Source organism: Variovorax sp. CCNWLW186 (genome assembly GCF_037203865.1).
Taxonomy (GTDB): domain Bacteria; phylum Pseudomonadota; class Gammaproteobacteria; order Burkholderiales; family Burkholderiaceae_C; genus Variovorax.
The window spans coordinates 1-111715 of record NZ_JBBCBO010000004.1; the positions used below are offsets into that span (position 1 = coordinate 1).

General features: G+C 65.9%; 109 protein-coding genes, 1 tRNA gene, 1 pseudogene and 1 riboswitch (1 of these 112 cut by a window edge). Of the genes and pseudogenes, 66 read left to right on the top strand and 45 right to left on the bottom strand.

The features are described from left to right. The 4 genes and pseudogenes from V9K97_RS06005 to V9K97_RS06015 all read left to right on the top strand — a co-directional run. On the top strand, positions 1–1281 hold a 1281-nt coding region (locus tag V9K97_RS06005), incomplete at its 5' end, for an RHS repeat-associated core domain-containing protein (RefSeq protein ID WP_337316974.1). Continuing rightward, positions 1278–1535, top strand: a complete 258-nt coding sequence (locus V9K97_RS06010) for a hypothetical protein (RefSeq protein WP_307699130.1) — start codon at positions 1278–1280, stop codon at positions 1533–1535. The genes V9K97_RS06005 and V9K97_RS06010, both read left to right, overlap by 4 nt. Before the next feature lie 591 nt (positions 1536–2126). Next, positions 2127–2384: pseudogene (locus tag V9K97_RS27275) on the top strand (DUF6531 domain-containing protein); the annotation flags it as partial. Positions 2385–3170: 786 nt separating this feature from the next. After that, positions 3171–5960: an RHS repeat-associated core domain-containing protein gene (locus V9K97_RS06015; protein ID WP_337316977.1), complete on the top strand. Its 2790-nt coding sequence runs from the start codon at positions 3171–3173 to the stop codon at positions 5958–5960. Positions 5961–6262: 302 nt separating this feature from the next. On the opposite strand, the gene V9K97_RS06020 is transcribed toward V9K97_RS06015, so the two are convergent. After that, on the bottom strand, positions 6263–6727 hold the full coding sequence (locus tag V9K97_RS06020; RefSeq protein ID WP_337316979.1) for an Mpo1 family 2-hydroxy fatty acid dioxygenase: 465 nt from the start codon (positions 6725–6727) through the stop codon (positions 6263–6265). A gap of 252 nt (positions 6728–6979) precedes the next feature. Here V9K97_RS06020 and V9K97_RS06025 point away from each other — a divergent pair, with 252 nt between their 5' ends. The 3 genes from V9K97_RS06025 to V9K97_RS06035 all read left to right on the top strand — a co-directional run bounded on the left by V9K97_RS06025 (position 6980) and on the right by V9K97_RS06035 (position 10473). Further along, on the top strand, positions 6980–7606 hold the full coding sequence (locus V9K97_RS06025; protein WP_337316981.1) for a response regulator transcription factor: 627 nt from the start codon (positions 6980–6982) through the stop codon (positions 7604–7606). An 11-nt stretch (positions 7607–7617) separates the two neighbouring features. After that, complete coding sequence (locus V9K97_RS06030) at positions 7618–9381, top strand: ATP-binding response regulator (protein WP_258502256.1); 1764 nt, start codon at positions 7618–7620, stop codon at positions 9379–9381. Positions 9382–9459: 78 nt separating this feature from the next. After that, complete coding sequence (locus V9K97_RS06035) at positions 9460–10473, top strand: hypothetical protein (RefSeq protein ID WP_337316984.1); 1014 nt, start codon at positions 9460–9462, stop codon at positions 10471–10473. A 60-nt stretch (positions 10474–10533) separates the two neighbouring features. Here V9K97_RS06035 and ftsY read toward each other — a convergent pair whose 3' ends face one another. Next, a complete protein-coding gene (gene ftsY / locus V9K97_RS06040) occupies positions 10534–11823 on the bottom strand; it encodes a signal recognition particle-docking protein FtsY (RefSeq protein WP_337316985.1) in 1290 nt (429 codons plus the stop codon). 29 nt (positions 11824–11852) lie between these two features. Here ftsY and V9K97_RS06045 point away from each other — a divergent pair, with 29 nt between their 5' ends. Next, a complete protein-coding gene (locus tag V9K97_RS06045; protein ID WP_337316987.1) occupies positions 11853–13328 on the top strand; it encodes a M16 family metallopeptidase in 1476 nt (491 codons plus the stop codon). Positions 13329–13342: 14 nt separating this feature from the next. After that, a complete protein-coding gene (locus tag V9K97_RS06050) occupies positions 13343–14683 on the top strand; it encodes a M16 family metallopeptidase (RefSeq protein ID WP_337316989.1) in 1341 nt (446 codons plus the stop codon). A gap of 12 nt (positions 14684–14695) precedes the next feature. Here the strand turns inward: V9K97_RS06050 and V9K97_RS06055 are convergent, their stop codons facing one another. Beyond that, positions 14696–15613: a LysR family transcriptional regulator ArgP gene (locus V9K97_RS06055; RefSeq protein ID WP_337316990.1), complete on the bottom strand. Its 918-nt coding sequence runs from the start codon at positions 15611–15613 to the stop codon at positions 14696–14698. Between the two features lie 83 nt (positions 15614–15696). Here V9K97_RS06055 and V9K97_RS06060 point away from each other — a divergent pair, with 83 nt between their 5' ends. The 7 genes from V9K97_RS06060 to pcp all read left to right on the top strand — a co-directional run bounded on the left by V9K97_RS06060 (position 15697) and on the right by pcp (position 20712). Next, positions 15697–16332, top strand: a complete 636-nt coding sequence (locus V9K97_RS06060) for a LysE/ArgO family amino acid transporter (RefSeq protein ID WP_337298622.1) — start codon at positions 15697–15699, stop codon at positions 16330–16332. Between the two features lie 30 nt (positions 16333–16362). Beyond that, a complete protein-coding gene (locus V9K97_RS06065) occupies positions 16363–17028 on the top strand; it encodes an RsmD family RNA methyltransferase (RefSeq protein ID WP_337316992.1) in 666 nt (221 codons plus the stop codon). A gap of 43 nt (positions 17029–17071) precedes the next feature. Then, positions 17072–17575 carry a pantetheine-phosphate adenylyltransferase gene (coaD, locus tag V9K97_RS06070; protein ID WP_258502244.1) on the top strand — a complete coding sequence of 168 codons (504 nt, stop codon included), beginning with the start codon at positions 17072–17074 and terminating at the stop codon, positions 17573–17575. Positions 17576–17585: 10 nt separating this feature from the next. Then, positions 17586–18233, top strand: a complete 648-nt coding sequence (gene pxpB / locus V9K97_RS06075) for a 5-oxoprolinase subunit PxpB (protein WP_337316994.1) — start codon at positions 17586–17588, stop codon at positions 18231–18233. Further along, complete coding sequence (locus V9K97_RS06080; protein WP_337316995.1) at positions 18230–19228, top strand: biotin-dependent carboxyltransferase family protein; 999 nt, start codon at positions 18230–18232, stop codon at positions 19226–19228. The genes pxpB and V9K97_RS06080 overlap by 4 nt, the downstream gene beginning before the upstream one ends. 67 nt (positions 19229–19295) lie before the next feature. Further along, complete coding sequence (pxpA, locus tag V9K97_RS06085) at positions 19296–20036, top strand: 5-oxoprolinase subunit PxpA (protein ID WP_126747049.1); 741 nt, start codon at positions 19296–19298, stop codon at positions 20034–20036. Positions 20037–20052: 16 nt separating this feature from the next. Continuing rightward, positions 20053–20712, top strand: a complete 660-nt coding sequence (pcp, locus tag V9K97_RS06090; RefSeq protein WP_337316997.1) for a pyroglutamyl-peptidase I — start codon at positions 20053–20055, stop codon at positions 20710–20712. Here pcp and V9K97_RS06095 read toward each other — a convergent pair. Next, a complete protein-coding gene (locus tag V9K97_RS06095) occupies positions 20700–21401 on the bottom strand; it encodes an alpha/beta fold hydrolase (protein WP_337316999.1) in 702 nt (233 codons plus the stop codon). The two genes, pcp and V9K97_RS06095, sit on opposite strands and share 13 nt — an antisense overlap. 143 nt (positions 21402–21544) lie before the next feature. On the opposite strand from V9K97_RS06095, the gene V9K97_RS06100 reads away from it, so the two are divergent. Together V9K97_RS06100 and V9K97_RS06105 are read left to right on the top strand one after the other, a co-directional pair. Next, a complete protein-coding gene (locus V9K97_RS06100; RefSeq protein WP_337317000.1) occupies positions 21545–22186 on the top strand; it encodes a Yip1 family protein in 642 nt (213 codons plus the stop codon). Between the two features lie 32 nt (positions 22187–22218). Continuing rightward, positions 22219–22911, top strand: a complete 693-nt coding sequence (locus V9K97_RS06105) for a histidine phosphatase family protein (protein ID WP_337317001.1) — start codon at positions 22219–22221, stop codon at positions 22909–22911. A gap of 21 nt (positions 22912–22932) precedes the next feature. On the opposite strand, the gene V9K97_RS06110 is transcribed toward V9K97_RS06105, so the two are convergent. From V9K97_RS06110 to V9K97_RS06120, 3 genes are all read right to left on the bottom strand, one after another. Next, positions 22933–24528 (bottom strand): N-acyl-D-amino-acid deacylase family protein, encoded by a 1596-nt coding sequence (locus V9K97_RS06110; protein WP_337317002.1) that lies wholly within the window; start codon positions 24526–24528, stop codon positions 22933–22935. 111 nt (positions 24529–24639) lie between these two features. Continuing rightward, on the bottom strand, positions 24640–25998 hold the full coding sequence (locus tag V9K97_RS06115) for a tetratricopeptide repeat protein (protein ID WP_337317003.1): 1359 nt from the start codon (positions 25996–25998) through the stop codon (positions 24640–24642). 31 nt (positions 25999–26029) lie between these two features. After that, positions 26030–26428: a tautomerase family protein gene (locus V9K97_RS06120; RefSeq protein ID WP_157615687.1), complete on the bottom strand. Its 399-nt coding sequence runs from the start codon at positions 26426–26428 to the stop codon at positions 26030–26032. 108 nt (positions 26429–26536) lie between these two features. Here V9K97_RS06120 and V9K97_RS06125 point away from each other — a divergent pair, with 108 nt between their 5' ends. Both V9K97_RS06125 and V9K97_RS06130 read left to right on the top strand, forming a co-directional pair. Continuing rightward, on the top strand, positions 26537–27406 hold the full coding sequence (locus V9K97_RS06125) for a LysR family transcriptional regulator (RefSeq protein WP_337317005.1): 870 nt from the start codon (positions 26537–26539) through the stop codon (positions 27404–27406). 44 nt (positions 27407–27450) lie between these two features. Then, positions 27451–28077, top strand: coding sequence for a YitT family protein (locus V9K97_RS06130; RefSeq protein WP_258502230.1), 627 nt, complete (start codon positions 27451–27453; stop codon positions 28075–28077). 363 nt (positions 28078–28440) lie between these two features. On the opposite strand, the gene V9K97_RS06135 is transcribed toward V9K97_RS06130, so the two are convergent. From V9K97_RS06135 to V9K97_RS06155, 5 genes are all read right to left on the bottom strand, one after another. After that, positions 28441–29454: an ABC transporter substrate-binding protein gene (locus V9K97_RS06135; RefSeq protein WP_337317006.1), complete on the bottom strand. Its 1014-nt coding sequence runs from the start codon at positions 29452–29454 to the stop codon at positions 28441–28443. 51 nt (positions 29455–29505) lie between these two features. Then, the gene (locus V9K97_RS06140) at positions 29506–30516 is read right to left on the bottom strand and encodes a LacI family DNA-binding transcriptional regulator (RefSeq protein ID WP_337317008.1); all 1011 of its coding nucleotides are present in this window, start codon (positions 30514–30516) and stop codon (positions 29506–29508) included. A 134-nt stretch (positions 30517–30650) separates the two neighbouring features. Beyond that, the gene (lspA, locus tag V9K97_RS06145; RefSeq protein WP_157612688.1) at positions 30651–31163 is read right to left on the bottom strand and encodes a signal peptidase II; all 513 of its coding nucleotides are present in this window, start codon (positions 31161–31163) and stop codon (positions 30651–30653) included. Beyond that, positions 31163–34012, bottom strand: coding sequence for an isoleucine--tRNA ligase (ileS, locus tag V9K97_RS06150; protein ID WP_337317009.1), 2850 nt, complete (start codon positions 34010–34012; stop codon positions 31163–31165). Before ileS ends, lspA begins: the two co-directional genes overlap by 1 nt. 121 nt (positions 34013–34133) lie before the next feature. After that, positions 34134–35171 carry a bifunctional riboflavin kinase/FAD synthetase gene (locus tag V9K97_RS06155; protein WP_337295660.1) on the bottom strand — a complete coding sequence of 346 codons (1038 nt, stop codon included), beginning with the start codon at positions 35169–35171 and terminating at the stop codon, positions 34134–34136. 166 nt (positions 35172–35337) lie between these two features. Between V9K97_RS06155 and V9K97_RS06160 the strand changes: the two genes are divergently transcribed. Continuing rightward, positions 35338–35898, top strand: coding sequence for an HNH endonuclease (locus V9K97_RS06160; protein ID WP_281149446.1), 561 nt, complete (start codon positions 35338–35340; stop codon positions 35896–35898). Between the two features lie 7 nt (positions 35899–35905). On the opposite strand, the gene V9K97_RS06165 is transcribed toward V9K97_RS06160, so the two are convergent. The 4 genes from V9K97_RS06165 to V9K97_RS06180 form a co-directional block, all read right to left on the bottom strand. Continuing rightward, positions 35906–36697, bottom strand: coding sequence for an enoyl-CoA hydratase (locus tag V9K97_RS06165; protein WP_337317010.1), 792 nt, complete (start codon positions 36695–36697; stop codon positions 35906–35908). 11 nt (positions 36698–36708) lie between these two features. After that, on the bottom strand, positions 36709–38061 hold the full coding sequence (locus tag V9K97_RS06170) for an alpha/beta fold hydrolase (protein ID WP_337317012.1): 1353 nt from the start codon (positions 38059–38061) through the stop codon (positions 36709–36711). 81 nt (positions 38062–38142) lie between these two features. After that, entirely contained in the window at positions 38143–39258 is a 1116-nt protein-coding gene (locus V9K97_RS06175; RefSeq protein WP_337317013.1) for an acyl-CoA dehydrogenase family protein, read from the bottom strand. Positions 39259–39270: 12 nt separating this feature from the next. Next, a complete protein-coding gene (locus V9K97_RS06180; RefSeq protein ID WP_337317015.1) occupies positions 39271–40452 on the bottom strand; it encodes an acyl-CoA dehydrogenase family protein in 1182 nt (393 codons plus the stop codon). A gap of 154 nt (positions 40453–40606) precedes the next feature. On the opposite strand from V9K97_RS06180, the gene purN reads away from it, so the two are divergent. Both purN and V9K97_RS06190 read left to right on the top strand, forming a co-directional pair. Next, positions 40607–41203, top strand: coding sequence for a phosphoribosylglycinamide formyltransferase (gene purN, locus V9K97_RS06185; RefSeq protein WP_258504550.1), 597 nt, complete (start codon positions 40607–40609; stop codon positions 41201–41203). Between the two features lie 37 nt (positions 41204–41240). After that, positions 41241–41564 carry an I78 family peptidase inhibitor gene (locus V9K97_RS06190; RefSeq protein WP_337295655.1) on the top strand — a complete coding sequence of 108 codons (324 nt, stop codon included), beginning with the start codon at positions 41241–41243 and terminating at the stop codon, positions 41562–41564. Positions 41565–41604: 40 nt separating this feature from the next. Here the strand turns inward: V9K97_RS06190 and V9K97_RS06195 are convergent, their stop codons facing one another. Further along, positions 41605–41838, bottom strand: a complete 234-nt coding sequence (locus tag V9K97_RS06195) for a DUF1653 domain-containing protein (RefSeq protein ID WP_337317017.1) — start codon at positions 41836–41838, stop codon at positions 41605–41607. A 45-nt stretch (positions 41839–41883) separates the two neighbouring features. Between V9K97_RS06195 and V9K97_RS06200 the strand changes: the two genes are divergently transcribed. The 3 genes from V9K97_RS06200 (at position 41884) to V9K97_RS06210 (ending at position 46384) form a co-directional block, all read left to right on the top strand. Further along, complete coding sequence (locus V9K97_RS06200) at positions 41884–43737, top strand: M48 family metallopeptidase (protein ID WP_337317018.1); 1854 nt, start codon at positions 41884–41886, stop codon at positions 43735–43737. 28 nt (positions 43738–43765) lie between these two features. Next, positions 43766–45037, top strand: a complete 1272-nt coding sequence (locus V9K97_RS06205) for an RsmB/NOP family class I SAM-dependent RNA methyltransferase (protein ID WP_337295652.1) — start codon at positions 43766–43768, stop codon at positions 45035–45037. A 132-nt stretch (positions 45038–45169) separates the two neighbouring features. Then, entirely contained in the window at positions 45170–46384 is a 1215-nt protein-coding gene (locus V9K97_RS06210; RefSeq protein WP_157612700.1) for a DesA family fatty acid desaturase, read from the top strand. Between the two features lie 163 nt (positions 46385–46547). Here the strand turns inward: V9K97_RS06210 and rpmG are convergent, their stop codons facing one another. The 3 genes from rpmG to trxB all read right to left on the bottom strand — a co-directional run bounded on the left by rpmG (position 46548) and on the right by trxB (position 48108). Further along, positions 46548–46721, bottom strand: a complete 174-nt coding sequence (gene rpmG / locus V9K97_RS06215; protein WP_007830291.1) for a 50S ribosomal protein L33 — start codon at positions 46719–46721, stop codon at positions 46548–46550. Positions 46722–46732: 11 nt separating this feature from the next. After that, positions 46733–46966: a 50S ribosomal protein L28 gene (rpmB, locus tag V9K97_RS06220; RefSeq protein WP_007830293.1), complete on the bottom strand. Its 234-nt coding sequence runs from the start codon at positions 46964–46966 to the stop codon at positions 46733–46735. 182 nt (positions 46967–47148) lie between these two features. Continuing rightward, a complete protein-coding gene (trxB, locus tag V9K97_RS06225) occupies positions 47149–48108 on the bottom strand; it encodes a thioredoxin-disulfide reductase (RefSeq protein WP_337317020.1) in 960 nt (319 codons plus the stop codon). 182 nt (positions 48109–48290) lie between these two features. Between trxB and V9K97_RS06230 the strand changes: the two genes are divergently transcribed. From V9K97_RS06230 to V9K97_RS06265, 8 genes are all read left to right on the top strand, one after another. Further along, positions 48291–48965: a Crp/Fnr family transcriptional regulator gene (locus V9K97_RS06230; RefSeq protein ID WP_126745648.1), complete on the top strand. Its 675-nt coding sequence runs from the start codon at positions 48291–48293 to the stop codon at positions 48963–48965. A gap of 91 nt (positions 48966–49056) precedes the next feature. Continuing rightward, positions 49057–51459 (top strand): DNA translocase FtsK, encoded by a 2403-nt coding sequence (locus V9K97_RS06235; protein WP_337295651.1) that lies wholly within the window; start codon positions 49057–49059, stop codon positions 51457–51459. Between the two features lie 153 nt (positions 51460–51612). Next, entirely contained in the window at positions 51613–52245 is a 633-nt protein-coding gene (lolA, locus tag V9K97_RS06240; protein WP_337317021.1) for an outer membrane lipoprotein chaperone LolA, read from the top strand. 18 nt (positions 52246–52263) lie between these two features. Beyond that, the gene (locus V9K97_RS06245) at positions 52264–53556 is read left to right on the top strand and encodes a replication-associated recombination protein A (RefSeq protein ID WP_337317023.1); all 1293 of its coding nucleotides are present in this window, start codon (positions 52264–52266) and stop codon (positions 53554–53556) included. Positions 53557–53796: 240 nt separating this feature from the next. Continuing rightward, positions 53797–54726: a branched-chain amino acid ABC transporter permease gene (locus V9K97_RS06250; RefSeq protein ID WP_126745652.1), complete on the top strand. Its 930-nt coding sequence runs from the start codon at positions 53797–53799 to the stop codon at positions 54724–54726. 13 nt (positions 54727–54739) lie between these two features. Then, positions 54740–55936 carry an ABC transporter permease subunit gene (locus V9K97_RS06255; RefSeq protein ID WP_157612705.1) on the top strand — a complete coding sequence of 399 codons (1197 nt, stop codon included), beginning with the start codon at positions 54740–54742 and terminating at the stop codon, positions 55934–55936. 19 nt (positions 55937–55955) lie between these two features. Beyond that, a complete protein-coding gene (locus V9K97_RS06260) occupies positions 55956–56729 on the top strand; it encodes an ABC transporter ATP-binding protein (protein ID WP_124957304.1) in 774 nt (257 codons plus the stop codon). 10 nt (positions 56730–56739) lie between these two features. Beyond that, positions 56740–57513, top strand: coding sequence for an ABC transporter ATP-binding protein (locus V9K97_RS06265; RefSeq protein WP_207309959.1), 774 nt, complete (start codon positions 56740–56742; stop codon positions 57511–57513). 19 nt (positions 57514–57532) lie between these two features. Here V9K97_RS06265 and V9K97_RS06270 read toward each other — a convergent pair whose 3' ends face one another. Both V9K97_RS06270 and V9K97_RS06275 read right to left on the bottom strand, forming a co-directional pair. Then, positions 57533–58510: a Bug family tripartite tricarboxylate transporter substrate binding protein gene (locus V9K97_RS06270; RefSeq protein WP_337317024.1), complete on the bottom strand. Its 978-nt coding sequence runs from the start codon at positions 58508–58510 to the stop codon at positions 57533–57535. A gap of 31 nt (positions 58511–58541) precedes the next feature. Further along, a complete protein-coding gene (locus tag V9K97_RS06275) occupies positions 58542–59606 on the bottom strand; it encodes a CDP-6-deoxy-delta-3,4-glucoseen reductase (protein WP_337317026.1) in 1065 nt (354 codons plus the stop codon). A 64-nt stretch (positions 59607–59670) separates the two neighbouring features. Between V9K97_RS06275 and V9K97_RS06280 the strand changes: the two genes are divergently transcribed. Continuing rightward, positions 59671–60603 carry an SDR family oxidoreductase gene (locus tag V9K97_RS06280; protein WP_337317028.1) on the top strand — a complete coding sequence of 311 codons (933 nt, stop codon included), beginning with the start codon at positions 59671–59673 and terminating at the stop codon, positions 60601–60603. Positions 60604–60619: 16 nt separating this feature from the next. Here the strand turns inward: V9K97_RS06280 and V9K97_RS06285 are convergent. After that, a tRNA-Leu gene (locus tag V9K97_RS06285) sits at positions 60620–60704 on the bottom strand. Positions 60705–60834: 130 nt separating this feature from the next. On the opposite strand from V9K97_RS06285, the gene cysM reads away from it, so the two are divergent. The 3 genes from cysM to V9K97_RS06300 are packed head-to-tail and all read left to right on the top strand — an operon-like array spanning position 60835 to position 62542. Then, the gene (gene cysM / locus V9K97_RS06290; protein ID WP_337317029.1) at positions 60835–61737 is read left to right on the top strand and encodes a cysteine synthase CysM; all 903 of its coding nucleotides are present in this window, start codon (positions 60835–60837) and stop codon (positions 61735–61737) included. Positions 61738–61746: 9 nt separating this feature from the next. Next, entirely contained in the window at positions 61747–62325 is a 579-nt protein-coding gene (locus V9K97_RS06295) for an NUDIX domain-containing protein (protein WP_126745658.1), read from the top strand. After that, complete coding sequence (locus V9K97_RS06300) at positions 62315–62542, top strand: sulfurtransferase TusA family protein (protein WP_337317031.1); 228 nt, start codon at positions 62315–62317, stop codon at positions 62540–62542. Before V9K97_RS06295 ends, V9K97_RS06300 begins: the two co-directional genes overlap by 11 nt. 63 nt (positions 62543–62605) lie before the next feature. On the opposite strand, the gene galU is transcribed toward V9K97_RS06300, so the two are convergent. After that, positions 62606–63496, bottom strand: a complete 891-nt coding sequence (gene galU, locus V9K97_RS06305) for a UTP--glucose-1-phosphate uridylyltransferase GalU (protein ID WP_258504589.1) — start codon at positions 63494–63496, stop codon at positions 62606–62608. Positions 63497–63603: 107 nt separating this feature from the next. After that, complete coding sequence (locus V9K97_RS06310) at positions 63604–66501, bottom strand: valine--tRNA ligase (protein WP_337317033.1); 2898 nt, start codon at positions 66499–66501, stop codon at positions 63604–63606. Positions 66502–66609: 108 nt separating this feature from the next. Here V9K97_RS06310 and yaaA point away from each other — a divergent pair, with 108 nt between their 5' ends. From yaaA to V9K97_RS06360, 10 genes are all read left to right on the top strand, one after another. Then, the gene (gene yaaA / locus V9K97_RS06315) at positions 66610–67392 is read left to right on the top strand and encodes a peroxide stress protein YaaA (protein WP_337317036.1); all 783 of its coding nucleotides are present in this window, start codon (positions 66610–66612) and stop codon (positions 67390–67392) included. Between the two features lies 1 nt (position 67393). Beyond that, complete coding sequence (locus V9K97_RS06320) at positions 67394–68233, top strand: 2OG-Fe(II) oxygenase (protein ID WP_337309511.1); 840 nt, start codon at positions 67394–67396, stop codon at positions 68231–68233. Positions 68234–68242: 9 nt separating this feature from the next. Next, the gene (locus tag V9K97_RS06325) at positions 68243–69142 is read left to right on the top strand and encodes an alpha/beta fold hydrolase (protein ID WP_337317038.1); all 900 of its coding nucleotides are present in this window, start codon (positions 68243–68245) and stop codon (positions 69140–69142) included. After that, positions 69139–70026, top strand: a complete 888-nt coding sequence (gene queF, locus V9K97_RS06330) for an NADPH-dependent 7-cyano-7-deazaguanine reductase QueF (RefSeq protein ID WP_337317040.1) — start codon at positions 69139–69141, stop codon at positions 70024–70026. Before V9K97_RS06325 ends, queF begins: the two co-directional genes overlap by 4 nt. A 112-nt stretch (positions 70027–70138) precedes the next feature. Then, the gene (locus V9K97_RS06335; RefSeq protein ID WP_337317042.1) at positions 70139–71068 is read left to right on the top strand and encodes an SDR family NAD(P)-dependent oxidoreductase; all 930 of its coding nucleotides are present in this window, start codon (positions 70139–70141) and stop codon (positions 71066–71068) included. Positions 71069–71147: 79 nt separating this feature from the next. Further along, positions 71148–72038, top strand: a complete 891-nt coding sequence (locus tag V9K97_RS06340) for a LysR substrate-binding domain-containing protein (RefSeq protein WP_258504598.1) — start codon at positions 71148–71150, stop codon at positions 72036–72038. A gap of 18 nt (positions 72039–72056) precedes the next feature. Continuing rightward, on the top strand, positions 72057–72944 hold the full coding sequence (locus V9K97_RS06345) for a LysR family transcriptional regulator (protein ID WP_258504600.1): 888 nt from the start codon (positions 72057–72059) through the stop codon (positions 72942–72944). A gap of 108 nt (positions 72945–73052) precedes the next feature. Further along, positions 73053–74207, top strand: a complete 1155-nt coding sequence (locus V9K97_RS06350; protein ID WP_337317044.1) for a mandelate racemase/muconate lactonizing enzyme family protein — start codon at positions 73053–73055, stop codon at positions 74205–74207. A 73-nt stretch (positions 74208–74280) separates the two neighbouring features. Continuing rightward, on the top strand, positions 74281–75285 hold the full coding sequence (locus tag V9K97_RS06355; RefSeq protein ID WP_337317046.1) for a Bug family tripartite tricarboxylate transporter substrate binding protein: 1005 nt from the start codon (positions 74281–74283) through the stop codon (positions 75283–75285). Beyond that, a complete protein-coding gene (locus V9K97_RS06360) occupies positions 75286–76002 on the top strand; it encodes an aspartate/glutamate racemase family protein (protein ID WP_258504607.1) in 717 nt (238 codons plus the stop codon). Positions 76003–76030: 28 nt separating this feature from the next. Here V9K97_RS06360 and V9K97_RS06365 read toward each other — a convergent pair whose 3' ends face one another. Further along, the gene (locus V9K97_RS06365) at positions 76031–77392 is read right to left on the bottom strand and encodes an MmgE/PrpD family protein (RefSeq protein WP_337317048.1); all 1362 of its coding nucleotides are present in this window, start codon (positions 77390–77392) and stop codon (positions 76031–76033) included. Positions 77393–77405: 13 nt separating this feature from the next. Further along, positions 77406–78569 carry an acyl-CoA dehydrogenase family protein gene (locus V9K97_RS06370; protein WP_337317050.1) on the bottom strand — a complete coding sequence of 388 codons (1164 nt, stop codon included), beginning with the start codon at positions 78567–78569 and terminating at the stop codon, positions 77406–77408. 106 nt (positions 78570–78675) lie between these two features. Between V9K97_RS06370 and V9K97_RS06375 the strand changes: the two genes are divergently transcribed. From V9K97_RS06375 to V9K97_RS06385, 3 genes are read left to right on the top strand one after another with little or no spacing between them, the layout of a single operon-like run. Then, positions 78676–81003 (top strand): acyl-CoA dehydrogenase, encoded by a 2328-nt coding sequence (locus V9K97_RS06375; protein WP_337317051.1) that lies wholly within the window; start codon positions 78676–78678, stop codon positions 81001–81003. 44 nt (positions 81004–81047) lie between these two features. Beyond that, positions 81048–82040 (top strand): Bug family tripartite tricarboxylate transporter substrate binding protein, encoded by a 993-nt coding sequence (locus V9K97_RS06380; RefSeq protein ID WP_337317053.1) that lies wholly within the window; start codon positions 81048–81050, stop codon positions 82038–82040. A 3-nt stretch (positions 82041–82043) separates the two neighbouring features. Further along, on the top strand, positions 82044–83540 hold the full coding sequence (locus V9K97_RS06385) for a class I adenylate-forming enzyme family protein (RefSeq protein ID WP_337317054.1): 1497 nt from the start codon (positions 82044–82046) through the stop codon (positions 83538–83540). Positions 83541–83561: 21 nt separating this feature from the next. Here V9K97_RS06385 and V9K97_RS06390 read toward each other — a convergent pair whose 3' ends face one another. Next, positions 83562–83978, bottom strand: coding sequence for a nuclear transport factor 2 family protein (locus tag V9K97_RS06390; protein WP_337317055.1), 417 nt, complete (start codon positions 83976–83978; stop codon positions 83562–83564). A 212-nt stretch (positions 83979–84190) separates the two neighbouring features. Here V9K97_RS06390 and V9K97_RS06395 point away from each other — a divergent pair, with 212 nt between their 5' ends. Further along, positions 84191–84370 carry a DUF3606 domain-containing protein gene (locus V9K97_RS06395; protein ID WP_126745678.1) on the top strand — a complete coding sequence of 60 codons (180 nt, stop codon included), beginning with the start codon at positions 84191–84193 and terminating at the stop codon, positions 84368–84370. A gap of 214 nt (positions 84371–84584) precedes the next feature. Continuing rightward, positions 84585–85262 (top strand): hypothetical protein, encoded by a 678-nt coding sequence (locus tag V9K97_RS06400; RefSeq protein ID WP_337295627.1) that lies wholly within the window; start codon positions 84585–84587, stop codon positions 85260–85262. Here the strand turns inward: V9K97_RS06400 and V9K97_RS06405 are convergent. The 3 genes from V9K97_RS06405 to V9K97_RS06415 all read right to left on the bottom strand — a co-directional run bounded on the left by V9K97_RS06405 (position 85208) and on the right by V9K97_RS06415 (position 88589). Continuing rightward, a complete protein-coding gene (locus V9K97_RS06405) occupies positions 85208–86488 on the bottom strand; it encodes a DNA topoisomerase IB (protein ID WP_337317057.1) in 1281 nt (426 codons plus the stop codon). The genes V9K97_RS06400 and V9K97_RS06405 overlap by 55 nt on opposite strands. A 108-nt stretch (positions 86489–86596) precedes the next feature. Further along, entirely contained in the window at positions 86597–87289 is a 693-nt protein-coding gene (locus tag V9K97_RS06410; RefSeq protein ID WP_337317059.1) for a TIGR02117 family protein, read from the bottom strand. 4 nt (positions 87290–87293) lie between these two features. Further along, a complete protein-coding gene (locus V9K97_RS06415) occupies positions 87294–88589 on the bottom strand; it encodes a Y-family DNA polymerase (RefSeq protein WP_443098539.1) in 1296 nt (431 codons plus the stop codon). A 72-nt stretch (positions 88590–88661) separates the two neighbouring features. Between V9K97_RS06415 and V9K97_RS06420 the strand changes: the two genes are divergently transcribed. Continuing rightward, positions 88662–89501 carry an RNase A-like domain-containing protein gene (locus tag V9K97_RS06420; protein ID WP_337317061.1) on the top strand — a complete coding sequence of 280 codons (840 nt, stop codon included), beginning with the start codon at positions 88662–88664 and terminating at the stop codon, positions 89499–89501. Between the two features lie 16 nt (positions 89502–89517). On the opposite strand, the gene V9K97_RS06425 is transcribed toward V9K97_RS06420, so the two are convergent. Both V9K97_RS06425 and V9K97_RS06430 read right to left on the bottom strand, forming a co-directional pair. Continuing rightward, positions 89518–90141, bottom strand: coding sequence for a hypothetical protein (locus V9K97_RS06425; protein ID WP_337317063.1), 624 nt, complete (start codon positions 90139–90141; stop codon positions 89518–89520). 87 nt (positions 90142–90228) lie between these two features. Next, positions 90229–90855: a YiiX family permuted papain-like enzyme gene (locus V9K97_RS06430; RefSeq protein ID WP_337317065.1), complete on the bottom strand. Its 627-nt coding sequence runs from the start codon at positions 90853–90855 to the stop codon at positions 90229–90231. A gap of 58 nt (positions 90856–90913) precedes the next feature. Here V9K97_RS06430 and V9K97_RS06435 point away from each other — a divergent pair, with 58 nt between their 5' ends. Then, positions 90914–91474 carry a putative glycolipid-binding domain-containing protein gene (locus V9K97_RS06435; protein ID WP_337317067.1) on the top strand — a complete coding sequence of 187 codons (561 nt, stop codon included), beginning with the start codon at positions 90914–90916 and terminating at the stop codon, positions 91472–91474. Between the two features lie 21 nt (positions 91475–91495). On the opposite strand, the gene V9K97_RS06440 is transcribed toward V9K97_RS06435, so the two are convergent. The 4 genes from V9K97_RS06440 to V9K97_RS06455 form a co-directional block, all read right to left on the bottom strand. Beyond that, on the bottom strand, positions 91496–92830 hold the full coding sequence (locus tag V9K97_RS06440; RefSeq protein ID WP_337317069.1) for an MFS family transporter: 1335 nt from the start codon (positions 92828–92830) through the stop codon (positions 91496–91498). Positions 92831–92939: 109 nt separating this feature from the next. Continuing rightward, positions 92940–94097 carry an alpha-hydroxy acid oxidase gene (locus tag V9K97_RS06445; RefSeq protein WP_337317071.1) on the bottom strand — a complete coding sequence of 386 codons (1158 nt, stop codon included), beginning with the start codon at positions 94095–94097 and terminating at the stop codon, positions 92940–92942. Positions 94098–94234: 137 nt separating this feature from the next. Continuing rightward, complete coding sequence (locus V9K97_RS06450; RefSeq protein WP_337317073.1) at positions 94235–95119, bottom strand: LysR substrate-binding domain-containing protein; 885 nt, start codon at positions 95117–95119, stop codon at positions 94235–94237. 26 nt (positions 95120–95145) lie between these two features. Beyond that, positions 95146–95748 (bottom strand): TetR/AcrR family transcriptional regulator, encoded by a 603-nt coding sequence (locus V9K97_RS06455; RefSeq protein WP_337317075.1) that lies wholly within the window; start codon positions 95746–95748, stop codon positions 95146–95148. A 97-nt stretch (positions 95749–95845) separates the two neighbouring features. On the opposite strand from V9K97_RS06455, the gene V9K97_RS06460 reads away from it, so the two are divergent. From V9K97_RS06460 to cynS, 7 genes are all read left to right on the top strand, one after another. Further along, positions 95846–96268, top strand: coding sequence for a nuclear transport factor 2 family protein (locus V9K97_RS06460; RefSeq protein ID WP_337317077.1), 423 nt, complete (start codon positions 95846–95848; stop codon positions 96266–96268). Positions 96269–96360: 92 nt separating this feature from the next. Further along, entirely contained in the window at positions 96361–97542 is a 1182-nt protein-coding gene (locus tag V9K97_RS06465; RefSeq protein ID WP_337317079.1) for a sensor histidine kinase, read from the top strand. A gap of 10 nt (positions 97543–97552) precedes the next feature. Continuing rightward, the gene (locus V9K97_RS06470) at positions 97553–98221 is read left to right on the top strand and encodes a response regulator transcription factor (protein ID WP_337317081.1); all 669 of its coding nucleotides are present in this window, start codon (positions 97553–97555) and stop codon (positions 98219–98221) included. A gap of 148 nt (positions 98222–98369) precedes the next feature. Beyond that, positions 98370–99725 carry a CmpA/NrtA family ABC transporter substrate-binding protein gene (locus V9K97_RS06475; protein ID WP_337317083.1) on the top strand — a complete coding sequence of 452 codons (1356 nt, stop codon included), beginning with the start codon at positions 98370–98372 and terminating at the stop codon, positions 99723–99725. 3 nt (positions 99726–99728) lie between these two features. Further along, positions 99729–100598: a nitrate ABC transporter permease gene (ntrB, locus tag V9K97_RS06480; RefSeq protein ID WP_337317085.1), complete on the top strand. Its 870-nt coding sequence runs from the start codon at positions 99729–99731 to the stop codon at positions 100596–100598. A 22-nt stretch (positions 100599–100620) separates the two neighbouring features. Further along, positions 100621–101448, top strand: a complete 828-nt coding sequence (locus V9K97_RS06485) for an ABC transporter ATP-binding protein (protein ID WP_337317087.1) — start codon at positions 100621–100623, stop codon at positions 101446–101448. A 46-nt stretch (positions 101449–101494) separates the two neighbouring features. Continuing rightward, positions 101495–101938, top strand: a complete 444-nt coding sequence (gene cynS, locus V9K97_RS06490) for a cyanase (protein ID WP_337317089.1) — start codon at positions 101495–101497, stop codon at positions 101936–101938. Between the two features lie 36 nt (positions 101939–101974). Here cynS and V9K97_RS06495 read toward each other — a convergent pair whose 3' ends face one another. Together V9K97_RS06495 and V9K97_RS06500 are read right to left on the bottom strand one after the other, a co-directional pair. Next, positions 101975–102727 carry an SDR family oxidoreductase gene (locus V9K97_RS06495; RefSeq protein ID WP_337295612.1) on the bottom strand — a complete coding sequence of 251 codons (753 nt, stop codon included), beginning with the start codon at positions 102725–102727 and terminating at the stop codon, positions 101975–101977. Positions 102728–102870: 143 nt separating this feature from the next. Next, on the bottom strand, positions 102871–103236 hold the full coding sequence (locus tag V9K97_RS06500; RefSeq protein WP_258504649.1) for an Atu4866 domain-containing protein: 366 nt from the start codon (positions 103234–103236) through the stop codon (positions 102871–102873). 188 nt (positions 103237–103424) lie between these two features. Here V9K97_RS06500 and V9K97_RS06505 point away from each other — a divergent pair, with 188 nt between their 5' ends. Further along, the gene (locus V9K97_RS06505; protein WP_337317091.1) at positions 103425–104426 is read left to right on the top strand and encodes an alpha/beta fold hydrolase; all 1002 of its coding nucleotides are present in this window, start codon (positions 103425–103427) and stop codon (positions 104424–104426) included. Positions 104427–104776: 350 nt separating this feature from the next. Here V9K97_RS06505 and V9K97_RS06510 read toward each other — a convergent pair whose 3' ends face one another. From V9K97_RS06510 to V9K97_RS06530, 5 genes are all read right to left on the bottom strand, one after another. Continuing rightward, the gene (locus V9K97_RS06510) at positions 104777–105025 is read right to left on the bottom strand and encodes a hypothetical protein (RefSeq protein WP_258504654.1); all 249 of its coding nucleotides are present in this window, start codon (positions 105023–105025) and stop codon (positions 104777–104779) included. Positions 105026–105204: 179 nt separating this feature from the next. Next, entirely contained in the window at positions 105205–106506 is a 1302-nt protein-coding gene (locus tag V9K97_RS06515; RefSeq protein ID WP_337295610.1) for a TRAP transporter large permease, read from the bottom strand. Then, positions 106503–107006 carry a TRAP transporter small permease gene (locus tag V9K97_RS06520; protein WP_337317092.1) on the bottom strand — a complete coding sequence of 168 codons (504 nt, stop codon included), beginning with the start codon at positions 107004–107006 and terminating at the stop codon, positions 106503–106505. The genes V9K97_RS06515 and V9K97_RS06520 overlap by 4 nt, the downstream gene beginning before the upstream one ends. 10 nt (positions 107007–107016) lie before the next feature. Further along, complete coding sequence (dctP, locus tag V9K97_RS06525; RefSeq protein WP_337317094.1) at positions 107017–108006, bottom strand: TRAP transporter substrate-binding protein DctP; 990 nt, start codon at positions 108004–108006, stop codon at positions 107017–107019. Between the two features lie 47 nt (positions 108007–108053). Then, positions 108054–108506: a type II 3-dehydroquinate dehydratase gene (locus tag V9K97_RS06530; RefSeq protein ID WP_337317096.1), complete on the bottom strand. Its 453-nt coding sequence runs from the start codon at positions 108504–108506 to the stop codon at positions 108054–108056. A 67-nt stretch (positions 108507–108573) separates the two neighbouring features. Between V9K97_RS06530 and V9K97_RS06535 the strand changes: the two genes are divergently transcribed. After that, the gene (locus tag V9K97_RS06535; protein ID WP_157612753.1) at positions 108574–109368 is read left to right on the top strand and encodes an IclR family transcriptional regulator; all 795 of its coding nucleotides are present in this window, start codon (positions 108574–108576) and stop codon (positions 109366–109368) included. Positions 109369–109400: 32 nt separating this feature from the next. On the opposite strand, the gene V9K97_RS06540 is transcribed toward V9K97_RS06535, so the two are convergent. After that, positions 109401–109991 carry an NADPH-dependent FMN reductase gene (locus V9K97_RS06540; protein WP_258504660.1) on the bottom strand — a complete coding sequence of 197 codons (591 nt, stop codon included), beginning with the start codon at positions 109989–109991 and terminating at the stop codon, positions 109401–109403. Positions 109992–110099: 108 nt separating this feature from the next. Here V9K97_RS06540 and V9K97_RS06545 point away from each other — a divergent pair, with 108 nt between their 5' ends. After that, positions 110100–110885 (top strand): hypothetical protein, encoded by a 786-nt coding sequence (locus V9K97_RS06545; RefSeq protein WP_337317098.1) that lies wholly within the window; start codon positions 110100–110102, stop codon positions 110883–110885. A 164-nt stretch (positions 110886–111049) separates the two neighbouring features. Further along, positions 111050–111179, top strand: a riboswitch (glycine riboswitch). A gap of 193 nt (positions 111180–111372) precedes the next feature. Continuing rightward, positions 111373–111715, top strand: the beginning of a protein-coding gene (locus V9K97_RS06550) for an ABC transporter substrate-binding protein (RefSeq protein ID WP_337317100.1). Its footprint extends 1241 nt past the window's final position; 343 of the gene's 1584 nt are visible here — the first part of the coding sequence; the start codon lies at positions 111373–111375; the stop codon falls past the right edge of the window.

Genomic DNA, 111715 nt, shown 5'->3' on the forward strand with positions numbered 1-111715 from the left:
TTCACCCAGAGCATCAACGGCGCCAGCAGCACCAGCGTCACCTACGGCTACAACGCCAACGGCGACCTCGTGAGCGACGGCCTCAGGAGCTACGCCTACGACGCCGAGGGCCGCCTGGCGGCTTCCACCACCGGTGCCACCGACGTGAGCCCGACCACGCGCTACGCGCACAACGCGCTGGGCCAGCGGGTCTTCAAGACCGAGCCGCTGTACCCGCCGGGCCAGGGCGACGAAGCCGACCCGGGCTTCATGCAGAGCCTGATCGCGTTCTTCACGAAGCTGTGGAACCCGACAGCCAACCAGGCCGAGCAGTTGGGCTATGCCTATGTCTACGACGAGAAAGGCACGCTGATCTCGGAGGCCGGCAGCGGCGGGGCGAACAGTGCGGGTCAGGCCAGCTACATCTACCTGCCGACGGCGAACGGGCCGATGCCGATTGCGGCCGTGATCAACGGCGCCACCTATGCGGTGCACAGCGACCACCTGAACACGCCGCGCAAACTCAGCAACGACAACGGGCAAGCCGTCTGGCAGTGGAGCTATAGCGCGTTCGGGGAGGACAAGCCGACGGTTGCGAAGAATCGGTTCGCGAACCTCGACACCACACCCAACCCGGGCACGACGAGCATCTCCGAGGTGAAGTTCAACCTGAGGTATCCGGGGCAGTATGCGGATGAGGAGAGTGGACTGTTCTACAACTACTTCCGCAGCTACGACAGTCGGACTGGGCGCTACAGCCAGCCGGATCCGATCGGCCTGGATGGTGGGTGGAACAGGTTCGGGTATGTGGATTCCAATCCGTTGAGCTACCTTGATCCAACTGGGCTTGACTTACTTGCGGTGACCGGCGGACGCCGCGAGAGTACCAATCCATTCGGGCACACCGCTCTGGGTGTCAGCGGCGCGGGAATGTATAGCTATGGCAACAATACCCCCCTCGGCGGTTCACCGCGGGAATACCTCGAGGGGCAGAGCAAGTTTCGCGACCAACAAGTCACACTCATCCCTCGCACGCCTGCCCAAGATCAAGGTGCGTTGGACAACTTGGCCCGCAATGGCTGCAGGAACTGCGTCGGATTACTTGACAACTGTGCCGTACGTACCGATTCGGCTTTGCGGGCAGCTGGAGTGCCGACAAACATGTCGCCCTTTCCTGGGGGCGTGGCGCGTGATGCGATGCGAGCACCGGGCGCGCAAAATTACTACATTCCAAAGGGAGGCCCTATCCCTCCAGGATTGAGCGAGGCCCTTGGACGATTCAATCCGCCGAATGTGCCATGAACCCAAACTTCCGAGCGAGGCGAAAGCCGCAGGAAATTTATTGGTGGACGCTGAGCCTGTGGGTTGTCGCGGTTGTCTGCCATCTTGCCTGGTTCGTGGTTGAGGGCACGTCGCCGCAGACTGATGAAGCCTATGCGAGGGGTCTTATCTTCCAGACCGCAGCTTTCGCTTTTTTTCGCTTTCCGTATTGGCTCGGAGGCCTCATCGCGGTGCTAGTCCTTGAGTTCGCAATCTTCGGAAGAAAAGATCGCTGAATAAACAGCTTAGGACGGTGGAAGATCTGCGTGCAACCATTCCCAGGACAGTCCGTGACAACCTCTTCAGTTTCGCCAGCCGATCCTGCCTTGTTCAGCTTCAACGTTGCTCATGTCGCGACGATCCAGACAAGCTTGCTAGAACTGGCGTCGAGGCTGAACTTCAGTGTTGGCCAGGAGGTGGATGACCTCGAGGAGTACGACGTAGCGTATGTCCCGTCCCAGAAGTCATGGTCGCTATTTGCGCAACCGGGAGAATTTCCGACCAAGATGGCCGCATGCCTGGAACTTGGTCCTGCTGCTGCTGAAAAGCAAATGCGAGGGCTCTATTCCGACTATCCGGCCAACTGGACAATCTTGGGTAACTATCGGGAGTCGGCGAATGGCTTGAATTGTTCTTATGACGCTCAGCGCACCTCTGATGGATTGATCTGGGTTGGTGGCATCGGATTTCGGGTGGCACGTGAGTGGTGCCCTGCTGTGACTAGTACCTTAGTGTCCAGCGGAAGCTGTCAATGCAATTCCCCAGGATTTGTGGAGGACGAAACCCATACCTCTTGCAAACAAGCACCGGTATCCCAGCCTCCCAACATGTGCAGGCCGGGGGAGAGCACAACGCATCCGATCTTGCCCGCGACCGCAGAAAAATACCGTAGCGAAACCGATTGGACCGGCCAAGGCCCCGATGCCTTGTCCTTCACGCGGACGTACCGCAGCAACTGGGTTACCGACGACGCGAGGCTGAGTTCCAGTCTGGGCCAAGTCTGGGCCCATAGCTACAGCGTTGGTCTGAGCGCTATCCCCGTCGCCGCGCCGCTGACGGTCGCCATCACCTTGCCCGAAGGCCATGCACGCACCTTCTCGCGGCCTTCTACCAGTGCAGGGTGGAGCGCCAGCGACAGCGCCGATACCCTGACGCAGGCCGCCGACGGCGCCTGGGTCTGGCGCCGCGCGGACGGCGACACCACCTACAACTTTGCCGCCAACGGCCAACTGCAAACGACAGTCGCCTCCAACGGGTGGACGCACAGCTACACGTACAACGGATCTGGCCAAATCGCCAGCGTCACCAATGCTTTTGGCCGTACCCTTGTCTTCACCTACGTTGCTGGCCGCCTCAGTTCCGTCGGCACGCCGGATGGCCGGACGATAGGCTACGCATACGACGGCGCGGGTCGACTCTCTTCAGTCACCTATTCCGACGGCAAGGCCCGCACCTTTCTCTACGAGAACGCCACATACGGCCAGGCCCTGACAGGCATCCTCGATGAAACTGGCGCTCGCTGGGGAACTTTTGGCTATGACGCCAAAGGGCGAGCCACCAGTTCGGTGCTGGCCAGCGGTGCGGACAGCCACCAGGTCAACTACCAGGCGAGCGTTACGACTGTCGTCGATCCCTTGGGGACGTCGCGCACGTACAGCTACAGCACCGTCAAGGGCCAACTCTCGGTCGCATCGGGTTCCCTGCCTTCAGGTACCGGTGGACATGACGCCGCGACCCGAGTTCAGGACGCCAATGGCCTGATTACGTCAGAGACGGACTTCAAGGGCATCATCACGACGACCTCTTGGGACGTGGCCCGCCGCTTGCCCACCTCAGTCACCCGAGCCTCCGGGACCCCCGAAGCCCAGACGGTGACCACCCAGTGGCACCCAACCTTCTCGCTGCCCACGCTGGTGACTGAGACAGGCCGCACCACCGCCTACACCTACGACACCTTGGGCAACACGCTGTCCAGGACCGTCACCGACACCACCAGCAATACCGCCCAGCTCTGGCAATGGGCCTACAACGCCCGGCAGCTGGTGGCCACCGCCACCGAGCCCAACGGCGCCGTCGCCAGCTACACCTACGACCCCCGAGGCAACGTCCTCACGGCCACCAACGCCCTCGGGCACGTCACCAGCTACACCTACGACGACGCCAACCGCGTCGCGAGCTCAACGGGCCCCAACGGCCTGGCCACCAGCTACACCTACGACCCACGCGACCGCCTGCTGACCCAGACCGTCGGCGGTCAGACCACGGTCCTAACCTACAAGCCCTACGGCAGCGTTGAATCGATCACGCTGCCCACCGGCTTGGTCCTCACCTACAGTTACGACGCCGCCCACCGCCTCACCGGCTGGAGCAACAACCGCGGCGAGAGCGGGCTCTACACCCTGGACGGCATGGGCAACCGCACCGCCGAGCAGATCAAGGACAGCGCCGGCAATGTCGCCTGGAACGCCGTTCGCACCATCAACAACATCAACCGGCCAACTGCCAGAACCGAAGGCCCCAACCAGAGCGGCTATTTCAGCTACGACACCAACGGCGAACTCATACGCGCGACCAACGGTCTCAACCAGAGCACGCAGTATGGGTTGGACGGCCTGCGCAGGATCAAATCCATCACCAACGCTGCGGGCGCTGCCGCCACCCTTCAGTACAACGCCCTCGATGCCGTCACCGAAGCCAAGGACTTCAAGGGCGTGGCCACCACCTACGCGCGCGACGCCCAAGGCAACGCGACGGCGGAGAGCAGTGCCGACACCGGCCCCGCCAGCACCCAGTACGACGCCCTGGGCCTGCCGACCCAGATCACCGACGCCCTCGGCCAGGCCACCATCATCACCCGCGACGCCTTGGGCCGCCCCACCAACTTGGTCTTCGCCGACGGCAAGACCACCACCCTGCGCTACGACCTGAGCGCCAACAGCAAGGGCTACCTGTCGGAGATCGTCGACCGCAGCGGCACCACCGAGTACGCTCGCGACGGCTTCGGCCGCGTGACGCTGAAGAAGCAGACCCTGGCCAACGGCAGCGTGCAGCAGGTCAGCTACAGCTACAACCCCAACGGCACCCTCGCGAGCATCGGCTACCCCCACGGCGGCGGGCTGCTCACCCACAGCTATGACAGCACCGGCCGCCTCACGGGCCTGAGCCTGAACGGCAATCCGCTGGTCACCGGCATCGCCTGGAATCCGCTGGGACAGCCCACCGTGTGGACCTGGGCCTTTGCTTCCCCCAGTCTCGCAGCCAGCCGCAGCTACGACACCGCGGGCCGCATGACCAGCACGGAGTTCAGCAGCTACGTCTACGACGCCGCAGGCCGCATCACCAGCCTGACGCAGACCCTCTACGCACCGGGCGACACCGACCCCACCCACAGCACCATCGGCGCCAGCGACATCACCTGGACCGTGGGCTACAACGCGGTCGGCCGCATCACCGGCTTCAACGCCACAGGCAGCACCGCCGGCTTCGGCTACGACGCCAACGGCAACCGATCCAGCAGCACCCGGGTGCTCGGAACCCAAAGCACCAGCCGCAGCTACACCGTGGGCGCCACCAGCAACCGCCTGACCGGCTTCACCCAGAGCATCAACGGCGCCAGCAGCACCAGCGTCACCTACGGCTACAACGCCAACGGCGACCTCGTGAGCGACGGGCTCAGGAGCTACACCTACGACGCCGAAGGCCGCCTGGCCGCGGCGACCACCGGCGCCACCGACGTGAGCCCGACCACGCGCTACGCGCACAACGCGCTGGGCCAGCGCGTGTTCAAGACCGAGCCGCTGTACCCGCCGGGCCAGGGCGATGAAGCCGACCCGGGCTTCATGCAGAGCCTGATCGCGTTCTTCACGAAGCTGTGGAACCCGACCACCAACCAGGCCGAGCAGCTGGGCTATGCGTATGTCTACGACGAGAACGGCACGCTGATCTCGGAGGCCGGCAGCGGCGGGGCGAACAGCGCGGGCCAGGCCAGCTACATCTACCTGCCGACGGCGAACGGGCCGATGCCGATCGCGGCTGTCATCAACGGCAATACCTATGCAGTGCACAGCGACCACCTGAACACCCCGCGCAAACTCAGCAACGCAGACGGCCAGCCTGTCTGGCAGTGGAGCTACAGCGCGTTCGGGGAGGACAAGCCGACGATTGCGAAGCACCGGTTCGCCAACCTCGACACCACACCGAACCCGGGCACCACCAGCATCTCCGAGGTGAAGTTCAACCTGAGGTATCCGGGGCAGTATGCGGATGAGGAGTCGGGGCTGTTCTACAACTACTTCAGGAGCTATGACGCGAGGACGGGGCGGTACAGCCAGCCAGATCCGATCGGCCTGGATGGTGGGTGGAACAGGTTCGGGTATGTGGACGCAAAGGGGATGACGCGAGCGCTGCAAGAATCTCCTGCATCGCAGAAGGAAAGCTCCTCTACTCGGTCAGAGGTGGCGATTTCCCGTGGCTCGAACCGCGTCGAGGTCAGGACCTTTTTCGGGATTCACTTGCGCGAACGTTCGTCGGAGACGATGGGGATGTTTCCGACCAGGAGGAGAGTGATCCCCACTGGTGGCTTGGGGACCGAGACGTCCACAGTTGGGAGCTTTGGGAAGAGGTGCTTGTTCAGCAAAACGGGTATCGAATCACGCTGTTGATGGGCGAGCGCGCGGATGAGGATGACTGATCCGCACGATCTTGGTGTTGTCAGTTGCGGCGAGGACTGCCGGCGACCAACACCGCGAAATGATTAAGGGCCCGTCGTTTTTAAAAAGCCAAGATTCAATCCCCACTGATCAGAATGGGGCGAAATTCAGAAGTCAACGATTCACGAGTTCAAAACTCATGCGGCGGGAGTTGCGCAAGTCGTTGATCTGATTTGACGTCAGATTCAAGGGGCAATGAGAACCGACAGTCGGCAAGAGGGCGGCGCGGCCCGAGGCGGCGTCCGACCCGGGGCTTACCAGCGGATACCCAGGCGCAAAAAAAGCCTCGAGAGTACGAACAGCGGCCCCACCCACAGGTATTGGATGTCTTCGAAGAACGAAGGTTTCCTGCCTTCGATCTTGTGGCCGACGAACTGGAAGATCCATGCCACTACAAAGATGGCGGCGGAAATCGGCAGCACAAGGACGCCCATGGCCTGGACCGCCGCCAGCACCAGGGCCGTTCCGGCCAGCATGGTGATCAGGAAGGCGGCCGAACGCAGGGTGGCGTAGTAGACGAGGCTCGCCGCCACGAAGCCGTACGCCACCCAGGGATGCAGCGCATACAGCAGGCCGATGATGCTCAGCATGATGGCCGGGATCGCGACGAAGTGAATCATCTCGTTGGTGGGGTGGCGATGGCTTTCGCCATAGTGGGCAAGCAGCCGGTCGACCTTGCGGTCGCCCGCCGCGGCAGGGGCATCGGCGGTGTGCATCATGTTTGTCTCCAAAGCGTCGCTCGGTACGGCGAGGTACCTCCATGGTGCCTCCGCGGCCAAGCGATGGCAAGTGCTATAAAAAAAGTAGCAATGCCTTCGCGTCACCTCAACCGTGGGCCATGACTTAGGGCACTGTTGCGCGTTCGGGCCGTCGCTAAGATCGGCCGCGTGGCTCTTCCGCTCGAATCTTCATCCCCTCCGACGCCTTTAATCGCGGAACCCGTCCCCGCCCGCCCGCCTACCGCCATCCTGGTGGTGGACGACCACGATCTGCTGCGGCTCGGCGTGCGCGCGCTGGTTCAGGCACAGGCCGCTTCTTCCGGCGCCAGCATCGAGGTGTTCGAGGCGGGCAAAGTGGCCGATGCGCTGGCGCTCTACGAAGAGCATCGGGACTCCATTGGCCTGGTGCTGCTGGACCTGGCGCTGCCCGACACCCATGGCCTCAGCGGCCTGGCCGAATTTCGCCTGCGCTACCCGGCGGCCCGCATCGTCGTGCTTTCTGGCACAGGCAACACCTCCCTGGCCCAAGGTGCGGTGGCCCTGGGTGCGAGCGCCTTCCTCCCCAAGTCGGCGGATCTGAAAGAGGTGGTGGGCTTTATCCGCGCCTGCGGCCTGCTCGACGCTGGTGCAGGGCCAATAGCGCCTCCTCCCGCCATGAAGACGCTCGGCGGCTACGCCGAAACGGCCCAGGCCAGCGCCTGGCAGGAACTCACCCCGCGCCAGATGCAGGTGCTGCAGTGGGTGCTCGAAGGCAAGGCGAACAAGGAAATCGCCCAGATAGCGAACCTGAGCGAAGGCACGGTGAAAAACCATGTATCGACCATCCTGCTGCTGTTCGGCGTGCGCTCGCGTGCGCAATTGATCAGCAGCCTGCGTTGAGCCCGCCGCACATGGCCGCCGACACACCTCTGAGCCAGCGGGTGCTGCGCGAGCACGTGGCGTCGGTGTATTTCAACTACAAGGCGACGTTCCTGGCTCGCCTGGTTTTCGTTCTGGTGCTCGGCGGGTTCATGTACCTGCAGCTGGGCGATCCCATGGTGCTGCCGTTCGTCGTGCTGCACCTGGCGCTGTACCTGGGCATGTATTTCACGCCGCGATGGAACCCGTCGGTGCCGGCGGCGGAAAGCGCCTGGTGGGCCCGCAAGATCACCCGCATCGTGACGCTGCTCGGGTTTGCCGATGCGCTCGCGCCATGGATCTTCGTGCCCGCCGGCAACTTGCCGGTCACCGCCGCGCTGATGGTCGTGATGATGGGCAACTGCGCGCGCGCCGTGCAGTCGCTCCGGCCGTTGAAGGCGGCGCTGTTCGGCCACACGCTGCCGATGATGGGCGGGCTGATCGTCGCGCTCGCATGGCAGGGCGATTCCATCCATCTCTTTCTTGCCGCCTTTGCTGCGATCTATCTCGTCCTGATGCTGCGCGTGGGCGTGCAGGAACACCAGCTGCTGGCGGATTCGCTGGCCCTGCGCTTCGAAAAGGAAGCACTGGCCGTGCGGCTGGAAGAGCAGATCGCCGCCACCGAGCGTGCCAGCGAAGAAAAGACCCGCTTCCTTGCCAGCGCCAGCCATGACCTGCGGCAGCCGCTGCATGCCATTGCGCTGTTCGGTGCCGCGCTCGAAAACGAATTGCGCGGCCGTCCCGAAGGTGCTCATGCGGAGCGCCTGATGCGCGCGGTGAACGCACTGGGCACCTCGCTCGACACCATGCTCGATGTTTCGCGGCTCGATGCGGGTGTGGTCACGCCGGAGATCCGGGCAGTGCAGCTCGACGCCTTGTTCCTGCCGCTCAACCACATGTTTTCGCCGCAGGCCGAACAGAAGGAACTGCAGCTGCGCGTGCGCGCGAGCGGATTGTGGGTGCGCAGCGATCCGCAACTGCTGCACCGCATGCTCTCCAACCTGATCGACAACGCGCTCAAGTACACGGTGAGCGGCGGCGTGACCGTGAGGGCGCGGGCGCGCGGCGATGCCGTATGGATCGAAGTGCGCGACACCGGCGTCGGCATCGCGCCCGAGCAGATCGGCCGCATCTTCGAAGAGTTCTACCAGGTCGGCAACCCGGGCCGGGACCGGTCGCAGGGGCTGGGTATCGGCCTGTCGATCGTGCAGCGCCTGTCGCGCCTGCTGGACCATCCGCTGCAGGTGCACTCGCGCCCGGGGCGGGGCACCCACTTTCGCGTGGTGCTGCCCGCCGCCGCGCCGCTGGCGGCCTCCACCCTTCAGGGCGCCGAGGCTCACCGGCAGCGCGCCGCAGGGGCTCAGGCACTGCCCGAGCGCGTGCTGCTGGTCGACGACGAGGCGGAAATCCGGGAGGCCATGGGCGAGTTGCTGCGCTCCTGGTCCATCGAGGTGGAGGCCGTGGCCGACGAGGCGCAGGCGGAAAAAGCCCTTGCGCGGGCGGAAGGCGAGGCTCGGCCCTTCGACCTGCTGGTGTGCGACTACCGCCTGGCCGAGGGCAATGACGGGCTCGACGCCGGCCAGCGCCTTCGCCGGCGCCCGGGTACCGACATGCCGCTGCTGCTGGTCACCGGCGAAACCGCGCCCGAACGCTTGCAGCGCGTCCGGGCGTCGGGCGTGGCGGTGCTGTTCAAGCCGGTCGATGCCGGCAAGCTGTTTCGAACCCTGAGCGAACTCGCGCCCACCGGCGCGACATGACCTTTGGCACTGGTGTGCGGGTGAGGCGCGATTTACCTTTGGCGGTCTCACACATCAATGCTCTCAGGGAGTGATTTCATGCACGCAAAACTATTGATATCGGCGCTCGCCGCAACTCTGGCGGCCTGCGGTGGAGGAGGTGGTGGCGGCGGCGGTGGCTTCGCCGGCTTGCCGGTGGTACCGGCGCCCGCACCCGCCCCCCCCGCTCCACCGCCACCCGCCCCACCGCCGCCCGCTCCGGCCCCGGTTCCCGCCACGCGCACTTTCATGTACGAGGCCTTGGCCCCCTCCGCCGACGCATCGGCGTTTCTCGACCGGTTGAATGCGCAGGGCGCGAGAGCCTTTCGCTTCTTCAGCGGCCTTGCCTTCACCACGGGCCCGACGAGCACGGAAGTCGTCGAGGCTTACGTGAAGGATGCCCAGACCACCTACACCTTCGAACTGCTGCCCGATACCGCTTCGGTGGGCGACCTGCAGGCGCAGCTCAGCGCCCAGGGCGCCAGGGGCTTCAAGTGGGGCGGGCCGTACATGGTCGGCGGCCAGATCCGCGCGCTCTATCGAAAGGACAACAGCTCGTCGTCGACCTACGCCTATTCCGTGCTGACGGCGCCTGCCGACAGCGCCGGCTACCTGGCACAGGCCAACGCACAGGGCGGCAACGGCTACTTCAGCGTCGCCGGGGCCTACATGGTCGGCGGGACGACGGTGCTGGTGTACCAGAAGGACTCGCAAGGCAGTGCAACCTATGGCTACGAGGCGCTGGGCCAGCCCGGCAGCGACGCCGATTTCCTGGCGCAGCTCGAGTCCCAGGGCGCCCGCGGCTTCCGGTTCAAGACGGGCTATGTCTTTTCGGATGGCATCAGGCTGCTCTACGAGAAAGACCTGTCGCAGTCGGCCACGTTCAGCTACCTGAACCTGCAACCCGCGGGCAACAGCGCGGACTACATCGTGCAGGCGAACGCCGAGGGCGCCAAGGGCAATGCGCTGGTGGGCGACTACGGGCTGCCGAGCGGCCAGATCAGGACGCTCTACATCCGGCCGGCCAACTGCACCGGTTTTCTCTGCGATACCCGCTCGCTGTTCGGCTTCTAAGCGGCTTCTAAGCGCCTTCTGAGCGCCTTCTGAGCGGCAGCGGGCGCTGCTGGTCGCACTTCAGCCCAGCAGCGCCTGCGCGAACTCGCGTGCGTTGAAGGTCTCGAGGTCTTCCAGCTTCTCGCCCACGCCGATGAAATAAACCGGAATCGGCCGCTCGCGCGCAATGGCGCAGAGCACGCCGCCCTTGGCAGTGCCGTCGAGCTTGGTCACCACCAGGCCGGTGAGGCCCAGGGTCTCGTCGAAGGCCCTGACCTGCGCCAGGGCGTTCTGCCCGGTGTTGCCGTCGATCACCAGCAGCACTTCGTGCGGGGCCGTGGCGTCGGCCTTGGTGACCACGCGCTTGATCTTCTTGAGCTCGTCCATCAGGTGCAATTGCGTGGGCAACCGGCCTGCGGTGTCGACCAGCACCACGTCCTTGCCGCGTGCCTTGCCGGCCGTCACCGCGTCGAAGCTCACGGCCGAGGGGTCGCCGCCTTCCTGGCTCACGATCTCGACCGTGTTGCGGTCGGCCCAGACCAGCAGCTGCTCGCGCGCCGCCGCCCGGAAGGTGTCGGCCGCCGCAAGCAGCACCGAGGCGCCTTCGTTGGCCAGGTGCTTGGTGAGCTTGCCGATGGATGTGGTCTTGCCCGCGCCGTTGACGCCGGCCACCATGATCACCGTCGGCGAGAACTGGCCGATGACCAGCGGCTTCTCGAGCGGCCGGAGCAGGTCTGCAATGGCATCGGCCAGCAGCTTCTTCACCTGCGTGGCGTCGGTGGCCATCTGGCGCTTGACGCGGCCGCGCAGGTCGTCGAGCAGGAACTCGGTGGCCTTCACGCCAGCGTCGGCCATCAGCAGCGCCGATTCGAGCTCTTCATAAAGCGCCTCGTCGATCTGCGCATTGACGAACACCGCCTGGATGCCGGTGCCCGTCTTGCGCAGGCCGGTTTTCAGCTTGTCGAACCAGCCCTTGCGCTCGGCGGGCATCGCCGTTTCGGCGGCGGGCACGGGCAGCGGCGCGGGAGGCTCGACAGGGGCAGGTGCCGGAACCGGCGCCGGTGCAGGCATTGGTGCCGCGGGTGGAGCGGCGACGGGCACCGAGGGAGGAGGAGGTGCGGCGGGCGGCGTGGCAGGTGCAGGCGCGGGAGCGGGCGAAGGCGATGGCGATGGCGCGGGCGAGGGTGCAATCGCCGGCGCAGGCGCGGTCTCCTCCGCGGCAGGCTTGGAGCCGAACCAGCTCGACGGTGAGAACACCGAGCGCGCCGGGGCAGGCTCGGGTGCCGGCGCCGGTGCCGGTTCAGCGGCCGGGGCGAGCGCCGGTGCGGCCGGAGCTTCGGCGGGTGGTTTTTTCTTGAAGAAACTGAACATCGGGAGCTTTTTACAATCCGACCCATTCTATGAAACACCCCTCGCCACGCCGTGCTGCGTCTGGTGCGGTGCTGGCAATGGCGCTTTCCGCGCTATGGGCCGCGCCTGTACCGGCCCAGCCCACACCGGCTTCTGCCGCCTCTGCCGGTTCTTCCACTCCCGTTTCACCGGCCGCTGCCGCCGCGGCACCCGCGCCCCAGCAGTTCACCCTTGCCAACGGCATGACGCTGCTGGTGCTGCCCGACAGGCGCGCGCCCACCGCGGTGCAGATGGTCTGGGTGCGCGTGGGCTCCGTCGACGAGGTCGACGGCACCTCGGGCGTGGCCCACGTGCTCGAGCACATGATGTTCAAGGGCACCAAGACCATCAAGCCGGGCGAGTTCTCGCGCCGCGTGGCGGCCCTGGGCGGCCAGGAAAACGCGTTCACCTCGCGCGACTTCACCGGCTACTACCAGCAGATTCCGGTGGCCAGCCTCGAGCAGGTCATGAAGCTCGAGTCGGACCGCTTTGCCAACAACCAGTGGTCCGACGACGAGTTCAAGCGCGAGATCGAAGTGGTCAAGGAAGAGCGCCGCATGCGCACCGAAGACCAGCCGCGCGCATTGCTGGGCGAACAGCAGAACGCCGCGATCTTCATGGCATCGCCCTACCACCGCCCCGTGGTCGGTTGGATGAGCGACCTCGATGCGATGACGCCCGACGATGCGCGCGAATTCTTCCGGCGCTGGTACGTGCCCGCCAACGCCGCCGTGGTGGTGGTCGGCGATGTGGACGTGGCCAAGGTGCGCGCGCTGGCCGAGAAGTACTACGGCAGCATTCCCGCGCGCGCCGTGCCCCCGCGCAAGCCGCGCATCGAGCCCGCGCAGCGCGGCATCCGCCGCATCGAGTTCAAGGCACCCGCGGAGCAGGCCTATGTGTCGCTTGCGTTCCGCATTCCGCAGCTGGAAAAAATCGACGATGCGGACAGCGACGTGTGGGCGCTCGAAGTGCTGTCGGCCGTGCTCGACGGCTACACCGGCGCGCGGCTTGATCGTGCGCTGACCCAGGGCCCCGATCGCGTGGCCGATTCCGCCGGTGCCTATTCGGGCCTGGCCGGCCGCGGGCCGCAGCTGTTCACGCTGGTGGGCGTGCCGGCGAACGGAAAAACCGCCGAGGCGGTCGAGGCGGCGTTGCGGGCCCAGGTGGCGCGCATCGCGAAGGAAGGCGTGGGCGAGGCCGAACTCGCGCGCGTCAAGACGCAATGGGTGGCCAGCGAAACCTACAAGCGCGACTCGGTGATGGCGCAGGCCCGCGAACTCGGAAGCAACTGGGTGCAGGGGCTGCCGCTCGACTCCAGCGCCCGCATCATCGCCAAGCTGCAGGCCGTGACCCCGGCGCAGGTGCAGGCAGTGGCCGCCAAATACTTCGGAGACGACCAGCTCACGGTGGCCACCTTGCGCCCCCTGCCGCCGGAGACCAAGCCCCGCGGCCGTGGCTTTGCAGCGCCCGCGGGCGAGATGCGTTGAAGGGCCGGACCTCCATGATTGCCATGAAAAAAATCCTCCGTCCCGCGCTGGTCGCCATTGCTGCCGCCCTGGCGGGCGCTGCACACGCCGCGCTTCCCATCGAACACTGGACGCTCGCGAGCGGCGCCAGGATCTACCTGGTGTCGACCCAGGCGCTGCCCATCGTCGATGTGCAGATCGACTTCGACGCCGGCAGCCGGCGCGATCCGGTGGCGCAAGCCGGCCTGGCCAGCGTGACCGCGACCATGGTCGAAAAGGGCGTGCGCGCCGGCAAGAACGGCGAGCCCGCGCTCGATGAAAACGCGCTGGGCGAAGCCTGGGCCGACCTGGGCGCCGAGTTCAACGCGAGCGCCGGAACCGATCGCGCCAGCTATTCGCTGCGCACCTTGTCCGACCCGGCGCTGCTGGCCAAGGTGGTGACGCTGGCATCGCGCGAGATCGGCGAGCCGGCCTTTCCCGACGACGTGTGGCAGCGCGAACGCGAACGCATCAATGCGTCGCTGAAGGAGGCCAACACCAAGCCGGCGACCATCGCGGGCCGCGCCTTTTCGCAAAGCGTCTATGGCAGCCACCCGTATGGCCAGGAAGTGACCGAAGCCACGCTGGCACGCATCGACACGGCGGCCATGCGGCAGCGCTACCAGCAGCTCATCGTGCCGTGCCGCGCCAAGCTCAGCATCGTCGGTGCTGTGACCCGCGCCGAAGCAGAAGCCATGGCCACCGCGCTGCTCTCGCGCTTGCCCGGCCCCGAGGCCTGCACGCCGCTGCCGGCCATTGCACCGGTGACCGCGCTTTCGGCGCCCAAGGACGAGCGCATTCCGTTCGCATCGGCGCAGGCCCACGTCTTCATCGGCCAGCCCGGCTATCCGCGCAAGGACCCGGACCACTTCGCACTCACGCTAGGCAACTACGTGCTGGGTGGCGGCGGCTTCGTTTCGCGGCTCACCAACGAAGTGCGCGAGAAGCGCGGCCTGGCGTACAGCGTCTACAGCGGCTTTTCGCCGGGGCTTGACGCCGGGGCATTCCGCATCGGCTTTCAGACACGGCCCGACCAGGCCGAAGAGGCGGTCAAGATATCCCGCGAAGTGCTCGCCAAGTTCGTGGCCGAAGGCCCGACCGCCGCCGAGCTCAAGGCCGCCAAGGACAACCTGATCGGCGGCTTCCCGCTCCTGATGGACAGCAACCGCAAGCTCATCGGCAACGTGGCCAACATTGCGTGGCACGACCTGCCGCTCGACTACCTCGATACCTGGACCGCGCGCATGAACGCAGTGACCGCGGCCGAGGTGCGCGCCGCCTTCGCGCGCAAGCTGCAGCCCGAACGCATGGTGACCGTCGTGGTGGGCGGCAAGTGAGCGGGCGGCGCTTCAGCGCAAGGCGTGTGCGCCGCTGCCGGCGGCCCCGCGCACCGTCGTCCTGAGGCGTTCGAGGAGTTGCGGCGCCGCGCGCGCCTGCTGCCAGTAGAGCGGGACCTGAAGCGCGGAGCCCGGCACCAGTTCTACCAGCGCGCCCGTGCGCATCGCATCGGCCGCCATGCTCACGGGGAGCATGCCCCAGCCCATGCCGGCCCGCGCCGCCTCGAGAAAACCGTGGGCGGAGGGCAGCCAATGGCGGGGCGTTTCGATGCTCCGGTGGCAGATGCGCCGCACCCAGCGCGCCTGCAGCCGGTCCTTGCGGTCGAATACCAGGCTGGGCGCATCGCCCAATGTGCGCGCACCCACGCCCTTGGCGAAGTACCGGTGCATGAATTCGGGGCTCGCAGCCGCCACGTAGTGCATGGTGCCCAGCGCCTCGCTGTTGCAGCCGGCCACCGGCTGCGCCAGGGCCGTGACCGCCGCCAGCACCGCGCCGCTGCGGAGGCGCTCGGCGGTGTGGTCCTGGTCGTCCACGGTCAGGTCGAGCAGGGCGGATTCTTCCTGCCTGGCAAAGGCCGCGGCGGCCGCCATGAACCAGGTGGCCAGGCTGTCGGCGTTGACCGCCACGCGCACCGTGACCCGCTCGCGCTCGTTGCCGCCGCTGCCGGCCATGCCGAGCGCGGGCAGCGCGTCGCGCAGCTCGTGCTCCAGCATGCCCACGCGTTCGAAGTGGCGGCAAAGCTGCTGACCTGCTTCGGTGGGCACGCAAGGCTGCCCGCGCACCAGCAAGGCACCCCCCGTGCGCTCTTCGAGCAGCTTCACGCGCTGTGAGACGGCCGAGGGCGTGACGTTCAGGGCCCGCGCCGCGCGCTCGAAGCTGCCTTCGCGCACCACGGCGGCCAATGCGTTCAGGGCGGCGTAGTCGAGCATGTTGCGTATGAAATTAGAAAAACTGAATATGCCTTAGAAAGTTTAGTTTGAGTTAATCGGCTCGCAACGGCAAGCTTGGCACCATGGCCAACGAACAAATCACTACCGCTTTCGCCAACGGGCTCTTCATGAGCCTGGTGCTCATCGTCGCCATCGGCGCGCAGAACGCCTATGTGCTGCGCCAGGGCTTGCGGCGCGAGCATGTGAGCGCCGTGGTGCTGTTCTGCGCGGCGAGCGATGCGCTCCTGATCACGGCAGGCGTGGCCGGCATGGCGCAGGCGCTGCAAGGGCGGCCTGCCGTGGCCACGGCGCTCGCAGGGCTCGGTGCGCTGTTCCTGGGGGCTTATGGGTTGCGCGCACTGTGGCGTTCGCGGCAGGCGGGTGCGCTGCAGGCTACGGCCCAGGGCGCATCGCTTTCGCGCGCCGCCGTGCTCGCGCAGGCGGCAGGCTTCACGCTGCTGAACCCGCATGTCTACCTGGACACCGTGCTGCTCGTCGGCAGCACCGGCGCGCAGTACGGCGGCGCACTCAAGGCCTGGTTCGTCGCGGGGGCGACGCTGGCAAGCGCGCTGTGGTTCTCCGCGCTCGGCTTCGGGGCGCGGTGGCTGGCGCCGGTGTTCGCGCGTCCGCGTGCGTGGCAGGTGCTCGACGCGCTGATCGGCGGCACGATGCTCGTGCTTGCCGCTCTGCTCGCGCGGCGAGCCTTTCTCGGCATCTAGCGTCGCATGCGGCGGCGTTAAGCTTGCCGCATGCCCCAGAAGAAAGCCGCAGCCGCCAAGCGCCCCGCTTCGCCCTCATCGCAGTCGCCGTCCCGATCGAAATCGCGCCCGAGTGAAGTGCGCATCATCGGAGGCCAATGGAAGCGCACCCGCCTTTCCGTGGCCGACAAGCCGGGCCTGCGCCCCACGCCTGACCGCGTCCGGGAAACGCTGTTCAACTGGCTTGCGAGCATCGCGGGCGCGGGTGGCGGCGAGTTGCCGGGTTGGCATTGCGTCGATGCATTCGCGGGCACCGGCGCCTTGGGCCTGGAGGCCGCTTCGCGCGGCGCCGCGAGCGTGCTGCTGTGCGAACAAGACGCTGCGCTGGTGGCACAGCTGCAGGCCGCCAAGACCAAGCTCTCGGCCGAGGCCGTGCGCATCGAGCGCGGCAACGGACTCACCGCGCTCGAACGCGTTGCCGCGGCGAGCCTGGATGCCGTCTTTCTCGACCCGCCGTTTGACAGCACCGCCCTCTACGAACCTTCGCTGCGTGCCGCGTCACGAGCCGTGAAAGCCGGGGGCGCCATCTACCTGGAGGCGCCGAAGCATTGGACCGATGAAGAGCTTGCTGCTCTCGGCCTTGTTGGATTTCGTTACCTGAAGGCAGGCGCCGTGCATGCACATCTGCTGCGGCACGTTGCAAACGGGACTGCATAATCCGCCGGACAAGCCGCACCGGCTGCATGAGGAAGAAGCAACCATGGCCAGCAACGTGATCGCGGTTTATCCCGGCACTTTCGATCCCATCACCCTCGGTCACGAGGACGTGGTGCGGCGTGCAACCCAGCTTTTTTCGAAGGTCATCGTCGCGGTTGCGGCGGGTCACCACAAGAAAGCGCTGTTCACCTTGCAAGAACGCATGGAAATGGCGCGCGAAGCCGTGAAGCCCTACAGCGACCAGGTCACGGTCGAGAGCTTTTCAGGCCTGCTGCGCGACTTTGTGGTGGCGCGCGGCGGCAAGGCCATGGTGCGCGGCCTGCGCGCCGTGACCGACTTCGACTACGAGTTTCAGCTGGCGGGCATGAACCGATCGCTGATGCCCGATGTGGAAACCGTGTTCCTGACGCCCAGCGACAAATACCAGTTCATTTCGAGCACCTTCGTGCGCGAGATCGCCATGCTCGGCGGCGAGGTCCACAAGTTCGTTTCGCCCGATGTGGAGACGCATCTGGCCGCAAAGGTGCGCAGCCTCGGTCGTGAATAGCCGGCTTCCGTTGCCCCGTCTGCATCCGCTGGGCGATGCGGCGTTGCTTTGCGAACTGGCGCCTCCCGCCACACTCGCGCAGCAGCAGCAGATCTGGGCCCTGGGTGCCGAGGTTCAGCAGTGGCCCGGCGTGGGCGAGGTGCTGCCGGGCATGAACAATCTCACGCTGACTTTCGATCCGACGGCGATCGATATCGATGCGTTGATGGCGCAGGTCAACGAAGTCTGGCCGCGGCTTTTGGCTACCGCCATCGAAGGCCGGCTGGTGGAGATTCCGGTGGCCTATGGTGGCGAGCACGGGCCGGACCTTGCCGATGTCGCGGCGCACACCGGACTCACGCCGGCCGAGGTGGTGCGGCGCCACAGTGGCGGCGAATACGTGGTCTACCTGCTCGGCTTTCTGCCCGGCTTCGCGTTCATGGGCGGGCTGCCACCCGAACTCGCCACGCCGCGCCGGGCCGAACCGCGCACGGCGGTGCCTGCGCGCTCCGTGGGCATCGGCGGGGAGCAGACCGGCATCTATCCGCTGGTGTCGCCGGGCGGCTGGCAGCTGATCGGCCGTACGTCGCTGGAGCTTTTCGACCCGTCGGCCGAACCTCCCACCTTGCTGCGCCCGGGCGACCGCGTGCGGTTTATCGTCGAAAGCGTAGAGACATGATGCTGGTCCAGAAACCCGGCATGCTGGCCTCTGTGCAAGACCTGGGGCGCCACGGGCACCGGCAGGTCGGCATTTGCCCCGGCGGTGCGCTCGACGTGCTGGCGCTCACGCTGGCGAACCGGCTGGTCGGCAATGCCGACGGCGCAGCCGGCCTCGAACTCACCATGGGCGGCTGCGAGATCCGCTTCGAAACCGACACTCGCATCGCGTTGGCCGGAGACGATTTCGCCGCCCGGCTCGACGGCATACCCCTCTGGCCCTGCTGGAGCGTGCCTGTCGCGGCCGGGCAAACGCTCAAGCTCGCAGGTGCGAATGCACCCGGCGCAAAGAAGGCCGGCTTGCGCAGCTGGCTTGCGGTCGCGGGCGGCATCGATGTGCCGCTGGTGCTCGGTTCGCGCAGCACAGACTTGAAGGCAGGCTTCGGCGGCCACCAGGGGCGGGCATTGCGCAAGGGCGACCGGCTCGCGCTGGGCGCAACGTCGCTCGATGCCGCCCAGCTCGCGCGGCGGCCCTTCGGGCTGCGCGGCCCCGAATGGGGACCGGAGCAGGACGATTCGGCCATCGAATTGCGCGTGCTGCCGGGGCCCGAGTTCGAGCAATTCACCGCGGCGTCGCATGCGCTGCTCTGGAGCGAGCGCTGGCGCATCACCGCGCAGAGCAACCGCATGGGAAGCCGGCTTGCGGGCGCCGAACTCAAGCGCAAGCGCAGCATCGACATGCTTTCGTCGGGCGTCATTCCCGGCACCATCCAGGTGCCGCCCTCGGGCCAGCCGATCATCCTGATGGGCGATGCGCAGACCACCGGCGGCTATCCGCGCATCGGCGTGGTGATTCGCGCCGACCTGTGGAAGCTCGCACAGGCGCCGCTCGACGGCCGCTTGCGGCTGGTGCAGGTCGATATGCCGACGGCGCTCGAGGCATGGGCCGGGCAGCAGCGCTATCTCGCGCAAGTGGCGCAAGGGGTGGCGGCTGCGGGCTGGAGCAGACCGGCATAGACTGTGCGAGCAGCGGGCGCGCGTGCGGCATCGATGTGCCGGCCGCCTGAAGAAGGAATCAACCCAAATGCAAATCGACCTGAATGCCGACCTCGGCGAAGGCGCCGGCAGCGACGAAGCGCTGCTCGGACTCGTGAGCTCGGCCAACATTGCCTGCGGCTGGCACGCGGGCGATGCCAAGACCATGCGGCAATGCGTGCGCTGGGCCATCGAACACGGCGTGGCCATCGGCGCCCACCCCAGCTTTCCCGACCGCGAGAACTTCGGCCGAAGCACCATGCACCTGCCGCCCGACGAGATCGTGGCCAACGTGCTCTACCAGGTCGGCGCGCTCGCTGCGATCGTCAAGGCCGAAGGCGGCAAGCTCTCGCACGTGAAGCCGCACGGGCAGCTCTACAACCAGGCAGTGAAGGAGCCCGAGCTTGCCGACGCGCTGTGCGAGGCGGTGCGGCGCTTCGATCCATCGCTCAGGTTCTTCGGCCTTGCAGGCAGCGGCATGATCGACGCCGCACGGCGCGCCGGCCTCACGCCCGTGGAAGAAGTGTTTGCCGACCGCGGCTACATGCCCGACGGCAGCCTGGTGCCGCGCAGCCAGCCCGGCGCGCTCATCGAAGACGAAGAGCAGTCGCTTGCCCAGACGCTCTCGCTGGTGCGCGACCGCAAGGTGACGGCCATCGACGGCAGCACGGTGCCGGTCAACGCCCAGACCGTGTGCCTGCACGGCGACGGTGCCCATGCGTTGGCGTTTGCGCGCCGCATCCGCGACCGCCTGCAGCAAGAAGGCATCGCGGTGCGCGCGACGGCCTGAACGCGCTGCTCACGCCGTGGTGCAGCGAACCAACGTCCTGCTGACCGGTTTCGACCCGTTCGACCGCGAAGCCCTCAACCCTTCATGGGAGGCCGTGCGCGCGCTGGACGGCTGGCAGTGCGGCCGCGCCACCGTGCATGCGCGCCAGATGCCCTGCGTCTTCGGCAATGCCATCGAGGCGCTTGCAGGCGCCATGGACGAGCTTCAGCCGCAGCTGGTGCTGTGCATCGGCCAGGCCGGCGGCCGCGCGGAGATCACGCCCGAGCGCGTGGCCATCAACATCGACGACGGCCGCATTGCAGACAACGCCGGCCGCCAGCCGATCGACACGCCCGTAGTGCGCGGCGCGCCCGCAGCGTATTTCTCCACGCTGCCTATCAAGGCCATCGTGCGCGACCTGCGCGCGGCCGGCGTGCCCGCGTCGGTGTCGAACACCGCGGGCACCTTTGTCTGCAACCACATCTTCTACGGCCTGATGCATCGCATGGCCACGCACCCGGTGCCGGGGCTGCGCGGCGGGTTCATTCACATCCCCTACCTGCCCGAGCAGGCGGCGCGCTTTCCGGGGCTGCCCAGCATGTCGCTGGCCACCATGGTCGAGGCGCTGCGCATTGCGGTGGCCACCGCGCTGGCGGTTGAAAAGGACATTGCCGAAACCGGCGGTCAGCTCCATTGAGCCAGCCAGGAGAGCAGCGCCGCATTGACGAGCGCGGGCTTCTCCATGGTCAGCATGTGTCCGCACTGCGGCAGCCACACCACTTCCGCATGCGGCACCAGCGCCGCAATTTCGCGCGTGCAGTCGGGCGGCGTCAGCCGGTCCGTGTCGCCGCAGACCAGGAGCACCGGCGCACGAAGCGAAGGCAAGTGGGTCCGCGCATCGGGGCGCCGCATCACCGCGCGGTTCTGGCTGATGAGCTGCTGCGTACCGGCATCCAGCACGATCTCGACGTAGCGCTCGACCAGCGCCTGATCGGCCGCCTGCGTGGGGTGAAACGCAAACACGGCGTTCGGCTCGATCACGTCGCGCAGTTCACCGCGCTCGAACAGCTCGATCGCGCTTTCGCGCAGCTCGTACATCTCCGGCGACTCGGGCCGGGCGTTGGTGCCCAGCAGCGCGAGCCCCGCAATACGCTCGGGCGCCTGCCGCGCGGCCTCCATGGCGACCATGCCGCCCATCGATGCGCCGCACAGTATCAGCGGGCCGGGGTTCTCGCGCAGCACGGCCGCAGCCATGTCTTCGATGGTGTCGTGCCGCATGTGGGCATCGCTCACGCGGGCGTCGAACATGGCCGGAAGAACGGGAAGCTGGGCTCCCCACAGGCGCTCGTCGCAGGCGAGGCCGGGCAGCAAGACAAGGTGTGGCATGGGCGGATTTTGCGTCATCGCGCCCTCCGGCGTAACGGCATAGGCTGCTTGGCCAGAAGCCATTCGGCGGCGGAATCGACATACTTTCCGTTGCTGCGCGATCTGCGGTTCGCGCGTTTCCGCTTCATACCGAGGACAAGAAAATGAACCTGGTTCAACGCGTGCAGGACATCCTGCTCAAGCCCAAGGCCACCTGGCCCGCCATCGATGCAGAGCCCGCCGACACCGCGTCGCTCTACAAGAACTACGTGATGATCCTCGCGCTGATACCGGCAGTGGCGGGCTTCATCGGCCTGTCGGTCATCGGCTTTGGCGCCTTCGGTGTCAACTTTCGTGTGCCCGTGGTCACGGGGCTCGTGAACATGGTCGTCGGCTACGTGCTCTCGCTCGTCATGGTGTTTGTGCTGGCGTTGATCATCGATGCGCTGGCGCCCACATTCGAAGGCTCGAAGAGCCAGATCGGCGCGCTCAAGCTGTCGGCCTATGCCAGCACGGCGAGCTTCCTGGGCGGGGTGTTCAGCCTGATTCCGTCGCTCTCGATCCTGGGCGCGCTCGCCGCGCTCTACGGCATCTACCTGATCTACGTGGGCCTGCCGGTGCTCATGAAGTGCCCGCCGGACAAGTCGCTGGCATACACGGCGGTGGTGGTGGTTTGCGCCATCATCGGCGGCGTGGTGATCGCCTGGGTGCTCTCGCTTCTCACACCCTCGCCCACGCGCGTGAGCACGGCACCGCTCGCAATGCAGGTGGCGGCCATGCAACAGATGGTGCCGCCGAGGCTCTGAGCGCCGCGCATGCGGTGGAGAATGGGCGTTCCATGCCAACGCCCACACCCGACTCCGCGACCGAACTCATCCTGATCCGCCACGGCGAAACGGCCTGGAACCGCGAACTGCGTTTCCAGGGGCATGCCGATGTGCCGCTCAACGACATGGGGCACGAGCAGGCGCGCCGGCTGGGCTTGCGGATGGCGGGTGAAACGGCGCAGCACATCGTCAGCAGCGACCTTCTTCGTGCGCAGCAAACCGCGGCGCCGGCGTCGATGCAGCTGTCGCTCCCGGTGGTCACGTCGGCGAGCTTGCGCGAGCAGCACTTCGGCGTGGTCGAAGGCATGCGGGCCGACGAAATACAAGCCCTGCACCCCAGGGCATGGGAAGAGTGGCTGCAGTTCCGCGAGGACCACGCCATGCCGGAGGGCGAGTCGGCACGCGAATTCCACACGCGCATCGTCGCGGCGCTGGGCAATCTTGCAGCCACCTACCGTGGCCAACGCCTGGTGGTCGTCACGCACGGCGGCGTGCTCGACATGGTGTGGCGCACCGCGCGCGGCCTCAGTCTCAGCGGGCCGCGGCAGAGCGACATTCCCAATGCGGGCTTCAACCGCATCCGCATTGCCGACCCCGCCATGCCGGACGCGATCGAGATCGTCGACTGGGCCGACACGCGGCACCTTGCCGACCTGCCGCCGCAGCCGGTGTACGACCAGCGGCGGCATCTCGAGAAGAACTGAGCCCGCCGCGGGCACGTCCCCTCAGGTGCAGCTGCCGGCCTTCGGCGTGCGCAGCAAAGGCTGGCCGGCACCAATGCCCGTGGGCTTGCCGGCGTCTACCGCCAGGCGGCCGTTCACCAGCACAGTGACCACGCCCTCGGACAGCAGTGTCGGTTGGGTGTAAGTGGCCTTGGCGGAATAGCGAGCGGGGTCGAACGCGACCACGTCGGCGTAGTAGCCGGGCCGCAGGTGCCCGCGTTGTTTCAGCCCCAGCGTGTCGGCGGTCAAAGACGAGCTGCTGCGAATGAACTGCCCCAGCGAGATCGTGTGCTCCTTCACCACGTACTGCTCGTACTTGCGTGCAAAGGTGCCGTAGGCGCGCGGATGGCCCAGCGAGGAGTCGGACGACGTCATGACCCACGGCCGCTTCATGAACGCGCGCACGTCGTCGTCGCTCTGGTTGAACGAGGCGATGTTCAGGTCGCCGTCACGTAGCACGGCAATGGCGGCATCCACCGGGTCGGCGTTCGAGGCCGTGGCCACGTCGGCCAGCGTCTTGCCCACGTACTTGGTGCTGCCGGCTGAAAACAGGATGGTCTCCGGACCGCCGCGCAGGCGCAGGTTCTCGCGCATGCCGGTTCGCAGGCGCTCCTGGACGGCCGCATCGTTGAAGCGCTTGAGCATTGCCTCGCGCCCGCCGTCGACTGCCCAGGGCGGCACCAGCGCCGCCGAGAAGCGTGTGCTCGATGCCGTCCAAGGATAGTGGTCGGCGGTGATGTCGAGGCCGGCGGCACGCTCTTTCTCGATGCGGCGGATGATGTCGCCGCTTTGGCCCTGCACATCCACGCCCAATGCCTTGATGTGGGCCACGTGCACCGGCAGGCGTGCCTCATGGCCGATGCGAATCACTTCTTCAATGGAGCCCTTGAGCCCGATGTTGTACATCGACTCATCGCGAATGTGGCTGTCGTAGAGCCCGCCGTGACGGGCTGCGACCTTCGCCAGTTCGATGACTTCCTCGGTCTTCGAGAAATTCTGCGGCGGATAGAAAAGCCCGGTCGACAGCCCCAGCGCACCGTCGCACATGGCCCGGCTCACGTGCTTGCGCATGACGTCGAGATGTTCGGGCGTTGGCGCGCGATTGGCTTCGCCCAACTGGTCGATGCGCACGGGCCCGAAGCCTACGTACATGGCAACGTTGGTCCCAACGGGGGCCGACCGCAGGCGCTGGGTCTGCGCGGCAATGTCGAAGCTGCCGAACCCGTCGTTGCCGATCACCGCCGTGGTCACGCCCTGGGTCAGGAAGGGAATGTTCAGGCGCTTGCGCGGATCGGTGGAATGCAGGTCGGCATCGGCGTGGGTGTGCGCGTCGATGAAGCCCGGTGCCACGACCATGCCGGTCGCATCGATGGTTCGCCGTGCAATGAACTGTGCCGGTGCCTTCCTGCCGGCGAAGACGATGCGGTCGCCCACAATGCCGACATCGCCAACCACGGGCTCATCCGAGTCACCCGTGTAGACGGTGCCGCCGCGCAGCAGCAGGTCGAGTTCGACGGGGGCATCGGTCGCGGCATGTGCCGCGGTAGAGAGGCCTGCCAGGGCCGCGAGCGCGGCAAGCACGACAACTGATTTCTGCATGGAACGTAATCGGATCGATGTGGAGCGGCCAGTTTAGAAGTCGCTCCCGCGTGCCTGTTAATTCCTTTTGCGACACGCCCCATGACTGGAAGGCATGACCTCGCTTGCCCCTCAAAGGCGAGAAGCCAGCTGCTCGAGCCCGAGCCGCGCATAGACATCGCCTGCCTGGCGCCGCAGCCGCAGCGATTCGGGCTGGCCATTGAGCTGCTGCTGCAGGATGCCCTGCGCACCCCTGAGCGTGGCTTCGGTGCCGGCGCGCACGAGGGCGTCGAGGTACACCTGCTCGAAGAGGTCGCGCTGCGCGTGGCTGCCGCCGATTTCGACGAGGCGAGGCAAGGCGCTGCCGAGCCCGTCGATGGCCGAAGCGAAGTCGCCTCGCGCATGGGCAACAAGCCCGCGAGCGGCGGGCACGCATACGTGCTGCCACGCGGCGCGGGTCGAGACGGGTGCGCGTGGCGCATAGGCCTCCATGTTGCACAGCAGCGCATCCGCCTTGGGCCGGCCCGCACGGGCCAGGCCATAGAGGTACTGCAGGTCGAGAAAGGGCAGTACATGGTCGGCCTGGCGCTGCACGAGGTAGTGGCCCACGTCGCTCCACCGCGTGCCGACATCGATCCCCGCGAGCTCGAAGCGCGCCAGCAGCGAGACCGCACCGATCTGATCTTGCGAGTAGTCCTTTGCCACGCCCCACACCTCGCCGTCGTACACCGCGAGCGCTTCAGCATCGCGCCCGAGCTCGATGAGAAAGAGGGCCACGTGCCACCAGTTGTGCGTGACCATGAACGAATTGAGGCCGGTCCAGGTGTCGCTCACGCCCTGCATGAACGCCAGGCCTTCGGTAAGCCGGCCGTCGGTGAGCATCACGTGCGCCAGCGCATGGTGCGCCCACGGCTCCTTGCGGCACATGCCGATGGCGTGGCGAGCGCTGGCCTCGGCCTCGCGCATCAGGTGGCACTGCTCGTAGCCGAAGGCGGCCATGCCGTGCACATAGGGCACGTCGGACGCGGCCGGCAGTGCGGCAAGTGCGAGCCGGAGCATGCCCGGACAGTCGCCGGTATTGAAGCAGTGGTATTGCCCCAGCTTCACCGACACGAGGTCGCGCGGGTACTCGCGCGACTGCTCCGTGTGCAGCGCAATGGCCCTGGCGATGTCGCCGTCGGCCCACGCTTCAATCGCTGCGATGTAGCGTTGCTCGCGCGGTGTGGCGCGGCCGGATGCGGCTCGGGCCTTGGCGAGATAGGGGCGCGCATTGGCCACGGCATCGCGCGATTCGGCGAAGAGGTGAAGCGTTGCGCAATAGGCCTGGACGATGGGGCTCCGGTCGCTGTCGCCCAGCGCCAGCAGGTTGACGGCGCGTGCCTCGGTCGAAACGAAGCCCATGACGAAGTCTTCGACAAGCGGCAGGCTGGCGGCATCGTCGAGCGTGAGCGGGTTGCCGAAGCTGTCGGCGTGCGGGGTTGCGGCGGGCATGGCCGGATGGTGCCATGCCCCGCCCTGGGCTTCAAACGCCTGCTTGCTGGTGGCGGTACTCCTGGGTCTTTCCGCCGTAGCCGTAGGCCGCGCCACGGGCATCGATCACGTGGATGTACGACACCTCGTGCAGGTTAGGCCGCAGGCGTGCCATGGCGGCATGCACCTCGCGCAGGTAGCGCGCCTTTTCTGCCTTGGTATTGGTTTCGTCCGTGACGCTGATGTCCAGGTGGAACGCCGACTTGCCGAGCGAGGCCAGCGACTGCCCGCCGATGAACCATGTGTCGGCGGCGATGTACTGCACCGTGATGGCGATCACCGGCAACTGCTTGCCGAGCACGCTCTGAGTGAGCTCGGCGACAGTGTCGACGGTCTTCCGGGTGAGATCGGCGTCGGGCTCGCCCGAGAGATGAACAACGATGTGCGGCATTTGGAACTCCGAGAATGAGTGAACGATGGGGCTATTCTGGGCGCTGCGCTTCCATCGGAAAAGCGGGAAGATATGATGGCAAGCATCGGATTAACGAATGGATAAGCCATGCAGACATTCGACCTGGAGCAGCTACGCACTCTTGCTGCGGTGATCGATGCCGGCAGCCTCACGGCGGCCGCACCGCGTGTTTTTCTTTCGCAGTCATCGGTCAGCGAGCAGATCCGCAAGCTCGAAGAGCGGGCAGGGCAGTCATTGCTCACGCGCAGCAAGAGCGGTGTGGCGCCGACGGAGGCGGGCACGCGGCTGCTGGCCTATGCGCGCCGCATCCTCGCGCTCAGCGACGAGGCCTTTCGCGACCTGCACGGCGAAACGCTGCAGGGCGAGCTGCGGCTCGCCGTGACCGACTACTTTCGGCCTGGCGATCTCACGCAACTGCTGGCACGGCTTGGCAAGAGCTATCCGCAGGTGCGGCTGAACGTAAGCATCATGAAGAGCGACGCGTTGCGGGCGGCTTATGCGAACGGCGAATTCGACGTGGGGCTGGCGATGAACATCGCAGGCGCATCCTCTTCGCCGGAGCAGGGCTCAAAGGCGCCGGTGATACGCCGCGAATCGCTCGTGTGGCTTGGCGCAGCCGGCATGCGGTTGACCAAGGGCGAACCGCTCCGGCTGCTGGCCTTGCCGGACACCTGCTCGTTGCACCAATACACCGTGGCGCTGCTTCGGCGGCGCAAGGTGCCGTATGTGCTGGCGCATGTGGCGTCGGGCGTGGCGGGGTTGCAGTCGGCATTGGCCGCAGGGCTCGGCGTGGCGTGCTTGAACGAGTCTGCTGCGGGCGAGGGCGTGGGGCGGGTGGCAGGGCCGCATGGATTGCCGGCATTGCCCCGGGTCGCGTTCCAGTTCTTGCCCGGCCGCCGGGGCGAGACGGAGTTTGTGACCCGCGCCCGGGAAATGCTGGCGACCCACCTGGTATGACACTACCCTGGGGGTGGCGCGGGACTTGCGTCAAACTGCCTCACATGAACGCGCCACAACCCAGAACCCCGGCGGATTTCTTGCGGCACTCCCGCTTCGATGACGCGCAGGCCATCTTTTCAGGCACGTTGTTCGTCGCCATTGCCATGATGCTTTTCGGCCAGGCGGGCCTGCTCACGGGCGGCACGGCCGGTGTTGCGTTTCTCCTGCACTACGCCACGGGTGTGAGCTTCGGAAAACTCTTCTTCCTGGTCAATTTGCCGTTCTACTGGTTCGCATGGCGCCACATGGGGCGGGCCTTCACCATCAAGACGTTCTCGGCCATCGCATTGCTTTCGGTCATGACCGACTGGGCGCCGCGCTACATCTCCATCGATTCGCTGCACCCGGCCTTCGCAGCCGTGCTCGGCGGATTGCTGCTGGGCACCGGATGCCTGTTTCTCGCCCGTCATCGTGCGAGCCTCGGGGGTGCGACGGTGTTGACGCTGTACCTGCAGGAAAAGCGCGGCTGGCCTGCCGGCAAGGTGCAGATCGGCATCGATTGCACGGTGGTGCTGCTCGCGCTGTTCGTGATTCCGCCGCAGCGCGTGGGCTGGTCGGTGCTGGCGGCTGTGGTGATGGGGCTTTTCTTGTGGATCAATCACAAGCCGGGGCGGTACGCTGCGACTTGAGTGGTCGCGCGCTTGTTTTTGGCGCTCCTGTTTTCGGGGCGCTGCTGTTCAGGGCGTGTGCAAAGGCCACCGGGTACTCCCCTCCGCGAATGTCCCCCGCCTTCGGCTCCTCCTTTATTTCGCTGCGGGGAGCACCCGATGCCCTGTGCACACCGGGCGCTGCGCTTGTTCCGTTCGATCAACCACCGCTCTGTGCAACGCTCACGTCGATGGGGTGCCTTGCGCAGCGAAATAAAGGAGGAGGCCGCAGGCCGGGGGACATTCGCGGAGCAAGGTACCCCGTCGGCGGGAGCGCGCCCTGAACGGAGCATCAACCGCACAACGTGACGCAGAAAGAAGCAAGGCTTCATCCGAGGGATCTATTCAGCGCACATCCTTCAGGTAGCGGTCGGAGAACGCCCGCTGCGCCTCAGCCATGCGCGCATAGTCCACGCTCTTCGCGCGAGCGTATTCGGTAGCCGGCAAGAACTGCGCCTCCACGTCCTTCGGCATCGCACCGGCGCGCACCGGCCGCAGGTAGGCCTTGGCCCAGATGGCCTGGCCTTCGTCGGACAGCACGAAGTCGAGCACCTTCTTGCCCTCGGCTGCGTGAGGTGCCTTGGCAACGAGGCTCATCACGTAAGGCACTGCCAGCGTGCCTTCGCTCGGGATGACGAAAGCGACGTTGGCCTTGTCCTTGTACTTGGCGCGGTAGGCGTTGAAATCGTAGTCGAGCAGGATCGCGATCTCGCCCGACAGCACTCGCGCATACGAGGTCTGCTTGGGAACGATGGGCTCGTTCTTCTGCAGCGCCTTGAAGTAGTCGATGGCAGGGCCGAAGTTGTCGAGCGTGCCGCCGCGTGCTTCGTTCACTGCCACCGCGCCCACGTAGCCGACGAAGGCCGATGCGGGGTCGAGGTAGCCGATGAGGCCCTTGTATTCGGGCTTGAGCAGGTCGGCCCACGATTTTGGAATTGGCTTGCCCTTGAGCGCATCGACGTTGACCATGAAACCGAGCGTGCCGGAGTGGATGGTGAACCAGTTGCCGGCCGGGTCCTTCAGGCCGTCGGGAATGTCTTTCCATGCTGCCGGCTTGTAGGGCTCGACCACCCCGTCCTTCTGGGCCTGCACCGCGAAGGTCACGCCCAGGTAGGTGACGTCGGCGACGGGGCTTGCCTTCTCGGCCACGAGTTGCGCGAGCGATTGGCCCGAGTTCTTGTTGTCGGCCGGCACGGTGATGCCGGTCTTGGCCTTGATGGCCTTGAGCTGCGTGCCCCAGTCGGCCCATTCGGTCGGGCAGTTGTAGCAAATGGCGGTCTGGGCCATGGCGCTGCCGGCGGCGACGAGCGCGGCGGTGAGCAAGCCCAGGCGGGCCATGCGGGAGATGCGGAGAGACATGAAAGAACTCCTTGATGTGGATGTGAGGGTTGAGGCGGGTGAAACGGGTGATCAGTCGTTGGCGATATCGCGTGCGGATGCGCACGATTCGCCGTCGCGAAAGAAGCAAGGCAGCAGCAGGCTCGCGTCGGCCTGCAGCGTGGCGCCGCCGGCCATGGCCTGGATCAGCAACTCGACGCTGCGGCGGCCGATCTCGCTGTTGGGCTGCGCAATGGTGGTGAGCGCCGGCGTGAGGTCTTCGCCGAGCGCAATGCCGTCGAAGCCGACCACGCTGAGGTCGTCGGGTACGGAGAGTCCGCTCAGGTGCGCGGCGCGGATGCTGCGGATGGCGAGCAGGTCGTTCGAGCAGACCAGCGCGGTGGGACGCTCCTTGGCTTGCAGCAGGTGCGCGAGCATGTCCACCGCACTTTCGACGAAGGGCACCTCGATGAGCGGCGGCGCATCGAGCCCGGCATCGGCCATGCCTTTCTGGAAACCCCGGTAGCGCTGTTGCGCACGGTCTGAAGCGGCCAGCGTGCCGCTGACCATCGCGATGCGGCGGTGCCCCAGCAGCACCAGGCGCGCGACGGCGTCCGCCACGGCAGCTTCGCCGTCGACGGTCACGCAAGGGTGCTCAGGATGCCGGTTGTAGGCCAGCACATAAGGCGTGCCGGTGGCGCGAAGCCGCGCGAGCGCCGCTGAAGTGGAAGGGTTGGAGACCACCAGGATCAACCCGTCGACATTGCCCGCCATCAGCAGATGGACCGCGCGTTCTTCTTCATCGAGCCGGTAGCCCGTGGTGACGGGAATGATGGCGTAGCCGCCCGCCATGGCTGCTCGCGCAATGCCTTGCAGGCATTCGGCGAAGGTCGGATTCAAAAGCGTCGGCAGCACGACACCCAACGCGCGGCTGCGCTGGGTGCGCAAGGTGCGCGCGCTGGCGTTGGGCACGTAGTGGAGCTCGCGCGCCACGCGTTCCACCAACTCACGCGTGGCTGGCGTGACCTTGTCTGGGAAGTTGAACGCCCGCGACACGGTGGCCACGGAAACCCCGGCCTTGGCTGCGACGGATTGAATGCTCATCGTGCGGTGTTATGTAATCGATTACATTTCACCGCGGCAGTATGACCCTGCCATGACAAGCCGAGAAAGCCGGGAAAAACCCTCGCGTTGCGTCTTAAAGAGAAAGGGGCCCGAAGGCCCCTTGAGAAACTGGCTTACTTGCCGCGCCGAACCCGCCGGATCTCGTCCACGATCAGGCAGATGGCCCCCAGCGTGATTGCACTGTCTGCCGCGTTGAAGGCCGGAAAGTACCAGTTCCCCGCGTGGAAGCTCAGGAAGTCGACCACGTACCCGTGCATCATCCGGTCGATCACGTTGCCGATGGCGCCACCCAGGATGCACGCCATCGCGAACGAAAACAGCTTCTGCCCCGCGTGCGATTTCAGCATCCACACGATGAACACCGCGGCCGCCAGGCCAATGGCCGTGAAAAACCAGCGCTGCCAACCCGAATGGTCGGCCAGGAACGAGAACGCGGCGCCCGTGTTGTGCGCGCGAACCACGTTGAAGAAGCTCGTCACGTACGTTGCGTCACCGAGCTTGTAGTAGCCCAGGATCAGCGTCTTGGTGAACTGGTCGATGATCAGGATGATCGCCGCCAGGGCGAGCCATGGCCAGATGCTGCCGCTGCGCGAACGCGATGCCGACATGGAGCGTGCGGCCGCCATCAGGCAAAGCTCCGTGCTTCGCCGGCGCCGAACAAATTGCTCGTGCAACGGCCGCAGATCGTCGGATGCGCCGGGTCGTGGCCCACGTCGTCGCGGTAGTGCCAGCAGCGATCGCACTTCTGCGCGCTGCTCGGTGTCACCGTGGTCGAGAGCGCTTCGCCCGCGGCGATTGCGATGGCCGAGGTGATGAAGACGAATTTCAGGTCATCGCCCAGCGAGCCCAGCAGCGCGTAGTCGTCGGCCGGTGCGGTGAGCTGCAGGTTGGCCTGCAGCGACGAACCGACCTTGCCTTCGGCGCGCACCGCCTCGATGTCCTTGTTGACCACATCGCGGATCTCGCGGATGCGGCTCCACTTGGCAAGCAGTGCTTCGTCGGGCGCCGCGAATTTGCTGAACGTCTGCGCAAAGATCGATTCGCCCGGCTTGCCCGTGCTCACGAACTTCCACGCCTCTTCGGCGGTGAAACTCAGGAACGGCGCCATCCAGCGCAGCATGGCTTGCGAGATGTGCCAGAGCGCAGTCTGTGCACTGCGGCGCGCAAGGGAGCCGGGCGCCGTGGTGTAGAGCCGGTCTTTCAGGATGTCGAGGTAGAAGCCGCCCAGGTCTTCCGAGCAGTAGATCTGCAGCTTGGCCACCACCGGGTGGAACTCGTACACCTTGTAGTGCGCAAGGATCTCGGCCTGGAACTGCGAAGCGCGCGCGAGCGCATAGCGGTCGATTTCGAACAGCTGGTCGAGCGGCACCGCGTCCTTGGCGATGTCGAAGTCGCTAGTGTTCGCCAGCAGAAAGCGCAGCGTGTTGCGGATGCGGCGGTACGAGTCGACCACCCGCGCGAGGATCTTGTCGTCGCCCGCGATGTCGCCTGAGTAATCGCTCGCGGCCACCCACAGGCGGATGATCTCGGCGCCCAGCTTGCTGCTGATTTCCTGCGGATCGATGCCGTTCTTGAGCGACTTGCTCATCTTGATGCCCTTGGCATCCACCGTGAAGCCGTGCGTGAGCAGGCCGCGGTACGGCGCGCGGTCTTCCAGCGCACAGGCGATCAAGAGCGACGAGTGGAACCAGCCGCGGTGCTGGTCGTGGCCTTCGAGGTACAGGTCGGCTTCAGGGCCGGTCTCGTGGTGCACGTTGGGGTGCGTGCCGCGCAGCACGTGATAGAAGGTCGAGCCCGAGTCGAACCACACCTCGAGGATGTCGGTGCTCTTGGTGTAGTGCGGTGCGTCTTCGGCGCCGAGGATTTCTTCGACGGTGACGCGGCTCCAGGCCTCGATGCCGCCCTTTTCGACGATGTCGGCGGCTTGGTCGAGGATTTCCATCGTGCGCGGATGCAGTTCGCCCGAGTCCTTGTGCAGGAAGAACGGGATCGGCACGCCCCAGCTGCGCTGGCGGCTGATGCACCAGTCAGGCCGGTTGGCGATCATGTCGTGCAGGCGCGCCTTGCCGTTCTCCGGATAGAAGCTCGTCTTCTCGATGGCTTCAAGCGCGGTCTGGCGCAGCGTCTTGGGCGCCTTGTCCTTGGTGAACACGCCTTCGCCTTCGTCCATGCGCACGAACCACTGCGCCGCGGCGCGGTAGATCACCGGTGTCTTGTGGCGCCAGCAGTGCGGGTAGCTGTGCGTGATGGTCTCGGTGGTGAGCAGGCGGTTGGCGTCGCGCAGCGCGGCGATGATGACCGGCACGGCCTTCCAGATGTTCTGGCCGCCGAAGAGCGGGAAGTCGGGCGCGTAGCTGCCGTTGCCCTGCACCGGGTTCAGGATGTCGTCGTACGCCACGCCGTGGGCGATGCAGGAGTTGAAGTCATCCACGCCGTAGGCGGGCGAGGAATGCACGAGGCCGGTGCCGTCGGTGGCGGTCGCGTAGTCGGCCAGGTACACCGGTGACAGGCGCTTGTAGCCAGCATCGACGTCGTACAGCGGGTGCTCGAATTCCAGGCCCCCGAGCTTCTCGCCCTTGACCGTGGCCAGCACCTTGCCGTCGAGCGCATAGCGCGTCATGCACATCTCGACCAGCGAGTTGGCAAGGATGAGCAGGCCGCGTTCGGTGTCGACCAGCGAATACTCGATCTCGGGGTTCAGGTTGATCGCCTGGTTGGCCGGGATGGTCCACGCGGTGGTGGTCCAGATCACGGCAAAGATGTCGCCGAGGATCGTATGGTCGGTCTCGAAGGCCTTGAGCACCTTCTCGCGGTCGTGCGCCTTGAAGGCCACGTCGATGGTCTGGCTCTTCTTGTCGGCGTATTCGATCTCGAATTCGGCGAGCGACGAGCCGCAGTCGAAGCACCAGTACACGGGCTTCAGGCCGCGATAGACAAAGCCACGCTCGATCACGCGCTTGAATGCGCGCAGCTCGCCGGCTTCATTCGCGAAATCCATCGTCTTGTAGGGATGGTCCCATTCGCCCAGCACGCCCAGGCGCTGGAAGTCGGCCATTTGTTGCGCGATCTGCTCCGTGGCGTAGGCACGGCTCTTGGCCTGCATCTCGTCGCGGCTCAGGTTGCGGCCATATTGCTTCTCGATGGCGTTCTCGATCGGCAGGCCGTGGCAGTCCCAGCCGGGCACGTAGAGCGCGTCGTAGCCTTCGAGCTGGCGCGCCTTGGTGATCATGTCCTTCAGGATCTTGTTCACCGCGTGGCCCATGTGGATCTGGCCATTGGCGTACGGCGGGCCGTCGTGCAGGATGAACTTGGGTGCGCCGTGGCGGGCGTCGCGCAGGCGGTGGTAGCGGCCTTCGTCGTTCCATTCCTTCACCCAGCCCGGTTCGCGCTTGGGCAGGTCGCCGCGCATCGGAAAGGGGGTGTCGGGCAGGTTCAGCGTGGAACGGTAGTCGGTGGTGGAAGCAGCGTCAGACATGTTGGGGTGCGAAACAGAGGGGCTTCGACAGGCTCAGCCCGAACTGCATTGAGCGGTCGGTGCGGAAGAAAAGCCGTTCGCCCTGAGCTTGTCGAAGGGCGGCAGCACGGTGCGTGCAGGGCTAAATTCGGTCGCGTGTCGTCTGGCGATGGGTTTCGGCGTGGGTCGACGCAAAGAACGCGCGCGCGTCGCGCCCATCCTTCGCGATGCCCGCAGTGAGGGCCTCGAGGCTGGTGTAGCGCAATTCGTCGTGCAGTTTGTGCAGGAGTTCCACGCGGACGATTTTACCGTAGGCCCCTTCGGCTCCCAGATGCGAGGGCCACTCCAGGCAATGCGTCTCCAGCAAAACCCGGCCGGCGTTGACGTCGTTGGCGTCCAGCGAGGGGCGCACGCCCAGGTTGGCCACGCCGGGCAGGGGCTGGTCGGCCAGGCCGTGCACCAGCACCGCGAAGATGCCGCTGGCGGCCGGTTTCCAGTGCTTGAAGCGCAGGTTGAGGGTGCGAAAACCATCGTCCTTGCCGGGCTCGGAGGCGCCCAGCGCCCGACCGAGCTTGCGTCCATGAACCACGTGGCCGGAGATCGTGTAAGGCCGGCCGAGCAGGTGCTGGGCGTCGGCCATGCGGCCCTCAGCCAGCGCCTCGCGCACGGCCGAGCTGGAAACGCGCAGGCCGTGGACCTCGTAGCTGTTCATGCGCGCCACGTCGAAGCCGTGGGCATCGCCAGCGGCGTCGAGCATGGCGTAGTCGCCCGCCCGCTTGGCCCCAAAGCGGAAGTCGTCGCCCACCAGCACGTAGCGCGCGCCCAAGCCGTCGATCAGCACGTTCTGGATGAATTCGTCAGGCGACTGGGACGCCAGCCGGCCATCGAAGGGCAGCACGATCGTCTGCGCCACGCCACAGGCCGCAAGCTCGGTGAGCTTGTCGCGCAGCGTGCCGATGCGGGCCGGCGCCAGGTCCGGCTTTTTGGTGACGGCGGCGAAATAGTCGCGCGGGTGCGGCTCGAAGGTGAGCACGCAACTGGGCAGCCCGCGATGGCGCGCCTCGGTCTGCAGCAGTGCCAGCATGGCCTGGTGGCCACGGTGCACGCCGTCGAAATTGCCTATGGTGAGGGCGCAGGCCGGAGCCACGCCCGGGTGCCGGAAGCCGCGGAAAACCTGCATTGGTGAGTATCTTTTTGATAGCGCCTTTCGCCCGTCAATTGGGCGAATCAGGCCGTTTTGTCACAAAGCCGGTATATTGTGACTCAGTGCGTCGCTTGAAGTGGTCTCCGGCGCGCTCCGTGTCCCTGGTCTTTCCGTGATTCTTCCCTTTTTGAGGAGGCGTGTGGTGAAGGTCTTGAAGCTGTCGGCCCAAGGGCTGCCCCAGTCATGGATATCGCTTGAACAGGCGGTCATCCACTATGCAGCGGACGAAGTTCGCTGGGAGGTGGGCGCGCAGGTGGCTGTGTTCCGTGGCGGTCACAACGCCATCACGGGCGAGCAATCGCAGATTGCCATCAACAGCATCATCGGCACCAAGGGCGTGCCGCGCATCAACCCCTTTACCCAGCGCCCGGGGCTCACCAACAGCAAGCTCTTTGCGCGCGACCGCAACATCTGCGCCTATTGCGGCGGGCATTTCCACGAAGACGAGCTCACGCGCGAGCACATCATTCCGTTCGCGCAAAAAGGCATCGACACCTGGATGAACGTGGTCACGGCCTGCAAGCCGTGCAACCACCGCAAGAGCAGCCGCACGCCGGAGCAGGCGAACATGCCGCTGCTGTACGCGCCCTATGTGCCCAGCCTCTGGGAAGATTTCATTCTGCGAAATCGCCGCATCCTGGCGGACCAGATGGAATTCCTCATGGCGCATCTGCCGCAGAGTTCGCGGCTGCACGACACCTAGCCTCGGCTCAGCGTTTCCAGTCGGGCGGGCGTTTTTCGATGAAAGCCTGAACGCCTTCGAGCGCGGTTTCGTCCATCATGTTGCAGGCCATGGTCTGGCTCGCGTCGGCCAGGGCGGCTTCGATGCCGGTTTCGAGCTGGCGATAGAAGAGGGCCTTGCCCAGCGCAAGTGCCTTGCGGGGCTTGGCGACGATGCTGGCGACCAGCGTCTCCACCGCGGCATCGAGCTCGGCCGGTGCCGCGACCCGATTGACCAGGCCCTTCTGCCTGGCCTCCTGCGCATCGATGAACTCACCGGTCACGAGCATTTCGAACGCCTCCTTGCGGCCGAGATTGCGAGAAAGGGTGACGCTGGGCGTGGCGCAGAACAGACCCACGTTCACGCCGCTGACCGCGAAGCGCGCCTCGCTGGAAGCCACCGCCAGGTCGCACACTGCCACCAACTGGCAGCCCGCTGCGGTGGCGATGCCATGCACGCGCGCAATCACGGGCACGGGGAGCCGCTGGATCGACAGCATCATTGCGCCGCAGCGCTCGAAGAGCTGCTGGTAATAGCCGAGCGACGGCTCCGCGCGCATTTCCTTCAGGTCATGGCCCGCGCAGAAGGCTTTGCCGGCCGCCGCGATGACAACCGCGCGCACGCTTTCGTCCGCAGCGATTTCGGCCATGGCCTGCTCGAGCGCGCCGAGCATGCCCTCGGAAAGCGCGTTGAACGAGGCCGGGCGGTTCAGCGTGAGCGTGACCACGCCGCGCGCATCGCGTGTTTTCAGCACGAAAGGGGAGGAAGCCGCGTCGTTCATGCTGTTGCCTCTCAGTAAGTCAATTCGAGCACCGTCACATGCTGCTGTGCAGCCGGCCAGGTCAGGCCCGTGATGCGCTCGCCGTTGAATTCACCCGTCACGGCGCGCTGAGGCTCCGCCGCGGCAACGCGCAGCCGCGAGCTCGACACGCCCGAGCCCTTGGGCGGCACCCCGGGCGGCGGGCTCTGGCCGTCGAAGCGCATGGTGTCGCGCTGCGCATCGAAATACCCGCGAGGGCGTGTGAAGACGACGACTGCATTGGCGCTGGCATCGGCCGCGGCGAGGCGTTCGGGACGCAGGTTCACCACGCTGCTGCTGCGCGGAAACGCGCTGCGGTAGATGTGGGTGATGCCGTATCCCGGCGCGCTGAGGACGAATTCGTAGGCCGTATCGCCGCGTGCGCTGAAGGGGCCCCAGCGGCCGTCCGCTCCGATGTTCTTGCTGTGCACCGCATTGCCGCGCCGAGCGCCCGTGGCGGGATCGACCGCGTAAACGGTCACTTGGCCGCCGTTCAGCGAGAGGTTTTCCGCGCCGACGGCACGGCCATCGAGCACGACGTTCGTTTCGGCTGCAATCGCTGTGCTGCGCGGCGGCTCGCCCGTCAGGAACTGCCAGGTCGCGGCAAAGGCGGCGGGGGAGAACGAAGTCTCGCGATGGTCCACGCGCGGCAGCACCACGTTCGTTGCGCCCTTGAGCGCCGGCCCGTCGAAGCCGATGTTGGTCGGCTGGCCCGGCACGCCGATCCACAGCCCGTCGGGCTGCGCATATTTGTCGTTGTTGTCGGAGCGCAGGGTGAGCCATTTCACGCCCGGCGTGACCTCATCGCCGTTCGGTCCCTTGGGCGCATTGAGCTGCTGCATGAACGCCGAGAGCCCGGAAAATTCATTGTTCTCTCGGAAGCCCTTCACCGCCCAGATGCCGTGCGCCGGATTGCCGCCCAGCACCACGTGGCTCACCACAGTCGCCCCGCCGCCGTTCTGCACGTAATTGCGAATGGTGTTGCCGCCGCGCGAATTGCCGAGCAGCACCACCTTGCTGGCGCCCGTGGCTTTCAGCACCTTCTCGACTTCGGCCTTCAGGAAGGCCGCCGAATCGGCGGTCGAGCTGCGGCCCGGTTGCGCCACGGTGTCGTCGTCGCGTGCCAGCGGATAGGGCTGATCGATCGCAAAGAGCCGGTTGCGCGGCCAGCCGTTCGATTCGAAGCGCCAGATCGTCGTTTGCCAGAGCGCGGCGGAGTCGCCGTTGCCGTGCATGAAGACGATCGGCAGGCGTTCGCTGAACGAAGGCGAGGGTGCGGTGGCGCAAGCGGTCAGCATGGCGGTCGATGCGAGCCCAAGGGCAAGAAGAGTGCGGCGTGATGGCATGTTTTGTTCCTGGCTGGTTCCAAGTAAAAACGCCCGCCGGCGCAAGGCGGGCGGGCGTTGGATGCTATGGGAAAAACATCGTCAGGCGAAGACGCCCGCGGTGTCCTGCATGCGCGCCGACACTTCGCCCAGGTGGTGCAGGGTGTCGCCGAAAGTCATTTCAAGCTGCGTGAGCTTACGGAAATAATGGCTGCCGATGTATTCGTCCGTCACGCCGATGCCGCCGTGCAGCTGCACCGAGTTGGCTGCCACGAAGCGCATCGAAACGCCCAGCTGGTACTTGGCTCGCGCCAGCGCCTGGCGCCGCTCGTCGGCCGGCGCGTTGAGCTTGAGCGTGGCGTAGTAGCTCATCGAGCGTGCGAGCTCGAGCTGCATCTTCATGTCGGCCACGCGGTGGCGCAGCGCCTGAAAGGTGGAGATGACCACGCCGAACTGCTTGCGCTGGTTCATGTAGTCGACCGTGAGTGCTACGGTCTTGTCCATCACGCCGACCGCTTCGGCGCATGTGGCTGCAATGCCCACATCGACTGCGTACTCGAGCGCGGCCAGTCCGTCTGCGGTGATCAGCGTGGCGTCTGCCTTGTCGAACACGACCTCGGCCGCGCGGCTGCCGTCCTGCGTGCCGTAGCCGCGGGCTTCGACACCGCTGGCGCTGCGCTCGACCAGGAAGAGGGCGATCTTGCCGTCGGCCTGCGCGGGCACGATGTAGGCATCGGCTTCGTCGCCCACGGGCACCACGCTCTTGGCGCCGGTCAGCGACCAGCCTTCGCCGGCCTTCACGGCCTTGGCTTCGCACACGTCGAGGCGGTAGCGAGATTTGCGTTCCTGGTAGGCCAGCACCACGATGGCCTGGCCGCCTGCAATGCGGGGCAGCCAGTTGTCCTTGAGGTCGGCACCGGCGTAGCCGCTGAGCACGGCGCCGGCAATCAGCGTCTGGGCGAAGGGCTCGAGCACGATGCCGCGGCCCAGTTCTTCCATCACCACCATGCCGGCCACCGGGCCCATGCCCAGTCCGCCGTCGTCTTCGGCGATGTAGAGGCCGCCCAGGCCAAGCTCGGCCAGTTCGTCCCAGGCTTCACGCGAGAAGCCGCCCTTGGCCTCGATGCCGCGGCGGCGCTCGAAGTCGTAGCTCTTGTCGACCCACTTGCGGACGGCGTCGCGCAGTTGTTCCTGGTCGTCAGAAAAATTGAAATCCATGTTCTTGTCTCCTCAGCCCAGAACCGTCTGCGCGACGATGTTGCGTTGCACTTCGTTGGAGCCGCCGTAGATGGTGGTCTTGCGCATGTTGAAGAAAGTCGATGCGAGCGGCGCGAGGGCCGGGTTGCCGCCCGGGAAGTCGCCCTGCCAGCCGGCTTCCATCGCTTCCCGGATGAGGGGCAGCGAATACGCGCCGCCCGCCAGCATCATCAGTTCGCTGTAGCGCTGCTGGATTTCGCTGCCGCGGATCTTCAAGAGGCCCGCGACGTCCAGCGAGTTCTTGCCCGAGGTGGCGGCGGAGAGCACGCGCAGCACCATCATCTCGAGCGCGACGATGTCGACTTCGAGCTTGGCGATCTCGTCGCGGAAGCGCAGGTCGTCGTACACGCCTTCGTTCTTGGCAATGCGCTTCAGGCGTTCGAGTTCGCGCTTGGCGCGGTTCACGTCGGCAATGTTGGTGCGCTCGTGCGAGAGCAGGTGCTTGGCGTAGGTCCAGCCCTTGTTCTCTTCACCGATCAGGTTTTCTGCCGGTACTTCGACGTTGTCGAAGAACACCTCGTTCACTTCATGGCTGCCGTCGAGCAGCTTGATCGGGCGCACCGTGACGCCGGGCGACTTCATGTCGAGCAGCAAGAAGCTGATGCCGGTTTGCGGCTTGCCCTCATTGCTGGTGCGCACGAGGTTGAACATCCAGTCGCCGTACTGGCCGAGCGTGGTCCAGGTCTTCTGGCCGTTGACGATGTACCTGTCGCCCTTGCGCTCGGCCTTGGTCTTGACCGAAGCCAAGTCGGAGCCCGAACCCGGTTCGCTGTAGCCCTGGCTCCACCAGACTTCGCCGCTTGCGATGCCCGGGAGAAAACGCTTCTGCTGCTCGGCGTTGCCGAAAGCCATGATCACAGGTGCGACCATCACCGGGCCGAACGGCACGATGCGCGGCGCGCCGGCCAGGGCGGTTTCTTCCTCGAACAGGTGGCGCTGGATGGCGGTCCAGCCCGGGCCGCCGAATTCCTTCGGCCACCCGTAGCCCAGCCAGCCCTTCTTGCCGAGGATCCTGGCCCAGCCTTGCAGATCGTCGCGCGTCAGCTCGAGCGCGTTGTGCACCTTGTGCGAAATCTCCTTGGGGAGGTTGTCCCTGACCCATGCGCGAATTTCTTCGCGGAACTTCTGTTCTTCGGGCGTGAAGCTCAAATCCATGCGTGCCTCGCTGTGTTGATCGGTCCGCCGCCATCGCGCCGATGGCGGTGTGTCTCCGGAACTTCGAGTTTTAGCACGGTCGTGCTGTGAATCGGTGTCCGCGCGGCGACAAGTTCAGGGCGACCGGAGCCGAGCACAGATAATCCCGCGTCCCATGAAGAACATCGTGATCCTTATTTCCGGCGGCGGCTCCAACATGGCGGCCATCGTGCGCGCCGCCGAGCGCGACCGCTGGGCCGAGCGCTTTGGCGCCCGCATTGCCGCGGTGGTCAGCAACAAGCCCGAAGCGGGCGGGCTTGCGATTGCCGCCACGCACGGCATCGCAACTGCCGTGGTTCCGCACAAGGAATTTCCGACGCGCGAAGCTTTCGACGAGGCATTGGCCAAGGTGGTCGATGCGCACGCGCCGGCGCTCGTGGTCTTGGCGGGCTTCATGCGCATCCTGACACCCGGCTTTGTCGGCCGCTACGCCGGGCGCCTGATCAACATCCACCCGTCGCTGCTGCCGGCGTTTCCGGGCCTGCACACCCACCAGCGGGCTATCGACGCGGGCTGCAAGGTGGCCGGCGTCACCGTGCACCAGGTAACGACCGAACTCGATCACGGGCCTATCCTGGCGCAAGCGGTAGTGCCCGTGCTGCCGGACGACACGGCCGCCACGCTGGCCGGGCGCGTGCTGGCGCAGGAACATCAGTTGTATCCACGCGCCATTGCGGGATGGCTTGCAGATACATCAGGTCACATTCGTTAAAGTTGTTTATATTCGCGGGTTTTCGGGAGAAGACAAATTGAAAACCCAATCACTACTGTTCATCGTTGCCGGCGCCGTCTTGATGACGGCTTGTGCCACGCAAGGCTCGACCCCCGCGGCAACTCCCGCTGCAGCTGCTCCGGCACCCGAGCCGGTGTTCCAGTGCAATGCGGATGGCGCGCGCTTCGCCGTCGGCCAGCCGCTGTCGCCCCAGCTCGAAGCCGCAGCCCGCGTTCGCGCCGGTGCAGGCACGGTGCGGGCCCTGAAGCCCGGTGAGGTGGTCACGATGGAACTCAACGGCGGACGCCTCAACCTCGACGTGGACGCCCGCGGCCGCGTGACGGACGTTCGCTGCGGCTGACCGCCTTCGATGACTTTGATGCGATCGAATACGTAGCAGCCTAGACAGGGGTGAAGCGCAGTTGGCGAACACCGTCGATCTCCACGGTTTCGCCGAACATCCCGGCGGGGCGGACCCACAACCCCTTGGCGCCGTAAAGGGCCCGGTACAGCGTCATCGGCTCCAGCGTTTCGCTGTGGCGCACAGTGCCCAGCACTTCGTATTCGCCGCCCTTGTAGTGGCGATAACGGCCGGGCGGCGTCTCTATCAGGGGTGGCAGGTTGTTGTCGTTCACGGTCTTGCTTCTTTCAAACTGTAGGGCCGGTTGGGGGAAAGTCGGATGGATCGCGCTGATTTTGTTCACCTTGTCCGCCTGAGCGAGCATGCCAGCGCGGACGACAGTGCGCGCTACCGGCGCAGCGTCGCGGCATTTGCCGCACTCGGCTACCTGTGGGTGCTGGCCTGCCTGGCGCTCTCCGTCGGCATCATCGCCTGGGTCGCGCTGTCGGCCGGACAGGGGCGCTTCAGTTTCGGGCGCGGCTGGCTGGCGCTGTTTGCGTTGGGCCTGCTCTGGGCCACGCTGCGCGCGCTCTGGATGCGGTTCGACGAACCCGAGGGGCGGGAGCTTTCGCGCGCAGATGCGCCTGCGCTGTTCGAGGCGCTCGACCGCATACGCAAGAAGATCAAGGGCCCGCCGGTCCACCGCGTCTACCTGGACGACGAATTCAACGCCAGCATCCGGCAAGTGCCGCGTTTCGGGCTGTTTGGCGGCGCGGTCAACTCCCTCAGCATTGGGCTGCCGTTGCTCATGATGCTGGACCGGCGGCGGCTGCTGTCGGTGCTTGCCCACGAGTACGGGCACCTGCGCGGCAACCACGGCAAGCTGAGCGCCTGGATCTACCGCACCCGGCTCTCGTGGCTCAAGCTCGACGCCAGCCTGCAGCGCGACGAAGGCGTGATGGCACTGGTGTCGCAGAGCTTCTTTCGCTGGTACTTTCCGCGTTTTGCGGCCCGCACGTTTGCGCTCGCGCGGCAAGACGAGTACGAGGCCGACCGCATTTCGGGCCGGCTCCTGGGCACGACCGTCGCCGCGGCCGCGCTGACGGAAATTGCCATCAAGGCGAACTGGTATGCCGATGAGTTCTGGGCTTCGCACTGGGCCCGTGCCGAAAGGGAGCCGCAGCCGCCGGGGCCTTTCAAGGCGCTGAAGGAGCTTGCCGCAACGCCGCCCAGCGACGAATTTGCGCGCCGGGCGTTGCGCGACGCCATGCGGCGCGTCAGCGATCTCGAAGACACCCATCCGGTCTTGCGCGACCGGCTCAAAGCGCTCGGCCAGAAGGCCGTGGTGCCGCCCTGGTCGGTCGAGCCCGCGCTGGGCATGCTGGCAGACAGCGCCAAGTGGATTGCGCATTTCGACAACCAGTGGCGGCGCAACCACGCCAGCGACTGGAAGCAGCACCATGCGCACCGATCTCGCATCCGGGAACGCGTCGAGCTTCTCGCGGCGCGGGGCGAGCGCAATACGCCTGACGAACTCGTCGAATGGGCCGATTCCGAGCGGCGGCTCGATCCGGCGGCGCCCGTGCGCGTTCGATACGAACGTGCGCTCCAGATCTCGCCCGAGCATGCCGGCGCCTTGCGCGGACTATCCCAGATGCTCCCCGTGCGCGATCGCGCAGCCCGTCTTGCCGTGCTCGAGCGCTTGCACGGATCCAGTGCCGCCAGCCGATGGTGGGCCGCAAAAAGCGCCGTGGCCGCACTCGAGAACCCCGATGCCGGCGCTCACGACGAAGAAGCACTCAAGCTGTGGCGCGGCCGCCTCAAGGAGGCGGAAGAAGCCGAGGCTCGGGCTTGGGAGGAGATCACCGAAACGCCTTTCTTCAGCCAGATCGCACGGCACGACCTGAGCGACTATGAAGTGGGCGAGTTGCAGGCCGACCTGGCGCGGTGCCTTCCCATTTCGCGGGCGTGGCTGGTGCGCAAGACGCTGCGCGAGTTTCCGTGGCGCCGGGCCTACATCGTGTTCGTCGACCTGCCGGGCATGGACGACGAAGACCGCTGGCAGCTTTGCCGCCACCTCGAGCACACCTTGAGCCTGCCGGGGGCGGCGCTGGTTCTGTGGGCCGGCCATTCACCTACGCTGGCCGACATTGAGCGACAGGCTTTCGGGCCGATCTGGACGCGCCGGGCGTAGAGAGCCCTCCGGCTGAGACAATCGGGGTATGCACCCCAAAGCCCTGTTGGAGGCCACCGCCGATCTGGTCGGCCTTGTCCTGAAATTCGATCATCCGGCCGACCAGGTCGTTTCGCGATTTTTTCGCGACCACCGCGAGTTCGGCCCCCGCGAGCGCGCCACGCTTGCCGAGACGGTCTACACCGTGTTGCGCAAGAAGCTCCTGTTCGACCACTTGTCGCCCTCGGGCAGCGGCTCCAAGGAGCGCCGCATGGCGATCCTCGGCTTTCATGGCCCGCGCGACTTTCTGAAGAGCGCGCTCAACGACACCGAAAAGCGCTGGCTCGACAACTGCGATGCCGTCAAGCCCGAAGACCTGCTGGAACGCCATCGCCACAATCTCCCCGAGTGGCTGGTCGCGCCGCTCAAGGCGCAATTGGGCGACGGTTTCTGGCCGCTGGTCGAAAGCCTGCAGCAGCCTGCGCCGCTCGATCTCCGGGTCAATGCACTCACCGACAAGCGCGCCGAAGTCAAGGCAGAGCTTGCCAAGGCTGCTATCAAATCCGAAGTAACACCGTTCTCGCCGTGGGGTCTGCGCATCGACGGCAAGCCGGCGCTGACCAAGCTGGACGCGTTCGCCCGAGGTGCCGTCGAGGTGCAGGACGAAGGCTCCCAGCTGCTGGCGCTGCTGCTGGACGCGAAGCGCGGCGAAATGGTGGTCGACTTCTGTGCCGGCGCCGGCGGCAAGACGCTGGCGATCGGCGCGACCATGCGCAACACCGGCCGGCTCTATGCCTTCGACACGTCGGCGCACCGGCTCGATGCGCTCAAGCCGCGGCTGGCGCGCAGCAAGCTCTCGAATGTTCACCCGGCGGCCATTGCGCACGAGCGCGACGACCGCATCAAGCGCCTGGCCGGCAAGATCGACCGGGTGCTGGTCGACGCTCCGTGCTCGGGCCTGGGAACGCTGCGCCGCAATCCCGACCTGAAATGGCGCCAGTCGGCCAAGTCGGTCGAGGAACTGACGGTCAAGCAGGCGGCCATCCTGCAGAGCGCGGCACGCCTCCTGAAATCGGGCGGGCGTCTCATTTATGCCACCTGCAGCGTGCTGCCGGAGGAAAACGAGGCCATTGCCGAGGCTTTCAGCGCCGCCAACCCCGATTTCGTGCCCCAGGACGCCGCGGAGCTGCTGCAGGGCCTGAAGGTAGAGGGTTTCGAGGCCCTTTGCGCCGGCGGCGAGGACGGACGGCGCTACCTGCGGCTATGGCCCCACCGCCACGCCACGGACGGTTTCTTTGCGGCGGTGTGGAACCGCAAATAGGCTCGGCACTCCAAAGTAGGGTAAATCTGCGCTATTAAGGAAGGGTAAAAGGCCTCATTTTGGCCTTGCCACCTTAAAATCGTGGGTTAACTGAAGGCTGCACCTTCGTGTGGCCATGGAGTACTTAATTCAATGTTGATTCCTGACTCTGCCGTTTTGAGCGCGGCCCTCCAGTGGCTCGGACACGGCTTGTGGGACCTGACATGGTGGCAGATCGTGTTGTACACGCTCGTCACCACGCATATCACGATCGCCGCGGTCACCATCTTCCTGCACCGTACGCAGACGCACCGGGCAATGGACCTGGGGCCGATCCCCTCGCATTTCTTCCGTTTCTGGCTCTGGCTGGGCACCGGCATGGTCACCAAGGAATGGGTGGCCATTCACCGCAAGCACCACGCCAAGTGCGAATCCGAAGAAGACCCGCACAGCCCGCAGGTCAAGGGCATCGACGAAGTGCTCTGGCGCGGCGCCGAGCTGTATCGCGCCGAGTCGAAGAACAAGGAAACGATGGACCGCTACGGTCACGGCACGCCCGACGACTGGATCGAACGCAACCTGTACACCCGCTACAGCTGGCAAGGCGTGGGCCTCATGCTGGTCATCAACCTGGCGCTCTTCGGCGCGCTGGGCCTGACCGTCTGGGCGGTGCAGATGCTGTGGATTCCGATCACGGCGGCGGGCATCATCAACGGCATTGGCCACTACTGGGGCTACCGCAACTTCGAGGCGCCCGACGCCAGCCGCAATGTCTCGCCCTGGGGCCTGATCATTGGCGGTGAAGAGCTGCACAACAACCACCACACGTATCCCACGTCGGCCAAGTTCTCGGTCAAGAAGTACGAATTCGACATCGGCTGGGTCTACATCCAGATGATGCAGGCGATCGGCTGGGCCAAGGTCAAGAAGGTGCCGCCGAAGATGCAGATGGGCGACATCCAACCCGTGGCCAACGAAAAGACGCTCGAAGCCGTCATTGCCAACCGCTACGAAGTCATGGCCGGCTACGCCCGCGAAATGCGCCGCGTGACCAAGGCCGAGCTGATTGCGCTCAAGACCAAGGGCGGCGACATCTCGGTGCTCAAGGCGGCCAAGAACTGGCTGCATCGCGACGACGACAAGGTGCCGGCCTCGGCTCGCACGCACCTGGTGCAGGCGCGCGCTGCCCACCCGGTGATCGACAAGATGGTCACGATGCGCGAAGAGCTGCGCCAGCTCTGGCTCAACACCTCGCAATCTCGCGAGCAACTGGCCGCCGACCTGGCTGCCTGGTGCCATCGTGCCGAAGCCAGCGGTATTGCCGGCCTGCGCGAGTTCTCGACGCGTCTGCGCGCAGCGCGAGCCTGATCCTTATCAAGAAGAGGCGGGAAACCGCGCTCTGTAAAAAGCCGGCTTCGAGCCGGCTTTTTTACGCCCGCTTTTCTCTCATTGCCGAGAGGAGAGGCGGGCAACAAAAAACCCCGCTGGGCAAGCCCTGCGGGGTTTTTGTTTGGGTGGAACCAGCGCTGAATTACTTCAGCTTGATTTCCTTGTATTCGACGTGCTTGCGCGCCTTGGGGTCGAACTTCATGATCGACATCTTTTCAGGCATCGTCTTCTTGTTCTTGCTGGTCGTGTAGAAGTGGCCGGTACCCGCGGTGGATTCCAGCTTGATCTTTTCGCGTCCGCCTTTGCTCGTTGCCATGATTCAGCTCCTTAAGCTTGGCCGCGTGCGCGCAGGTCTGCGAGCACGGCGTCGATGCCGTTCTTGTCGATCAGGCGCAGCGCGGCGCTCGAAACACGCAGGCGAACCCAGCGGTTTTCAGTTTCGACCCAGAAACGGCGGTATTGCAGGTTCGGCAGGAACCGGCGCTTGGTTTTGTTGTTGGCGTGGGAAACATTGTTTCCGACCATCGGGCCTTTGCCCGTTACGTCGCATACGCGTGCCATGAGGACACTCTTTCTTGAACAGCTGGCACCGGCGCAACCGTGGAGATTGCAGGTGTTTTGCAGCTTGACCTCGCCAGAAACGGGTGGCGGTACCCCGGCTTGCCGGAACGCTGATGGCCACCACAAGGGCGGCTTCATTTCGGCAAAGCCTCGGATTATAGCCCTTTTGGCGCAGCCCGGGTCTAGAGTGTGCCGTCCTGTTCCAGGAAGCGCTGGGCGTCCAGTGCGGCCATGCAGCCGGTGCCAGCGCTCGTGATGGCCTGGCGGTACACGTTGTCCTGCACGTCGCCTGCGGCAAAAACGCCGGGAATGCTGGTCATCGTGGCAAAACCCTGCAGGCCCGAGCGGGTCAGGATGTAGTTGTCCTTCATTTCCAGCTGTCCCTGGAAAATGTCGGTGTTGGGGTGGTGCCCGATGGCGATGAAGCAGCCCTTGAGGTCGATCTGCTCGGTTTCGCCGGTCTGGGTGTTCTTGATCCGGATGCCTGTCACACCGGTGTCGTCGCCCAGCACCTGGTCGAGTTCGTTGTGCAGCTTCAGCACGATCTTGCCCTCGGCCACCTTCTCCTTGATCTTGTCGATCAGGATGGGCTCTGCGCGGAATTTGTCGCGGCGATGAACCAGCGTGACCTTGTTTGCGATGTTGGCGAGATACAGCGCTTCTTCGACGGCCGTATTGCCGCCGCCGATTACGCACACTTCCTGCTCGCGGTAGAAAAATCCGTCGCAGGTTGCGCAGGCCGAAACGCCGCGGCCCATGAATTTCTGTTCCGAATCGAGACCCAGGTACTTGGCGGAAGCGCCTGTGGCAATGATCAAGGAATCACAGGTGTAAGTGCCGCTGTCGCCCGTCAATGTAAAAGGACGCTTGCTTAGATCAACTTTGTTAATGTGATCGAAAACAATTTGTGTCTTGAAACGCTCCGCGTGTTCAAGAAAACGCTGCATCAGCTCGGGGCCTTGCACGCCGTGCACGTCGGCCGGCCAATTGTCGACTTCGGTGGTCGTCATCAATTGTCCGCCTTGGGCAATGCCGGTAATCAGCAAAGGCTGGAGGTTCGCGCGTGCTGCATAAACAGCGGCGGTATAGCCGGCGGGGCCGGAGCCCAGAATCAAAACCTTGGCGTGTTGGGGTGCGGACATGAGTAGAAAACCTAGGATTTGCGCTGCTTCAGCGTGTACATTTTCAGGGTGGTAGCGATATATGTGGAGTATCACCGCTCGGTTCAACACCGGGTGCACGGTGTTTTCAATGCGCGCGATTGTAGTAATCCATCGGCTTGCCGGCGGACGGGCTCCCCACGCGCCGTATCAGGGATTGATAAATGTCGATGCTGTCCAATCTTGAATTGCTGCGGCGCGTTCCGCTGTTTGCCTCGCTCACGTCTTCTCAGTCGTCGAGCATTGCGGATGCGATCGTCAAGAAGCGTCTCAAGCGAGCGGAAATCATTGTGGAGCAGGGCAAGAAGTCCGATGCGCTCTACATCATTCTGACTGGGCGTGCGCGCGTCACCAGCGCCGACAGCCGCGGCCGCGAGGTGATTCTTGCCACGCTGCACCCCGGCGACTACATCGGCGAAATGAGCCTGATCGACGACGAGCCGCATTCGGCCACTGTGCGCACCGAAATCCAGTGCGACGTGCTCATGCTCGGCCGCGATGCGTTTGCACGCTGCCTGCCCGAAAACTCCTCCATGGCCTACAACATCATGCGTGGGCTGGTGCAGCGCCTGCGCCATGCCGACCGCAAGATCGAGTCGCTCGCACTCATGGATGTGTATGGCCGCGTGGCGCGCTCGCTGCTCGAGTTCGCCATTGACGACGGCGCGGGCAACCTCAAGGTGCGCGACAAGATCTCCCGCCAGGACCTTGCGAAAATGGTCGGTGCCTCGCGTGAGATGGTGAGCCGCGTGATGAAGGATCTGGAGGAGCGCGGATTCGTGCAGACGCAGGACGACGGCTCCATGCTCGTCAAGGAACGGCTCCTGTCGCTGACTTGAGCCGTTACCGGCGCTCCTGGGGGCCAAGTCCTTTTGTTGTAGTGTTCAGGCCTCCAGCCGCCGCTTCCGAGCGCTGGGTGCTGTGTTTTTCATGACCTATTCGCTCAATACGCTTCAATCTTCTTCGGCCGCCGAGGGGCAACCCGTGCGCGTTCGCGCCATGCGCTTCGCCCACGAGATCACGCTGATCGCGGGATTTGCCGCGTTGCTGTTCTGGCTGCTTGCCATGCTGAGCTTCACGCCTTCGGATGCAGCCTGGTCGACCTCCGGCACCGGAGGAGAAATCAAGAATTGGGCGGGCCGCATCGGCGCATGGCTGGCGGACGGCAGCTATTTCCTGGCTGGCTACTCGGTCTGGTGGTGTCTGGCCGCGGGGCTCCGGGCCTGGCTGTCTTCCCTGGCCAACTGGCTTCGCGGAGGCGAGGCCGCGCCTGCCGAGCAGCCGGTGCGCGGCCGGTTCAATCGCAGCCGGCTGGCGTTCTGGTTCGGCCTGGTGTTGCTGCTCTGCGCGAGCACCACGCTCGAGTGGTCGCGCCTGTACCGGCTCGAATCGTATTTGCCGGGCTCTGGCGGCGGCGCGCTCGGCTACTTGGTCGGGCCCGCAAGCGTGCGCTGGCTCGGCTTTACGGGCTCGGCGCTGGTGGCCATTGCGGCCGGCGTGATCGGCTCGGCGCTGGTGTTCCGCTTCTCATGGAGCCTGATTGCCGAGCGCATCGGCGCGCGCGCCTACTCGCTGTTCGAATCGCGCCGCGAAAAACGCGAACTGGCGGCCGACATTGCGATGGGCAAGCAGGCCGCCCGCGAACGCGCGGAAGCCGAGGAGCCCGTGTTCTCGCGTGAATCGGGCGGCGTTGTCGAGCCGATGGGCGCCGATGAAGACGAAGAACTGCGCATCGAGCCGCGCCCCAAGCGGCGGGTGCCCTCTCCGCCGGTGCAGATCGAACCTGCGATGACCGAAGTGCCCAGGAGCGACCGCGTCGTCAAGGAACGCCAGAAGCCGCTCTTCAAGGAACTACCCGACAGCAAGCTGCCGCAGGTCGACCTGCTCGACGCCGCCCAGGCACGCCAGGAAACGGTTTCTCCCGACACGCTCGAGATGACCTCGCGCATGATCGAGAAAAAGCTCAAGGACTTCGGCGTTGAGGTGCGCGTGGTGCTGGCCTCTCCGGGGCCCGTGATCACGCGCTACGAAATCGAGCCTGCCACCGGTGTCAAGGGCTCGCAGATCGTCGGCCTTGCCAAGGACCTTGCGCGCTCGCTCTCGCTGGTGTCTATCCGCGTGGTCGAAACCATTCCGGGCAAGAACTACATGGCGCTCGAATTGCCGAACGCCAAGCGCCAGTCGATCAAGCTCAGCGAAATCCTGGGCTCGCAGGTCTACAACGAAGGCAAGTCGTTCCTGACGATGGGCCTCGGCAAGGACATCATCGGCAACCCCGTGGTGGCCGATCTTGCAAAGATGCCGCACGTGCTGGTGGCCGGTACCACCGGTTCGGGCAAGTCGGTCGGCATCAACGCCATGATCCTGTCGTTGCTCTACAAGGCCGAGGCACGCGACGTTCGCCTGCTCATGATCGACCCGAAGATGCTCGAAATGTCGGTCTACGAAGGCATTCCGCACCTGCTGGCGCCCGTGGTCACCGACATGCGCCAGGCCGCGCACGGCCTGAACTGGTGCGTGGCCGAAATGGAGCGCCGCTACAAGCTCATGAGCAAGCTGGGCGTGCGCAATCTGGCCGGCTACAACGCCAAGATCGACGAAGCCAAGGCGCGCGAAGAGTTCATCTACAACCCGTTCAGCCTTACGCCGGACGATCCCGAGCCGCTCAAGCGCGAGCCGCACATCGTCGTCGTCATCGATGAACTGGCCGACCTGATGATGGTGGTCGGCAAGAAGATCGAAGAGCTCATTGCCCGGCTCGCGCAAAAGGCGCGCGCCGCTGGCATCCACCTCATTCTTGCCACGCAGCGGCCCAGCGTCGACGTGATCACCGGCCTCATCAAGGCGAACATTCCGACCCGCATCGCGTTCCAGGTGTCGAGCAAGATCGACAGCCGCACCATCCTCGACCAGATGGGCGCCGAAGCGCTGCTCGGCATGGGCGACATGCTCTACATGCCCAGCGGCACCGGCCTGCCGATTCGCGTGCATGGCGCGTTCGTGAGCGACGAAGAAGTGCACCGCGTGGTGGCCTACCTCAAGAGCCAGGGCGAGCCCGACTACATCGAAGGCGTGCTCGAAGGCGGCACGGTCGATGGCGACGGCGACATGCTGGGCGAGGGCGGCGACGCCGAGAAAGACCCGATGTACGACCAGGCCGTGGAGGTGGTGCTCAAGAACCGCAAGGCCAGCATTTCGCTGGTGCAGCGTCACCTGAAGATCGGCTACAACCGCGCGGCACGGCTGGTCGAAGACATGGAAAAGGCGGGCCTGGTCAGCGCCATGAGCGGCAGTGGGCAACGCGAAATCCTGGTGCCCGCACGCGCGGAATAACCGGCAAACACCTGCGAGCCCAGGCGTCCCGCGCCGACAGGCACGTTGCAAAAGCTGCAATAAGGTTGCAAAACTTCATCAAACCCCGCACATGCCGCAACGCGCGGCGGGGTAAGGTCGCTTCAACGCCACTGCTTTTCCGAGGAATCCAAATTGAAATTTCGTCATTGGCTGTTGATCGGCCTTCTCTCATCCGCGAACGCCTGGGCCGGTGGCCTGGAGAGCCTCGAAGCCTTCGTGAAGACGGTCAAGTCGGGCCGCGCCGAGTTCACCCAGACCGTTACCGCGCCGCCGCGTGAGGGGCAGCCGGGCCGTACCAAAACATCGAACGGCACTTTCGAATTCCAGCGCCCCGGTAAATTCAAGTTCGACTATCAGAAGCCGTTCGCCCAGGTCATCGTGGCCGACGGCAAGACGCTCTGGCTGTACGACACCGACCTGAACCAGGTGACGCAGCGTGCGCAATCGCAGGCGCTGGGCTCCACGCCGGCCGCTCTGATTGCCGCGGCGCCGGACGTACGCGCGCTGCAGGCCGATTTCACGCTCGAGGCCGCGCCCGAGCGCGATGGCCTGCAGTGGGTCAAAGCCACTCCCAAGAACAAGGACGGCCAGTTGCAGAATGTGCTGGTCGGCTTCCAGGGCGACTCCCTGGCGGCGCTTGAAATTCTCGACAGCTTCGGGCAGCGCTCGGTGCTCAAGTTCAGCAAGGTCGAAGTGAACCCGGCGCTCAACGCCAATGTGTTCGAATTCAAGGCGCCGGCCGGTGCCGACGTCATCAAGCAATAGAAGATCAGACAGGCAGGTTTGGCCACCAGTTCGCATCAACCCCTTGCCGAGCGCCTGCGTCCGAAGACGCTGGGCGAGGTGATTGGCCAGCAGCATCTGCTGGGGCCGGGCATGCCGCTGCGCATTGCCTTCGAATCGGGCCAGCCGCATTCCTGCATCCTCTGGGGGCCACCAGGCACCGGCAAGACGACCATTGCGCGCCTGATGGCAGATGCCTTCGATGCGCAGTTCCTGAGCATCAGCGCCGTGCTCGGCGGCGTGAAAGACATCCGCGAGGCGGTCGAGCGCGCCACCGCGGCGCGCGACGGCCTCGAACAGCAGCGGACCATCGTCTTCGTCGACGAGGTGCACCGGTTCAACAAGAGCCAGCAGGACGCGTTCCTGCCGCATGTGGAGTCGGGGCTTTTCACTTTTATCGGCGCCACCACCGAAAACCCGTCGTTCGAGGTCAACTCGGCCTTGCTTTCGCGGGCAGCAGTATATGTGCTGCAACCGCTCACCGAGGCCGATCTCAAGCAGATCGTGGCCAAGGCGCAGGCCATCCAGGCCGTTCCGGCCATTGAAGGCGCGGCCATCGACAGGCTTGTCGCCTACGCCGACGGCGACGCGCGGCGCCTGCTCAACACGCTCGAGACGCTGGCCGTTGCGGCCAAGGCCGAGAAGCTCGACAACATCACCGACGAATGGCTGCTGCGCGTGCTCGGCGAGCGCATGCGGCGCTACGACAAGGGCGGTGAGCAGTTCTACGACACCATCAGCGCGTTGCACAAGTCGGTGCGCGGCAGCGACCCCGACGCCTCGCTCTACTGGTTCGTGCGCATGCTCGACGGCGGCGCCGACCCGCGCTACATGGCCCGGCGGTTGGTGCGCATGGCCAGCGAAGACATCGGCCTGGCCGATCCGCGCGCGCTGCGGCTGGCGCTCGACGCGGCCGAGGTCTATGAGCGGCTCGGCACGCCGGAGGGCGAGCTTGCGCTGGCAGAGTGCGTGATCTACCTGGCCATGGCGCCCAAGTCGAACGCCGTCTACACCGCCTACAACGCCGTGCGCGCGCTCATCAAGAAAGACAGCACGCGCCCCGTGCCCATGCACCTGCGCAACGCGCCCACCAAGCTCATGAAGGAGCTCGACTACGGCAAGGGCTACCGCTACGCGCACGACGAAGAGGGCGGCTTTGCCGCCGGCGAGCGTTACCTGCCCGAAGGCCTCGAGGGCCAGGTTTTCTACCAGCCCGTGGAACGCGGCCTCGAGATCCGCATAGCAGAAAAATTGCGCGAACTTCGCCGCCTCAACGGCCAGCACGATGAGTAACGTGCCGCATGCACGCTTGCGTGCGTGCGATGCATGGCTTCACTTACATATAGCATGACTTGAGCGGGTAAACCCCGGTGAGCGCGCACCAAATCGGCGCTGGCGCGTGCTTACAATCCCGCCCACAAATCAGCCAGCGACACATGTTGGCTGGTTTTTTGCTTATCAAGCCAAGGTGCCAAACCGGTGCCACGGTGGGTGAATGGCACCCTGCAACGGTGCAATAAATAGGAACGCGTTATGGAAATATTGCTGCAGCAGATCATCAACGGTCTGGTCCTCGGCAGCATGTATGCCTTGATAGCCTTGGGCTACACAATGGTGTACGGCATCATCAATCTGATCAACTTTGCGCACGGCGAAGTGCTGATGGTGGGGGCGCTTACGAGCTGGACCATCATCGGGCTCATGCAGGAATCGATGCCCGGCACGCCCGGCTGGTTGATCCTCATCATCTCGCTGGTCATTGCGTGCGTGGTGGCCGCCACGCTCAACTTCGTGATCGAGAAGGTTGCCTACCGGCCCCTTCGCAACAGCCCCAAGCTCGCGCCGCTCATCACTGCCATCGGCATGTCGATCCTGCTGCAGACGCTGGCAATGATCATCTGGAAGCCCACCAACAAGGCGTATCCCAACCTGCTGTCGACCACGCCCATCGAGGTGGGCGGCGCGGTGATCTCGCCCACACAGGTCATGATCCTGAGCGTCACGGCGTTCTCGCTCGTGGTGCTGATGTGGCTGGTCAACTACACCAAGCTCGGCCGCGCCATGCGCGCCACCGCCGAGAACCCGCGCGTCGCGGCGCTCATGGGCATCCGCCCCGACATGGTCATTTCGGCCACGTTCATCATCGGCGCCGTGCTCGCGGCCATTGCCGGCGTCATGTACGCCTCGAACTACGGCATTGCGCAGCACGCCATGGGCTTCCTGCCCGGCCTCAAGGCCTTCACCGCGGCAGTGTTCGGCGGCATCGGCAACCTGGCCGGCGCGGTGGTCGGCGGCATCCTGCTCGGGTTGATCGAAGCCATCGGCTCCGGCTACATCGGTGCCATCACCGGCGGCGTGCTCGGCAGCAACTACAGCGACATCTTCGCTTTCATCGTGTTGATCGTCATGCTCACGCTGCGGCCCTCCGGCCTGCTCGGCGAGCGCGTGGCGGATCGGGCCTGAGGAGCAGCACACCATGAAGAACAGCAAGAACCTCGCTCTCTACATCCTCGGCGTCGTCGCGGTGCTCGCACTGCCGATCTTCCTGCAAAGCCAGGGCAATGCCTGGGTGCGCATCGCCGACATCGCGTTGCTCTACGTGATGCTCGCGCTCGGCCTGAACATCGTCGTCGGCTACGCCGGCTTGCTCGACCTGGGCTATGTCGCCTTCTTTGCGGTGGGCGCGTACCTCTTCGCGCTCATGGGCTCGTCGCACCTTTCGGACACCTTCCCGTGGTTCAAGGCCATGTTCCCGAACGGGCTGCACACCTCGCTGCTCATCGTCATACCGCTGGCATTGGTGGTGGCGGGGGTGCTGGGCGTGATGCTCGGGGCGCCCACGCTCAAGCTGCGCGGTGACTACCTGGCCATCGTGACGCTCGGCTTCGGCGAAATCATCCGGGTGTTCCTGAACAACCTCGACCAGCCGATCAACATCACCAACGGACCCAAGGGCATCACCGCCATCGACTCCATCAAGTTCTGGGGCCTCGACCTCGGCAAGGCATGGAAGTTCGACGGCTTCACGATCTCGTCGGTCACGCTCTACTACTACCTGTTCCTTGCGCTGGTGATCGCCACGATCATCATTTCGCACCGGCTGCAGATCTCCCGCATCGGACGCGCCTGGATGGCCATCCGCGAAGACGAGATCGCCGCCAAGGCGATGGGCATCAACACCCGCAACATGAAGCTGCTGGCCTTTGGCATGGGCGCGAGCTTCGGCGGCGTGTCGGGAGCCATGTTCGCGGCCTTCCAGGGCTTCGTGTCGCCCGAATCGTTCAGCCTCATGGAGTCGGTGATGATCGTCGCCATGGTGGTGCTGGGCGGCATCGGCCACCTGCCGGGCGTGATTCTCGGCGCCGTGCTGCTGGCGGCCTTGCCCGAAGTGCTGCGCTACGTGGCCGGCCCGCTGCAGGCCATGACCGACGGCCGCCTCGACGCGTCCATCCTGCGCCAACTCTTCATTGCGCTGGCCATGATCGTCATCATGCTGATGCGTCCGCGCGGCCTCTGGCCTTCGCCCGAGCATGGCAAGACCTTGCAGCGCAAGGGCGTGGCCCCGGACGCCCCCGTGGCCCCGGGCTCGCTCCAGACCCATGCGCCCGGCATCGAGACACCCGCCGACGAGTTGCCGGGTGCGGCTTCGCGTCCCATGTCGATCAATCCGTGAGCCGAAGGAAACAATCAACATGACGACAGACACCATCCTCGACGTTCGCGGAATTTCCAAGCGCTTCGGCGGCCTGCAGGCACTTTCCGACGTCGGCATCACCATCAAGCGCGGCCAGGTCTATGGGCTCATCGGCCCCAACGGCGCCGGCAAGACCACGTTCTTCAATGTGATCACCGGGCTCTACACGCCCGACAGCGGCAGCTTCGAACTGGCCGGCAAGCCCTACCAGCCCACGGCCGTGCATGAAGTGGCCAAGGCGGGCATTGCGCGCACCTTCCAGAACATTCGCCTGTTCTCCGAAATGACGGCGCTCGAGAACGTCATGGTCGGCCGCCACATCCGCACCCATTCGGGCGTGTTCGGCGCCATGCTGCGCACGCGTTCGTTCAAGGCTGAGGAAAAGGCCATTGCCGACCGCGCACAGGAGCTGCTCGACTACGTGGGCATCGGCAAGTTTGCCGACTACAAGGCGCGCACGCTCTCGTACGGCGACCAGCGCCGGCTCGAAATTGCGCGCGCACTGGCCACCGACCCGCAGCTCATCGCGCTCGACGAGCCCGCCGCCGGCATGAACTCGACCGAGAAGGTGCTGCTGCGCGAACTGATCGACCGCATCCGCAAGGACGACCGCACCATCCTGATCATCGAACACGACGTCAAGCTCATCATGGGCCTGTGCGACCGCGTCACCGTGCTCGACTACGGCAAGCAGATTGCCGAAGGCACGCCCTACGACGTGCAGAAGAACGAGAAGGTGATCGAGGCTTACCTCGGCACCGGAGGACACTGAAATGACGACGATGACGAGCGCAGAAGAAACAACCACCGCCACCCCGCCGAAGACCGCTGCCAATGCCCCCGGCAAGACGCTGCTCAAGGTCAGCGGCCTGAAGGTCGGCTACGGCGGCATCCAGGCCGTGAAGGGCGTCGACTTCGAGGTTCATGAAGGCGAGCTGGTGTCGCTCATCGGCTCCAACGGGGCCGGCAAGACCACCACCATGAAGGCGATCACCGGCACGCTGCCTGCGGGCGCCGGCAGCATCGAGTTCCTGGGCCGCAACATCAAGGGCCGCGGGGCGTGGGACCTGGTCAGCGAGGGCCTCGTGATGGTGCCCGAAGGCCGTGGCGTGTTCACGCGCATGACGATCACCGAAAACCTGCAGATCGGCGCGTACATCCGCAAGGACAAGGCCGAGATCGCCAGCGACATGGAGCGCGTGTTCGTGACTTTCCCGCGCCTGCGCGAGCGCAAGGACCAGCTCGCGGGCACCATGTCGGGCGGCGAACAGCAGATGCTGGCCATGGGCCGCGCGCTCATGGCGCGTCCCAAGGTGCTGCTGCTCGACGAGCCCACCATGGGCCTGTCGCCCATCATGTGCGACAAGATCTTCGAGGTGGTGCAGACCGTGGCCGCGCAGGGCGTGACCATTCTGCTGGTGGAGCAGAACGCCAACCGCGCACTGCAGCTGGCCGACCGCGGCTACGTGATGGAGTCGGGGCTCATCACCATGACCGGCGACGCGAAAGAACTGCTGCGTGACCCGCGCGTGCGGGCCGCTTACCTGGGCGAGTAAACCGCGGGGGTGGCGAGGGTCAATCGACCCTTGCGCCGGTGGCCTTCACCACGGCTTCGTACTTGGAGAGCTCGCTCTTCATGAACGCGCCGAACTGCTCCGGCGAGCTGGCCACCGGCTCGGCCAGCAGGGTGGCAAAACGGGTCTTCGTTTCCGGTGCATTCAGCGCCGCCACAAAGGCCTGATTGAGCTTTGCAAGCACGTCGTGCGGCGTGCCGGCGGGCGCCACCAGCCCCCACCACGTGTCGATCGAAAAGCCCTTGAGCGTGTCGGCCACGGGCGGCACGTCGGGCATGGCGCTGCTGCGCTGCAAGGTGGTGACGGCAATGGCCTTGAGCTTGCCCGAGCGGATGTTCGGTGCCGCAGTGGCAAGGTTGTCGAAGTTGAAGTCGACCTGGCCCGACAGCAGGGCCAACTGCGCCGGATTGCCGCCGTTGTACGGAATGTGCAGCGCAAAGATGCCGGCCTGCTTCTTGAACAGCTCGCCCGCCAGGTGCCCGGCGCTGCCGTTGCCGCCGCTGCCGTAGTTGAGCTTGGCCGGGTTGGCCTTGGCGTAGCGGATCAGGTCGGCCACGGTGTTGATCTTCAGGCGCTGCGCTGTTTCAGCGTTCATCACCAGCACATTGGGTACGCGCACCATCTGCGTGATGGGTGCGAAGTCGCTGGCCGCATTGAATGGAATCTTGCTGTAGAGCCACGGATTGACCGCATGCGTGGCCGTGGCCGCTATGCCGATCGTGAGTCCGTCAGGCGCGGCCTTGGCCACCGCGTCGGCGCCGATGTTGCCGCCCGCGCCCGGCTTGTTGTCGATGATGACCGTGCCCAGGCTGTCCTTCACGCGCTCGGCCAGGATTCGGGCGGTCACGTCGATGGGGCCGCCGGCGGCGTACGGCACCACAAGGCGAATGGGACGCTGATGCTGCGCTGCGGCCTGGCCGGTGGCAAGCAGTGCGGCGGCGCTTGCGAGCAGGGTGATGAGGAAGTGTCTCGTTTTCATTTTTCTGTGTTGTCGAAGAGAGGCAGGCCGATCAGGGCAGCGCCTTGTCGGCCTCGGTGGTGAACGCGTCGGCAAAGAACTCTTCTTCGGGCAGGCCGGCCAGCGCCACGTAGTCGCGCTTGGCCGAATCGACCACGATCGGCGCGCCGCAGGCGTACACCTGGTGGCCCGAGAGGTCGGCAAAGTCTTCCAGCACCGCGCGGTGGACGAAGCCCGTGCGGCCGGTCCAGTTGTCTTCGGGCGTGGCGTTGGAAACGACCGGCACGTAGCGCAGGTTCGGCATTTCCGCGAGTTGCTCGCGCAGCCAGGCGTCCATGTACAGGTCTTCGGGCCGGCGGCCGCCCCAGTAGAGCGAGGCTGGCCGGTCGATGCCCTTGAACTTCATGTGTTCGAGCAGCGCCTTGATGGGCGCGAAGCCCGTGCCGGAGGCCAGCAGGATCATCGGCTTGCTGGAGTCTTCGCGCAGGAAAAAACTACCGTAAGGGCCTTCGATGCGAAGGATCTCCTTTTCCTTCATCACGCCGAACACGTGGTCGGTGAACTTGCCGCCCGGCAAATGCCGCAGGTGCAGTTCGATGCCCGTGCCGGGTTCGCCCAGCGTGTGCGGCGCATTGGCCATCGAGTAGCTGCGGCGAGCGCCGTCGCGCAGGATAAATTCCACGTACTGGCCGGCATGAAACTGCAGCGGCTCTCCCGCCGGCAGCTGCAGGCGCAGCTTCATCACGTCGTGCGACAGGCGCGTGAGCGCCAGCACCCGCACGGGCATCTTGCGGATCGGAAAGGCCCCCGCTTCCGTGACCTGGCGCGACTCGAGCACCACGTCGCTCTTGGCATGGGCGCAGCAGGTCAGCACGAAGCCGGCCAGTTGCTCCTCGGCGCTCAGGGCCTTGCTTTGGTGCGGTCCCAATTCGACCTCGCCCGAGAGCTTCTTGCATTTGCACGAGCCGCAGGCGCCGTCCTTGCAGCCATAGGGGAGGCCAATGCCTTGCCGGATGCCGGCCGCGAGAATGGTTTCGTCGCCATGCACCACAAAATGCCGCCCGCTGGGCTCGACGGTGATGGAAAAGCCCGCGTCATGCGGCGCTGCAACAGTCATCGGTATTCTTCGGCTTGTTTCAGCCTGGAGCAGAAAAGAGAAAAAAGGGAAAGGAACCCGGATTTTGCCTTCAATCAATAGCCCTTCCGGCGCGCTGCCGGCGCGCTTTCGCCGCGAGCGCCTGCTGATCGTCGGTTGCGGAGACGTCGGCCAGCGTGTGGCCCGCAACCTGCGCGGCCGCATGCAGCTGGTGGCACTCACTTCGTCGGCCGAGCGGGTGCAGGCGCTGCGGGCGGCCGGCATCCGCCCGCTCGTGGGCAATCTCGACGATCCGGCCACGCTTCGCCGGCTGGCTGGCGTGGCCAGCCGTGTGCTGCACCTGGCCCCACCCGCTCGCGACGGCGGCGCCGCCTGGTGGCGCGACCAGCGCACCACCGCGCTGGCGCGTGCACTGCGACTGCGGTCCACGCCGCTTGCATTCGTCTATGGCTCCACCAGCGGGGTTTACGGCGACTGCGGCGGTGCGCGCGTGAGCGAAACACGCACCGTGCGGCCCGACACGCCCCGCGCCCACCGCCGCGTGGACGCCGAGCGCGCCGTGCGCTGGCTCGGCCGCAGCGCGGGCGTGCGCGCCAGCATCCTGCGCATTCCGGGCATCTACGCGCCCGACCGGGAGGGCGGCACACCGCGCCAGCGCTTGCAGCGCGGCACGCCCGTGCTGCGGCGGGAGGACGACGTGTTCACCAGCCACATTCATGCCGACGATCTTGCGCGCGCCTGCGTGGCGGCGCTGTTCCGTGGCCGGCCGCAGCGCATCGTGCATGCCGCCGACGACACCGAGCTGCGCATGGGCGACTACATCGACTTGGCCGCCGACATGTACGGCATGCCCCGCCCGCCGCGCGTGGCACGCGACGAAGCCGAGCGCCAGTTACCGCTGCAATTGCTGAGTTTCATGGGGGAATCGCGCCGGCTGGACAACACCCGGCTCAAGCGCGAACTGCGCGTGCGGCTTGCGCACCCGACGGTGCATACGGGGCTGCGCGAGGCGGCCTGAATGCCGGTCAAAAATGTGGTGCCCGGGGCCGGAATCGAACCGGCACACCTTTCGGTGGGGGATTTTGAGTCCCCTGCGTCTACCAATTTCACCACCCGGGCAGGGTTCTGAACGAAGCCCAAAATTATGGCACAGTGGGAATATGAATTGCCCCCACGCTCATCACTTCGTGTATTCGCTGCCCCCCGAGGGGGCGCTCAACGTCCTTTGGGCGGCCATGCGGACGTTGCCATGAATTATCCGACGATCGAAGACGCCATTGGCAAGACCCCCCTGGTGGCACTGCAACGCATCGATGCCGCCGAAAACGCCAAGCGCGGCAACGTGATCCTCGGCAAGCTGGAAGGCAACAATCCCGCGGGTTCGGTCAAAGACCGGCCCGCCCTCTCGATGATCAAGCGCGCCGAGGAGCGCGGTGAAATCAAGCCTGGCGACACGCTGATCGAAGCCACCTCGGGCAACACAGGCATTGCGCTGGCCATGGCTGCGGCCATCAAGGGCTACCGCATGGTGCTGATCATGCCGGAGGACCTGTCCGTGGAACGCGCGCAGACCATGAAGGCCTTCGGCGCCGAGCTGGTGCTCACGCCCAAGAGCGGCGGCATGGAATACGCGCGAGACCTCGCCGAGCAGATGGTGGCGCAGGGCAAGGGCCGTGTGCTCGACCAGTTCGCCAACGCCGACAACCCGCGCATCCACTATGAGACCACCGGCCCCGAAATCTGGGCCGACACCAAGGGCAAGATCACGCATTTCGTGAGCGCCATGGGCACCACCGGCACCATCACCGGCGTCTCGCGCTTCCTGAAGGAAAAGAACCCCGCGGTGCGCATCATCGGTGCGCAGCCGGCCGAGGGCTCGCGCATTCCGGGCATTCGCAAATGGCCGGCCGAATACCTGCCCAAGATCTACGACGCGAGCCGGGTCGATGAAGAGATCAGCGTGAGCCAGGACAACGCCGAAGAAATGTGCCGGCGCCTGGCGCGCGAAGAGGGCATCTTCGGCGGCATTTCCGCCGCCGGCGCGCTGTGGGTGGCGCTCGAGGTCGCCAAGACGGTCGAAAACGCCACCATCGTGTTCGTCGTGTGCGACCGCGGCGACCGGTATCTCTCGACCGGCGTGTTCCCCGCCTGACAGAAATCCATGCCCCATCCCAAGTTTTGCCAGGCCTGCGCCACGCCGCTCGAATGGATCGCGCTGATGGAGGACGGCGGCGCCAAGGAGCGCCTGCGCTGCCCCAACTGCGGCCACACCCACTGGAACAACCCCACGCCCGTGCTCGCGGCCATCGTCGAGTACCGCGGCCAGGTGCTGCTGGCGCGAAACGCCGCTTGGCCGGTGAAGATGTACGCGCTGATCACCGGCTTCATGGAAGCCGGCGAAACGCCTGAAGAAGGCATTGCGCGCGAGGTGAAGGAAGAAACCAACCTCGACGTGAGCGCGACCAAGCTCGTGGGCGCGTACGACTTCCAGCGCATGAACCAGATCATCATCGCGTATCACGTGGTGGCCGACGGTGAGGTGAAGCTCTCGCCCGAGCTGCTGGACTATCGTCTCTACGACTTGCCCGATCTCAAGTGCTGGCCCGCCGGCACCGGCTACGCGCTGGCCGACTGGCTGCGCACGCGAGGACACGAGCCGGTGTTCTTTACCGCGGCGGAAAACGAAGAGCGGCGGCGCGGCCTGAACTTGCCGCCCGAGGAGCCGAAGCATGCAAATTGATCGCGAACTCGACACGCGGGGCCTGAACTGCCCGCTGCCCATCCTCAAGGCAAAGAAATCGCTCAACGACATGGCCAGCGGCCAGTTGCTGAAGGTGGTGTCGACCGACCCGGGCTCGCTGCGCGACTTTCAGGCTTTTTCGCGCCAGACAGGCAACGAACTGGTCGAGCAGCAGACCGTCGGCACCGACTTCATCCACGTGCTGAAAAGGCGCTGAGCAGCAGCAAAAACTGACCGGCAAAAGAAAAGGCCCCGCGGGGCCTTTTCTTTTTTCTTTCTTTCAGAGCTCCAGGCTCTTCAGGTATTCGCGGAACTGCGCGCCCACTTCCGGATGCGCCAGCGCAAGCTCCACCGAGGCCTGCAGAAAGCCTTCCTTGCTGCCGCAGTCGTAGCGGATGCCCTTGTAGGCATAGGCGTAGACCGATTCCTTCTTCATCAACGACGCAATGCCGTCGGTGAGTTGGATCTCTCCGCCCGCGCCCTTGGGCTGGTTGCGGATCTCGTCGAACACACCCGGCGTGAGGATGTAGCGGCCCGCCACGCCGAGGCGCGAAGGTGCCTTGTCCGGCGATGGCTTCTCGATCATGCGGTCGACCTTCACGAGATCGTCGCCGATGGATTCGCCGGCCACGATGCCGTAGCGCTTCACGTGCTCGAGCGGCACTTCCTGCACTGCCAGCACCGAGGCGCCCAGCTTGCCGAAGGCAGCCGTCATCTGCGCGAGCACCGGTGCACCGCCTACCGGGCCGACCATCAAGTCGTCGGCCAGCAGCACGGCAAAGGGTTCGTTGCCGACCAGGTGTTCGGCGCACAGCACCGCATGGCCGAGGCCCAGCATGCGCGGTTGGCGCACGTAGGAGCAGGTCATGTCGTCGGGCATCACCGAGCGTGCAATTTCGAGCAATGCGTGCTTGCCGCTGGCCTCGAGTTGGCTCTCGAGTTCGTAGGCGGTGTCGTAGTGGTCTTCGATGGCACGTTTGTTTCGGCCAGTTACGAAAATCATGTCGCGAATGCCCGCCGCGTAGGCTTCCTCAACCGCATATTGGATGAGTGGCTTGTCGACAACCGGCAGCATTTCCTTTGGCTGCGCCTTGGTGGCGGGCAGAAAGCGGGTGCCGAAACCTGCAACAGGAAATACGGCCTTGCGGATGCGTGTCGAGGGAGTGGGCATGGACAGATTGGGCGTCGGTTCGTTCGGTTGAAGAAGAAGGTTTTACAGTCAACGGCGGCACAAAAAGCCGCCGTTGCCATGCTAAACCCAGGCCCGATCCATGTGTGTCAGCCGAGGCGCCTAAGCTGTTCGCCCAACCGCTCCAGCATGGCCGTGAAGTCAGCCAGACGTTTGCGTTCCTGCTCGATCACGGCGGGCGGCGCCTTAGCTACAAAGGCTTCATTTCCCAGTTTGCTGTTCACCTTGAGGATCTCGCCCTCGATGCGAGCAATTTCCTTGCCGATGCGCGCACGTTCGGCGGCTTTGTCGATTTCCATATGCAGGCACAGGCGCGCCGTGCCGACCACGGCCACCGGCGCCGCTTCGGCCGCCGCCGACCACGAAGCCTCGTCGTCGAAGACCTTCACTTCCTTGAGCTTGGCCAGCGCCTGCAGCACCGGCGCCGCATCGCGCAGGAACGCCGCGCCTTCGGCATCGTCGGCCACCGCATAGAGCGGCAGGCGCACCGCGGGCGAGACGTTCATTTCGCCGCGCAGCGTGCGGCAGGCATCGACCAGCGCCTTCAGCCGCGCCACATGCGCCTCGGCCGCCTCGTCGATCTTTTCGGGCTGGCTCTTCGGATAGGCCGCCACCATGATCGATTCGCCTTTGCGTCCGGCCACCGGCGCCACCTTCTGCCAAAGCTCTTCCGTGATGAATGGAATCACCGGATGCGCAAGGCGCAGCAGCGCTTCGAGCGTGCGGATCAGCGTGCGGCGCGTGGCGCGCTTTTGCGAATCGTCGCCGGTCTGGATCTGTACCTTGGCAATCTCCAGGTACCAGTCGCAGAACTCGTCCCAGGCAAACTGGTAGATGGCGTTGGCCACGTTGTCGAGCCGGTATTCCTCGAAGCCCTTGGCCACTTCGGCCTCAACGCGCTGCAGCTGCGAAACGATCCAGAAATCGGCGCGGCTGAACTTCAGGTAGCCGTGCGCCGGGCCGCCGACCGCGCACTCTTCCTTGGTGTGCTCGCGCAGGCCGCAATCCTGGCCCTCGCAATTCATCAGCACGAAGCGCGTGGCATTCCAGAGCTTGTTGCAGAAGTTGCGGTAACCCTCGCAGCGCTTGCTGTCGAAGTTGATGCTGCGTCCCAGCGATGCGAGCGACGCGAAGGTAAAGCGCAGCGCATCGGCGCCGAAGGCCGGAATGCCGTCCGGAAATTCTTTCTGCGTGTTCTTGCGCACCGCGGGCGCGGTCTCGGGCTTGCGCAAGCCCTGCGTGCGCTTGTCGAGCAGTTCGGGCAGCGCAATGCCGTCGATCAGGTCCACCGGGTCGAGCACGTTGCCTTCGGACTTGCTCATCTTCTTGCCTTGCGCATCGCGCACCAAGCCGTGGATGTACACGTCCCTGAACGGCACCTTGCCGGTGAAATGCTTGGTCATCATGATCATCCGGGCGACCCAGAAAAAGATGATGTCGTAGCCCGTTACCAGCACGCTCGAGGGCAGGTACAGCTCCAGGTCCTTGGTCTTCTCGGGCCAGCCGAGCGAAGAGAAGGGCACCAGCGCCGACGAATACCAGGTGTCGAGCACGTCCTCGTCGCGGCGCAGCTTCTTGCCCGGTGCCTTGGCTTGCGCCTCCGCCTCGTCGTGCGCCACGTACACATTGCCTTCGTCGTCGTACCAGGCCGGAATCTGGTGGCCCCACCAGAGCTGGCGCGAAATGGTCCAGTCCTGGATGTTCTCCATCCAGTGGTTATAGGTGTTGACCCAGTTCTCGGGCACGAAGCGCACCTCGCCGGTCTTCACCACGTCGATGGCCTTCTGCGCGATGGATTGGCCGTCGGCACCTGGGCGCGTCATGGCCACGTACCACTGGTCGGTGAGCATCGGCTCGACAATGGCGCCCGAGCGTGCGCAGCGCGGCACCATCAGCTTGTGCTTCTTCACCTCGACCATGAGGCCGAGCGCCTCGAGGTCGGCCACGATGGCCTTGCGCGCGACGAAGCGGTCCATGCCGCGGTACTTCTCGGGCGCGTTGTCGTTGATGGTCGCGTCGAGCGTCAGGATGCCGATCAGCTCCAGCTTGTGCCGCTGGCCGACGGCGTAGTCGTTGTAGTCGTGCGCGGGGGTCACCTTGACCACGCCGGTGCCGAATTCCTTGTCGACGTAGTCGTCGGCAATGATGGGAATCAACCGGTCCACCAGCGGCAGCTTCACGCGCCGGCCGATCAGGTGCTTGTAGCGTTCGTCCTCGGGGTGAACCATCACGGCCGTGTCGCCGAGCATGGTCTCGGGCCGCGTGGTGGCCACGGTGAGCGTGCCGCTTCCGTCCTCGAGCGGATAGGCAATGTGCCAGAGCGAGCCGTCTTCCTCTTCGCTTTCGACTTCGAGGTCGCTCACCGAGGTCTTGAGCACCGGGTCCCAGTTGCCCAGGCGCTTGCCGCGGTAGATCAGGCCTTCTTCATACAGCGAGACGAAGGTTTGCGTGACCACCTTCGACAGGTCTTCGTCCATCGTGAAGTATTCGCGGCTCCAGTCGACCGTGTCGCCCATCCGGCGCATCTGGCCCGTGATGGTGTTGCCGCTCTTTTCCTTCCACTCCCACACCTTGGCAACGAAGTTCTTGCGCGCCTCGGCGGGCGTGGGACCCATGTCGTGGCGGCTGATTTTTTGTTCCTGCAACTGCCGCTCCACCACGATCTGCGTTGCAATGCCCGCATGGTCGGTGCCCGGCACCCACAGCGTGTTGTCGCCCTTCATGCGGTGGTAGCGCGTGAGGCTGTCCATGATGGTCTGGTTGAACGCATGCCCCATGTGCAGCGTGCCCGTCACGTTGGGCGGCGGCAGCTGGATGGCGAAGGAATCGGCGCCTTCCTTGGGCTGCTGGGTGCCGCGGAAGCCGGCCTTGGCATAGCCGCGCTTTTCCCACTCCGGGCCCCAGTGCGCCTCGATGGCGGCGGGTTCGAACGATTTGGACAGGCTGTCCAGTCCAGGTTGGGCGGTGGGAGTGGTGGATTCGCTCATGGGGAGAATGCAAAACGGCACCCGCGGGTGCCGTCGGTCACAGGGTGGGAATGGCGGTGATTTTACCGGGGCGGTACCCCGTCATCGGCGCGCCCGATAATTCCGCGAATGCTGTTTCTGCTCTCCCCTGCGAAGTCGCTCGACTACGACACGCCCGTTCCCGATGAAATCCCCGCCACCAAACCCCATTTCGAGGCCCCTCGCGGCCCTTCGGCCGAACTGATCAAGCTGCTGCGCGAAAAGTCGCCGCAGCAGATCTCGGAGCTCATGCACCTGTCGGACAAGCTCTCCACCCTCAACGTGGCCCGCTACCACGCCTGGGCCGGCAAAAGCACGCCGAAGAACGCCCGCCAGGCCGCCTTCGCGTTCGATGGCGACGTGTACGGCGGTCTCGACGCCCGGTCGCTCACGCCCGCTCAGTTGGAGTGGGCGCAGGAGCATGTCTGCATCCTGAGCGGCCTCTACGGCCTGCTGCGCCCGCTCGATCTGCTGCAGCCCTATCGGCTCGAGATGGGCACGCCGCTTGCCAACAAGCACGGCAAGGACCTGTATGCCTTCTGGGGCTCGCGCATTGCAGAGCACTTGAATGAGCGCCTGGCCGCGGACCGCACGCCCGTGGTGGTCAACGTCGCCTCGCAGGAATACTTCCGGTCGGTCGACCTGAAGGTGCTCAAGGCGCGCGTGGTCGAATGCGTGTTCGAGGAATGGAAGAGCGACAGGTACAAGATCGTGAGCTTCTACGCCAAGCGCGCCCGCGGGCTGCTTGCGCGCTGGGCGGTGCTGCACAAGGCCGCCACGCCCAAGGCGCTGGAAAAATTCGATCTCGAAGGTTATGGTTTCGACGCCGGCGTGTCGACGGCCGAAAAGCTGGTGTTCAGAAGGAAGACTTGAAATGTCACAGGCGATCAGTCCCGAGCTGAGGGAATGGCTGGTGTCGCAGCTCGCGGCGGGACATTCGGTGCCCGCGCTGCGCGCCTCGATGCGCGCGGCCGGCTGGCAAGACGCCGCCACCGACCTCGCACTGGCGCAGCTCGAGGCCGGGTTCCCGCATGTGGAGGTTTCCAAGCCGCGCCGCACCGACATGCCCGGCCCCAATCTCGAAGGCGCGCCGCTCTATATCGACGCTGGCGACCGCCGCGTTCAGGTGCTGCACACCATGCAGCATCCGCGTGTCGTCGTCTTCGGCAACCTCTTGTCGCCTGAGGAGTGCGAAGGCCTGATTGCCGCCGCGCGCGTGCGCCTTGCGCGCTCGCTCACGGTCGAAACCCGCACCGGCGGCGAGGTGCTGAACGTCGACCGCACCAGCGACGGCATGTTCTTCGAGCGCGGCGAAAACGAAATCGTCGCGCGCCTCGAGCAGCGCATTGCCGCGCTGCTTCGCTGGCCGGTGGAGTTTGGCGAGGGCCTGCAGATCCTGCGCTACGCACCCGGTGCGCAGTACCGCCCGCACTACGACTACTTCGACCCCGGCGAGCCCGGCACGCCCACCATCCTCAAGCGCGGCGGCCAGCGCGTGGCCACGTTGGTCATGTACCTGCAGGAGCCCGAGCAGGGCGGCGCCACCACCTTCCCGGACGTCGGCCTGGAAGTGGCGCCCGTGCGTGGCACCGGCGTGTTCTTCAGCTACGACGAACCCGACCCCGCCACCCGCACGCTGCACGGCGGCGCACCGGTGCTCGCGGGCGAGAAATGGGTGGCCACCAAGTGGCTGCGCGAACGCGAATTCAAATAGAACGAACCCATGAAGCTCCAAGCCAACGGATTGCAGATCGAGGTCGAAGACACCGGCGGCGAAGGGCGCCCGGTCGCCTTGCTCATCATGGGCCTGGGCATGCAGCTCGTCGGTTGGCCGCAGCCTTTTGTGCAGGCGCTGGTCGATGCGGGCTTTCGCGTGGTGCGGCATGACAACCGCGACATCGGGCTGAGCCAGGGTTTCGACCACGCGGGCACCGGCAACATCGTGTGGGAGAGCATTCGCCAGCGGCTGGGCTTGCAGGTGCGTTCGGCCTACACCCTGCAAGACATGGCGCGCGATTCGCTCGGCGTGCTCGACGCACTGGGCATCAAGCATGCGCACGTCATTGGCGCCTCGATGGGCGGCATGATCGCGCAGCACCTGGCCGCCGACGCACCCGACCGCGTGACCAGCCTCGTGAGCATCATGAGCTCGAGCGGTGCGCGCGGCCTGCCCGGGCCCCGTAGCGATGTGGCCGCCATGCTGCTGCGCCGTCCGCTGGGCGGCGGCGAGGCCGAACTGGTGGCGCACAGCATCAAGCTGCTCAGGCTCATCCAGAGCCCCGCCTACCCGCAAAGCACTGAAGAACTGGCCGAGCGCCTTACCTTCAGCATGCGCCGCGCCTACCGCCCGGCGGGCATGTTCCGCCAGATGCTCGCCATCGGCGCCGATTCGCGCCGGCCCGAAGTGCTGCCGCGCATCAAGTGCCCGACGCTGGTGCTGCACGGCGAAGCCGATGCGCTGGTGCCCATGGTCTGCGGGCAAGACACCGCCAAGCGCATTCCGGGCTCGAAATTCGTCAGCATTCCCGGCATGGGCCACGACCTGCCGCCCGAGGTGTGCGCCATCCTCGTCAATCACATCGCCCCGTTCCTGCACGCGGCCGAAGAACACCACAAGCCATGAGCCTGGACAACATTCCCCCCACCCCCAACCCAAACCCAAACACGCCCGAGCAGTCGCAACTGGGCCGCGCCTCGGACTACGCCGACAAGTACGACGCCTCGCTGCTCTTTCCGATTGCGCGCGCCACCCAGCGCGAGGCCATGGGCATTGCCGCCGGCGCGCTGCCTTTCTTCGGTGCCGATCTCTGGACTGCGTTCGAAGTGAGCTGGCTCAACCTGCGCGGCAAGCCGCAGCTGGCCATCGCGCACTTCACCATTCCCTGCGAAACGCCCAACATCATCGAGAGCAAGTCGTTCAAGCTGTACCTCAACAGCTTCAACAGCACCGCTTTTGCAAGCATCGACGCCGTGCGCGACCTCATGCGCGCCGACCTGACCGAGGCGCTCTGGCGCGGCAGCGACCAATCCGCCGGCATTGGCGTGAAGCTGCTCGCGCCCGACATGTTTGACCGCGAGCCGGTGCATGAACTCGACGGGCTCGACCTCGACCGGCTCGACATCGAGTGCACCCACTACCAGCCCGCGCCCGAGCTGCTGTCGAGCGACACCACCCAGCCGCCGGTGAATGAAACGCTCACCAGCCGCCTGCTCAAGAGCAACTGCCTCGTCACCGGCCAGCCCGACTGGGGCAGCGTGCAGATCCGCTACAGCGGCCCCGCCATCGACCAGGCCGGCCTGCTGGCGTACATCGTGAGCTTTCGCAACCACAACGAGTTTCACGAGCCGTGCGCCGAGCGCATCTTCACGGACATCTGGAACCGCTGCAAACCGACCAAGCTCGCCGTGTATGCGCGCTACACGCGGCGCGGCGGGCTCGACATCAATCCGTTCCGCACCAGCTGGCCGCAGGCGCTGCCGCCGAACATCCGCACCGCGCGGCAATAACGAAGAGGGCGCCACCGAAGCCCCTCTTCGGAAATCCGGAACTCGCCAGCCGCCCCCTGTGGCATTCTGGAACTGCCCGTGAACTGCGGGCGGATTTCCGGAGCAGACACACATGGTTGAAGGAAAAGTGGTCGTCGTCACCGGCGCGGGCGGCGGTATCGGACGCGACATTGCGCTGGCAATGGCGAAGAGCGGCGCCAAGGTGGTGGTCAACGACATCGGTGCCGCGCTCGACGGGGCACTCGACGCCGGAGGCGGCGGCGCGGCAAGCAGCGCAGGCCCCGCGCAGCAGGTGGTCGACGAAATCCGCGCCGCGGGCGGCCAGGCCGTGCCCAACACCGACAGCGTGGCCGAAGCGGCCAGTGCGGCGCGCATCGTCGAATGCGCGGTCGAGAGCTTCGGCCGCATCGATGCCGTGGTCAACAACGCCGGCATCCTGCGCGACCGCTTCTTCCACAAGATGTCGGTCGACGAATGGGACGCCGTGATCAAGGTGCACCTCTACGGCGCCTACTACGTGAGCCGCGCGGCGGCCACGCACTTCAAGGAGCAGAACTCGGGCGCCATGGTGCACATGACCTCGACCTCGGGCCTCATCGGCAACTACGGCCAAGCCAACTACGCGGCGGCCAAGCTCGGGATCGCGGCACTGTCGAAGTCGATTGCACTCGACATGCTCAAGTTCAACGTGCGCTCCAACTGCATTGCGCCCTTCGCATGGAGCCGCATGATCGGCGCCATTCCCACAGACACCGACGAGCAGCGCGCCCGTGTCGACAAGATCAAGCAGATGACGCCCGCCAAGGTGGCGCCGCTCGCGGTGTACCTTGCGAGCGATGCGGCCGGCGCGGTCAACGGCCAGATATTTGCGGTGCGCAACAACGAGATCTCGCTCATCAGCCAGCCACGGCCGGTGCGCTCCATTCACCGCTCCGAAGGCTGGACGCCCGAGAGCATTGCCGAGCACGCCATGCCCGCCATGCGCGCGAGCTTCTATCCGCTGGATCGGTCGGCGGACGTGTTCAGCTGGGACCCGGTCTGAGGTCAAACCCCGAGAAGGGCGCATACAGCGCCATTCGCCCGACAATGCACGCTTCTTTCCTTCTTGGCGCGCTTGTCCGGTGAACCTGCATTTCGACCTGTTCGACCTGAAACTGTTCGTCTACGTGGCGGACGCGCGCAGCCTCACCCGCGGCGCCGAGAAAGCCTGCATCTCGCTCGCGGCGGCCTCCACGCGCATCAAGCAGATGGAAGAGGCCGTGGGCGGCAAGCTGCTGCACCGCAGCGCCCAGGGCGTGAGCCTGACGGCCGCGGGGCAGGCGGTGCTCTATCACGCCAAGCGCGTAATGCAGCAGATGGAGCACCTGCGCTGCGACATGCAGGACTTCGGCAAGGGCATCAAGGGCCACGTGCGCGTGTTCGCCAACACCACGTCGATCACCGAATACCTGCCGCAGAAGCTCGCGGGTTTTCTCACGCAGCATCCGGCGGTGCAGGTCGATCTGCGTGAATACCTGAGCGAAGAGATCGTTCGCGCGGTGGCCGACGGCGAGGCAGACATCGGCATTCTGGCGGGCGATGTGCACACCGGCGAATTCGATGCGCGCCCCTTCGGCAGCAACCAGCTCGTGCTGGTGGTCCCCAAGACGCATCACCTAGCAGGGGCGCCTTCGGTGGCTTTTGCCGACACGCTCGACGAGCAGCACGTGGGCCTGCACCACGGCAGCGCCATCCACCGCTTTCTGCAGCGCCGCGCCGAACTGGCCGGCCGCGGCTTCAACCCGCGCATCCAGGTCAGCAGCTTCGAAGCCATCTGCCTGATGATCGAGGCGGGCGTGGGCGTCGGCGTGCTGCCGGCTTCATCGGCGCAGCGGCTGTCGATGGCGATGCAGATCTCTACCGTCGCGCTCAGCGATGCATGGGCGGAGCGTGAACTCAAGCTGATTGCACGCGACCGCGAGCAGTTGCCCGCTTCGGCGCGCGAGCTGTTCGATCACCTCGTCATGTCCTGAACAAAAAGGCGTGCAGCCATGTCCGCCGACCTGAAGTCGCTGCGCCTGTTCGTGGCCGTGGCCGATCACGGCAGCATCAGCGAAGGGGCCAAGCGCTGCCATATTGCGCTGGCAGCCGCGAGCAAGCGCATCTCCGATCTCGAGGCCCGCGCGCGGCTGCCCCTGCTGGTGCGCCATGCGCGCGGTGTCACGCTCACCTCAGCCGGCCACGGTCTGCTGCTGCATGCGCGCGCCGTGCTGTCGGCCATGGACCGGCTGGGCGCGGAGCTAGACGACTTTCAGAATGGCGTGGCGGGCGTGGTGAGCATCACGGCCAACGCGTCCACCATTGCGCAGTTCCTGCCTGCGCAGATCGGCTCGTTCCTGCGGCTTCATCCCGTGCTCAAGATCGACCTGCAGGAGCGCGCCAGCACCGAGGTTGTGAAGGCGGTGCAGGCCGGCCTGGCCGACATCGGGGTCATCGAAGGCCACACGCCCGCCGAAACGCTCGAATGCCTGCCCTACCGCAGCGATGAGCTCGCCGTGGTGGTGGCGCGCGACCATCCGCTGGCCAGGCGCAAGCGTATAGGCGTCGATGAGGTGCTGAGGCACGACCATATCGTGGTGCGCGAAGGCACGGCGCTGCACCGCGTGCTGCTGAACGCGGCGCTGGAGGCGCAGATGCCGCTCAAGGTGCGCATGCAGGTGGGCAGCTTCGACATGGTCTGCCGCATGGTGGAGCAGGGCGTGGGCATCGGCGTGCTGCCCTATGCGGCCATCCTCCCGCAGCTGCAGATATTGAAGCTGCGCTGCCTGAAGCTCGATGCTCCGTGGGCGGTGCGGCGCCATCTTCTGTGCGTGCGGCGGCAGCAAGACCTGACCGCGGCAGCACGCTCGGTGCTGGAGCATCTGGGCCGGCCCGACTGAGCCCGGGCCTTCGCGCGGCGCGAAGGCTCGTGTCCGCCAAAAACGAATTGTTCCCCGCAGCCTGCGCCCCAAGAATGGTGGTGCAACCGCAAGCCAAAGGAGACATTCTTGAAGATCACCCGCGTCAGCGCCACGCCGCTGAACATTCCCGTCACCATCGACGTGCTGGGGCTGAACAAGCAGACCTCGCTCTCCCTGTGCCTGACCGAGATCGAGACCGACACCGGCCTTGTCGGCCACGGCATGACCGCCATCACCGAAGAAGAGATCATTGCCGCCGCCGTGCGCGAGGTGGCCGACCCGGCGCTCGTCGGCGAAGACCCGATGGCCACCGAGCGGCTGTGGGAGAAGCTCTACTGGCTGCTCTCCCCCCGCGGCCAGACCGGCTATGCGAGCCACACCATCGCCGCGCTCGACATCGCGCTGTGGGACCTGAAGGGCAAGGCGCTCGGCCAGCCGCTGTGGCGCCTGCTGGGCGGTGCCCGTTCGAAAGTGCCGGTCTATGCGACCTTCGGCTTCGGCTTCTTCGAGCGCGACCAGCTCGCCGCCGCCGCCAAGCTCTGGGTTTCGCAAGGCTTCCAGCGGCTGAAGATGACTGTCGGCGGCCATGCGCTCGCGCGGCGCGACGAGCCGCGGCCCATCGACGAGGTCATTGCGGAAGACGTGCGCCGCGTGGCCGCCGTGCGCGAGGCGGTTGGCCCCGAGGTCAAGCTGTATGTCGATGCCAACTGCGGCCTCGACCTGTTCCACGCGACCGAGCTCGCGCGCCGTATCGAGCCCTACGGCATCAGCTTCTTCGAGGAGCCGCTCACGCAGAACGACGTGCGCCAGATGGCCCAGCTGCGCTCGCGCACCAGCATTCCGCTGGCCTGCGGGCAGAACGAGGGACTGGCCTTCCGCTTTCGCGACCTGCTGGTGAACCAGGCGGCCGACGTGCTGCAGCCCAACGTGACCATCTCGGGCGGCTATTCGCAGTGCCTGAAGATCGCGGGCATGGCGCAGGCCTTCAACGTGCCGATCGACAACGGCGGCGCCTGGCCCTTTCACAACATGCACCTCCATGCGGGTGTTTCGAACGGCGGCATGGCCGAATACCACTACGTGGCGGTGCAGATGCTCAAGCAGATCTTCGACGGCCTGCCGGTACCGCAAGACGGCTGGCTGCACCTGCCAGAGGCCCCGGGCCTGGGCTTCGCGCCCAATGCGGAGCGGGTGCGCGAACTCGCGAAGCTGCCCACTTCTCACGGCAAGGGCAAAGCCTAGAAATGAACGCCCCTCGGGGTGCGCTTGAATGAGCCGCGCAGACGGCCACCGACCAATGACTATTGGAGACACGATGAAAGCCAGAGATATTGTTCGCCCTGCACGCCGCGAGGCGCTGCGTGCTGCCATGGCACTGGGCCTGGCGGGCCTGTTTGCCGCGCCCGCCGCGTGGGCCCAAAGCTACCCTGACAAGCCGATTCGCCTCGTGGTCGGCTACTCGGCCGGAGGCGGCGTCGATGCGGTCGCGCGCCTGCTTGGAACGCGGCTTTCAGCGGTCCTGGGTCAGCAAGTGATGATCGACAACCGCACTGGCGCCACCGGGCTGATTGCAGCCGAGTTCGTGGCCAAGGCGCCGCCCGACGGCTACACGCTCATGATGGGCGACAGCGCCTTGCTCATCGCCAAGCTGCTGCAGCCGAAGATCGGGCTCGATCCGCTCACCAGCTTCAAGCCGGTGGCGGGCGCTTTCATCTCGCCGCTGATGATCGTCACGGGCAACGACTTTCCGGCCAAGACGCCGGCCGAGCTGGTGAAGGAGCTCAAGGCCAACCCCGGGCGCTATTCGTTCGCCACCTCGGGCGTTGGCACGGTGCAGCACCTGGGCTTCGAGATGCTGAAGCAATCGAGCGGGAGCAACGTGGTGCACGTGCCTTACCGCGGCGCCGCGCAGATCGTGCCCGACGTGGTCGGCGGGCAGGTGCCCATTGGCGTGGTCAGCGCCACGGCCGGCATGGCGCAAGCCAAGGCCGGCAAGCTGCGCGCAATTGCGCTCATGAACACCGCGCGGCTCGAAGGCGCCGAGGGCGTGGCGCCGCTGGCCGATGCGCTGCCGGGCTTCGACGTGGCACCGCGGATCTTTGTGCTTGCGCCAGCCGGCACGCCCGACGAGATCGTCGACAAGCTCTCGGCCGCCGTAAAGACGGTACTCGGCACGCCCGAGGCGGGCGCCGCGGCCGCCGCACAAGGCACGCTGCGCGCCTACGCCACACCGGCGCAGCTCGGCAAGGACATGGCCGAAGAAACCAGGCGCTGGCAGCGCATCATTGCCGAGCAGAACATCGTGGCGGAGGGCAAGTAGATGGCACCGCTGCCGCACCTTGGCCTGATCGTGCCGCCAGCGGCCGGCGCCGTGCCGGTCGATGGCCCGCTGCTGTACGGCGAGCGCATCCGCTTCAGCGCGCTCGGCCTGGGCCTCGGCGAAATCTCGACGCGCGGATACACCGAGGTGATCGACTCGGTGGTGGAGAAGGCGGTGGCGCTCAAGGCAGAGGGCGTTTCCGCGGTCTCGCTCATGGGCACCTCGTTGAGTTTTTTTCGCGGGGCAGATTTCAATGCGCAACTGCAGGCCGAGATGGCACGGGCGACCGGCTTGCCCTGCACCACCATGAGCAACGCCATCGTCGGCGCGCTGCGCCAGCTGGGCGTGCGGCGCGTGGCGGTAGCCACCGCCTACATCGACGAGGTCAACGCACATCTGCGGCGCTATCTCGAACAGAGCGGCTTCGAGCTGCTGGCGCTCCAGGGCCTGGCCATTTCGGACGTGCAGGCCGTGGGCCAGGTGCCCACGCAGGTTCTGGTCGACCTGTGCCTGCGGGTGTTCGATGCACAGCCCGGGGCGGACGGCATTCTCATCTCATGCGGCGGGCTGGTCACGCTCGATGCGGTGCGCGAAGTGGAAGCGCGGTTGCAGGTGCCGGTGGTGTCGAGTTCGCCCGCCGGCTTCTGGGACCTGGTGCGCACCGCGGGCCTCGATGCGCGCTCGGCCGGGCAGGGCCGGCTCTTCGCCGAGGCCTGAGGGCCAGACAAAGATACGGAGGGGGCCCTCAGCCGAGCCAGCGGCCGATGCGCGGCGCGGTTTCGAGCTGCCAGATGCGCTCGCACAGCGCCTTGGCTTCTTCGGCCGTGGCACCCTCGCCGTAGTGCGCAAGGCGCTGCATCTTGTCTTCGATCTCGGCGCGGCTCAGCGTGTTGCCCGGGTCGCCCTTGGGCTCGTCCACTCGGCCCTGCAGCGTGTGGCCGTCGCGGGTCTGCACGCTCAGCTTGCCGATCCAGCGCGCGGGGTAGGCGGTATCGACTTCGGCATCGAGTTCCATTGCCACCTTCTCGCGGAACGCGGCCACCTCGGGCGCGAGAAAGTCGCGGTCGAATTCGCCCAGCCCGGCGCGGCCGTGCACCGCAATCAGGCCCAGCACCGTGCCCATCGAGAACTTGCCCTGGTGCACCGTGGCCGGCACCGTGACGCGGCCCAGCACGTCGATGGCGCCCTGGTGCACGTGCGCGGTCACGCGGGCCACGTCGTCGGGCTTGAGACCGTGTTGCGTCATCACCTGCAGCAGCGCATCGGCCGCGGGATGGGTGTGGCGGCACGAGGCGTGGTACTTGAACGAGGTTTCTGCCAGTGCCCAGCGCGTGCCGAGGCGGTCGGTAAGCCGAGCCGGATCGGCATCGCTCGACATGCCCACGCCAAGGCCCTGCGCCCCTTCGAGCACCTTGGCGGCGCCCGTGAAGCCGTCCTGCGCAAGGTAGGCCGACATGAGCCCGCTGGCTGCCGCATGCGCGCAGTGCAACTGCTTGGAGTCGGCCGCATCGCGCAGAAACTCCCACACCCCCGCTGACTGCGTGCCGGCCGAGCCGAAGGCGTGCAGCATCTGCTGCGGCGTGAGCTTCAGCAGGCTGCCCACCGCGGCGGCCGCCGCCAGCGTGCCCGCCGTTGCCGTGGTGTGAAAGGTCTTGTAGTGCGAGCGGCCCAGGAATTCGCCCACGCGGATGCCGACCTCGTAGCCCGCGACCACGGCCGCCAGCAACTGCGCGCCGGTCGCGCCGATGCTCTGCGCCACGGCCAGCGCGGGTGCGATGACCACTGCGGCGGGGTGGAACACCGAGCCGTTGTGCACGTCGTCCTGTTCCACGTAGTGCGAGGCCGCGGCGTTGACCAGGGCGGCAAACACCGGTGAGCTGGTGCGGCGCGAAGTGAGTATTTCGCTCGGCCCGTCGGCGGGCCCCATCATCTGCGCGAAGCGTTCGATGGAGCGCACCGGCCGCGCGGTGCGGGCCGCGAGCACTGAACCGAGCCAGTCGAGCATCAGGTCTTCGGTGCGGCGCAGCACGGGCGCGGGAATGTCCGCGAACTTCAGCTCGGCGGCGAAGGTGGCGAGCACCTTGCTCGGATGGTTCGAATCGGTCATTGGATCAGTCCCTTCAGAACGAGCGGGGGAGGCCGAGCATGTGCTCCGCCACGTAGCTCAGGATGAGGTTGGTCGAGATCGGCGCGACCTGGTAGAGCCGCGTCTCGCGGAACTTGCGCTCGATGTCGTATTCGCAGGCAAAGCCGAAGCCGCCATGGAACTGCAGGCAGGCGTTGGCGGCCTCCCAGCTGGCCTTGGCCGCCAGGTACTTGGCCATGTTGGCCTGCGCGCCGCAGGGCTCGCGCGCATCGAACAGGCGGCAGGCTTCATAACGCATGAGGTTGGCGGCCTCGATCTCGATGAAGGCTTCGGCAATGGGGAACTGCACGCCCTGGTTCTGGCCGATGGGCCGCCCGAACACCACGCGCTCTTTCGTGTATGCCGTGACCTTGTCGATGAACCAATAGCCGTCGCCGATGCATTCCGCCGCAATCAGCGTGCGCTCGGCATTGAGGCCGTCGAGGATGTACTTGAAGCCCTGGCCCTCTTCGCCGATCAGGTTCTCGGCCGGAATCTCGAGGTTCTCGAAGAAGAGTTCGTTGGTCTCGTGGTTCACCATGTTCAGGATGGGGCGCACCGTCATGCCGTTGCCGATGGCCTCGCGCAGGTCGATGATGAAGATCGACATGCCTTCGGACTTTTTCTTCACGTCCGCCAGCGGCGTGGTGCGCGCCAGCAGGATCATCAGGTCCGAATGCTGGATGCGCGAGATCCACACCTTCTGCCCATTGACGACGTAGCGGTCGCCCTTCTTCACGGCTGTGGTCTTGATCTTGGTGGTGTCGGTGCCCGTGCTGGGCTCGGTCACGCCCATCGACTGCAGGCGCAGCTCGCCGGTGGCAATGCGCGGCAGGTAGTTGCGCTTTTGCGCCTCGCTGCCGTGGCGCAGCAGCGTGCCCATGTTGTACATCTGGCCGTGGCAGGCGCCGGAGTTGCCGCCCGAGCGGTTGATTTCTTCCATGATCACCGAGGCTTCAGTGAGCCCGAGACCGGAGCCGCCGTACTCCTGCGGAATGAGCGCGGCCATCCAGCCGGCCTTGGTGAGCGCATCGACGAACTCGGCGGGGTAGCCGCGCGCTTCGTCGACCTTGCGGAAATACTCGTTGGGAAATTGCGCGCACAGGTCGCGCACGGCATCGCGGATATCGGAAAAACGGGTGTCGTTGCTGCTGTTCATCCACCGAATCTATGCCTCTCCCGCGCGAGGCGGTTCTGTGATTGCGAAACCCTCCCTTCGCCAAATGCAAATGCCGCGCGGCAGGGTGTTCTGTCACGCTGCGGCGATGGACACCGAATCACTCTCCGCAATACGCGAAGCCGCGCTCGACTACTTCGTTCGCAGCCGTTCCATACAGCGCCGTCGCGAGCGCATGGAACGCCCCGATGCCGACGAGGCGCAAGGCTGGAGCGCGCTGGCCGAGCTGGGCTGGACCGGCATGCTGGCACCTGAATCTGCCGGCGGTATGGCCTTGGGCCTCACGGGGGCCGCCCAAGTACTGCGGGCGGCCGGCGAGCACGTCGCGCCCGAACCGCTGCTGGCGGTGGCAGGCCTCAGCGCGCTGCTGCTGGCGCGGCTTGAATCGAAGAGCGCGCAGTCGCTGCTTGCGGACCTCGTGGCCGGCCGCAGCCTGCCCGCATTGGCTTGGCAGGAGAGCGCGGGCGACCTGAGCGCCGTGCCGCTGGCCTGCGGTTGCGAGCCACGTGCGGGCCATGCGGGCGGCGTGCTGCTGCAGGGCGAGAAGCTCATGGTGCTGCCCGGCGCGGCGGCCAGCGGCTGGCTCGTGTCGGCGCGGGGCAGCGACGACGCGGTGCTGCTTTGGGTCCCGCGCGGCACTGCCGGCGTGAGCGAAACCCTGATGCCGCTGGTTGACGGCAGCCAGGCCGCGAGCCTGCGTTTCGAACAGGTGGAGTTGCCGCCCGAAGCGGTGCTGGCAGAAGGCCCCGCCGCGCAAGATGCGCTGCGCCATGCGTTGGCTGCCGGCCAGATCCTGCAGGCGGCCGAGCTGCTGGGCGTGGGGCAGGCCATGCTCACGCAGACGCTGGCGTACCTGCGCACCCGTTCGCAGTTCGGCAAGCCCATCGGCAGCTTTCAGGCGCTGCAGCACCGCTGCGTGGACATGTTCATTCACCTCGAGGTGGCGCAAGCGACGTTGGCGGAAGTGCTGTCGCTCGCCAGCCAGGGGCTCGCGGCCGACCGGCTCGAAGCCGAGGCCAGTCGCGTCAATGCCCGCTGTACCGCCGCGGCGCTGCAAGTCTCGCGTGCGGCGGTGCAGTTGCATGGCGCGATCGGCTACACGCAGGAGTGCGACCTGAGCCTGTACTACAAGCGCACGCTGTGCCTTTCGGCATGGCTCGGCAATGCCGCTGCGCACCAGCGCCGCCATGCCATGCTGGCCGAAGGCGGAGAGGCGCGAACCGGCGCGGCCGAATGGAAAGGCGAGTTTCCGCGCACGGCCGACTGGAGCGCGATGACCGAAGCGGATTTCCGCCGCATGGTGCGCGGCTTTCTGCAGCAGCGTTACCCGCAGCAGCTGCGCTACCTTTCGCATCGGGCCCGCTGGAGCGAGATACGCGATTGGTATCTCACCCTCTCCGAACAAGGCTGGATCGCGCCGGCCTGGCCGCAGGCGCATGGCGGCATGGGGCTGCCGGCCGACAAGCTCATTGCATGGATCGAGGAGCTGGAGCAGTACGGCGTCGCGCGCACGCCCGACCAGGGGATCGTGATGATCGGACCGCTGTTGATCCAGCACGGCACGCCCGAACAGCAGAGCCGGTTCCTGCCGCGCATATTGAGCGGCGAGCATGTGTGGTGCCAAGGTTATTCGGAGCCCAACGCCGGCTCCGACCTGGCCGGGCTGCGCACCGAGGCCGTGGAGGGGCGCGATGCAGAGGGCGACCACTTCATCGTCAATGGCCAGAAGATCTGGACCACGCTCGCGCAGGACGCCAACCACATCTTCATGCTCGTGCGCACCGACAAGGCGGCGCGCAAGCAGGAGGGCATCAGCTTTTTGCTGTGCGACCTGCGCACGCGGGGCATCACGGTGCGGCCGATTCACACGCTTTCAGGCGAGCCCGAGTTCTGCGAGGTGTTTTTCGACAATGTGCGCGTGCCGGCCGAAAACCTGGTTGGCAAGCTGCACGGCGGCTGGACCATTGCCAAGGCGCTGCTGGGCTTCGAGCGCATCTTTCTCGGCAGCCCCAAGCAGTCGCAGTACGCGCTCGGCCAACTGGCGCGGCTTGCACAGGCGCGGCGCCTCTTTGCAGACCCGGTGTTCGCGCAGCGCTTCGCGGCACTTCGGCTTGACGTGCTCGACCTGTCGGCCGCCTACACCGGCTTTGCCGACATCGTGCGAGCGGGCAAGCCGCTGCCCGCCTCGGTGTCGCTGCTGAAGATCTGGGCCAGCGAAACCTACCACCGTATCGGCGCATTGCTGATCGAGGCCGGCGAAGAACAGGGCGCGGTGGCCGGCGACCAGGTGCTCGACGGACAGACCTTCAACGTGCTGTCGCCGTTGATCGGCTCGACGGCCGCAATGATCTACGGCGGAACCAACGAGATCCAGCGAAACATCCTCGTGCGGCAGGTGCTTGATCTGCCTGTTTGAGCCGATTGCGTTCGCCCAAGAAATAAACAACAGGAGACAAGCCAATGGAAACCACGGACATCACACGGCGGCAAGCCGTCGCCGCGCTGGCAGGCAGCGCACTGCTGGCCGCACTGCCTTCGCGTGCCTTCGCGCAGCAGCAACCGCAGCTGCCGCCGCTCATCAAGCTGGTGGTCGGCTACTCCGCGGGCGGCCCGGTGGACGGCGCGGCGCGCCTGCTCGCGCCCGCATTGGGCCAGGAGCTCGGCACGCAGGTCATCGTGGAAAACCGGCCGGGTGCCAGCGGTTCGGTGGGCGGCGACGCGGTCGCCAAGGCTGCGCCGGATGCCGCGATGCTGTTCTTCGGTGCGAGCCCGACGATCACCATCAATCCGAACATCCAGCGCAAGATGCCCTTCGACCCGATGAAGGACCTGACGCCCATCGCGCCGCTGGTGGACTACACCAACGTGCTCGTGGTCAACAAGGACCTGCCGGTGCACAGCGTGGCCGAGCTGCTGGCCTACGCGAAGGCGCGGCCGGGCAAGGTGTTCTACGGCTCGGCCGGCATCGGCGCCTCGAACCACCTGAGCGGTGCGCTGCTCGAGAAGATGACCGGCGTGCAGCTCACGCATGTGCCGTACAAAGGCAGCGCGCCCGCGCTGGCCGACGTGATGGGCGGCACCGTGACGATGATGTTCGACATCATCGCCACCTCGCGCCCGTTCATCCAGTCGGGCAAGCTGCGCGCGCTGGCGGTCACATCGCGCCAGCGCAACCGCATGCTGCCCGAGGTGCCGACGATGATCGAATCGGGCGTGGCCGGGTATGACGTGGGCGGCTGGTTCGGCCTGTACGGCCCCGCGCGGATGGACCCGTCGCTGGTCGCCCGCCTGAATGCGGCCGCGCACAAGGCCATGGCGCGGGAAGACATCGCCAATCGCCTGCGCGAGCAAGGCTACGAGGTGTGGACGGGCGCTGCGGAACTGCTGGCCACCAAGGGCCAGGCCGACCGAAAGCTCTGGGCCACCGCGTCCAAGGGCATCGAGGCGGAATAGCCGATGGTGCCCACGCGAATCCACGAGCTGCTCGAAGCGCGCGCATCGCGCTCGCCCGAGGCGGTTTTTCTATTCGAGCTCTCGGGCACCGTGTCCTATGCAGAGTTGCAGGCCATGGCCGAGACCGCCGCGCAAGACCTGCTGGCCGCTGGCGTGCGGCCGACCGACCGCGTGCTGCTGGTGGCCGAGAACTGCGCCGCGCACATTGCGCTGATCATGGCGTGCAGCCGTGTCGGTGCCTGGTCGTGCGGCGTCAATGCGCGCATGTCGCCGGGCGAGATCGCGGCCATAGCCGAGCGCGCGGATGCGCGACTGTGCTACTTCACCACCGGCGCTTCGGAGGCCGCGCGCCAGCACGCCGTTCGCGCCGACGCCACATCGTCGGCACTGCCCGGGGTGATGCGCTCGGCCGCGCGTGCCGAGGCCCACCCGGAGGCCGACCCTGCGCTGGCGGATGCGGCCGCCATCATCTTCACATCCGGCACCTCGGGTACACCCAAGGGCGTGATGGTGTCGCACCGCGGGCTGCTGCATTTCGGCCGCGTGTCGGCCCGCGTGCGCTCACTGAGCCAGCGCGACCGGGTCTACGCCTTCCTGCCGATGACGCACATCTTCGGCATCGGCACGGTGCTGATGGCCGCGCTCACGGGCGGCGCTGCGCTGGTGCTGCGCGCCAGCTTTTCGCCCGCCGACATGCTGCAGGCGCTCGCGCATGAGCAGGTGTCGAACCTGCTCGGCCCCCCCACCATGTATGCGCGCCTGCTGGCGCACATCGAGGCGGAGCGAGCGGCGATTCGCTTTCCGGCGTTGCGCTACGTCTATACGGGTTCCGCGCCGCTCGACCTGGGGCTCAAGCAGCGCATCGAGGCGCTGTTCGGCCAGCCGCTGCACTATGGCTACGGCCTCTCGGAATACGCGGGCTCGGTGTTCCTGACGCGCGTCGAGGCTCCGCGCGCGGACACGGCCGCGGGCTACGTGGTGGAAGGCGGCGAGGCACGCATCGTCGACTCGGGCGGCAACGATGTCGCGCCGGGAGAAACAGGCGAAATCTGGCTGCGCGGCCCTGGCCTCATGCTGGGCTACTTTCGCGATGCGGCGGCCACGGCGCAGGTCATGCGTCCAGGAGGCTGGTACGCGAGCGGCGACCTCGGCCGCTTCGATGCGGACGGCGCGCTGTTCGTGGTCGGCCGGCTCAAGGAAATGATCATCCGCTCGGGTTTCAACGTGTACCCCGCCGAGATCGAAACGGTGATCGGCCGTTTCGACGGCGTGCATCTTTGCGCGGTGGTGGGCGTGCCCGAATCGGACGGCAACGAGCAGATCGTCGCCTTCGTCGAAATGAAGCCAGGCGCGGTTCTCGATGAACCCGCATTGCGCGACTACCTGGCGGAGCATCTGTCGCCCTACAAGCGCCCGGCGCGCATCGAGGCAATCGCCCCAATGCCGACCACAGCCAACGGCAAGGTGCTCAAGCGCGAACTGCAGGCGCGCTGCAGATAGCGGTCTTGTGCGCTGCATGCATCAGCCGAAGATGCAGGCATGGCCTTTCTGCGTATCCATGTACTCGCGCATGTAGGCGATGCGTCCGTCTCGGAGTTCGAAGATGAAGCAGTAGTCGTTGTCGTACTTTCTGCCGTTCGCAAGCATGGCCTGCATGCGCAGTTCGACGATCACGGTGTCGCCTTCGCAGTATCTGCTGCGGAAATCGACGGTGACATCGGAGACGAAAAGCTTCGGGAACATGTCCGCTAGAAAGTGCACGATGGCCTTCTGTCCGATCATGTGGTCGGGAATGTCCAGCGCCAGCGCGGTGGCGTTGCGCTGCGGCGCGAGCCACTCGGCGTCTTCCGTGAACCAGGCGGCGATGCGTGCTGCATCGTGGCTTGCGAAGGCCTTCCATGCGTCGGAAATGGTTCGCTTGTTCTGCTCGGGGGTCATGCGGTATTCAGTGCGGGAGGTGATCGAGCGCTGAAGATAGGCGCGAGGCCATCGCCGCGCGCGCCGCTTCCGGACATCTCCAACGCCACGGCCTCATGCGGTACTGCGCTGCTGCTCGGACTTTTCCTGCATCGAGCCGCGCCGCCGTCCTCCAGTGCCGTGCAGAAAAAGGGCGCATCGTGTATGCATCGATCAAGGAGCATCCAACCACCATGGCAGACGATCCCAGCAAGCGCGGCCCGCAAGACCGGAGCCGCATCAACGTGAACGAGCCGCACGAGGTGCGCTACTGGACCCAGACCCTGGGCGTGACCGAGGCGCAGCTGCGCTCAGCCGTCGCAGCCGCGGGCGTGGAGGTGAAGGACGTGCGGGTCTACCTCGGCAAACCGTAGCCTTGCGTCCACCCCGAAAACTCGGTTTCTCCGAGGCCCAAAGCGTAGGCACGCTCCTACACCCGCCGAAGAAGGCGGGGCCGATACTTGTTGACTTTCCTTCGCTCAGGAAGCGCAAAGTGAACGTGCCCATTGCCGTCCCCCGACCTGCAGGCCGCTGCTGTCTGCCGGCCTGTCCACAAAACGAGGCGAAGCCTTCGGGCGCCGCCGTGCAATGAAGGCCTCGCCAGGAGCCCGCAGCTGGATCGCCGCCGGCGTCCGCCATGAATTGCTCACTCGCGCCTTGCCGGCATTGCGGCACGACATGGCGGCGCCGGTCTCGGTCATTCGCATGGCATTGCTCATGCTCAAGCGCCAGGTCGGCGCGACGCCCATCGACCCCGCAGCCTGCGAAGAGCGCGTGGCGCTCATCGACAACCAGGTGTCCGAGCTCGTGGAGGGCATCCGCTCGCTGCGCGACTGGGAATTGGCCACGGCGGACGACGGCATCACGCGCAGCGCGCTGGTGGCGCAATGCGTGGGCTTGATGCGCGCGGCCTTCGACATGCACGGCGTGACGCTGGACGTCGACCCCGCGCTCGATCCTCTTGAAGGCGAACCCCGCAGGCCGCAGGGAGCCGCATTGCGCTACCTGCTTCTCGGCGGGCTCGGCTATCTGCACGACAGCGTGCCGGAGGCCGGCGCCATACGCATCGATGCCGACGGGGCTGACGCGCTTCGCCTGAGCGCCTTGCCGCGCGAATCCGGCGGCGTGAGCCCGGTGCTCGGTGCGCATCGTGCGCCGCGCGCATTGGCCATCGACGCCATTGCGCTGCAAAGCCTGGCCGAAGACCTGGGCTACACAGCGGCGCTGGAACGCGACAGCGTTCGCTTCTCGCTCGCCGCGGGCTGAGCAGGCCTTCGCCGCGGCGCGGGGCGCCGGGTGGGCCGGGGCGCCGCCGTCGGGCTGCCTTTGCCGTTCGCCTTCCGTGCTTTCGAGGCCTCGCGCAGTTCGCGCGCCAGCCGTTGCCGGTGCGCCCGCAGAAAGGCGAGCAGCCGCTCCTCCGCGGCGTGGAGACCGCGCGTGCGCCGGGCCGCGGTGCGGGCCGACATCTTTCGCAGCACCTCCGCGGATTCGTCTTCGGCATCGCCCGCAAGCGCACTGCCCAGCGCCAGCACCGCGGGGTGCACATAGGCCTTCTTGCACACCGCGGGCGTGTTGCCCAACTGCTTGGCCACTGCGGCCAGGATCTCCTTGGCGCTGTAGCGGCTGCCGTCGGCGGCGGTGCGGCCCGGTTCGCAGGCCAGCCGCGTGAGCTCCAGCGCCTGCACGGTGCCGTGCCAGGTCCGAAAGTCCTTGGCGGTAAAGCGCTCGCCCGGCGAGGCTTCGGCCAGGTAGTCGTTCACGTCGGTGGACGACACGCTGCGCAGCTCGCCGTCTTCGTCCTGGTACTGAAAGAGCGCCTGGCCGGGCAGCTGCTGGCATTGGCGCACCACCTTCGCCACGCGCGGATCGTCCAGCAGGGCTTCGTGCATGACGCCGCTCTTGCCCCGAAAGCGCAGCCGGAGCGCCGCACCCTGCACGGCGGCATGCCGGTTGCGCAGCGTGGTGAGGCCGTAGGAGCCGTTGCTGCTCGCGTACTCTTCATTGCCCACGCGCAGCAGCGTGGTGTCGAGCAGGCGCACCAGCGCAGCCAGCACCAGCTGGCGCCCCGGCGCGGCAGCCTTGCCGCCCTCTTGCAGGTCGCGCCCCACGCGTGCGCGGATGCGCGGCAGCGCAAGCCCGAAGGCTTCGAGCCGCTCGAACTTGGTTTCGTCCTTGAAGAGCCGCCAGTCGGGGTGGTAGCGGTACTGCTTGCGGCCCCGTGCATCGATGCCGGTGGCCTGCAGATGGCCGTTGGCCAGCGGACAGATCCACACCTGCGTATAGGCCGGCGGAATCGCCAGCATGCGGATGCGCGAGAGCTCGTCCGGGTCGCGCACCCATTGCCCCTTTGCATCGCGGTAGCGAAAGTGGTCCCCGTGCTTCAGGCGCCGGATGCCCGGCATGTCGGGGTTCACATAGACCAGGCCGTTGGCGATCGGCGTCGGCTTGGAAGGCGGCGAGGGCTGAGGAGGCGATGTGGAGCGTGCCGGCATGTGGTTCGGGTTGTAGCGATTCCCGTCGCTTGTGCCTGTGCCGGCAACCGTCGCCTGTAGGACGCCGCACGCGCCGCTGGTGCGATGGAGGCTCTTTGTTCCTGTGCGTCAGGGGCGCACCGGCTGCAGGTGCCACGTCACATTGAAATCGAAGGGCGTCCAGCGGCTCACCGTGACCCCCGCCTGCCGCAGGCCCCGGCCGGTCCAGGTATTGCAGGTCTCGAAGAGGTGGTAGCCGCCTTCGGCTTCGTAGAAGGCATCGTCGTTGCCGTAGTGGGCGCCGGCAATCGGCGTTGCGCGGCCTGCCGGCAGGGCGGCACGCACGTAGTCCGCGAGCTGTGCGTACTGCGCTTCTGAAAGCCGTAGGTGGAAGGCGTTGTGTCGCAGCTGCGCGCGGCGCAGGTAGGTGACGTGAAGCAGGGCACGGTTGCCGCCGAGCATGGCGCCGAATGCGCGCGACACGGTCAGGTCGCCCCAGGTCGGCGTGTTCAGGTAGAACTCGCGGTCTCCCCAGCCGATGGCGATGAACTCGGCGTCCGGCGGCACGGCTTTGAAATGCGCGAGCGGGAAGAGCTGCCGCCAGTCGATGGTTGCCGAGCGGATCGGAAACACCAGGTCGGTGTGTACGCCGTTGCTCAAGACCCAGGCCTGCACTCCGGGCGTGTTTGCGGTGGTGGTGTCCTGAGGCGTTGCGTTGGCTGGCCAGAACATCAACGCGCAGGCCGTGCCCATATAAAGCCCAGCCAGCAGCGGCAGCGCCAGTAGTGCAATGGCAATGCGCCTGGGCCAGCGGTTCGGCATCGAGCTAGAAGAGCGACGCAGTAGTCGCCGCCGCTTCCGCCGGTGCGCGCTGCACCCCTGCGCCGGAAGGCGCCATCGCCTCGGGGCTGCCCGCCTTTGCAAGCGCGCCCACGCGCACGCCCAACAGGCGCAGCGGCCGCTCGAGCGGCACGCGCTTCAGGCACAGCCCGCCAATCTGGCGGATGGTCTTGCCGTCGGCGATGTAGCGGTCGATGGTCTGGTCGCGCGTCGCAATCTTGAAGTCGTCATAGCGCAGCTTGATGCCGATGGTCTTGCCCACGTAGCCCTTGCGCTGCAGGTCTTCGGCCAGCTTCTCGCACAGGTGGGTGAAGATGGCGCCGAGCTCGGCGCGGTCGCGTACCGCATGCAGGTCGCGGTCGAACGTGGTTTCGCGGCTCATCGACACGGGCTCGCTTTCGGTCACCACCGGCCGGTTGTCGCGCCCCCAGGCCACCTCGTGCATCCACGCGCCGGTGGACTTGCCGAAATTCTGGATGAGCCAATCCCTGTCGCGCGCCGCGAGCTGGCCCACGGTCTCGATGCCGAAGCGCTTGAGCTTTTCATCGGCCTTGGGCCCGATGCCGTTCACCTTGCGGCAAGGCAGCGGCCAGATGAGGGTCTGCAAGTCGTCCTCGTAGACCACCGAGATGCCGTTGGGCTTGTTGAACTCGCTCGCCATCTTGGCAATGAGCTTGTTGGGCGCCACGCCAATGGAGCAGGTGAGGCCGGTCGCGTCGAGAATCGCTTTCTGGATGAGCCGCGCGAGCGAGCGCCCGCCGTCGCGCTGCCCGCCCGGCACGTCGGTGAAGTCGATGTACACCTCGTCCACGCCGCGGTCTTCCATCAGCGGCGCGACCTCCCTGATGACCTGCTTGAAAGTGCGCGAGTACTTGCGGATCTCGTCGAAGTCCACCGGCAGGATGATCGCCTGCGGGCACAGCTTGGCCGCCTTCATGAGCCCCATGGCCGAACCCACGCCGAACTGCCGCGCGGGGTAGGTGGCGGTGGTGATCACGCCGCGGCCCACGTAGTCCTTCAGGCGCGGAAAGGCGTCGACCGGAATGTCGGCCAGCGTGCCGCCTTCGGGCAGGCGCCGAATCGCCTCGTCCACGCTGCGCCGCCCGCCGCCAATCACCACCGGCAAGCCCTTGAGCTGCGGATAGCGAAGCAGCTCGACGGACGCGAAGAAGGCGTCCATGTCGAGGTGGGCGATGCGGCGTATCGGCGGCTTTGGCAAAGGCTGGGAACTCACGGGCCGATTGTCTCGCGGCCGGGCCGTGTCTGCCTGCGGCGGGTGCATGCCAGAATGCGGCGGACCGCGGTTTCGGCCGCCCGATGGCATCGAAAAGCATGGCAAGGAAAGGGATCTGGCATGAGTGACGAAGTCGAAGGCATGACCATTGCACTGACACCGGTGCAGATGGCCGGCGTTCTGGGCGGGCAGGACGTGCCCGAATCCGCGAGCCTGAGCAACCGGCTCTGGGGTACCGTCGGGCTGGTGGGCGGCGTCGTGGAACTGGTGGGCGCCGGCGTACTTTGCCTCGCGCCCGAGCCCACCATGGTGACCAAGGCCGGCTGCGTGGTGCTGGGCGTGCACGGCTTCGACACCCTCGCCACCTCGGGCCGCCAGGTCTGGACGGGCACTCCGCAGCGCACTGCCACCGCAGTCACCGCCAGCTCGGCGGCGGAGGCCCTGGGCGCCTCGCGTGAAACGGCTGACGGTATCGGGCTTGCGGTCGATGTGGCGGTTCCCTTGGTCGTGGCCGCGGGGCTCGGAGCCGCCCGCATCGTTGCCGTGACGCGCGGCGGCCGCATTCGCCTGGCCGAGCATGAAGCCGCCGCGGGATCGAGGCTCGGCGGGCACACCATGGCGCGGCACGTCGGCCAGACCGACGCGCAACTGCTGGCCAGGGTGCGAACCGCCACCCGGCCGGGCCCGAAGGCGGTGTCTACCTTTGCCGACCTGGCCACGGCGGAACGCGCGATCACCGAAACCCTGCGCGCCAATGCAGCCGCGGTGCAAGCCTGGTCACGCAGTGCGGCCGCGGGCAGCAAGTCGCCGGAGCTGGAGCACGTGCTGGGCTACGTGGTGGGGCGGGGCGTGCAGTTCGGCAGCACGGCCGTCAACGACCTCTCCGGCGTGCGCATCATCCTGAAGATGGAAAGCTACAACGGCAAGCCGTTCTACATCCTGACGGCGTATCCGATCTGAGCTCCGAGGCCCTGCGCTAAGGAAACGAAGGCGCCTCGCCCGTGGTCCACACGTCGGCCCCGAATTCCTTTGCAAGCTGGGCCACGATCTTCACGGTGCGCTCGCGCAGCGGTGCGATGCGGGCCTGCAGGCCCGCCCTGGGCAGCGCCACGGCCATGCCGGGGTCATCGTCGGCCTCGGGATCGCTTTGGCGGATGTAGAGCGTGCCGTTGCGGGCCCAGACCTCCACGGCCCAGCCCTGGTCCTGGTCGTCGTAAATCATGCCTTGGTCGTTGCCGGCTATTGCGGCAAGAAAATGGTCCATCGTGGCAAAGGTGTCATACCAGGGGAACGACAGCTCAACGCCGGCTTCTTCATTGTCCAGCTGCAGATCCATCCAGAAGTAGTGCCGCACCTGGCTGAGCGTGAGCGCGTGGCGCCGGGCGGCCGCAACCACCTGTGCGTAGTACGCGGCAAGCTCCGCCTCGTGCCCGATCACCTCGCGGGTGCGCGCCAGCAAACGCTCGGCGCGCGGAAACCCGGGCAAGGCGAGCGGTTCGGCCGGGCCCCCCGACACGGGACGGAACTCGTCCTGCAAATGAAAAGCGATCTCGGGCTCCAGCGAGTCGATCGGCTTGGCATGGGCGAACCAGGATTCCAATTGCACGCTCCTCTGAATGGTCGGTCGTACGATGTTAGCTCGCCATGCATCGATGCGAACGACGCCTTGATCGAGACCGTCCGGCGCTCAGCGCGCCTCCACCGTGGTGAGCAGCGGCGATTCGAACATCGCCACCGGAGAGATCACCGGCTCGTCCATCGGCACGTTGTCGCCATAGCGCTCGCGCATCTTGGCGCGCACCGCGGGGTCGCCCAGGTTGAAGCTGCGGATCTTCTGCAGCTCGCCGATGCGCACGCCCAATGCGCGCTGGTAGAGCTTCCACACGAGTTCGGAGCAGTAGATGCGCTGGTCCGACCATTCGAAGGTCAGGTCGTAGGGGCGGCCTTCGTAGTCGGCGGAGCCCGCGTGCAGCCGGGCCACGGCGGCAGGCGTCAGCAGTGCATCGGCATTGCGCAGCCGCTTGGCCACGTAGTGACCGCCGTCGCCGCGCGCCGTCCGCTGGGCGAGCGGCGTGTAGCGCACGGTCGACACCGCCTCGAACACATAGGGCTTGCCGCCGCGCAGCAGCACGATGCCCATGTGGCTGTAGCGCGAGCCGGTGGCACGCTGCACTGCCAGGCTCTGGGCGGAGCGCGAGGTGTGAAAGACGATGTCGCCGTCTTTCAGCGCGGCATCGGCCGGCGCGGCAGCCAGGCAGAGCAGGGCGGACAACAGCAGGGCTGCCGCGGGGAGTCGGGTCTTCTTCTTGTTCATGTGCGGGGCATTGTGACAAGGCTTGCCTGTTGCGCCCGCACGCGCCATCATCCGCGGCATGCAAACCGTCGCTTCCATCCTGTGGCGCAGGCTCGATGCACCGGGCCATGACGCCTGCCGCCTCGAACGCAACGCCACCGCATGGCAGCTCGACGGCGCCGCCGTGTTCCGTCTTGAAGACCGCCGCATTGCGCAACTGCACTACCGTGTGCGCTGCGACCTGCACTGGCACGCGCAATGGGGCACCGTGCGCGGGTGGCTCGGCGCAGACGCGGTCGATCTGTCGATTGCCCGAGACGCGCGCGGGCACTGGAAACTCAACGACGAAGCGGTGCCGGACCTTTCGCATTGCGTGGACCTCGACCTTGGCTTTACGCCAGCCACCAACCTGCTGCAATTGCGCCGGCTCAATCTTGCACAAGGCGAAGGGGCCGATGCGCCGGCGGCCTGGGTCGACCTGGAGGGCGGCGTGCTGAGCGAGCTGGTGCAGCGCTACGAACGCACCGCGAGCGATGAATACGCCTACGACGCGAAGCGCTTCGACTACGCGGCAACGCTGAGCGTCACCTCCGATTGCTTCGTGCGCGACTACCCCGGTCTCTGGATCGCCGAAGAGTAGCGCCGCGCGCGGGGCGGCGGGTCAGTGGTCGTAGTGCAGGTAGGCCGCCTGCCGCGGCAGGCGCAGGCTCACCAGGAACGCGATCACCATCATCGCGCTCACGTACCAGAAGAACGCCGATTCGTGCCCCAGCGACTTGAGGCCCAGCGCCACGTATTCGGCCGAGCCGCCGAAGATGGCGTTGGCCACCGCATAGGCCAGCCCCACGCCCAGCGCGCGCACTTCGGGCGGAAACATCTCCGCCTTCACGATGCCGCTGATCGAGGTGTAGAAGCTCACGATCGCCAGCGCGACGACGATCAGCACGAAGGCCACCACCGGGTTGGTGGTGTGCTGCAGCGCCGTGAGAATCGGCACCGTGGCCAGCGCGCCGAGCCCGCCGAACAGCAGCATGTTGTTGCGCCGCCCGATGCGGTCCGACAGCGCGCCGAACACCGGCTGCATGCACATGTAGACGAAGAGCGCGCCGGTCATCACGTAGCTTGCCGTCTTGATCGGCAGGTGCACCGTGTTCACCAGGTACTTCTGCATGTAGGTGGTAAAGGTATAGAAGATGAGCGAGCCGCCGGCCGTGTACCCCAGCACCGTGAGGAAAGCCGGCGTGTGGTGCTTGAACAGCCCGGCGATGCTGCCGGCCTCCTTGTTGGCCTTGGCCTCGGCGCTCTGGGTTTCGTGCAGCGTGCGGCGCAGCAGCAGCGCCACCACGGCGGCCACAGCGCCCACCACGAACGGAATGCGCCAGCCCCAGGCCTTGAGCTCGGCCTCGGTGAGCAGCTGTTCGAGCACCACGATCACCAGCACCGCGAGCAGCTGCCCGCCGATCAGCGTGACGTACTGGAACGACGAGAAGAAGCCGCGCTGCCCGCGCAGCGCCACCTCGCTCATGTAGGTGGCGGTGGTGCCGTATTCGCCGCCCACCGAAAGGCCCTGGAACAGCCGGCACACCAGCAGCAGGAAGGGCGCCCATGCGCCGATCTGCGCATAGGTCGGCAGGAAAGCGATGACCAGCGAGCCGCCGCACATCATCGTGACGGAGATCAGCATCGAGGTCTTGCGCCCGATCTTGTCAGCAATGCGGCCGAAGAGCCAGCCGCCGATGGGCCGCATCAGGAAGCCGGCCGCGAACACGCCCGCGGTGTTCAGCAGCTGCACCGTCGGGTCCGACTTGGGAAAGAAGGCCGACGCGAAGTACAGCGCCGAAAAAGCGTACACGTAGAAGTCGAACCACTCGACCAGGTTGCCCGACGAGGCCGCCATGATCGAGAAGACGCGGTGGCGCTTTTCTTCGGCCGTGTAGTGGTGGGGCGGGGATGCGGAGGCCGAATGGCCGTCCGTGACAGGCGTGACTGCGCTCATGATGGGTTTTGCCGCCCGTGCGGGGCGATGTTGTTGGAAGCAACAATTTTCCGCACGCACGCATTTGCGCGCTGTCAGCCAGCGCCGCAAGCCTGCCGCCCGAGGGGGCTTAGAAGGTGCCCGGCAGCAGGATGCCCGAATCCACGTTCTCGATATTGGTGTGGCCGCAAAAGGCCATGGTGATGTCGAGTTCCTTGTGGATGATCTGCAGCGCGCGCGTGACGCCGGCTTGCCCGTAGGCGCCCAGGCCATAGAGAAAGCTGCGGCCGATGAGCGTGCCGCGGGCGCCGAGCGCGCGGGCCTTGAGCACGTCTTGTCCGCTGCGGATGCCGCCGTCCATCCACACTTCGATGTTGCTGCCGACTGCATCGACGATGGCGGGCAGCGCCGAGATGGAAGAGGGCGCGCCGTCGAGCTGGCGCCCGCCGTGATTGGAGACGATGAGCGCATCGGCGCCGCTGTTGGCGGCCAGACGCGCGTCTTCCTCGTCCATGATGCCCTTGAGAATCAGCTTGCCGCCCCAGCGCTTCTTGATCCACTCCACGTCGGCCCAGCTCAGCGCCGGGTCGAACTGCTCGGCCGTCCACGACGACAGCGACGACAGGTCTTTCACGCCCTTGGCGTGGCCCGCGATGTTGCCGAAGGTGCGGCGCCTGGTGCCAAGCATGCCCAGGCACCAGTGCGGCTTGGTCGCCAGGTTGATCATGTTGGCGATGGTCGGCTTGGGCGGCGTCGAGAGGCCGTTCTTGATGTCCTTGTGGCGCTGGCCGAGGATCTGCAGGTCGAGCGTGAGCTGCAGTGCCGACACGTTCGCCGCGCGGGCGCGCTCGATCAGCCGCTCGATGAAGTCGCGGTCCTTCATTACGTAGAGCTGAAACCAGAATGGGTGCCGGCCGGTGTTTTCCGCAATGTCTTCCAGCGAGCAGATGCTCATGGTCGACAGCGTGAACGGAATGCCGAAAGCCTTGGCCGCGCGCGCACCGAGGATCTCGCCGTCTGCGTGCTGCATGCCGGTGAGGCCGGTGGGCGCAATCGCCACCGGCATGGCCACCTCCTGGCCGATCATGGTGGAGCGCGTGGAGCGGCCCTCCATGTTCACCGCCACGCGCTGGCGCAGCTTGATCTTCTGGAAGTCGCTCTCGTTGGCGCGGTAGGTGCCCTCGGTCCATGCGCCGGAGTCGGCGTAGTCATAGAACATTTTCGGCACGCGCCGCTTGGCGACCACCCGCAGGTCTTCGATGCAGGTGATCTTGGAAAGGTCGGGCACGGGGAGTCTCCTGGGTGGTCTCTGTTTTTCGATCGCGCGAGCGGGGATTATGGGCAAGCTCCGCCGCGGGCCGAGTGTGGCGTCCAAAACGGACTCGGACCTGAAAAATACCCAGGCCGGACCTGAAAAGAATTCAGTCAGTCGCGCAGCGCCTGCCGCAACCATTCGACGAAAGTTGCGCACTCCCAGCGTTCCATCGCCCCCGGCCGCCAGCACAGGAAGTAGGCGTTGGGCGAGGGCACGCTCTCTGCCGAAAGCCGCACGAGGCGCCCGTTCTCCAGCCACGCGCTGCCGAGCTTCAGGTGCATCAGCACCACGCCGAAGTCTTCGGCCGCCGCATCGAGCGCCAGGCCCAGGTCGTTGAACTGGTGGCCTGTGGCCGGCTCCGGCAAGCCGATGCCGCGGGCCTTGAACCAGGTGCGCCACGACTCGAGCGGCGTGCGCAGCAGCTGCACGCGCGAGACCTCGGCATCGGTTGCAAAGCCGTAGAATGGCCCGTGGCGCTGCAGGTACGCCGGGCTGCAGGCAGGCGCGACGTCGTCGGCCAGCAATTGGCAGAACTCGCGATCGTGAAAAGGCCCGGTGCCGAAGCGCAGTTCCAGGTCGGCCTCTTCGGCCGTCATGTTGCGCACCGGCATGGTCACCTGCAGCATCAGTTCGATGTTCGGATAGGCGTCGCGAAACCGCGCGAGCCGGGGCAGCAGCATCTGGCGGGAGAACGTGGGCGTCACCGCCACCCGCAGCCGCCGCACTTGCGATGCGGGCTCGCGGCCGGGCACCTGCTGCAGCGCCGCAATGGCCTCGCGCACGCGGGCCAGGTAGGCCACGCCGTCGGCGCTCAGACCGAAGTCGTTGCCTGAAAAAAGCTTGAGATCGAGCAGCGTTTCGAGCTGGCGGATGCGGTGGCTCACTGCGCTGGGGGTGACGCTGAGCTCTTCCGCCGCGAGGTTCACGCTGCGCAGGCGCGCCACGGCCTCGAAAGCCTGCAGGCCCTGCGTCGAGGGAAGTCGCGTCGAAGCCATGTGTGTTGTCGTGTCCGGAACGGATGTTATCGAGTCGTGGACGGTGCGCACGCGACAACCAGCGCCTCGAGCAGCCGGCGCAGATCGTCCACGGCTTCGCGCGCCAGGGCCGGGCCGCCCATCTGCGCCTTGACGATGGCGCCGTCCACCCCCAGTGCGGCAGCCTGCGCGAGCGCCATGCGCGACGCAGCGCCGGCAGGCAGCAGGCCCGCGATGACCTCGGCCATCTCGCGCTTGTGTTCGCGCGCGCGCTCGGCGGCGCCTTGCACGCTGCCGCCCACCTCGGCCACCGAGTTGATGAACGCGCAGCCCCTGAAGACCGGGTCGGCGAACCATTCGGCCATGACCTCGGGCAGCAGCAGCAAGGCCCCCGCATTGCCTGCACGTTCATGCGCGCCGCGCCGGCCGAGCGCATCGACGAACCATGCCATCCACCGCGCATGGCGGTGATCGAGAAACTCGCGCACCAGGTCGTCCTTGGATGGAAAGTGCCGGTAGAAGGTGACCTTGGTCACGCCCGATGCCGCAATGACGCGGTCGATGCCCGTGGCACGAATGCCGTCGGCATAGAAGAGGTCGTGCGCGGTGTGCAGGATGCGCTCACGCGCGGGCAGTCCAGAGATGTCCATGGCCGTATTGTAGGCATGTAGACAGGTCTGTCTACGTGTGGCACATTGCGGGCGTTCGCAATCCCTTCTTCCCTTTTTCATTCACCGAAAGATCGCCATGGAATCCCGCCCCCCGCTGCCGCCCTTCACCCTTGAAACCGCAACCAGGAAAGTGCAGGCCGCCGAAGACGCCTGGAACACGCGAGACCCGGTCCGTGTGAGCCTGGCCTACACGCCCGACACCGAATGGCGCAACCGCGCCGACTTCGTCAACGGCCGCGGACAGGTGGTGCAATTTCTCACCCGCAAGTGGGAGCGCGAGCACGACTATCGCCTGAAGAAAACGCTCTGGGCCTTCATGGACAACCGCATTGCCGTGCGCTTCGAGTACGAGTGGCACGACGCGGCGGGGCAGTGGTTTCGCAGCCACGGCAATGAGAACTGGGAGTTCGCCGAGAACGGCCTGATGCAGCGGCGCTACGCGAGCATCAACGACCAGCCGATTTCCGAATCGGAGCGCAAGTTCCGCTGGGAACGCTGAGCGCCCAACTGCCGACGCACCCTCACCCCAACCCTCTCCCCCAGGGGAGAGGGAGCAAGTAACCAGGAACGTTTGTTGCTTGCTTTTGGTGCATGGAAACGCCCGTACTCAACCCAACCGCCAGCCACCCGCTGTGGCAGCACCAGTTGGGGTTGCTGCTCGAGTCGACAGGCGAGGGCATCTTCGGCATCGACCTGGACGGCCATTGCATGTTCATCAACCGGGCCGGCGCACAGATGCTGGGCCACGAGGCGCGCGACGTGATCGGCAGCAACATGCACGAGCTCACACACCATTCGCACCCTGACGGCTCGCACTACGCCGACACGGACTGTCCCATCTTCAACGCCTTTCGCCGCGGCCTGCCGTGCCGCATCGACACCGAGGTGTTCTGGCGCCGCGACGGCAGCGCCTTTGCGGTGGAGTATTCGAGCCACCCCATCATGGACGGCGCGCAGGTGCGCGGCGCCGTCATCACCTTCGTCGACATCACCGAGCGCCGCCGCCAGGCCGAGGCGCTGCAGCAGGCCAAGGACGAGCTCGGCGTGCGCGTGCAGGAGCGCACGCGCGAGCTCAGCGATGCGTTGGTGCAGTTGCGGGAGCTCTCGGCCTGGCTCGACAAGGTGCGTGAGGACGAACGCACCCGCATCGCGCGCGAAGTGCACGACGAGCTGGGCAGCCTTCTGGTGGCGCTGAAGATGGACGTCAACTGGATCGGCAGGCGCCTGGGCGAACAGCAGGAGCGCGCACCCGACGCAGCGCAGGCGATGCGCGAGCAGATGCGCGGCAAGTGCGGCAACATGAGCCAGCTGATCGAGCGCGCGGTCGACAACGTGGGCCGCATCATCACCGACCTGCGCCCGAGCATCCTCGACCACCAGGGCTTGTGGGCCGCGCTCGAATGGCAGGCGCATGAGTTCGTGCAGTCGGCCGAGCTCGCGCTGCAGTGGCACTTCGACGTGCCGGCGGGCGTGGAGCTCCCCGAGCCGGCGGCCATGGCGGTGTTCCGCATCTTCCAGGAAATGCTCAGCAACGTCGGGCGCCATGCGAAGGCACGCAGCCTCGACATCCGCATCGATGTCCAACAGCAGCAGTTGCGCATCAGCGTGCGCGATGACGGCATCGGCGCGCCGGCGCAGGCCTTCGAGGCGGCCACCGCCTATGGTGTGCTCGGCATGCGGGAGCGTGCGCGGCATTTCGGCGGGCGCATCGAGATCGAAAGCCATGTGGGCGAGGGCAGCACTTTCCGCCTGCATCTGCCGTTGCCGGTGTAGGCTTCACGAGATGAACGACATCCGCGTGCTCATCGGCGACGACCACCGCATCGTGCGCGAGGGCCTCAAGCAGATGCTCGGCGACCTTTCCAATGGACTGCCCTCGATGACGGTGCGTGCCGAGGCGCAGACAGGGCCCGAAGTGCTGGCCGCCGTGCAGGAACTCGGCGGCCCTGAGGGCCTGGACGTGGTGCTTCTCGACATTGCGATGCCCGGCCGGGACGGGCTCGATGTGCTGCAGGCCCTGCGCAAGGACTGGCCCACGCTCCCGGTGCTGATGCTCAGCACCTACCCCGAAAAGCAGTACGCGGTGCGCTGCATCAAGCTGGGCGCCTCGGGCTACTTGAACAAGAGCGCAGACGCCGACGACATGGTGGGTGCGGTGCGCAAGGTGGCGGCAGGCGGCCTTTATGTATCGGCCGCCACGGCCGAAGCGCTGGCTGCGGCTGTGGGCCGCAACGCGGGCAACGGCACGGAACAGCTCTCGCACCGCGAGCACCAGGTGTACCGCCTGCTCAGCGCCGGGCGCAGCGTGAGCGAAATTGGTGCGCAGCTTGGCCTGGCGCCCAACACCGTGAGCACTTACCGTGCGCGCATTCTCGAAAAGACCGGCACCAAGAACGACGTGGAGCTTGCGCTGTATGCCGAGCGCCACGGCAAAGCGGCTCCGGCTGCCTGAAAACGAAGCCGGTGGGCACCGGCGTGTAGTGCTGCCCCTACAAAGCCTCGACAACACCTGCACGATCTGCGGTCCATAGGCCTTTCGGCCTCGCGTCCGGCCCGCGCCTTGCATCGTGGCATGCATCTTTTCACCGAGGTGCACCACCATGTCCAGCCCATCCGATTCGACCGCCTGCGATCTCTATGACGCCGACCGGCCACTGAACATGCACTGCGCCTGCGGCCGCAACCATGGCCGCGGGGCGGAGATCGACGTCAGCCCCGACGACAAGCTCGAGGCCAGCCTCATGAAGGCGCTGTTCCCCGTCGACAGCGTGCGCCGTAACTTCTTGCGGGCCGTGGGCGCCAACACCGCGCGCGCCGCCATCGCGTCGGTGCTGCCATTGGGTGCGCTGCAGGCCATGGCGCAAGACAAGGCGCCGCTCGAGAAGACCAATCTCAAGATCGGCTTCATTCCCATTACCTGCGCCACGCCGCTCATCATGGCGCACCCGCTGGGCTTCTATCAGAAGCAGGGGCTCAACGTGGAAGTGGTCAAGACGGCCGGCTGGGCGCTCATTCGAGACAAGATGCTCAACAAGGAATACGACGCCACGCATTTCCTGTCGCCCATGCCGCTGGCCATTTCGATGGGCGCGGGCTCCAACCAGGTGGCGATGAATGTCGCCACCATCCAGAACACCAACGGCCAGGCCATCACGCTGGCCAACAAGCACAAGGACAAGCGCGACCCGAAGATGTGGAAGGGCATGAAGTTTGCCGTGCCCTTCGAGTACAGCATGCACAACTTCCTGTTGCGCTACTACGTGGCCGAGGCCGGCCTGAACCCCGACACCGACATCCAGATCCGCGTGGTGCCGCCGCCCGAGATGGTGGCCAACCTGCGCGCCGGCAACATCGACGGCTACCTGGGTCCCGACCCTTTCAACCAGCGCGCCGTGTTCGAGGAAATCGGCTTCCTGCATCTGCTGACCAAGGACCTTTGGAACGGCCACCCGTGCTGCGCCTTCGGCACCTCGACCGAGTTCATCGAGAAGAACCCCAACACCTTTGCCGCGCTGGTGCGCTCGGTGCTCACCGCATCCGCCATGGCGCGCGACCCGAAGAACCGCGAACTCATCGCCAAGGTGATTGCGCCCGCGCAGTACCTGAACCAGCCCGAGACGGTGATCAACCAGGTGCTCACCGGCAAGTTTGCCGACGGCCTGGGCAACATCCGCACCGTGCCCGACCGCGCCGACTTCGACCCGATTCCGTGGCAGTCGATGGCCGTGTGGATGCTCACGCAGATGAAGCGCTGGGGCTATGTGAAGGGCGACGTCAACTACAAGCAGATCGCGGAGAAGGTGTTCCTGCTGACCGACGCCAAGAAGCGCATGAAGGAACTCGGCCAGAGCGCGCCCGATGGCGCCTACCCCAAGTTCACCATCATGGGCAAGGTGTTCGACCCCGCCAAGCCCGACGACTACGTCAAGAGCTTTGCCATCAGCAAGATGGCCTGAGCCATGAACGGCAAGAAGAACCTGTCGCTCAAGGCGGCGCTGGTGTCGCTCCTGATGTTCCTGTTGCTCGTGGGCGCGTGGCAGCTGGCCACCATGCCGGCCGCCGGCAACGGCGCCCCCGCCGGCATGACTGCCGAGCAGATCGAATACCAGAAGATGCTCGGCAAGGACCCGGGAGGGCAGGTCAAGAGCTCAGGCTTCCCGACGCCAGCGGAAATGGCCGTGACCGCGTGGAAGCATCTCTCGAATCCCTTCTACGACAACGGGCCGAACGACAAGGGCATTGCCGTCCAGCTGGCGTATTCGCTCGGGCGCGTGGGCCTGGGCTTTCTGCTGGCCTGCGCGGTCGCGGTGCCGCTCGGCTTTGCCATCGGCATGTCGCCGCTGCTGCACAAGGCCTTCGATCCGTTCATCCAGGTGCTCAAGCCCATCTCGCCGCTCGCGTGGATGCCGCTTGCGCTCTACACCATCAAGGACTCGTCGGTCAGCGGCATCTTCGTGATCTTCATCTGCTCGGTGTGGCCGATGCTGCTCAATACCGCCTTCGGCGTGGCCTCGGTCAAGCGCGAATGGCTCAATGTGGCCAGTACGCTCGAAGTGAAGCCGCTGCGCCGTGCGTTCCGCGTGATATTGCCCGCGGCTGCGCCCACCATTCTCACGGGCATGCGCATCAGCATGAGCATTGCGTGGCTCGTCATCGTGGCGGCTGAAATGCTGGTGGGCGGCACGGGCATCGGCTATTTCGTGTGGAACGAGTGGAACAACCTCTCGCTCACCAACGTGATCTTCGCGATTCTGGTGATCGGCGTCGTCGGCATGCTGCTGGACCAGGCCTTTGCCGGACTGCAGCGAAAGGTGACCTATGTGGAGTGATCGATCGGCACAAGGCGCCCTCATGACAGCTGTTCCCAACCCATCGTCCGCTACCAGCGGCTTCCTGCGCATCGAGGGGCTTGCCAAAGCCTTCGCGCCCGCGCGGCCGGTGTTCGCCAACGTGTCGTTCACGCTCGATCGCGGCGAGTTCGTCTGCATCATCGGCCACTCGGGCTGCGGCAAGACCACCATCCTCAATGTGCTGGCCGGGCTCGACCAGGCCAGCGCCGGCCACGTGTTCATGGACGGCCGCGAGGTGGCCGGCCCGGGCCTGGAGCGCGGCGTGGTGTTCCAGAGCCACGCGCTCATGCCGTGGCTTACCGTGCGCAAGAACATCGCCTTTGCCGTGAGCTCGCGCTGGCCCGACTGGTCGGCCTCGCAGGTCGATGTACAGGTGCGGCGCTTCGTGGCGATGGTTGGCCTGGAAGCCGCCATCGACAAGAAGCCATCGCAGCTTTCGGGGGGCATGAAGCAGCGCGTGGGCATTGCGCGCGCCTTTGCCATCCAGCCCAAGATGCTGCTGCTCGACGAGCCCTTCGGCGCGCTCGATGCCCTCACGCGCGGCACCATCCAGGACGAGCTGATGGCCATCGTGCGCCAGACGCAGCAAACCGTCTTCATGATCACGCACGACGTGGACGAAGCCATCCTGCTGGCCGACCGCATCCTGCTGATGACCAACGGCTCCGAGCAGCCCGGTGGCGGCTGGCGCCCCGGCAACATCGCCGAGACCGTGGTCAACCCGCTGCCGCGCGAGCGCACGCGCGCCTCGCTGCATCACCTCGACGGCTACTACGCGCTGCGCAACCACATCGTCGACTTTCTCGTCACGCGCGCCAAGGCGTCGTGAGTTTCACTTCACTCATTCCATCCAACTCGATCAGGAGCAAACCCGCATGAACCGCAACGACGTTACCGAGAAGATCATCACCGTGAAGGTGTCCAAGGGCATTCAGTGGGCCGACGTGGCCAGGAAAGTGGGCCTCTCCAAGGAGTGGACCACCGCCGCATGCCTGGGGCAGATGACGCTCGACGACAAGCAGGCGAAGATCATCGGCAAGATCTTCGGCCTGACCGTGGAGGAGCAGATGTGGCTCAAGGTCGTGCCCTACAAGGGCTCGCTGCCCACGCCCGTGCCGACCGATCCGCTCATCTACCGCTGGTACGAGGTGGTGAGCGTCTATGGCACCACCATCAAGGAACTGATCCATGAAGAGTTCGGCGACGGCATCATGAGCGCCATCGACTTCAGCATGGACATCCAGCGCCAGGCCGACCCGAAGGGGGACCGCGTCAACGTGGTGCTGTCGGGCAAGTTCCTGCCCTACAAGACCTACTGACCCGCGGCCGTTCGGAAGTTCGGAAGACGCGGCCCCTCAGAAGGCCGCGTGCTCGGCCGGCTTCGGCCGCCACGCCGGGCGTCGGGGCGCCGAGATGCTGCCGCCTTCGATGGCGCCTGCAATCGAGCGTGCCACGGCTTCCACTGGCACCGCGATGCGCCGCCGCGTGACCATGCGCTCGAAGGTGCTGCAGGCGGCGATGCGGTCGGCCAGCGTGTTGTCAGCTTCGCTCACATCGGGGCGCACCACCGTCACGCGCACCCGTCCGGCATGCTCCTGCCGCAGCCCTTCTGAGATGGCGTCCACCGCGTACTGCGTGCCGCAATACACCGCCGAACTCGGCGACACGCCGTCCGCGGGCACCGGCGCCACGTTGACGATGTGGCCCCAGCCCTGTTCCTGCATCGTCGGGAGCACCGCCGCAATGCCCAGCAGCACGCCGCGCAGGTTCACGTCGATCATCAGTTCCCATTCGTCGATCTTGCGCGTCCACAGCGGCGAGCGCGGCATGACGCCCGCGGCGTTCACCAGCACGTCGATGCGGTCGTGCGTCTCGAGGGCGAACTCGGCAAACGCTTCCACGTCGGGCCGGTAGGTCACGTCGAGCCGCTGGAAGCTCGCCGTTCCGCCGGCCGCCGTGATTTCTTCCACCAGTGCTTCGAGCTGGTGGGTGCGCCGCGCGCCGAGCACCACCTTGGCGCCGCGCCGCGCCAAGAGCCGTGCAGCCGCTGCGCCAATGCCACCGCTTGCGCCCGTGATGAGGACGACTTTTTCCTGGATTGCGCTCATAAGAAACTCCTCGTGCTGGTCTGTTTGAACCATGGCGCAACGCTGCGCCGGCATGGTGACAAGTCTCGCGCGGATGGCGCCTCGGGCGTTAGACGAATCGAACGGCGTTCTTGCCTGATTCTGCAAAACGCGCGTCTTGGGGCTCAGCGCCGCGGTGTACTTTCGCGGTAGAGCACCATGCCGGCGTGGTACAGCACGCCGTCGCGAAAGTCGCCATCGGCCGTAAAGCCTGTGTCGTCGACGTAGTCGATGTGATCGCCGCGCAACGTGTAGCGGCCCTGGTAGGCGCTGCGGCGGTTGCCGCGCGCCTCGTCGTAGCGGCCGCCCGGCAGCAGTTCATGGCGGATGTAGCCGTCCTTGGTGACCCACATGCCGACATAGCGGTTCTGATCGGTCGGCGCGCGGGCCGGTTCGGTTTGCGAATGCGATGGCGCCGAAGCCATCGCCAGGGAGAGCGAGAGTGCGGCCAGGGTGCTGCCGCCGCGGTGCGTGGTGGTGCCGGTGGACATGGTGTGCGCCTTTCTTTCGATGGTGTGGATCGATCGGCCGGTTTGGCTTTTCGTGCCAGTCCATTGTGAAAAGAGCACCCCTGCGAGCGTTATCCGCTTCGTGTCGATTTTTTGCCCAATTCTGCGGAAGTCTGCGGAAGAATAGAGCGCCCCGAGGCTCACCCTTGAAAACCTCCAGACCCCGAACCATGCACATCGCTTTGGGAGTCGCCGCATTCGCAGCGTTGCTCGTGCTGGCGGGCATCGTCTACGAGCGCCTGGGCCAGTACCGGGCCGCGCGGGACTTTCCTCCGCCCGGAACAATGGTCGACATCGGCGGCCGGAAGATCCAGCTGGATTGCCGGGGCTCGGGCTCTCCCACGGTCGTGTTCGAGGCGGGGCTGAGCGTCGAAGGTTCGCTGAGCTGGACCGCCGTGCAGCCGAAGATCGCCGCCCACACGCGCGCCTGCGCGTACAGCCGCGCGGGCCTGATGTGGAGCGATTTCTCGAGCGGCCCCCACAGCGCCAGGCAGGTGGCGCAAGACCTTCATGCGGCGTTGACCAAAGCCGGCGAGCGCGGTCCCTTCGTGCTGGTCGGCCAGTCCATCGGAGCGCTTTACGCGATGGGTTTCACGAGGCACTTCGGCCCGGAGGTCGCGGGACTTGTCTTCATCGATCCCTCGCATCCCGATCAAGTCGAGCGCGTGGCGGGCTTCATGACCGAATCGCGTTCCATGTTGTCCCGGGTCGGCGTGGCGCTGGCCTGGACCGGTCTGCTGCGCGCGGCGGCCCCGGTGCTTCTGCCTCGGCCGCCGCACCGGACTGCACGCGATGCAGAGGCCATATGGGCTTACGCGCCCAAGTCATTGACTACGCAGCTCGCGGAGAGCGATTCGACCGACAGTACGCTTGCCGAGACCCGGGACTTTCAGGATCTGGGTAACCGCCCGCTGGTGGTGCTCACGGCAATGGCTCCCTACACCGCGGCCGAACTCCGGGGAATGAAGATCACGCCGGAGCAAGGAAGGCAGGTCCAGGCCATCTGGAAGCAGCTGCATGAAGAGCAGGCGACCTGGTCGTCTCGAAGCACCCACCGGGTGCTGCCGAATTCAGGGCACAACATCCAGCTCGAAGATCCGGATGCCGTGGTCGATGCGGTGCTGTCGGTGGTGCGTGCGGTGCGCGCGGGCGGAACTGCCGAGGCCCCGTAACGACCCCGCTGCAGCGGACCGATTCACGACGATGTTGTTACTCCCCGCTGCGCTCCGGGGTGAATAGAGTTGCCTTGCGGCGCCGCCCGAAGTGCGCCTCAAGGACTGGCGATGACCCGCAAGAGAAGCGAAGACCTCATGAGCTGCGCACAGCAAGCTCCCGGCCGAGTTGCAATGGCGCTCGAAATCCATGAAAGCATTGCGGCATGCAATGAACACCTTGCGCGGGGCAACGACGTCCATGCGCTCACGGCGGCGCTGATGTTGCCTTGCTACCTGGCCGAGTTCAGGAACCTGGTGTTGGGGCTGACCGAGGTGGAGGAGAACGAACTCAGGTCCGTTCTCGCAAGCTATTCCTTGGCTTCCTCGATGGAGTCGTCCCACTCGGCGCCCAGCGCAACCCGAATGTGCGATGCCACGGCCGAGAGGCGTGCATCGGACACGGCCACAGGCGGCGCGTCGTCCAGGTGATTGGCAATGATTTGAAGCTCGGCAGCCGCCTGCGGCGAGTATTTCAATACCGAAGCCAGGCATGTAGTCAGCGCGAATATGCGGCTTTCCGCGGCTTCCAGGCGCCGGGTGACTGCGTCGAGGTCCATTTTTCTTCTCTGCCTCGCGCAGAGGCCGTAATAGGAAACCTCTACCCTACGTCCTGCCGGTGGCCAAATATGTCGGCGAACATCCGGAGCGTGTGTCGGGCATCCCCCTGCCGGCGTCCCAGGATTGGTGCGCTCATCAATAGTGCGAGCCGATCTTCTCCGCGGCCCGTTCAGCCCGTTCAGCCCGTATATCCCGCCAACCTCGGCAGCAGCAGCACCATGTCCGGCCACACCGTCACCAGTGCCAGCGCGCCCAGCATCACCATGAGAAAGGGAAAGGTCTCGCGGATCAGCACCATCAGGGACACATTCGCGATCTTGGCCATCATGAACAGCAGCAGGCCGTAGGGCGGCGTCACCAGCCCGATCATGATGTTCAGCACCGCCATCACGCCGAAGTGCACGGGGTCGATGCCCAGCGCGGTGGCGGTCGGCAGCAGCACGGGCAGCATGATCAGGATGATGGTCGAGCCCTCGAGGAAAGCGCCCAGCACCAGCAGCAGAACATTCACCAGCAGCAGGAATCCGAGCGGCGACAGCTCGAGTCCCTTCATTGCAGTGCTGAGCGTCGCTGGAATGTTCTCTGACGTGATGACGTAGTTGAACACCATCGCGCCGGCAATGAGCATGCCGATGGAAATGCTCATTCGCGCACTGGAGAGCAGCGACTGGTACAGGTCCGCCCAGCGCATGCTGCGATACAGGCCTACCGAGATGAGCAGCGCATACGCGGCGGCAATGCCCGCCGCCTCGGTGGGCGTGGTCACGCCGCTGTACAGGCAGCCCAGCAGGATGACCGGCAACATGAGGGCCGGCAGCGCCTCGCGCGTGATGCGGGGCATTTCGCGCAGCGGCACCCTCGGCTCGACCGGAAAGCGGCGCCGGCGCGCCAGCACGTAGATGAGGCCCATCTGCACCACGCCCAGCAGCAGGCCCGGCAGCACGCCGGCAATGAACAGGTAGCCAATCGAAGTTCCGGACACCAGCGCATACAGCACCAGGGGAATGGAAGGCGGCAGGATCGGCCCGATCACGGACGACACGGCGCTCAACGCCGCGGCAAAGCCCGGCGTGTACTTGCCGTCCTTGGTCATCATCTCCTGCATCAGCTTGCCCGAGCCCGCCGCGTCGGCCAGCGCCGAGCCCGACATGGTGGCGAACACGATGCTCTGCAGCACGTTCACCTGCGCCAGGCCCCCCGGAAAGCGCCCCACGATGGCATTGCAGAAGCGCAGCAGCCGGTCCAGGATGCTGCCCGAGCTCATGATGGTGGCCGCAAGGATGAACAGCGGAATGGCCAGCATCAGAAAGCTGGAGTAGGTGCCGTTGAGCAACTGCTCCGCCGCGGCGCCCATGTCCATGCCCTTGAGGTACAGGTAGAGAACTGAGCCGCCGATCATTGCGTGGCCGATGGGCACGCCCAGGAGACTGAGCGCCACGATGACGTAGAGCGCCAGCGAAAAAGGACTGGTGAAATTCACAATGCGGATGAGGAAGAAGAGGGTGGTTCGTCCGTCAGCGGCGCGGGCCCGCGAACGAGTTGGCGCAGGCTCCGGGCAATCACGGCCACGACGAAGACCAGGTAGATGGCGTACATCACGTCCATGCGAATGCCCAGGTACGAGCTCTTCTCGACCTTCATGAAGCTCACGTAGGCGTACGAGGCCGGCAGCGACATGCCGAACAGCACGATCACGCCCAGCGCCGCAATGGCGCCGACGGCACGGCGCATGCGCGGGCCGGCATTCGCGGCGACGAAGTCCATGCGGATCTCGTCGGAATCCTTCAGCACGAAGGCCGCGCCCCAGAGCACCAGCCACAGCCACGCCGCCAGCGAAACCTCCGAGGTCCAGCCCACCGGCCAGTTGAACAAATAGCGCAATGCGATCTGCACGATGAACGCGACGAAGATCACTCCCAGAAACAATGCCGCCACCGCTTCGGCGAAGCGGTGCAGCAACGACAGCACACGGTCGAACATGGCTTTGGGGTTACTTCATGGCGTTGATCTTGTCGAGCATGCCGGGCGGCCAGTTCTTCGCATCGTCCGAGGCCAGGTAGGCCTTCTGCGCGTGGTCGCGAAAGGCGTTGATGTTGGGCACATACACCTCCAGGCCCAGCTTGCGGAAGCTCTCGGCCAGCTCGGCCTCGCGCTTCTGGTGCTCGGCCGTGCTCCAGGCAATCGCCTTGTCCGCGGCAGCCTGAAAGCTGCGCTGCTTTGCGGGCGGCATGGCCTGCCAGGTCTTCATGTTCACCGTAAGCAGGTCGAAGGCCACCAGGTGCGAGGTCAACACGATCTGCGACATCACCTCATTGAACTTCATGTTCTGAACATTGGGCAGCGGGTTGTCCTGCCCGTCGATGGCGCCCGTCTGCAGGCCGGTGTAGGTTTCCGCGTAGGCCATGGGGGTGGGGTTGGCGCCGAGCGAGCGCCCCAGCATCTGCCAGGTGTCGCCGGGCGGCATGCGCAGCTTCACGCCGGCCAGGTCGGCGGGCGTGCTGATGCGCTTCTTCGTCTTCAGGCCCACATGGCGCGTGCCGAAGAAGGTCGGCCCGAGGATCTTCACCTTCACCTGGTCTTCCACCATCTTCTTCATCTGCGCACCCAGGTCGCTCGCGAAGAACTTGCTCAGGTGATCGGGGTCGCGGAACAGGTAGGCCGAGGTCAGCAGCGACCAGGCCGGCACCTGCTTGGAAATATCCTGCGGCGCGATGTTGCCCATCTCCAGGTTGTCGCGCTGCAGGGCGACGAGTTCCGTGCCCTGGCGGAACAGCGTGGAGTTCAGGAACAGCTCGACCTTGTAGTCGGCCTCGATGTCCTTGGCGAACATCTTCATCATGTCGGCGCGGATGTCCTTGTCCGAAAACACCGCGGCAAACCGCAGCGTGGGCTGCGCCTGGGCGCCGGCCGGCAAGACGGCGCCGGCGGCCAGCGCGGCCCCTGCGCCCAGCAGCGTGCGGCGATCGATGGAAAAGGTCATGGTGGTCTCCTGTCGTGTTGTGATGATGAAGCGGGAACTCGGGGAACTCAGGCCGCCGGCGCGGCCGCCAGGCGCTGCGCCAGCGCCCGGATCGCCAGCTCGTAGCCGAACGGGCCAAAGCCGCAGATCACGCCCGTGGCGGCCAGCGAGACCAGCGAATGCTGATAGAGCGCGTCGCGGCGGTGAATGTTGGTGATGTGCACTTCGGCGATGGGCTGATCCAGCGTCTTGAGCGCGTCGAGCAGCGGAATCGATCGGAACGACAGCCCCGCGGGGTTGATGACGACGGCCGCGGCGCGCTCGCGGGCCTCTTGCACCCAGTCCACCATCACGCCTTCGTGGTTGGTCTGGCGAAACTCGCAGTCCAGGCCCAGCTCACCGGTGACGCCGCGGCACAGCTGCTCCACCTGCGCCAGCGTGGTGCTGCCATACAGGTGCGGCTCGCGCACCCCCAGCAGGTTGAGGTTGGGGCCGTTAAGGATGTAGACGATGGAACTCATGCGGCCGATTCTTCGGCGCGGCCACGAAAGACTTTCCAAACTGGAAACTGCTTTCATAATGCAGGATATGAGCATCTCACTCGACCGCGGCCTCTCCATGGTGGAGCACCTTGCACGGCATCCGCAGGGGCTGCCGCTCACGCTGCTCGCGTCGGAGCTCGACATTCCGCTTGGCGCCTGCCACCGCTTGCTGGCCGACCTGCAGCGCTGCGGCTACGTTCGCCAGACGCGCAAGCAGGGCGACTATGTGCTGACGACCAAGGTGGTGTCGCTGGGCCTCGGCTTCCTGAGCGGCGCCGGCATCGTGAACATTGCCGAGCCGCTGCTGGAGCGGCTCGCGCAGGCATCGGGCGAACTGGTGCGCCTTTCGATCGTGGATGAAGACCGCCTCACCTGGGTCGCCAAGTCGCAGGGCACGCGGCAGGCGGGGCTGCGCTACGACCCCGACATGGGCATGGATGCGCGCCTGTCGTGCACGTCTTCCGGCCACGCGTGGCTGATGACGCTGAGCGACGAACGCGCACTGGAGCTGGTCTCGCGCCAAGGCTTCGGCACGCCGGCGGAATACGGTCCGAAGGCGCCGACCACCATCCGCGCGCTGCTGGGCTTTTTGCATGCGGCGCGGGTGCGCGGCTACGCGATGATCGACGAGGTCTTCGCGCCCGGCATGGCCGCCATGGCGGCGCCGGTGTTCCGCCGCAAGGAAGTGATCGGCGTCATCAGCATTGCCGGGCCGCGCACGCGCCTTGGCAGCGAGCGCATGCATGAGCTGGCGCCCGCGCTGCTGGCCGCAACGGCCGAGCTCGGGCCGATCAGCAACGCGTCGAGCCTGTTCGGCCGCCCTTCGCTGGGCAAGGGCTGAGCGGCGCGACCCGGCTTGCCAGACCCGGCTTCTCAGTAAGGCGGCGCCTTGCGCGCCCGCTGCTCGCGCGCGGCGTCGGTCCACCACGCGAGGTCGTCGGCAAAGCGGCCGAATGAGCGCTGGAGAGATTCGCCCGCACTGCCCGTGGGCTTGCCGTCCGCGTCGAGCGTTTGCGAGATCGGCCCGACGGCGAGCGTGCTCGAGACGACGACCATGCCCATCTCCGACAGGATCGAATGCCACACGGTGCCCGAGCGCACGCCTGAAAACCGGCCGGCCGAATAGCTGGCAACGGCAGCAGGCCGCCAGAACCATTCTTCTAGGAAGTGGTCGGTGAGGTTCTTCAGGCCGGGCTGCGGGCCCCAGTTGTATTCGCCCGTCACGAAGACGAAGGCGTCCGCGCCGCGGATCTTCTGCGCCAGCGCTTCCATGGGGGCGGGCGCGGTGCCCTTGGGGTACTCCTTGTACATGCGGTCGAGCATGGGCAGGCCCACCGCCTGCGCGTCGATCAGTTCGGCCTCGGCACCTCGCGCGCCGAGGCCCGCCACCAGGTAGTCGGCCAGGCGAATGCCCATGCGGTCCGACCTGTAGGAACCGTAGAACACCAGGATCTTGTCAGCCATTCGTCGCTCCGTTGTCGAGGCCGGGCGGCCACGGGCGAAGGCTACAACATTGGCAGGTCGGCGCATTTGGTAGCAGCATCTTTCGAATCCTCTGGCTACCATTCCGGCATGAACAAGCCGCCTGCTTTTTGCACTGCCGCCATGGTGCTTGCCGCATCGGCCGGCCATGTGTTCGCCGCTCCCTCGGCGCAGGTGCTCGATGCGGTCAAGAAGCCGCAGTCGGTCGATCCGGACTGGCGCGCCCGCCTGTGCGCATTGCTGCCGCAGCCTTGCGACCCGCATGCGCTGGGCTTGTACCGGCTGCGCGGCGCCGCGGCAAACAGCTTTGCAGTGCTCTCGGCCGAGCCGCTGGCTATGGCGCGCATCAGGCGCGACAAGGACGCGAAGACCTGGCAGCTCGAGCGCCTGCACGACTTCAGCGCCTATGTGGCCGGCATGAAGAAAGACGCCGCAGCCGGCATGTCCGACACGCGCCTTTCGCTTGCACCGGCACTCTATCCGCTGGCCGAAGGGCAATGGGCCATGGCCGTGCTGCAGACCGTGTCCGAGATGTATTCGGGCGGCGGCGCCTCGTTCAGCAAGGCCGACTTCGTGCCGCTGGACGACACCCGGGCCGTGCACGAGGGGATTCCTTTTTCTTGCTCGAAGATGATCCGCGCCTGCTTCAGCGAAAAGGAATACAAGAGTTCGAAGCATTGCCACGACGAGAGCAACGGCAGCCTTCGCATTGCCTACGAAGAACCCAACAAGCCGGGCGGACCCTACAGCTGGCAATACACGTGGCTGCAGAGCGAGTGGCCCGCCAACACACCCGCCAGCGGCACCACCACCACGCGTCTTCACTTCACCGCCAAGACCACCGAAAGGGTGAGCTTCTGCGGCGGACCGCAGTAGCTTCGGTGCGCGTTTCCATCCGCGTGCGCCCCTGTGCGCACGCGCCCGAGTGGCACGCATTCTGCTTAGAAGAAAACATCCAGGAGAAATGCCGGCTCGGTGCTTCGAGTTAGTGCATTACCGAAGGCGACAGCCCGTAACGCTCAGGTCCCCAGACTGGATGAATGACTAACGCTGGAGAGCGCTGCCCGGCGTCCTGAACAAAAGGACTCCGAGGGCGGCCGCCGAAGGGGCAAGCCATGCGCGATGAGCGTGCATGGTGAATCTCTCAGGCCAAAGGACAGCAGGGGCATCTCGCGCAGTGCGCGGGGTGGCCTTGCGCGCTTCCGGAGCCTTCTTCTTCATGACCTTTGCCAGAGCGCACCGCGCATCGTTCCCTTCTTCATCGGGTGTGCCGAGGCCTGCGCACGCACGCAGGCGCCTGCCCGAATCGCCCCCCCGTTTTTCGCTGACTTTCCTCACGATTTTTTCAACTGGAGAACCGAAGATGCTGTCGAAACGAAACCTGAAAGCCGTTGTCGTGGGCGCCATGCTCGCTATTGGCGTTGCAAGCGCGTTCGCACAAGAGGCGGGCAAGGTGCTGCGGGTGGTGCCCCAGTCCGATCTGAAGATTCTCGATCCGATCTGGACCACCGCGTTCATTACGCGCAACCATGGCTATGCCGTGTACGACACGCTGTTCGGTGTGGACGAGCAGGGCAAGGTCAAGCCGCAGATGGTCGACAAGTACACCACCAGCGCCGACGGCAAGACCTGGACGTTCACGCTGCGCAAGGGCCTGGAATTTCATGACGGCAAGCCGGTGACCTCGGAAGACGTGCTGGCGTCGC

Coding starts and splice junctions, on each gene's coding strand:
- V9K97_RS06170 (WP_337317012.1), bottom strand. CDS start 38,061: ATGCCATCACGCCGCACTCTTCTTGCCCTTGGGCTCGCATCGACCGCC.
- V9K97_RS06235 (WP_337295651.1), top strand. CDS start 49,057: ATGACCTATTCGCTCAATACGCTTCAATCTTCTTCGGCCGCCGAGGGG.
- V9K97_RS06135 (WP_337317006.1), bottom strand. CDS start 29,454: ATGTCTCTCCGCATCTCCCGCATGGCCCGCCTGGGCTTGCTCACCGCC.
- V9K97_RS06255 (WP_157612705.1), top strand. CDS start 54,740: ATGAAGAACAGCAAGAACCTCGCTCTCTACATCCTCGGCGTCGTCGCG.
- V9K97_RS06125 (WP_337317005.1), top strand. CDS start 26,537: ATGCAGACATTCGACCTGGAGCAGCTACGCACTCTTGCTGCGGTGATC.
- V9K97_RS06375 (WP_337317051.1), top strand. CDS start 78,676: ATGGACACCGAATCACTCTCCGCAATACGCGAAGCCGCGCTCGACTAC.
- V9K97_RS06530 (WP_337317096.1), bottom strand. CDS start 108,506: ATGAGTTCCATCGTCTACATCCTTAACGGCCCCAACCTCAACCTGCTG.
- dctP (WP_337317094.1), bottom strand. CDS start 108,006: ATGACCTTTTCCATCGATCGCCGCACGCTGCTGGGCGCAGGGGCCGCG.
- ftsY (WP_337316985.1), bottom strand. CDS start 11,823: ATGTTCAGTTTCTTCAAGAAAAAACCACCCGCCGAAGCTCCGGCCGCA.
- V9K97_RS06310 (WP_337317033.1), bottom strand. CDS start 66,501: ATGAGCGAATCCACCACTCCCACCGCCCAACCTGGACTGGACAGCCTG.
- V9K97_RS06045 (WP_337316987.1), top strand. CDS start 11,853: ATGAAACACCCCTCGCCACGCCGTGCTGCGTCTGGTGCGGTGCTGGCA.
- V9K97_RS06130 (WP_258502230.1), top strand. CDS start 27,451: ATGAACGCGCCACAACCCAGAACCCCGGCGGATTTCTTGCGGCACTCC.
- cysM (WP_337317029.1), top strand. CDS start 60,835: ATGAATTATCCGACGATCGAAGACGCCATTGGCAAGACCCCCCTGGTG.
- V9K97_RS06455 (WP_337317075.1), bottom strand. CDS start 95,748: ATGGACATCTCTGGACTGCCCGCGCGTGAGCGCATCCTGCACACCGCG.
- V9K97_RS06485 (WP_337317087.1), top strand. CDS start 100,621: ATGACAGCTGTTCCCAACCCATCGTCCGCTACCAGCGGCTTCCTGCGC.
- V9K97_RS06120 (WP_157615687.1), bottom strand. CDS start 26,428: ATGCCGCACATCGTTGTTCATCTCTCGGGCGAGCCCGACGCCGATCTC.
- V9K97_RS06055 (WP_337316990.1), bottom strand. CDS start 15,613: ATGCTCGACTACGCCGCCCTGAACGCATTGGCCGCCGTGGTGCGCGAA.
- ileS (WP_337317009.1), bottom strand. CDS start 34,012: ATGTCTGACGCTGCTTCCACCACCGACTACCGTTCCACGCTGAACCTG.
- V9K97_RS06495 (WP_337295612.1), bottom strand. CDS start 102,727: ATGAGCGCAATCCAGGAAAAAGTCGTCCTCATCACGGGCGCAAGCGGT.
- V9K97_RS06400 (WP_337295627.1), top strand. CDS start 84,585: ATGAAGGCCTCGCCAGGAGCCCGCAGCTGGATCGCCGCCGGCGTCCGC.
- V9K97_RS06430 (WP_337317065.1), bottom strand. CDS start 90,855: ATGAACAAGAAGAAGACCCGACTCCCCGCGGCAGCCCTGCTGTTGTCC.
- V9K97_RS06180 (WP_337317015.1), bottom strand. CDS start 40,452: ATGGATTTGAGCTTCACGCCCGAAGAACAGAAGTTCCGCGAAGAAATT.
- cynS (WP_337317089.1), top strand. CDS start 101,495: ATGAACCGCAACGACGTTACCGAGAAGATCATCACCGTGAAGGTGTCC.
- V9K97_RS06385 (WP_337317054.1), top strand. CDS start 82,044: ATGGTGCCCACGCGAATCCACGAGCTGCTCGAAGCGCGCGCATCGCGC.
- V9K97_RS06460 (WP_337317077.1), top strand. CDS start 95,846: ATGGAATCCCGCCCCCCGCTGCCGCCCTTCACCCTTGAAACCGCAACC.
- trxB (WP_337317020.1), bottom strand. CDS start 48,108: ATGTCCGCACCCCAACACGCCAAGGTTTTGATTCTGGGCTCCGGCCCC.
- V9K97_RS06505 (WP_337317091.1), top strand. CDS start 103,425: ATGCACATCGCTTTGGGAGTCGCCGCATTCGCAGCGTTGCTCGTGCTG.
- V9K97_RS06095 (WP_337316999.1), bottom strand. CDS start 21,401: ATGCCACACCTTGTCTTGCTGCCCGGCCTCGCCTGCGACGAGCGCCTG.
- V9K97_RS06345 (WP_258504600.1), top strand. CDS start 72,057: ATGTCCGCCGACCTGAAGTCGCTGCGCCTGTTCGTGGCCGTGGCCGAT.
- V9K97_RS06435 (WP_337317067.1), top strand. CDS start 90,914: ATGCAAACCGTCGCTTCCATCCTGTGGCGCAGGCTCGATGCACCGGGC.
- V9K97_RS06295 (WP_126745658.1), top strand. CDS start 61,747: ATGCCCCATCCCAAGTTTTGCCAGGCCTGCGCCACGCCGCTCGAATGG.
- V9K97_RS06320 (WP_337309511.1), top strand. CDS start 67,394: ATGTCACAGGCGATCAGTCCCGAGCTGAGGGAATGGCTGGTGTCGCAG.
- V9K97_RS06415 (WP_443098539.1), bottom strand. CDS start 88,589: ATGCACCCGCCGCAGGCAGACACGGCCCGGCCGCGAGACAATCGGCCC.
- V9K97_RS06470 (WP_337317081.1), top strand. CDS start 97,553: ATGAACGACATCCGCGTGCTCATCGGCGACGACCACCGCATCGTGCGC.
- V9K97_RS06270 (WP_337317024.1), bottom strand. CDS start 58,510: ATGAAAACGAGACACTTCCTCATCACCCTGCTCGCAAGCGCCGCCGCA.
- rpmB (WP_007830293.1), bottom strand. CDS start 46,966: ATGGCACGCGTATGCGACGTAACGGGCAAAGGCCCGATGGTCGGAAAC.
- V9K97_RS06105 (WP_337317001.1), top strand. CDS start 22,219: ATGCCAACGCCCACACCCGACTCCGCGACCGAACTCATCCTGATCCGC.
- V9K97_RS06080 (WP_337316995.1), top strand. CDS start 18,230: ATGATGCTGGTCCAGAAACCCGGCATGCTGGCCTCTGTGCAAGACCTG.
- V9K97_RS06440 (WP_337317069.1), bottom strand. CDS start 92,830: ATGAGCGCAGTCACGCCTGTCACGGACGGCCATTCGGCCTCCGCATCC.
- pxpA (WP_126747049.1), top strand. CDS start 19,296: ATGCAAATCGACCTGAATGCCGACCTCGGCGAAGGCGCCGGCAGCGAC.
- V9K97_RS06205 (WP_337295652.1), top strand. CDS start 43,766: ATGCACCCCAAAGCCCTGTTGGAGGCCACCGCCGATCTGGTCGGCCTT.
- V9K97_RS06475 (WP_337317083.1), top strand. CDS start 98,370: ATGTCCAGCCCATCCGATTCGACCGCCTGCGATCTCTATGACGCCGAC.
- V9K97_RS06420 (WP_337317061.1), top strand. CDS start 88,662: ATGAGTGACGAAGTCGAAGGCATGACCATTGCACTGACACCGGTGCAG.
- V9K97_RS06265 (WP_207309959.1), top strand. CDS start 56,740: ATGACGAGCGCAGAAGAAACAACCACCGCCACCCCGCCGAAGACCGCT.
- V9K97_RS06115 (WP_337317003.1), bottom strand. CDS start 25,998: ATGCCCGCCGCAACCCCGCACGCCGACAGCTTCGGCAACCCGCTCACG.
- V9K97_RS06370 (WP_337317050.1), bottom strand. CDS start 78,569: ATGAACAGCAGCAACGACACCCGTTTTTCCGATATCCGCGATGCCGTG.
- V9K97_RS06335 (WP_337317042.1), top strand. CDS start 70,139: ATGGTTGAAGGAAAAGTGGTCGTCGTCACCGGCGCGGGCGGCGGTATC.
- V9K97_RS06325 (WP_337317038.1), top strand. CDS start 68,243: ATGAAGCTCCAAGCCAACGGATTGCAGATCGAGGTCGAAGACACCGGC.
- V9K97_RS06275 (WP_337317026.1), bottom strand. CDS start 59,606: ATGACTGTTGCAGCGCCGCATGACGCGGGCTTTTCCATCACCGTCGAG.
- V9K97_RS06355 (WP_337317046.1), top strand. CDS start 74,281: ATGAAAGCCAGAGATATTGTTCGCCCTGCACGCCGCGAGGCGCTGCGT.
- V9K97_RS06110 (WP_337317002.1), bottom strand. CDS start 24,528: ATGCAGAAATCAGTTGTCGTGCTTGCCGCGCTCGCGGCCCTGGCAGGC.
- purN (WP_258504550.1), top strand. CDS start 40,607: ATGAAGAACATCGTGATCCTTATTTCCGGCGGCGGCTCCAACATGGCG.
- yaaA (WP_337317036.1), top strand. CDS start 66,610: ATGCTGTTTCTGCTCTCCCCTGCGAAGTCGCTCGACTACGACACGCCC.
- V9K97_RS06165 (WP_337317010.1), bottom strand. CDS start 36,697: ATGAACGACGCGGCTTCCTCCCCTTTCGTGCTGAAAACACGCGATGCG.
- V9K97_RS06365 (WP_337317048.1), bottom strand. CDS start 77,392: ATGACCGATTCGAACCATCCGAGCAAGGTGCTCGCCACCTTCGCCGCC.
- V9K97_RS06140 (WP_337317008.1), bottom strand. CDS start 30,516: ATGAGCATTCAATCCGTCGCAGCCAAGGCCGGGGTTTCCGTGGCCACC.
- V9K97_RS06175 (WP_337317013.1), bottom strand. CDS start 39,258: ATGGATTTCAATTTTTCTGACGACCAGGAACAACTGCGCGACGCCGTC.
- V9K97_RS06405 (WP_337317057.1), bottom strand. CDS start 86,488: ATGCCGGCACGCTCCACATCGCCTCCTCAGCCCTCGCCGCCTTCCAAG.
- V9K97_RS06545 (WP_337317098.1), top strand. CDS start 110,100: ATGAACAAGCCGCCTGCTTTTTGCACTGCCGCCATGGTGCTTGCCGCA.
- V9K97_RS06230 (WP_126745648.1), top strand. CDS start 48,291: ATGTCGATGCTGTCCAATCTTGAATTGCTGCGGCGCGTTCCGCTGTTT.
- queF (WP_337317040.1), top strand. CDS start 69,139: ATGAGCCTGGACAACATTCCCCCCACCCCCAACCCAAACCCAAACACG.
- V9K97_RS06300 (WP_337317031.1), top strand. CDS start 62,315: ATGCAAATTGATCGCGAACTCGACACGCGGGGCCTGAACTGCCCGCTG.
- V9K97_RS06100 (WP_337317000.1), top strand. CDS start 21,545: ATGAACCTGGTTCAACGCGTGCAGGACATCCTGCTCAAGCCCAAGGCC.
- V9K97_RS06380 (WP_337317053.1), top strand. CDS start 81,048: ATGGAAACCACGGACATCACACGGCGGCAAGCCGTCGCCGCGCTGGCA.
- V9K97_RS06360 (WP_258504607.1), top strand. CDS start 75,286: ATGGCACCGCTGCCGCACCTTGGCCTGATCGTGCCGCCAGCGGCCGGC.
- V9K97_RS06250 (WP_126745652.1), top strand. CDS start 53,797: ATGGAAATATTGCTGCAGCAGATCATCAACGGTCTGGTCCTCGGCAGC.
- V9K97_RS06210 (WP_157612700.1), top strand. CDS start 45,170: ATGTTGATTCCTGACTCTGCCGTTTTGAGCGCGGCCCTCCAGTGGCTC.
- V9K97_RS06410 (WP_337317059.1), bottom strand. CDS start 87,289: ATGCCGAACCGCTGGCCCAGGCGCATTGCCATTGCACTACTGGCGCTG.
- V9K97_RS06030 (WP_258502256.1), top strand. CDS start 7,618: ATGGCCGCCGACACACCTCTGAGCCAGCGGGTGCTGCGCGAGCACGTG.
- galU (WP_258504589.1), bottom strand. CDS start 63,496: ATGCCCACTCCCTCGACACGCATCCGCAAGGCCGTATTTCCTGTTGCA.
- V9K97_RS06035 (WP_337316984.1), top strand. CDS start 9,460: ATGCACGCAAAACTATTGATATCGGCGCTCGCCGCAACTCTGGCGGCC.
- V9K97_RS06200 (WP_337317018.1), top strand. CDS start 41,884: ATGGATCGCGCTGATTTTGTTCACCTTGTCCGCCTGAGCGAGCATGCC.
- ntrB (WP_337317085.1), top strand. CDS start 99,729: ATGAACGGCAAGAAGAACCTGTCGCTCAAGGCGGCGCTGGTGTCGCTC.
- V9K97_RS06535 (WP_157612753.1), top strand. CDS start 108,574: ATGAGCATCTCACTCGACCGCGGCCTCTCCATGGTGGAGCACCTTGCA.
- V9K97_RS06395 (WP_126745678.1), top strand. CDS start 84,191: ATGGCAGACGATCCCAGCAAGCGCGGCCCGCAAGACCGGAGCCGCATC.
- V9K97_RS06010 (WP_307699130.1), top strand. CDS start 1,278: ATGAACCCAAACTTCCGAGCGAGGCGAAAGCCGCAGGAAATTTATTGG.
- V9K97_RS06155 (WP_337295660.1), bottom strand. CDS start 35,171: ATGCAGGTTTTCCGCGGCTTCCGGCACCCGGGCGTGGCTCCGGCCTGC.
- V9K97_RS06465 (WP_337317079.1), top strand. CDS start 96,361: ATGGAAACGCCCGTACTCAACCCAACCGCCAGCCACCCGCTGTGGCAG.
- V9K97_RS06060 (WP_337298622.1), top strand. CDS start 15,697: ATGGCCAACGAACAAATCACTACCGCTTTCGCCAACGGGCTCTTCATG.
- V9K97_RS06260 (WP_124957304.1), top strand. CDS start 55,956: ATGACGACAGACACCATCCTCGACGTTCGCGGAATTTCCAAGCGCTTC.
- V9K97_RS06520 (WP_337317092.1), bottom strand. CDS start 107,006: ATGTTCGACCGTGTGCTGTCGTTGCTGCACCGCTTCGCCGAAGCGGTG.
- V9K97_RS06390 (WP_337317055.1), bottom strand. CDS start 83,978: ATGACCCCCGAGCAGAACAAGCGAACCATTTCCGACGCATGGAAGGCC.
- V9K97_RS06020 (WP_337316979.1), bottom strand. CDS start 6,727: ATGATGCACACCGCCGATGCCCCTGCCGCGGCGGGCGACCGCAAGGTC.
- V9K97_RS06050 (WP_337316989.1), top strand. CDS start 13,343: ATGATTGCCATGAAAAAAATCCTCCGTCCCGCGCTGGTCGCCATTGCT.
- V9K97_RS06065 (WP_337316992.1), top strand. CDS start 16,363: ATGCCCCAGAAGAAAGCCGCAGCCGCCAAGCGCCCCGCTTCGCCCTCA.
- rpmG (WP_007830291.1), bottom strand. CDS start 46,721: ATGGCAACGAGCAAAGGCGGACGCGAAAAGATCAAGCTGGAATCCACC.
- V9K97_RS06510 (WP_258504654.1), bottom strand. CDS start 105,025: ATGGACCTCGACGCAGTCACCCGGCGCCTGGAAGCCGCGGAAAGCCGC.
- V9K97_RS06500 (WP_258504649.1), bottom strand. CDS start 103,236: ATGTCCACCGGCACCACCACGCACCGCGGCGGCAGCACCCTGGCCGCA.
- lspA (WP_157612688.1), bottom strand. CDS start 31,163: ATGGCGGCCGCACGCTCCATGTCGGCATCGCGTTCGCGCAGCGGCAGC.
- V9K97_RS06540 (WP_258504660.1), bottom strand. CDS start 109,991: ATGGCTGACAAGATCCTGGTGTTCTACGGTTCCTACAGGTCGGACCGC.
- V9K97_RS06450 (WP_337317073.1), bottom strand. CDS start 95,119: ATGGCTTCGACGCGACTTCCCTCGACGCAGGGCCTGCAGGCTTTCGAG.
- coaD (WP_258502244.1), top strand. CDS start 17,072: ATGGCCAGCAACGTGATCGCGGTTTATCCCGGCACTTTCGATCCCATC.